We start from the raw sequence: 109,582 nt of genomic DNA, 5'->3' as shown, positions 1-109,582 counted from the left end.
CCTCGCCCGCCAGCGCATCAGCGTCCTGTTCGCGATGCTCCGCGACGGCACCTTCTACGAGTCCCGAACCCCCACCGTCACCCTCGCCGCATGAATGGGACCAACACCCCCAAAACCGACAGCGCGGGATTGACGAACGACATAGAGGCACCCCCCCCTGATCGCTGCCGCCCGAGCCTGGACCATGCATCGCAGCAGCCAGGACGTGCACAGCGATTAGTATCGAAACCCAGTGCGATCGTCCTGCCGGATTTCTATCTTGACCGTATGGATGACACATCGCCCGAGCCCCGCCTGTTCGCGAACCGATGGCCCGAAGGAATCGGGCCGGATGGTCAGCCCATCCACCGGGAACGCTGCACCTGCTCGATCAGTACAAGGTTCAACCACGTGCCCAGGTCGGCTTTCACGAAGAGCATCAGGACACGTCTTCGGCGGGTTGGCTGCATCTTCTCGCGCTCGTCGAAGAGGCGGCTGCGGACGGCAGGGAGGAGTTCAACCCGCTCGTAGAGCTCAGCCCACAAGAGCGGCGCGACGTCATCACCCTGCCCGCGAGTATCGCCCGGTTGACCGAGGTCACGCATCTGAGGCTCTACGGCAGCAATCTCGTCCGGATTCCTCCGGAGATCGGCGCCATGACCAATCTGGAGGAGTTCAGCCCGTACACCTCCCACCGGCTGCACTGGTTCCCATACGAGATCACTCGGTGCTCAAAGCTGGCGAGGAGCACGGTCAGCACCCGCTCCCTGTTCGGCAACTTCAAGCTTCGCCCGCCCTTCCCCCAGCTGCGGACGACGAGCGAGGCCCAATCCGGCGGCCACCTCGCCGCGCTCGACCCGAAGGAGTGGGGCACGACAGCAATCAGCACGTGCAGTGTCTGTGACGGGCCGGTGGAGGGACCAGAGCTTCACCAGCGGTGGATCTCGCTCGTGGTCGCCACCGACGTCCTGCCGCTGCTCGTCAACGCCTGCTCGACCGCCTGCGTCGCCGCGCTGCCGCCCGGCGCCGCCAAGCACGCTCCCCGGCCTCACATGGGCGGATGGGACGCGGCCCAGCCATCGGCTGACTGGGCCTGACGTCTTCCCATACGCAGCACAGCCCCGCTGGTCAGCGGGGCTGTGCTGTAGAGCTCACTCTGTCAGCTACGCATCGAGCTGTGCCGCTTCTTGGTCGGCAGAGCGGCGGTCGCCGTCGACGGGGAAGCCGAACAGCTCGGCGTGCGCGTCCATGACGGTGAGCACGGGCAGGCGTCCCTGATGCTCGCCGCCGGGGTCGACATGGCGATCGTGTCGAAGCGCCTCGGGCACTCCACGGTGACGATCACCACAGACCTGCACTCACACCTGCTGGGTGGAGTCGGGCGCGACGCGGCCGAGAAGGCGGCCTCCCTCGTGCCGCGCCGTCGGCGCGAGCAGGTCCCACTCGGGGACTCTCGTTCCCAGGTCGTTCCCAGCCAAAGGCTTGAGCTCGGCTCGCCTGATGGCACGACAGACCCCGAAAACGCCAAAGCTGCAGGTGAGATCGTTTCTTCGCCTGCGACTCGCAGTGGGGCGGGTGGGACTCGAACCCACGGCCGACGGATTATGAGTCCGCTGCTCTAACCGGCTGAGCTACCGCCCCTTTTCGGCGTGGCGCGTACAAGTGTGCGCGCCGTCTGCCGCAGCATAGCCGGTCATACGATCTCTCGCTCCGGATGGTCGGCTTCACCTGACCATGAAGACCGCATCGCCCCCTGCCCGGTTCCGGATGGCGCGAAGTACACGCGAAAGAGTCACGTGAACCCCACCCGCACCACGGAGACGGACAGCCGCGGGCACGCGAAAAAGGACCCCGCAGGGTCCTCTTCCGTTCCGCTCCCCCGACTGGACTCGAACCAGTAACCCTCCGGTTAACAGCCGAATGCTCTGCCAATTGAGCTACAGGGGATCGCGCTCCCCCGACTGGACTCGAACCAGTAACCTGCCGGTTAACAGCCGGCTGCTCTGCCAATTGAGCTACAGGGGATTGCTGCGTTTGCACCGAACCCTACCTGCCTGGCTCTGCCGGGCGGCGCGCGTTCGCTGCGACACATACATTAGCGCAAGCAGGGGGGTGCTTTGCCAATCGGTATCGCCCGGGGTGATCTCGGGTGCCCGCGGGTAGGCGGGCAGCACACGTCAGACTGAGCGTCGCACTGAGCAAGGAAGGGTGGTAGCCATGCGGTACCGGCTCACGTTCATCGCCGGACTGGCTCTCGGATACGTGATCGGCACGCGGGCCGGGCGCGAGCGCTACGAGGAGATGAAGAAGTCCGCACGTCAGTTCGCCCAGAATCCGGCCGTGCGCAACACCGCCGAGTCCGCGGCGCAGAGCGGCCGTGATCTGGCCGGCAAGGCGTACCGCTCGGTGAGCGAGAAGGTGCCCGCCTCGGTGACCGACCGGGTGCGCTCCCTGCGGGACCGCGGCCGGAACGGCGAGGACGACTGGGGCACCAGCAACACATAGGCCCTCTTCAGGATCCTGCCGGGCTCGCGGGGTCCGGCACCGCGCCCCGCCGTGTTGCCGGACCCGTCCGCCCACTGCCGCACCACCGGTACGGAAAAGCTCCGGCGGTGCGGCAGAATCTTGGGCATGGGCATAGTCGCCGGCTTGGACAGTTCTTCCGCCTTCACGCACATCGTGGTCTGCGATACGGACACCGGCGCCGTGCTGCGCCGGGGGTACGCCGCACACCCCGTCGAGGCGAAGGCCACCGAGGTCGACCCGCAGGCATGGCTGCTCTCGCTGGGTGAGGCCGCCACCGACGGACTGCTCGAAGGTGTGCAGGCCATCGGCGTCTCCGCACAGCAGCACGGTCTGGTGCCGCTCGACCACCAGGGCAATCTCGTGCGTCCGGCGCTGCTCGGCAACGACAAGCGGGCACAGGTCGCCGCCGCCGACCTGATCGACGCGCTCGGCGGACGGCAGTCCTGGGCCGAGGCGGTCGGCACGGTGCCGCAGGCCGCGCAGCCGGTGTCGAAGCTGCGCTGGCTGGCGCGGACCGAGCCGGAGGCGGCCCGGCGCGTGGCCTCGGTGCTGCAGCCGCACGACTGGCTGGTGTGGCAGTTGCTGGGGCGGCCGGCCCGGCGGACCACCGACCGGGGTGCCGCGTCCGGCACCGGTTACTGGTCGGCGGGCAGCGGCTCCTACCGGCCCGACCTGGTGGAGCTCGCGCTCGGCCACCAGGCCACGCTGCCCGAGGTGCTCGGCCCCTCCGACGCGGCGGGGACGACGCCCGAGGGACTGCTGATCTCCGCGGGGACCGGCGAGACGATGGCGGCGGCCTTCGGGCTGGGGGTCGGGGTCGGCGACGCGGTGGTGTCGCTGGGCGCTTCCGGTTCGGTCATGGCGGTGCACCACGAGGCGCTCTCCGATCCGAACGGAATGATCACCTCGTTCGCGGACGCGACCGGGATGCATCTGCCGGTGGTGTACACGTCGAACGCGGTACGCGCGCTGCGCGGGACCGCCGAGATGCTGGGCACGGAGGGGCTGGAGGAGCTGTCCGCGCTGGCGCTGAAGTCGACACCGGGCGCCTCCGGGCTCGTACTCCTGCCGTATCTGGAGGGTGAGCGCACCCCGCACCTGCCGCACGCGGCCGGGACGCTGTGCGGGCTGCGGCGCGAGTCGATGAAGCCGGAGCACCTGGCGCGGGCCGCCTTCGAGGGGATGCTGTGCTCGCTGGCCGACGCGCTCGATGTGCTGCGCGGCCGCGGCGTGGAGGTGCGGCGGGTGTTCCTGCTGGGGGCGGCGGCCGAACTGCCCGCCGTGCAGGGGCTCGCACCCGCGCTGTTCGGCACGCAGGTGATCGTGCCGCAGCCCGCCGAGTACGCGGCGCTGGGCGCGGCCCGGCAGGCGGCCTGGGCGCTGGGGGTCTCGCAGGGGACGGCCGATCCGCACACTCCCCCGGCCTGGCAGGGGGCCGCGGCGCAGGTGCTGGAGCCGGGCGAGGAGTTGGCGGTCGGGCAGGCGGTGCGCCAGCAGTACGTGGCGACGCGGGACCAGATCCATCCGGGAGCGTTCGACTCCGCGCCCTGATCCGCTCACCCTGGGTGACCTGACCGGGCACGTCTGGCGGAGGCCGTCCCTCAACACGTGTACTCGGTCTGTTTTTTTACTCGGTCTTGAATAAAAACGTTCGCGGGCGCAGCGCGCGGTGCCGGAAAATGGGGCGACTCCCGACCTCTGCCGACTCCGAGAGACACGCGTGCTCATAAAACTACTGCGGGCCTATCTCGGCCCGTACAAGAAACCCATCCTGCTGCTGGTCCTTCTCCAACTCCTGCAGACCTGCGCCACCCTGTATCTGCCCACCCTGAACGCCGACATCATCGACAACGGTGTCGTCAAGGGGGACACGGGCTACATCCTGGAGTTCGGCGGCATCATGATCGCCGTCAGCATCGGCCAGGTGGTCTGCAACATGGGGGCCGTCTTCTACGGCGCCCGCACCGCTTCCGCCCTCGGCCGTGACGTCCGGGCGTCGATCTTCGACCGGGTGCAGTCGTTCTCCGCACGTGAGGTCGGGCGGTTCGGCGCGCCCTCGCTGATCACGCGTACGACCAATGACGTCCAGCAGGTCCAGATGCTGGTGCTGATGACGTTCACCCTGATGGTTTCGGCGCCGATCATGTGCGTCGGCGGCATCATCATGGCGCTCGGCCAGGACGTCCCGCTGTCGGCGGTGCTGCTCGCGGTGGTGCCGGTGCTCGGCATCGCGGTGAGCCTGATCGTCAAGCGGATGCGGCCGCTGTTTCGCACCATGCAGGAGCGGGTCGACACCGTGAACCGGGTGCTGCGTGAGCAGATCACCGGCAACCGCGTCATCCGCGCCTTCGTCCGCGATCGTTACGAGGAGGAGCGCTTCCGCGGTGCCAACAACGAGCTGACCGATGTGGCGCTGTCCACGGGCCGGCTGATGGCGCTGATGTTCCCGACCGTGATGACGGTCGTGAACGTGTCCTCGATCGCCGTGGTCTGGTTCGGCGCCCACCGCATCGACAGCGGCGGTATGGAGATCGGCGCGCTGACCGCGTTCCTCGCCTATCTGATGCAGATCGTCATGTCGGTGATGATGGCCACCTTCATGTTCATGATGGTGCCGCGCGCCGAGGTCTGTGCCGAGCGCATCCAGGAGGTCCTGGAGACCGGGTCGAGCGTGGTTCCGCCCGTCGAGCCGGTCCGCGAACTGCGCGCCCACGGTCATCTGGAGGTCCGCGGCGCGGACTTCCGCTACCCGGGCGCCGAGGAGCCGGTGCTGCGGTCGGTGGATCTGGTGGCCCGCCCCGGCGAGACCACCGCGATCATCGGGTCGACGGGCAGCGGGAAGTCGACGCTGCTCGGACTCGTACCGCGGCTGTTCGATGTGACGGACGGTCAGGTACTGGTCGACGGCACGGACGTACGGACGCTGGACCCGACGCTGCTGGCGAAGACCGTGAGTCTCGTTCCGCAGAAGCCGTATCTGTTCTCCGGGACGGTGGCGACGAATCTGCGGTACGGAAACCCGGACGCCACCGACGAGGAGCTGTGGCAGGCGCTGGAGGTCGCGCAGGCCAAGGAGTTCGTCGAGGCGCTGGAGCACGGCCTGCACGCGCCGATCGCGCAGGGCGGCACCAATGTCTCCGGCGGACAGCGCCAGCGTCTGTCGATCGCCAGGACGCTGGTGCAGCGGCCGGAGATCTATCTCTTCGACGACTCGTTCTCCGCGCTCGACTACGCGACCGACGCCGCGCTGCGCGGGGCGCTCTCGCGGGAGACGGCCGAGGCGACCGTGGTGATCGTGGCCCAGCGGGTGTCCACCATCCGTGACGCCGACCGCATCCTGGTGCTGGACGAGGGCCGGGTCGTCGGCTCCGGCACCCATCACGAGCTGATGGACGGCAATGAAACGTACCGGGAGATCGTGCTCTCCCAGCTGACGGAAGCGGAGGCCGCGTAATGGCCGGGCCTGGCGGACGCATGATGGCGGGCGGGGCTCCGACCGACCGGTCCATGGACTTCAAGGGGTCCTCAAAGCGGCTGCTGAAGCGCTTCGCCACGGAGAAGGCGTCGCTGTACGCGATGCTGGCGGCCGGTGTGCTGAGCGTCGCCCTCTCGGTGGTCGGGCCGAAAATCCTCGGCAGGGCGACCGACCTGGTGTTCGCCGGGGTCATCGGCCGGCGGATGCCGGAGGGGACGACCAAGGAACAGGCCATCGAGGGCCTGCGCAGGACCAGCAGCGGCCTGGCCGACATGCTCTCCGGCGTGGACTTCGTCCCCGGCCACGGCATCGACTTCGGTGCGGTGGGCGACGTGCTGCTGGTGGCGCTGGCGGTCTACGTCGGTGCCGGGCTGCTGATGCTGGTGTCGACACGGATGTCGATCCGGATCATCAACCGGGTCGTGTTCCGGCTGCGCGAGGACATCCAGACCAAGCTGTCGCGGCTGCCGCTGTCCTACTTCGACCAGGCCAAGCGCGGCGAGGTGCTCAGCCGGGCGACGAACGACATCGACAACATCTCGCAGACGATGCAGCAGACGATGGGTCAGCTCATCAACTCCCTGCTCACCATCATCGGCGTGCTGATCATGATGTTCTGGATCTCACCGCTGCTGGCGGTGGTCGCCCTGGTGACGGTGCCGCTCTCGGTGGTCGTGGCGACGAAGGTCGGCAAGCGCTCGCAGCCCCAGTTCGTGCAGCAGTGGAAGGTGACGGGCAAGCTCAACGCCCATATCGAGGAGATGTACACCGGGCACACCCTGGTGAAGGTCTTCGGGCGGCAGGAGGAGTCCGCGAAGGACTTCGCCGAGCAGAACGAGGCGCTGTACGAGGCGGGCTTCAAGGCACAGTTCAACAGCGGGATCATGCAGCCGCTGATGATGTTCGTCTCCAACCTGAACTATGTGCTGATCGCCGTCGTCGGTGGTCTGCGGGTCGCTTCGGGATCACTGTCGATCGGTGATGTGCAGGCGTTCATCCAGTACTCGCGGCAGTTCTCGATGCCGCTGACCCAGGTCGCCTCGATGGCGAACCTGGTGCAGTCGGGTGTCGCGTCGGCCGAGCGGATCTTCGAACTGCTGGACGCCGAGGAGCAGGGCGCCGACCCCGCGCCGGGCACGGGCGAGCGCCCCGAGGAGCTGCGGGGCAGCGTCTCGCTGGAGAAGGTCTCGTTCCGTTACGACCCGGAGAAGCCGCTCATCGAGAACCTGTCGCTGAACGTCGAGCCGGGTCACACGGTCGCGATCGTCGGCCCGACCGGCGCCGGCAAGACCACGCTCGTCAATCTGCTGATGCGGTTCTACGAGGTGACGGGTGGCCGGATCACCCTCGACGGGGTCGACGTGTCGAACATGTCGCGCGACGACCTGCGCTCGGGGATCGGCATGGTCCTCCAGGACACCTGGCTGTTCGGCGGGTCCATCGCGGAGAACATCGCGTACGGCGCTTCGCGCGAGGTCAGCCGGGAGGAGATCGAGGAGGCGGCGCGGGCGGCCCACGCCGACCGCTTCATCCGTACCCTGCCGAACGGTTACGACACGGTGATCGACGACGAGGGCTCCGGTGTCAGCGCGGGCGAGAAGCAGCTCATCACCATCGCGCGGGCGTTCCTGTCCGACCCGGTGATACTCGTGCTCGACGAGGCGACGAGCTCCGTCGACACCCGTACCGAGGTGCTGATCCAGAAGGCGATGGCGCGCCTGGCGCACGGCCGTACGAGCTTTGTGATCGCGCACCGGCTCTCCACCATCCGGGATGCCGACGTCATCCTGGTGATGGAGAACGGCTCGATCGTCGAGCAGGGCACGCACGACGAGCTGCTGGATGCCGAGGGCGCGTACGCCCGGCTGTATTCGGCGCAGTTCGCGCAGGCGGTCGCCGAGGTCGACTGACGCAAGCGCGGCACGTGACGGGGCCCGTACCGCCGGTCTGCGGTACGGGCCCCTTTCGTCCGAGGCCGTCCGCTCCCGGGCGACGGCTCCACGGATCCGGCCCGGCCCGGCCGGGCCGTCCGACTGTCCGTCCGTCTGTCCATCTGTCCGGCCGTGTGGCCGGCCGGCCGTCTGTCCGGCCACGGCGCCCGGTCAGTCGAGGTAGCCGCGCAGCTGGTCGGCGAAGGCATGGTCCCGCAGCTTGTTGAGGGTCTTGGACTCGATCTGGCGGATGCGTTCGCGTGTCACGCCGAAGATCCTGCCGATCTCCTCAAGCGTGCGGGGCCGCCCGTCGGCCAGCCCGTAGCGCAGCTGGACCACCTTGCGCTCACGCTCGTTGAGGGTGGAGAGCACCGCTTCCAGATGTTCGCGCAGCAGCAGGAACGCGGCGGATTCGACCGGGGACGCGGCATCGCCGTCCTCGATCAGATCGCCGAGTGCGACATCGTCCTCCTCGCCGACCGGGGCGTGCAGCGAGACGGGTTCCAGGGCGAGCCGGAGCACTTCGCCGACGCGCTCCGGGGTGAGGTCGAGCTGGTCGGCGACCTCCTCGGGCGTCGGCTCGTAGCCGCGTTCCTGGAGCATCCGGCGCTGGACCCGTACGACGCGGTTGATCAGTTCGACGACATGGACCGGGACCCGTATGGTCCGCGCCTGGTCGGCGAGGGCGCGGGACATGGCCTGACGAATCCACCACGTCGCGTACGTCGAGAACTTGTACCCCCGGGCGTAGTCGAACTTCTCGACCGCCCTGATCAGTCCGAGGTTTCCCTCCTGGACCAGATCGAGCATGGTCAGCCCGCGGCCGACATAGCGTTTGGCGACGGAGACGACGAGGCGGAGGTTGGCCTCGATGAGCCGGCGCTTCGCCATCCGCCCCATGACCACCAACCGGTCCAGATCGACGGCCAGTCGGCTGTCCGGGTCCGGGGTGCTCGCGAGCCGCTCCTCGGCGAAGAGACCGGCCTCGACCCGGCGGGCGAGCTCCACCTCGTCGGCGGCGGTGAGCAGCGGGATCCGGCCGATCTCCCGCAGATACTGGCGGAAGAGATCGGAGGACGGACCGGCCGTCTCCGGTCGGCCGCGCGGCTCCGGGGGGTCGGGGGCCTCCGGTGGCTCCTCCATGAGTGCCTCGGGTGGGTCGGGTGGATCGGACGGTTTCTGCGGCTCCGCCACGGCCTCCGGATGACGCACGGCCCGGTTCTGCGCGGGGATGGCCGAGACATGCTCGGTTTCGGTCAGGGTCCGGGTCTGCACGGGGGCGACCTCCAGGTGATCGCTGCCGGATCGCGGGGATGGCGGACCACGGTCCGGTGGACCGGCCGCGCTCCGATGACTCAGGCACCGCCCCCCAGTGTGGGGGAAGACACATCGCTGCCACGAGGGGCGTGCGGGGACTTTCTGAGTCCGGTCCGTGACCGAGCGGTTACGCGGACGGGGAGGGGCGGGAGTTTCGAGCCCGCCCGGCGACGGACGACACAGCGACGGCCGAACGCGCCCGGTGCGCCGTCACCGCAGCACCGCCGACACCTCGCCCGGACCTCGGGTCAGAGCGCGTCGGCGCCGTTGTTGCGCAGCGACTCGGCGTACTGCTGGAGGACCCAGACCTCGTTCTGCGCGGCGGCCAGCTGGTCGGGCGCGACATTGCTGCCGAGGCGGGCGAGGCTGCCCTGGACGTCGTTGATCCGGCGGTCGACGGCGCGCAGCCGGACCTGGACGAGCTGCATGCCCGCATAGGTCTCGTCGATGGTCTTGCCGTGGAAGACCTCGACGGCCAGCTCGGTGACCAGATTGCGCACCCTGTCGTCGGGGGCCGCCTCCAGGACCTGGACCAGGTATTCGCGGGTCTCGGGGACGCCCATCTCGGCGCCGCCCGCCTCCGCGACGCACTGCCGGACCGCGGCGTACGGCGGGGCGGTGAACTCGTCGACCCCGTAGGCGTCGAAGGCCGGAGAGACGAGAGCGGGCTTCTGCAGGGCGAGCTTCAGCAGCTCGCGCTCGGTGCGGTGGGCAGGGCTGCGGAGGTTGAGGGCGGGGCCGGAGCGCGCGGTCGGCGCCTGGACCTGCTCGTGCCGGGGGCCGCCGCGGGGCGGGGCCTGCGCGGCGCCCCGCTGGTCACCCCGCTCGCGGGCCCAGCGGGCGAGCTGGCCGACACGCTTGACCACGAACTGGGTGTCCAGGATGCCGAGCATGCCGGCCAGTTGGACGGCCACCTCATGCTGCGAGGAGCTGTTCTTGATCCGGGCGACGACGGGCGCCGCCTCGTCGAGCGCGGCGCCGCGGCCCGCCGGGGTCTCCAGGTCATACCGGCCGACGATCTGGCGCAGCGCGAACTCGAAGAGCGGGGTACGGGGTTCGACCAGGTCGCGGACGGCCTCGTCGCCCTTGGCCAGGCGCAGATCGCACGGGTCCATGTTGTCCGGGGCGATCGCGATGTACGTCTCGGCGGCGAACTTCTGGTCGTCCTCGAAGGCGCGCAGGGCGGCCTTCTGCCCGGCCGCGTCACCGTCGAAGGTGAAGATCACCCGGGCGCTGCCGTTGTCCATCAGGAGGCGGCGCAGGATCTTGATGTGGTCGCCGCCGAAGGCCGTACCGCAGGTGGCGATGGCGGTGGTGATCCCGGCGAGATGGCAGGCCATGACGTCGGTGTAACCCTCGACGACCACCGCCCTGCTGGCCTTCGCGATGTCCTTCTTCGCCAGGTCGATGCCGTACAGCACCTGGGACTTCTTGTAGATCGCGGTCTCGGGGGTGTTGAGGTACTTCGGTCCGTTGTCGTCGTCGCGCAGCTTCCGGGCGCCGAAGCCGACGACGTCTCCGGAGGTGTCGCTGATCGGCCACATCAGCCGGCCGCGGAAGCGGTCGATCGGGCCGCGCCTGCCGTCCTGGGAGAGGCCGGAGGTGATCAGCTCCTTGTCGCTGAAGCCCTTGCCGCGCAGATAGCGGGTGAGGTGGTCCCAGCCCGCCGGGCTGTAGCCGACACCGAAATGGGCGGCTGCCGCCTGGTCGAAGCCGCGCTCGGCGAGGAACTTGCGGCCGATCTCCGCCTCGGGGCTGTCCAGCTGCTCGACATAGAACTGGGCGGCCACCTTGTGGGCCTCGACCAGCCGGATGCGCTCACCGCGCTGGTGGGAGGGGTTGTACCCGCCCTCCTCGTAGCGCAGGGTGATGCCCGCCTTGGCGGCGAGCCGCTCGACCGTCTCGGAGAACGAGAGATGGTCGATCTTCATCACGAAGGCGATCGTGTCACCGCCCTCCTGGCAGCCGAAGCAGTGGAAGAGGCCCTTGCTCGGGCTGACCTGGAAGGAGGGGGACTTCTCGTCGTGGAAGGGGCAGAGCCCCTTGAGGTTGCCACCGCCCGCGTTGCGCAGCTGGAGATACTCGGAAACGACGGCGTCGATCGGGACCGCGTCCCGCACCGCCTTCACGTCGTCGTCATTGATCCTGCCTGCCACGGGTGAAGTCTACGGGTGGGGTACGACAGCCGTGCCGCGTGCCGATGTGATCCGGGGAATCCGCCCGGCGCGGTCCGGCTCGGCGCGGCGCGGTCCGGTGCGGTTTTGGGGGTCAGCTCAGGGCGGCCAGCGGTACCGACGGGTCGGCCAGCGCGTCCGGGTCGATCTGCCGGCCGGACCTGACCAGCTGCTGCACGTCCTCGGTGACGTCCCACACGTTGACGTTCATCCCGGCCAGCACCCGGCGGTCCTTCAGCCAGAAGGCGATGAACTCGCGCTTTCCCGCGTCGCCGCGGATGACCACCTGGTCGTAGCTGCCCGGCGGCGCCCAACCCGAGTATTCGAGACCGAGGTCGTACTGGTCGGAGAAGAAGTACGGCACCCGGTCGTAGCCGACCTCCTTGCCGAGCATGGCGAGGGCCGCCGCCGGGCCGCTGTGCAGCGCGTTCGCCCAGTGCTCCACGCGCAGCCGGATGCCGAGCAGCGGATGGGCCACATTGGCGACGTCGCCGGCCGCGAAGATGTGCGGGTCGGAGGTGCGCATGGAGGCGTCGACGGCGATGCCTCCGCCGTCCTTGCGCGCGGCCATGGCGAGCCCGGCCGCTTCGGCCAGCGCGGTGCGGGGGGCGGCACCGATCGCCGCGAGCACGTCGTGGGCGGGGTGCTCCTCGCCGTCGTCGGTGCGGACCGCGAGGACCAGGCCGTCCTGGCCGATGATCTCGGTGAGGCGGACGCCGAAGTGGAAGCGGACCCCGTGGTCGGTGTGCAGATCGGTGAAGATCTGGCCGAGCTCGGGGCCGACGACCTGGTGCAACGGGGTCGGCTCCGGTTCGACGACGGTGACCTCGGCACCGTACCCGCGCGCCGCCGCCGCGACCTCCAGGCCGATCCAGCCCGCCCCGGCGATCACCAGGTGGCCGTTGTCGCGGCCGAGGGCGGTCAGTACGTTGCGCAGCCGGTCGGCGTGGGCCAGACGGCGCAGATGGTGGACACCGGCCAGGTCCGTGCCCGGGATGGGCAGGCGGCGCGGCTCGGCCCCGGTGGCGAGCAGCAGCTTGTCGTAGTGGACGACGGTGCCGTCGCCGAGCTGTACGGAGCGGGCACGCCGGTCGAGGGCGGTAACGGGCTGGCCCAGGTGGAGCTCGATGTCGGCGCCCGCGTACCAGGCGGTCTCGTGGACGAAGACGCTGTCCCGCTCCTCCTTGCCACACAGATAGCCCTTGGAGAGCGGCGGCCGTTCGTACGGATGATCGCGTTCATCGCCGAGGAGGATCACCCGGCCGCTGAAACCCTCGGCCCGGAGTGTCTCTGCCGCCTTCGCTCCTGCCAGTCCTCCGCCGACGATGACGAACGTCCGATGTGCGTCGACCACTTGATGCCTCCTCGGTGCTTGCTGCGCGGGGCCCGACTGCGAGCGTCCCGCACGCAGCGTGATGGCGAAAGAGGGTGTACACCGATCAGGTCACACCCAGTGGTCACAGGCAAGTCCGCGCGGCTCGCGGACAGGTGCGCGGACGAAGCCGCGCGGCGGTGGGAACGGGCCTCCCGCGCCGGGTGCCCCAAGCGCGGGAACACCCGACGGTGACGACACGGCCGGGTGACCGGCCGGGGCGAGGCTTCGGCCGGTCAGCGGCGGGGTCCGGTGAGCGAGGCGTGCAGCGAGCGTGCCGAGGCGTCGGTCAGGGCGGCGATCTGGTCGACGAGGACCCGCTTGCGGGCCCGGTCGTCGGGGGCGGCGTCGAACAGCGCCCGGAACTGCGGTTCCAGTCCCTCCGGGGCGCGTGCGGTCAGCGCGGCGGCCAGCTCCGCGATGACGATCCGCTGATCGGCGCGGATGGCCTCCTGCTCGGGGCGCTGCATGACGTAGCGGTCGGCGACCGCCTTGAGCACGGCGCATTCGTTGCGTGCCGCGCGGGGCACGACGAGCTCGGCCGCGTACCGGCCGAGCCGCCCCGTCCCGTAAGCCTGCCGAGTGCCGCTCTCGGCCGCCAGACAGAACCGGCCGATCAGCTGGCTCGTCGCGTCCTTCAGCCGGGCCTGGGCGACGGCCGAACCGTCATAGTTGTCCGGCCACCACTCCTGGCCGATGAGCCGGTCGAGGGCGTCGGCCAGTTCCTCGGGATCGGTGTCCGCCGGGACGTAGCGTCCGATGGCGACCGCCCAGATCGCGTTCCGCTCGGGCTCGGCGTAGAGGCAGTTCGGATCGATGTGCCCGGCGTGCAGCCCGTCCTCGAAGTCGTGCACCGAGTACGCGACGTCGTCGGACCAGTCCATGACCTGGGCCTCGAAGCACTTGCGGTCCTTCGGGGCGCCCCTGCGGGCCCACTCGAAGACGGGCAGGTCGTCCTCGTACACCCCGAATTTCGGGGAGTACGGGTCGAAGGGGTGGCCGCCGCGCGGCCACGGGTACTTGGTGGCGGCGTCCAGGGCGGCACGGGTCAGATTGAGTCCGACACTGACCAGCTCACCGGTCCGGGTGTCGGGGACGAACCGCTTCGGTTCGAGCCGGGTCAGCAGGCGCAGCGACTGCGCGTTGCCCTCGAAGCCCCCGCAGTCCGACGCGAAGTCGTTGAGCGCCTGCTCCCCGTTGTGTCCGAACGGGGGGTGGCCGAGGTCGTGGGCGAGGCAGGCCGTCTCGACCAGATCGGGGTCGCAGCCGAGCGCCGCCCCGAGCTCCCGGCCGACCTGGGCGCATTCCAGGGAGTGGGTGAGCCGGGTCCGCGGGCTGGCGTCCCAGGCGTGGCCGCGGGTACCGGGGGTGACGACCTGGGTCTTGCCCGCGAGCCGGCGCAGCGCGGCGGAGTGCAGCACACGGGCGCGGTCGCGCTGGAACGCGGTACGGCCGGGCCGCTTGTCCGGCTCGGTGTCCCAGCGCTCGGCGTCGGCCGCGCGGTAGGGGGCCGAGCCATGGTCCTGTGTGCCGTGCGCGCACTGCGTGGCGTGTGTGCACCGTGCGTCGTCTGCGCCTTGTGCTTCCTGCGTGCCGTCCATGCCGTCCATGGTTCCGACAGTAAACGTCCTGGCCGACAGCGCGGCTCAGGCGGATGCGCGCCGAGCGGCCCGGCGGCAGCTACTCGGTCGTCGCGACTTCGGCCACCCTCCGCCGGACCGGCCCCGGGGCGGGGACCTGCCCGTGCCGTCGGGTTCCGTTCAGGGAGACGAGCCCGAGCTGGGTGCCGAGCTGTGCGGTGATGCGGGTCAACAGTTGCGCCGTGCTGTCGAGGGGCAGGGACTCATCGGAATGTGCCGGTGCCGACTCCGTCATGGACCGATGGTGCGGGTCCGAGGTTGCCGCACCGTTGCGTGCGGGTGACGGGTCCTGTCCACGGGCGCGTCGAGCGGCCGGGACGGGGCCGGGGCCTGAGGGGAGCCGGGGCCGTGGAGGGCGGGAGGAGTTCTCGGCGAGGACCGGGCCGCGCCACCGAAGAGCCGATCGAGCTCCGACGTGTCCGCGGCCGGATCGGAAACGGTAACGAAATCAACGAAACCGGGAGATGGAGAACCCTTTCCCCTCATCGGTCGTCCGATCATGTGGAACAGCAGGGCGCACGGCACGAGCAGGGGGGCACCCATGGAGGAGAAGCAGCCGGGACGGGCGGCGCGGCTCGGGCGGTTCCGGCCGCGGTGGCCGCGGACGCGGCGCGGACAGCGGCGCCTCGTCCAGGGGGTGATGGTCGCCTGTGTGGCGGCGCTGACGCCCGCGACCTGGATGTACTCCGTCGCCGACGCCCGGGTCAGGACGACCGCGGACGCGCCCGCGCAGCAGGTCGCCGTGGTGTTCGGAGCCGGGCTCTGGCACGGCAGGCCGTCGCCGTATCTGGCGAACCGGCTGAACACCGCCGCCGAGCTGTACCGGGACGGAAAGGTGAAGGTCGTGCTCGTGACCGGCGACAACAGCCGGAAGGAGTACGACGAGCCCGACGCCATGCGTACGTATCTGAAGGCGCACGGCGTGCCGGACAAGCGCATCGTGAGCGACTTCGCCGGGTTCGACACCTGGGACTCGTGCGTCCGCGCGAAGAAGATCTTCGGGGTCGACCGCGCGGTGCTGGTGAGCCAGGGGTTCCACATCCGGCGCGCGATCGCGCTGTGCCGGAGCGCCGGGATCGACGCGTACGGCGTCGGCGTCGACGCCGTACACGATGCGACCTGGTACTACGGCGGAACACGGGAGATATTCGCGGCGGGGAAGGCGGTGCTGGAGTCCACGTTCAAGCGCGAACCGCACTTCCTCGGCCCGAAGGAACCCGGCATCGAAGAGGCCCTGGCGGCGGACGAGCGGTAGGGGACGCCCCGCCGCGGGGCCGCCCTTCGGACGACGACGGGAATGTGACGACAGGCGCTAGAGAGGGGCGTCCGGGGTGGTCTCGGAGGAGACCCAGTCGAGGTAGCGGGCGCTGCCTCGTACCACCGGGAGCGCGATGACCTCCGGCGTCCCGTAGTCGTGTGCCGCCAGGAGATGGGCCTCCAGTTCGTCGTACCGCTCCGCCGTCGTCTTGAGCAGCAGCTGCCACTCCTCGGTGGTCTCGATGGCGTTCTGCCAGCGGTAGACCGACGTGACGGGCGCGGAGATCTGTACGCAGGCGGCGAGCCGCGCCTCCACCGCGCCCTGCGCCAGCGCATGGGCCTTCTCCTCGCTGTCCGTCGTGGTCAGTACGGTCAGCCATGCCGGCGTCGTCACCTCGGGCTCCTCCCTGTCGGTTACGGGGTGTCCTCGCCCCCCTCGTCGATTGTCGGGGGCACAACGGCGCGGCGCAGCGTCCCGCGGTCAGGCGCCGTACGGGCGGACGGCCTTGGCGTCACGCAGCGCGTGCCCCCACCAGTCGAGCTGGTCGAGCAGTGTCTTGGCCGCCACGTCGCAGGCCGAGGGGTCCTTGGGCCTGCCCTCCTCGTCGAACAGGGCGCCCGCGTTGTGGAACGACACGGTTTCGCGGATGCCGACGCCGTGCAGCTCCGCGAAGACCTGCCTCAGGTGCTCGACCGCGCGCAGACCGCCGGAGACCCCGCCGTACGAGACGAAGGCGACGGGCTTGGCCTGCCACTCGGCGTGGTGCCAGTCGATGAGGTTCTTCAGCGGGGCCGGGTACGAGTGGTTGTACTCGGGGGTGATGACGACGAAGGCGTCGGCCGCCGCCAACCTGGACGACACGGCGGCCAGTTGCGCCCGCGCATCGGCGTCGGGCCGGTAGGAGAGGGCGATCGGGAGTTCGAGCTCCGCGATGTCGATCAGGTCGGTCTCGATGCCGGGCCGGCGGGCGGTGTGCGAGAGGAACCAGTCGGAGACGACGGGGGCGAACCGTCCTTCGCGATTGCTGGCGAGAATGACCGCGACCTTCAGGGGCGCGGTGGAGGCGGTAGCGGCCGCCGTGGCTGAGGGCGCTGTGGTGAGGTCCATGCGGAGAGGCTCGTATGTCAACCATGGTTGAGGTCAAGTCCCGTCCATCGGCGTCCGCACCTGGCGCCTCGCGGCATACCGTGGACGGCATGACGACTCCCCCTCCCGCGCCCTTCCCGTACGCGGAGTTCAACGGGCACCCGGCCACCGAGGCGGATCTGCGGATTCCCGCCTTCCTCAACTACGGCCATTTCACGGCCATGCAGGTCAGGGACGGAAAGGTACGCGGCCTCGCCCTGCATCTGGCCCGGCTGGACTCCGCCAACCGGGAGCTGTTCGAGCGCGCCCTGGACGGGGAGCGCGTGCGTGAGCTGATCCGGCACGCGCTGGACGGTGCGGGGGTTCGGGACGCCTCGACCCGGGTGTACGGCTTCCTGCCGCCGGGCGACGCGGAGACCACCGTCATGGTCACGGTGCGCGGACCGGCGCGGAAGTCCGCCGAACCGCACGACCTGATGTCCGTTCCCTACGCCCGGACCGTGCCGCACATCAAGCGCCCCGGCGAGTTCGGCCAGACGTACTACGCGACACTCGCCGCCCGAGCCGGTTTCGACGAGGCCCTGCTGACCACGCCGGACGGCGCGGTGACGGAGGGAGCGATCACCAACATCGGTTTCTGGGACGGCACTTCGATCGTCTGGCCGGACGCGCCCTGCCTGCGCGGCATCACCATGGCACTGCTGGAACAGGAGCTGCCCGGCGTGGGGCTGGAGTCCGTACGCCGTCGGGTGGCGCTGGACGGGATCGGCACGTTCGGGGCGGCATTCCTCACCAACTCGCAGGGGATCGCACCGGTCCGGCGGATCGACGACTTCGCGTTCAGGGTGGACGAGGAGCTGATGAGGCGGATCGGGCAGGCCTACGACGACGCGCCGTGGGACACGATCTGACACCTCCTGGCTCACGCCGGGCACCCGTGGCCCACCCGGCGCTCCCCCGCCGGTGCGGCATGGGGCATACGGATCCACATCGGGACCGCCCCGCTCCCGGACGCCAGGGGGCAGCCGCTCCACGCCCGGGTGTCTGCGCGCGTCGTCGGCCGGTCCGCGGCCACGCCGGCCCGAGAACACCGCGCCCCGGGACTCCCGACGCGGAACCGCCCTCACCGGACCCAGGGGGGTGGGTCCGGTGAGGGCGGCGGCCGGGAGCGGCCCGGTGCACCGTCCCGTGGGGGGTGTCAGACGTGTGCCCGACACCCACGAGGTCATGCATGTGATGTGCGCCACTTTCCCCCGGGAGGGCCTCACCCGTTCGGCACCGGTCGGTAAAGGACCGGTCATCCTCGCTTCGATCACCGCTGTGACCTGCACACATACCGCTTGGCAAGGATGCCGCGCCGGGCCGTTCGAGTGAAAGCTGACTTGGTGTCAACAGGCGTGGAGGACGGGCCGCCCGTTAGCTCGGAGTCAGGACACACCTACTCGCGCAGTTGCCGGAGGAACCCCATGCGTCCTGCTCGCCCAGTGACCGGTATCGCCGCTTCCGCGGTCACCATAGCCACGCTCGGTCTCTTCTCCGCAGGGCCGCCCGCGTACGCGAGTGATATCGGCACTCTGCGGATCGGCGCGGCGGGCGCACCACGGGCCAACGGCGACCAGGAGGGGCACGGCCGCGACGGGGACGGAGCGAACGACTCGTCCGGATCCGGGCTCAACACCCCCTTCGGTCTCAACGTCCCCTCACTCCTCGACTCCGTCGGCGGGCTCAACGCCTTCTCCGGGCTCAGCGCCCCCTCCAGGGAGGGCTCGAACGAACGCGGGAGCGGGGATCGCAACCAGTCCGGGGACAGGAGCTCGGGCAGCCACGACAGTTCGTCGGGACACAACAACTCGTCTTCGGGGCAGGACAGTTCGTCCGGGCGCAACGACTCGTCGTCCGGACGCGACAACTCCGGACGCGACAGCCCGGGGCGCGACGGCTCCGGAGGCGACAGCTCCGGGCGGGACAACGCGGGACGGGATTCGTCCGGCCGCGACAACTCGTCCGGAAAGGGTGATTCATCCGCGTCCAACACCCCCAGCGGGCACGTCAAAACAGGCGTCGGCGGCAGTGTCCGGCCCGACACCTCCCAGATCGCGGCGGGCGCCGGCGTACTCGCCGCGACCGTCGCCGGCGGAGCCTGGCTCCTGCGTCGCCGGGCGAGCGGCACGCAGGAAGCCGGCTGACGGAGACGGATTCACGTCTCCGTACCGCCTGGAATCCGTCCCGGTGGCCGCGCGGCCACCGGGACGGGACCGTCTCCGCACCCGTACTGTCTCCGCCACGTCACCCGGAGGACGACCGTGTCCCAGAAGGCCCAGGGCTGGCTGCTGGTCATCGCGGCGCTGGCCGGTATCTGGCTGATCCGCCACGGCGCCGGCGCCCAGCTGATCCCGCCCCAGCCGGCCTCCGCGCAGGCCTTCGCCGGCGGCCCCGGGCCGCAGCCGGGGTCCCCGGTCGCCGAACCGCTGGGGCCGTCGTCGCCCGTGCGGCTCCGCATCCCGAGCATCCGGGTGGATGCCCCGATGATGCGGCTGGGGCTCGGGGCCGACGGCAGTCTCGACGTTCCGCCGGCCGGAAACCGCAATGTCGTCGGCTGGTACCGGGACGGCACTCCCCCCGGCTCCAGGGGCAGCGCGATCATCGCCGGTCATGTCGACAACGCGCAGGGGCGGTCGGTCTTCTACGACCTGGGCGCCCTGCAGAAGGGCAGCAAGGTCGAGGTGGTCCGTCAGGACGGGCGTACCGCCGTCTTCTCACTCGACGCGATCGAGGTCTACAAGAGCCGGAACTTCCCCGACGAGCGGGTGTACGGGGCCTCGCCCTACGCCTCGCTGCGGCTGATCACGTGCGGCGGCGGCTTCTCGAAGACGACGGGTTACGAGGGCAATGTGGTGGCGTACGCGCACCTCACCGGGGTGCGGTGACCCCTGCCTCCCGGCGCCGGTCGCTCATGCCGTCCACTGGTCGAAGGCCAGCTTCGCGACCAGCGAGAACACCACGACCAGCAGCACCCCGCGGACGAACCCGCTGCCCTTCCTGAGCGCCATCCGCGCCCCGATCAGCCCGCCGGCCAGGTTGAACACCGCCATCAACGCGGCCAGTTGCCACAGCACACTGCCCTGGTAGGCGAACATCGCCAGCGCCCCGCCATTGGTGAACACGTTGACGATCTTGGCGGTGGCGGACGCCGTCACCAGATCGAGGTGGAGCACCGCGGTGAGCGCCAGCACCAGGAACGTTCCGGTACCGGGGCCGAACAGCCCGTCGTAGAGACCGATGCCGCCGCCGACCAGCACGATCGCGGTGATGGTACGGCCCCGGGTGATCTCGCGCCGGACCCCCTCGTCCGTCGCCGCGCCGAACGAGGGCCTCAGCATCACGAACGCCGCGACCACCAGCAGCACCACCATGATCACGGGGCGCAGCACCGCGCTGCTGATCCCGGCCGCGAAGAACGCGCCGGTCATCGATCCGGCCAGCGCCGCAAGCCCGATCCGCAGGGCCGTCCCGACCTTCACCGGGGCCTTGCGCACGTACGTCACGGCGGCGCCCGACGTGCCGACGATCGCGACCGCCTTGTTCGTGCCGAGGACGTGCGCGGCCGGGACGTGCGGCAGGCCCAGCAGCAGAGCGGGCAGCAGGAGCAGTCCGCCGCCGCCTACCACCGCGTCGATCCAGCCCGCCGCGGCTGCGGCGAGGCAGAGGACAACCAGTGTGGTGAGTGCTATGTCGGGCATGATCGCGACCCTAAGGACGAGGTAGGTGCCCCGTCCAACCGCCTTGGCCGGATCGCGGGAAAGTTGAGCCAACTCTGAGGTTGCCGGACCTCCGGATCCCCAACGGCCTCCGCGGGGCCCCCGTTCGGGATCCGACCGGCCCGTTCTCCCCGCGTGCCCCGGTCGTACGCTGGGGTCCATGAGCCAGGGCTGGAACGCGAGCGACATCCCCGACCAGAGCGGCCGTACCGCCGTGATCACCGGGGCCAACAGCGGGATCGGGCTGATCACGGCACGGGAGCTGGCCCGGCACGGCGCGCGGGTGCTGCTCGCCTGCCGTGACGAGACGCGCGGCAAGGAGGCCGAGTCCCGGATCCGGACGGCCGTGACCGGCGCGGACGTGGAGTTCGTACCGCTCGATCTGGCCGATCTGGATTCCGTACGCGAGTTCGCCGCGGTCCGCGCGCCCGGCCGGATCGATCTGCTGATCAACAACGCGGGTGTGATGGCGCTGCCGTACGGGAAGACGGCCGACGGCTTCGAGAGGCAGTTCGGCGTCAACCATCTCGGGCACTTCGCCCTCACCGGGCTGCTGCTCCCGAAGCTTCTCGACACCCCGGGGGCGCGCGTGGTGAGCGTCTCCAGCGGGATGCACGCCCTGTCCAACATCGACATCGGGGATCTCAACAGCGAGCGGAACTACCGCCGTTGGATCGCCTACGGCCGCTCGAAGACCGCCAATCTGCTCTTCGTCCACGAGCTGGCACGGCGGCTGTCGGCGGCCGGTTCCGGGGTGGTGGCCGCCGCGGCGCACCCCGGATACGCGGCGACCAATCTGCAGACGGCGGGCGTCCGGATGGAGAGCCGCAAGGCGGCGGAGCGGGTGTTCGAGCTCGGCAACCGGATCATCGCCCAGCCCGCGTCGTCCGGAGCGCTGCCCACTCTGTACGCGGCCACCGCGCCCGGCGTACGCCCCGACTCGTTCACCGGGCCGAGGCTGCTGGGCTGGCGCGGTGCGCCCGCCCCGTCGTGGCGGGCGGGCTGGACGCTCGACGACGTGGCGAGCGAGCGGCTCTGGGTGGCGTCCGAGCAGCTCACGGCGGTGACGTATCCGGGCCTCGGGTCCTGAGACCCGGCGGCCCGCCGACCGCCGTCGGCCTCAGGCCTGCTGCCCCTCGACGGCTGCGGGGTCCATCCACATGACCTCCCAGATGTGGTGGTCCGGGTCCTGGAAGGAACGGCCGTACATGTGACCGAAGTCGATCGTCTCGTTGGCGGGCGATCCTCCGGAGGCCAGGGCGGTGTCGACCAGTTCGTCCACCTTCTCGCGGCTCTCCGCGCTCAGCGCGAGGATCACCTCGGTGGCCTTCGAGGCGTCGGCGACCTCCTTCTTGGTGAACTCCTTGAAGCGGGGCTCGGTGAGGAGCATGGCGAAGATGGTGTCGCTGATGACGAGACACGCGGTGTTCTCGTCGCTGAACTGCGGGTTGTACGAGAAGCCGAGCTTGCCGAAGAAGGCCTTGGTCGTCTCAAGGTCCTTGACCGGCAGGTTCACGAAGATCATCTGAGGCATGGCCGTTCCGTTCTCTCTGGTGTTCGAACGATGTACGACAGGTGGACGACGGGGCGGCACGGAACTCACAGAACTCATCGGTACCGGCGAGGAAATCTTCCGCCCCCGGATTCAGGACATGGCGAGCGGCGCGCCGCCCCGGAGCAGCGATCCGCCCAGCGGGGTCAGCGTATGCAGGACCGAGCTGCCGTGCCGCAGCGTGTGGATCAGGCCGGCCTCGCGCAGCACACGGGCGTGCTGGCTCGCCGAGGCGAGGGAGACTCCGGCCCGGCGGGCGAGTTCGCTGGTCGTGCAGCCGTTGCCGATGGCGCTCAGGACCGTGGAGCGGGTGTGCCCGAGGAGTCGGCCGAGCCAGGGCCCCGGTTCCGCGAAGACCGGGGCGCGGGAGTGGGTGACCGGGTAGACCAGGACCGGCGGGAGCCGCGGGTCGCGGAGGACGACCGGGGTGACCCGGCAGAAGAAGGACGGCTGGAGCAGCAGTCCCCGGCCGTCGAGGTGGAGCTCGCGGTCGACGGGGTAGTCCGCCTCCAGCACGGGGGCCCGCCAGCGGATCATGGGCGGGAGGGAGGCCAGCAGCTCTTCCGCCCCGCCGTCCAGGAGTGCGCGGCCGCGGACGGCGCGATCGGCCTCGACACTGGCCTGGATGTGCGGCCAGTACGGTTCGATCGCGGCGCGGTGGTAGCTGCGCAGGGCGCCGATGAGCCGGTCGAGCGACTCGACGCGCCTGTGGGGGACGCGGCCCGCCTCGCGGCGTTCGGCACTCAGCAGGGCGAGTTCGGCGCGGATCCGCCGGGGCGGGGTGTCACGGAGCGCCTCCATTCCGGCGCTGATGCCGTATGGCTCACCACTTTCCTGAGAAGGCGTCAGAAAGTCCGGGAAATAGCCGCGCGGTGGAATCACGGCGGCCAGCGCGCGTACTTCACCATTCAACCGGGGCCGGGTTTCCTTACGCCATTCCCCGAACACCGTGGAACCGCGGCGGTCCCTCAGCCGGTGGAAACTCAGAATGGTTTCCCACAGCACATCCGGCCGGGTGGCCATCCGCACCTTGGAAAGGTCCACCCCGGACATGTGGATACGCAGCACCGAACCCCCACCTGTTGCACCTGCAATTACCCCCACCCCAGGGTATGCGACCCATAACAGCACGTCACCACGGGGTTTCGGCCAGAGGTGAAACGTCTCGCCCACAGGTGCCATCACCCGAAAAGCTGTACGACGTCGGGTACGAATCCGGAGCCACCGGAAGAGCGAGTGAAGGCCGTGGGGGGTTTTGCTCGTTCGGCGGCGGTCGGCGACGGTGCGGCTCCGTGCCCGGCGGGGGTAAGCCGGGTGCGGTCCATGGATGGGGATCCACGGACCGCACCCCGGTCCGATACCGGCCCATGTCTTTGCATATTGAACGAACTTTGCGTATTGAACTGCGTGCGGGGGCGAAGAAAGGACACAACGCCGAACAACGCTTTTCCACAGAACAAAACGAGGCGGCGGCACCCCCGCACGGGGTGCCGCCGCCTTCGGTGGTTCCGGGGCCGCCGTCGGGTCGGTGAGGGTACGAGTGAGCCGACGGTGGCCCCGGGGCCGGGTGCGCCGGGTCAGCGGCTGTCGCTGCCCGTCGAGTCCGCCGCCGCCCGGCCCGCCTCCAGCCGGGCGACGGGGATGCGGAACGGCGAGCAGGACACGTAGTCCAGGCCCACCTCGTGGAAGAAGTGCACCGACTCCGGGTCGCCGCCGTGCTCGCCGCAGACGCCGAGCTTCAGGTCCGGGCGGGTGGCCCGGCCGGCCGCGACGGCGCTGCGGACCAGTGAGCCGACGCCGTCCTTGTCGATCGTCTCGAACGGCGACACCCCGAAGATGCCCTTCTCCAGGTACGCGGTGAAGAACGAGGCCTCCACGTCGTCACGGGAGAAGCCCCACACCGTCTGCGTGAGGTCGTTCGTGCCGAAGGAGAAGAACTGCGCGGCCTCGGCGATCTGAGCGGCGGTCAGCGCGGCACGCGGCAGCTCGATCATGGTGCCGATGGTCAGCTTCAGCCGGGTGCCGGTGGCGGCCTCGACCTGGGCGATGACCTGGTCGGCCTCCTCGCGGACGATCTCCAGCTCCTGGACCGTGCCGACGAGCGGAATCATGATCTCGGCGCGCGGGTCGCCCTTGGCGTTCTTGCGCTCGGCGGCGGCCTCGGCGATCGCCCGGACCTGCATGGCGAACAGGCCGGGGATGACGAGACCGAGACGGACGCCGCGCAGACCGAGCATCGGGTTCTGCTCGTGCAGCTTGTGGACGGCCTGGAGCAGTCGCAGGTCGTTCTCGTTGGCGTCCTTGCGGGACTCGGCGAGCGCGACACGTACCGAGAGCTCGGTGATGTCGGGCAGGAACTCGTGCAGCGGCGGGTCGAGCAGCCGTACGGTGACGGGCAGTCCGTCCATCGCCTCGAACAGCTCGATGAAGTCGGCCTTCTGGAGCGGCAGCAGCTCGTCCAGCGCGGTCTCGCGCTCGGCGTCGGTGTCCGCGAGGATCAGCTTCTCGACCATCTCGCGGCGCTCACCCAGGAACATGTGCTCGGTACGGCACAGGCCGATGCCCTGGGCGCCGAAGCGGCGGGCCCGCAGCGCGTCCTCGGCGTTGTCGGCGTTGGCCCGCACCCGCAGCCGGCGCACCCGGTCCGCGTACGCCATGATCCGGTGCACGGCGGCGACCAGCTCGTCGGCGTCGTCGGCGCCCGCGTGCATCCGGCCCTCGAAGTACTCGACGACCGGGGACGGCACGACGGGGACCTCACCGAGGTACACCTTGCCGGTGGAACCGTCGATGGAGACGACGTCCCCCTCCTCGATGACCCGGCCGCCCACCGTCATCCGGCGGCGCTTGGTGTCGACTTCGAGGTCCTCGGCGCCGCAGACACAGGTCTTGCCCATGCCGCGGGCGACGACGGCGGCATGCGAGGTCTTGCCGCCGCGCGAGGTCAGGATGCCCTCGGCCGCGATCATGCCGTCGAGGTCGTCGGGGTTGGTCTCGCGGCGGATGAGAATGACCTTCTCGCCGGAGCGGGACCACTTCACCGCGGTGTACGAGTCGAAGACGGCCTTGCCGACCGCGGCGCCCGGCGAGGCGGCGATGCCCCGGCCCAGCAGCTCGGTGGCGGCTTCGTCGTCGAAGCGCGGGAACATCAGCTGCGCCAGCTGCGCCCCGTTGACCCGCTGGAGCGCCTCGGCCTCGTCGATCAGCCCCTGGTCGACGAGCTGGGTGGCGATCCGGAAGGCGGCACCGGCGGTGCGCTTGCCGACCCGGGTCTGGAGCATCCAGAGCCGGCCGCGCTCGATGGTGAACTCGATGTCGCACAGGTCCTTGTAGTGCGTTTCGAGGGTCTCCATGATCTGCATCAGCTGGTCGTACGACCTCTTGTCGATCGACTCCAGCTCGGCGAGCGGCACGGTGTTGCGGATGCCGGCGACGACGTCCTCGCCCTGCGCGTTCTGCAGGTAGTCGCCGTAGACGCCCTGGTGTCCGCTGGCCGGATCGCGGGTGAACGCGACGCCCGTACCGGAGTCCGGGCCGAGGTTGCCGAAGACCATCGAACAGATGTTGACGGCCGTGCCGAGGTCGCCGGGGATGCGCTCCTGGCGGCGGTAGAGCTTGGCCCGGTCGGTGTTCCACGAGTCGAAGACGGCCTTTATGGCCAGGTCCATCTGCTCGCGCGGGTCCTGCGGGAAGTCCCGTCCGGCGTCCCGCGAGACGATCTTCTTGAACTGCTTGACCAGCTTCTTCAGGTCGGCCGCGTCGAGGTCCACGTCGACCGTGACGCCCTTGGCCTCCTTCGCCGCCTCCAGCGCCTCCTCGAAGAGGTCGCCGTCGACACCGAGGACGGTCTTGCCGAACATCTGGATGAGACGGCGGTAGGAGTCCCAGGCGAACCGCTCGTCACCGGCCTGGGCGGTGAGACCGGCCACGGACTCGTCGGAGAGGCCGATGTTGAGGACCGTGTCCATCATGCCGGGCATCGAGAACTTCGCGCCGGAGCGGACCGAGACCAGCAGCGGATCGTCCGCCTGGCCGAGCTTCTTGCCCATCCGGGCCTCAAGGGCTTCGAGATGCGCGCTGACCTCGGCTCGCAGCTCCGTCGGCTCCTCACCACTGTCGAGGTAGACCTTGCACGCCTCGGTGGTGATCGTGAAGCCCGGAGGAACGGGGAGCCCGAGATTGGTCATCTCGGCGAGGTTGGCACCCTTCCCGCCGAGCAGGTCCTTCAGATCCTTGTTGCCCTCGGTGAAGTCGTAGACGAACTTCTGGCCCTGGGGCTCCCGGGATTCCGGGGTGGATACGTGGGGATCTTTGTTTTCCGACACGGGTCTCGACTCCTCGAGGACGCGGTGGCTGCCCTGACGGCGAGGAACATACCCAGATCGAAGGTGCCTGGGTACGTCCACTTGCGCGTCATAAGGCCTCAACCACCCGTCCGCCAGCAGATCGAAAGTAATGGGACCTGTCCCTCGATCGAGGGACTGCATTCACTTCTTGAACAAAAAAGCACTCGGTGCGACGAAAGATCCCACATTGATCACACAACGCAATGGAAGTATCGATCGATCAAAGTGAGGCCAGCTTGGCACCGAGTGCCATCATTTGAGAAGTGCAGCCCTCGAATTTGCGCTCATCTGAGCGACTCGACTCTCAGGGTGGTGAGAATCACTCTACGATCGACGCCCAGATGTCACCATCCGGACGCATGTACGGCGACCACCGGTCACCGAGTGATCATCAGGAGGTAGCTCAACGTGAGTGAGTCCGGCGCACAGTACCCAACACAGACCCATCCGGGCCGCCACCCGGGTCGATATCGCCGAATCTGATTGAATATTGCGCTCAGATGAGCGGAGTGGTAAAGCGGCACGCGGTGCCTCTGGCGCCAGTGTCTCCTGAAGGGCCCCGAGGGGCCCGAGAGCCCGGAAGGCCCCGAAGGGTCCGGAAAGGCCTGAGGGGCCCGACCGTGCCTCGATCGGGCCCCTCACAGGCCGCCTCGCAGTCCCCTCGGGCCCCTCAGGCTCCTGGCGCGCCTCTTCAGCCCCCCGAGGTGTCCAGCTCCGCGTCCGCGCTCACTCCCGCGCAGTCGTACGGGTCCTTCAGCCAGCCGTCCGGCAGCACGACCCGGTTGTTGCCCGAGGTGCGCCCGCGCGGCCCGTCCGCGCCGTCCGGCCACGGCTGGTCCAGGTCCAGCTCCCGCAGCTGCCCGCCCAGCTCGTCCAGCGACGAGGTGATCGCCAGCTTCTTGCGCATCTCGGAGCCGACTGAGAAGCCCTTGAGGTACCAGGCGACATGCTTGCGGAAGTCGATCACGCCGCGGGTCTCGTCACCGATCCACTCCCCCAGCAGCGTCGCGTGCCGCAGCATGACGTCGGCGACCTCGCGCAGAGCCGGCGCCCGCCGCGTCTGCGTACCCTCGAACGCGCTCACCAGGTCACCGAAGAGCCAGGGGCGGCCCAGGCAGCCGCGCCCCACGACCACTCCGTCGCAGCCTGTCTCGCGCATCATCCGACGGGCGTCGTCCGCGCTCCAGATGTCGCCGTTGCCGAGGACGGGGATCTCCGGGACGTGCTCCTTGAGCCGGGCGATGGCGTCCCAGTCAGCAGTGCCGCCGTAGTGCTGCGCGGCTGTCCTGCCGTGCAGGGCGACGGCCGTGACGCCTTCCTCCACGGCGATCCGGCCGGCGTCGAGGTAGGTGGTGTGGTCGTCGTCGATGCCCTTGCGCATCTTGATGGTGACCGGCAGCCCGCCCGCGTTGGAGACCGCCTCGTTGAGGATCGCGCGCAGCAGGGGCCGCTTGTACGGGAGCGCCGAGCCGCCGCCCTTGCGGGTCACCTTGGGGACCGGGCAGCCGAAGTTCAGGTCGATGTGGTCGGCGAGGTTCTCGTCGACGATCATGCGGACCGCCTTGCCGACCGTGACCGGGTCCACTCCGTACAGCTGGATCGAGCGCGGGGTCTCGCTCGCGTCGAAGTGGATGAGCTGCATGGTCTTCTCGTTGCGCTCGACCAGCGCGCGCGTGGTGATCATCTCGCTGACGAACAGCCCCTTGCCGCCGGAGAACTCCCGGCACAGGGTGCGGAACGGTGCGTTGGTGATGCCGGCCATGGGCGCGAGCACCACCGGCGGCTGCACCGTGTGCGGGCCGATCCGGAGCAGCGGGGGCGAGGGGGCGAGCGTGGTCATTGCTCCATTGTCGCGTACCGCGCGGAGCGGTCCGCCAGCAGAGTTCGTTAGTTAACCGTACTATCCATGTATGCCCGAGCTGAGCCCCCGCCGACGGCAGCTGGTACTGGCGATCTGCTGCATGAGCCTGCTGATCGTCAGCCTCGACAACACCGTCCTCAATGTCGCCCTGCCGTCCATGCAGAAGGAACTGCACGCCACTGTGGCGGGCATGCAGTGGACGATCGACGCCTACACCCTCGTCCTCGCGTCGCTGCTGATGCTCGCGGGCTCCACCGCCGACCGGATCGGGCGCCGGAAGATCTTCAAGATCGGCCTCGTCCTCTTCACCCTCGGCTCGGTCCTCTGCTCCCTGGCGCCGAACCTGGAGTCGCTGGTGGCGTTCCGGATGGTGCAGGCGGTGGGCGGCTCGATGCTGAATCCCGTCGCGATGTCGATCATCACCAACACCTTCACCGACCCGCGCGAGCGGGCCCGCGCCATCGGGGTGTGGGGCGGTGTCGTCGGCATCTCCATGGCGGCGGGCCCGGTGGTCGGCGGTCTGCTGGTGGATTCGGTCGGCTGGCGGTCGATCTTCTGGATCAATCTGCCGGTCGGTCTCGTCGCGCTGCTGCTCACCTGGCGGTACGTCCCTGAGTCGCGGGCCCCGAAACCGCGCCGTCCCGACCCCGTGGGACAGCTGCTGGTGATCGCGCTGCTCGGTTCACTGACGTACGCGATCATCGAGGCGCCCTCGGCGGGCTGGGCCTCGCCGCGCATCCTGACGTTCGCCGTGCTCGCCGCCTGCGCGGTCGTCGGGCTCCTGCTGTACGAGCCCAGGCGCGCCGAGCCCCTCATCGATCTGCGGTTCTTCCACAGCGCCCCGTTCAGCGGGGCCACCGCCATAGCGGTCTGCGCGTTCGCCGCGCTGAGCGGGTTCCTCTTCCTCAACACGCTGTATCTGCAGAACGTGCGCGGTCTGAGCGCGCTGCACGCCGGTCTGTACATGCTCCCGATGGCGGCCCTGACCTTTGTCTGCGCACCCCTGTCCGGACGGCTGGTCGGCAGTCGGGGGCCTCGGCTGCCGCTGCTCGTCGCGGGAGTGACCATGACGGCGTGCGGGCTGTTGTTCGCCGCGTTCGACGCGGAGACGGACAACGCCCTGCTGTTCACCGGCTATGTGCTGTTCGGCCTCGGCTTCGGCATGGTGAACGCCCCGATCACCAACACGGCCGTCTCCGGGATGCCCCGCTCGCAGGCCGGTGTGGCGGCGGCGGTCGCCTCGACCAGCCGGCAGGTCGGCGGAACGCTCGGGGTCGCCGTGATCGGTGCGGTGCTGGCGGCCGGTGTGGCCGGTACCGGGTCCCCGCGGGGCGCCGCGTACGCGACGGCGTTCGTGGACGCGAGCAAGCCCGCCTGGTGGGTCCTCACGGGGTGCGGGGTGTGCGTCCTGCTGGTGGGGGCGCTGACCAGCGGGCGCTGGGCACGGGAGACGGCACGTCGGACCGCGGAGCGGCTGGAGACGTCGGCCGATGTCCCGGTCGGGGATCAGGCTTCGGCGAACTCCAGGGCCTGAAGGCGCCGCAGCCGCTGCGCGGTCTCGTCGTCGGCGGGGGTGTACGTCACCATGCGGGGCCCGGACGAGGGGCCGAGCCACAGGTCGGTGTGATCGAGGCGGAGCAGTCCTACGTGGGCGTTGCGGAAGATTTTGGTCCGGCCGCCGGGGCCCACCACCTCGTGCCGCGCCCAGAGCTCGCGGAACTCCGGCGAGGCCGCCTCAAGCCGGCCGAGGAGCGCCTTCCACGCGGGCTCGGCCAGATGTCCGGCCATCGACCTGCGGAACTTGGCGGCCATGACCCGGTTCATCTCGGGGAGATCCACGACGGCGGCGCGCCACTCCGGGTTGGTGTAGGAGAGGATCATGCAGTTGCGGTCGTCGGGGTCGACGGCGTCCAGGTCGCAGAGCAGCCGCCCGTAGGTCCGGTTGTACGCGAGGATGTCGTACCGGCTGTTCTGGATGCAGGCCGGAATGGGGTCCAGCCAGCGCAGCATCTCGCGCAGCGCCGGGGTGATGCTCGGGCAGTCCGCGCCGGGCGACGGGTCGACGGCGCCGGCGAGCGAGAAGAGGTGGCCGCGCTCGGTGCGGTCGAGCAGCAGGGCACGGGCGAGTGCGTCGAGGACCTGGGGCGAGACCTGGATGTCGCGGGCCTGCTCCAGCCAGGTGTACCAGGTGACGCCGACGGTGGAGAGCTGGGCGACCTCCTCACGGCGCAGGCCGGGGGTCCGCCGCCGCGGACCGCGGGGCAGACCGACCTGCTCAGGGGTGATCCGCTCGCGGCGGCTGCGCAGGAAGTCCGCGAGTTCGTGCCGCCGGACATCGGGCTCGGAGGGCTCGAAGGGCTCGGGCCGCTGGGGAACCGGCGCTCCGGACACCACGCGTACGTAGGGCGACTCGCTCGCCATGGTCGTCATACCTCCAGCGTGCCGAACGGCCCGGCGCTCTGCCAGGTGCTGCTTGTACCAGGATAAAGACACTCTGGTACCAGGCTGGGATAGCGATGATTCTCGATGGCGTGAGTGAATCAACTGTACGGACGGAAGTATCCGCCGCCACCGCCCGAGTGGTGCGGCACGACCACCCCACTCCGGTGCTCGGCACACTCGGGCTGTTCACCGTGCTGCTGGGCGCGGCACTGCCGCTGATCGACTTCTTCATCGTGAATGTCGCCCTGCCGACGATCGACCACGATCTGGACGCGGGCCCCGCGCTGCTCGAACTGGTCGTCGCGGGCTACGGACTCGCCTATGCCGTGCTGCTCGTACTCGGCGGTCGGCTCGGCGACATGGCCGGACGGCGCCGGCTCTTCCTGCTGGGAATCGCCGCCTTCGGCATCACCTCGCTCGCCTGCGGGCTCGCCCCGGACGCCTGGACACTCGTCGGGGCGCGGGTGGCACAGGGCGCGGCGGCGGCGCTGATGCTGCCGCAGGTGCTCGCCACCATTCAGGCGGCCACGTCCGGACATCGGCGGGCGAAGGCGTTGAGCCTGTACGGGGCAACGGCCGGGCTCTCCATGGTCGCGGGCCAGATCCTCGGCGGTGTGCTCGTCGCCGCCGCCCCGCTGTCGTCGGTGTTCGGCGAGAGCGCGGGCTGGCGTTCGGTGTTCCTGGTGAACGTTCCGGTGGCGGCGGTGGGGCTGGTGCTGGCCGCCCGCGCCGTGCCGGAGACCCGCTCCGACAGGCCCGCGCCGATCGACGTACCGGGCACACTGCTGCTGACCGTGTCGCTGCTGACGCTGCTGGCTCCGCTGACGGAGGGGCGCGCCGCGGGCTGGCCGGTGTGGACCTGGGTCTCGCTGACCCTGTTCCCGTTCGCCGCGTACGCCTTCTACCGGGTCGAGCAGCGGGCCGACCGGCTCGGGCAGACCCCTCTGGTGCCGCCGAGCCTGCTGCGGCTGGAGTCGCTGCGGCGCGGACTGGCGCTGGTGGTGCCGTTCTCGATCGGTTTCGGCGGCTTCATGTTCGTGATCGCGGTGGCGCTGCAGCAGGGGCTGAAGCTCGGCCCGGCGGCCGCGGGTCTGTCGATGGCCCCGATGGCGGTGGCCTTCTTCGCGGCGTCTCTGGCGGGTCCACGACTGATCCTGCGGTACGGCAGCCGGGTCGTGACGGCGGGCGGGATGATCCAGGCGGTGGGCGTACTGGTGCTCGCGTTCACCGTGTGGCAGCGGTGGTCGGGCCTCGGCGTGCTGGGGCTGATGCCGGGGGTCGCGATCGCGGGGTTCGGACAGGGGCTGCAGCTGCCCGTCCTGTTCCGCATCGTGCTCTCCGACGTACCGGCCGCGCGAGCCGGTGTGGGCGGCGGGGTGATGACGACCACTCAGCAGGCCGCGCTGGCCCTGGGCGTGGCCACGCTCGGCACACTGTTCCTCTCCCTGGTCCCGGGCTCCGGGATACGGGACGCGCTGGCCGTGACGCTGCTGGTGCAGCTGGCCGCGGTGGTGCTGACGACGCTGCTGAGCCTGCGGCTGCCGCGCACAGTGGCGTGAGCACGCGGGGGTGCGGACACGGGCGGGGGCCCGGATCACTTCTGGTGATCCGGGCCCCCGGTCGTACGGATGATGAGGAGGTGTCAGCTCTGTGCCGGGGTGTCCTGCCCGGACGCGCTCGGCTGCGCGGAGCCGTCCGACGACGGCCCGGTCTGCGCGGCGGACTCGGCCGGCGCCAAGGCCGGTCCCGACTGCGCGCGCTCACGCATCTTGCGCAGCAGCTCCTGCTTCTGGTCGGCAGCGGTCTTGCGGTCGGCATTGCGCGCAGGGCCTGCGCCCTGCTGCTCGGCGCGGGACAGCTTCTTGCGCTGTCCGCCCACACCGAGGAGGTTGTTGCGGCTCTTGGCCACGGCGTTCTCCCATTCGTGGTGAGAAGTGAGGTGTCTGAAGCGACCTGGAATCGATCCGATGGGCGGCGGGTAGCTCAACCCGCCGCGCGCTCACTCGTAGATCTGGAAGAACGAATACATGCCGGAACCGTACCCCGGCCGGACCGGGCCGGGCACCCGATTTCCCGCGCGCCCCGGCAGGGCCCCGCCGTCACGGCCGGGTTCACCGGCGTGCCGGACCCGCTGCCGCGCGGCCCGTACGTGCGACGGGGCCCCGCGGTGACGCTTCCGCGCACAACGGCCCCGCACACCACGGCAGTGGGCGCGGGCGGTCCGCTCAGAGGCCGCCCGACAGGCTCTCAGGCGGCCGGGTCGACCGTCGCCTGATGGGCCTCGGCGAGATGTTCCCCGGCCTTGAGCCAGGGCAGGAACTGCACCCCCTTGCGCCAGCCGCAGGTGTCGCAGCTCAACTGCCGCTGCATCCCCGACTTCGTCACGTGGACGACGTGTTCACGGCCGTGCTGATCCCATCTGCTGACCTTGCTCGTGGTCATGGACGGCATCGGAGCCTCCTGTGGACGCGTGGGCGCGCGGACGCGACGCTCGGCGTGGACAGTGTGCAACGAAGCCCCCGGTTCCGTACGGGGAACCGGGGGCTTCGTCGTCGAACCGTGGTGCGTCAGCAGCCCAGCAGCCGGGCACCGAGGTAGGCCTGGATCTGGTCCAGGGAGACGCGCTCCTGCTTCATGGTGTCGCGCTCGCGCACGGTGACCGCGTTGTCGTCGAGCGTGTCGAAGTCGACGGTGACGCAGAACGGCGTACCGATCTCGTCCTGACGGCGGTAGCGGCGGCCGATGGCACCCGCGTCATCGAACTCGATGTTCCAGTTTTTCCGCAGGTCGGTGGCGAGCCCCTTGGCCTTCGGCGACAGCTGCGGGTTGCGGGACAGCGGCAGGACGGCGACCTTGACCGGCGCGAGGCGCGGGTCGAGACGCATCACGGTGCGCTTCTCCATGACGCCCTTGGCGTTGGGCGCCTCGTCCTCGATGTACGCGTCGAGGAGGAAGGCGAGCATCGCGCGGCCGACACCGGCCGCCGGCTCGATGACGTAGGGGGTCCAGCGCTCGCCGGCCTCCTGGTCGAAGAAGGAGAGGTCCGTGCCCGAGGCCTTGGAGTGCGCCTTGAGGTCGTAGTCCGTGCGGTTGGCGACACCCTCCAGCTCGCCCCACTCGCTGCCGCCGAAGCGGAAGCGGTACTCGATGTCCGCGGTGCGCTTGGAGTAGTGGGAGAGCTTCTCCTTCGGGTGCTCGTACCAGCGCATGTTCTCCTCGCGCATGCCCAGGTCCGTGTACCAGTTCCAGCGCTGGTCCATCCAGTACTGCTGCCACTCCTCGTCCTCGCCCGGCTTGACGAAGAACTCCATCTCCATCTGCTCGAACTCGCGGGTGCGGAAGATGAAGTTGCCCGGAGTGATCTCGTTCCGGAAGGACTTGCCCATCTGGGCGATACCGAACGGCGGCTTCTTGCGCGAGGTCTGCTGCACCTGGCCGAAGTTGGTGAAGATGCCCTGCGCGGTCTCGGGACGCAGATAGGCGACCGAGCCGGAGTCCTGGGTCGGGCCGAGGTGGGTGGAGAGCAGACCCGAGAACTGCTTGGGCTCGGTGAAGGTGCCCTTGTTGCCGCAGTTGGGGCAGTTGAGCTCGGCCAGGCCGTTCACGGGCGCGTGGCCGTGCTTCTCCTCGTACGCCTCCTCCAGGTGGTCGGCGCGGAAGCGCTTGTGGCAGGAGGTGCACTCGGTCAGCGGGTCGGTGAACGTGGCGACGTGGCCGGAGGCCACCCACACCTCGGGGGCCAGGATGACCGACGAGTCGAGACCGACCACGTCCTCGCGCGAGGTGACCATGTAGCGCCACCACTGGCGCTTGAGGTTCTCCTTCATCTCCACGCCCAGCGGCCCGTAGTCCCAGGCGGCGCGCTGGCCACCGTAGATCTCACTGCAGGGATAGACGAAGCCACGGCGCTTGCTCAGGCTGACGATGGAGTCGATCTTGTCGGCGGCCACGGTGCTCTCTTCATTACGACGACGAAACTGGACAGGGGTGGCGCGAAGCGCCTCGTGGGGGGGGTGGGGTCGGGAGACGGGCGGGCGAATGCTTCAGATTACCGGCGGGCACGCCCCTTCGATCAAATCGGTATCGGCACGGACGGCCGAGCGGTCATCCCATCAGGCTTGTTGACAATCGTTTCCAGTTTTGTTGAAAATGACTGTCATGAACGTAAGCCGCCTCATACCCACCGCCGCCGTTGCCGGAGCAGCCGTCCTCGGCCTCACGGCACTCACCGCCTGCTCCGGCTCGAACGCCGCCGATCACAAGAACGGCGACAAACTGAACGTGGTGGCCTCGTTCTATCCGATGCAGTTCCTGGCCGAGCAGATCGGCGGGAAGCACGTCTCCGTCACCACGCTGACCAAGCCGGGCGTCGAGCCGCACGATCTGGAGCTCACCCCGCGGCAGATCGGCGGACTCGGTGACGCCGACTACGTCCTGTACCTCAAGGGCATCCAGCCCGCCGTCGACGACGCCATCAAGCAGTCCGGCGCGAAGGACGTCGTCGACGCCTCGAAGCTCACCGTGCTGGAGGACCACGGCACCGAGACCGGAGCCGACGAACACGGTCATGAGCACCACGGTGACGAGGCCGGAGCCGACCCCCACATCTGGCTGGACCCCGTGAAGTACGCCGAGGTCGCCAAGGGCGTCGGGAAGTCGCTGGAGAAGACCGACCCGGACCACGCCGCGGACTACCGCAAGAACACGGACACGCTGGTCACCAAGCTCGACGGCCTGAACACCGCGTACGCGAACGGGCTGAAGAACACCGCGACCAAGACCTTCATCACCACCCACTCCGCCTTCGGCTACCTCGCCGAGCGCTACGGTCTGACCCAGGAGGGCATCGCCGGCATCGACCCCGAGGCCGAGCCCAGCCCCGCCCGGATCAGCGAGATCCACGCCATCGCGAAGAAGAACAAGGTCAGCACCGTATTCTTCGAGACGCTCGCCAGCGACAAGACCGCGAAGACCCTCGCCAAGGACACCGGGCTGAGGACCGACGTCCTGGACCCGCTGGAGGGAATCACCGACAAGTCCAAGGGCGCTGACTACTTCGAGGTCATGCAGTCCAACCTCGCCGCCCTGCAGAAGGCGCTCGGCGCGAAGTGATCCACGCAACACCAGCCACAGCAGCATCGGAGGCACTCATGCCCGAGTCCGGGAGCACCGCGACGGAGCCCGTCATAGCCCTGCGGGGCGCCACGGCCGCACTCGGCGCGCGTGTGGTGCTGCGCGGCATCGACCTGACCGTCCACCGCGGCGAGGTCGTCGCCCTGCTCGGCGCCAACGGCTCGGGCAAGTCGACCGCCGTGCGCTCCGTCATCGGCCAGGTCCCGCTCACCGGTGGGTCCGTCGAGCTGTTCGGCACCCCGCTGCGCCGCTTTCGTACCTGGGCGCGTGTCGGTTACGTCCCCCAGCGCACCACGGCGGCCGGCGGCGTCCCCGCCACGATCCGTGAGGTCGTCTCCTCCGGGCGGCTCTCCCGTACGAAGCTGGGGCTGCTGCGCAAGGCCGACCGGGCCGCCGTCGACCGGGCCATCGAACTCGTCGGCCTCGCCGACCGGGCCAAGGACTCGGTGGACGCGCTCTCCGGCGGACAGCACCAGAGGGTGCTGATTGCCCGGGCGCTGGCCGCCGAACCGGAGCTGCTGATCATGGACGAGCCGATGGCCGGCGTCGACCTGGCCAGCCAGGAGATCCTCGCGGCGACGCTCCGTGAACAGGTCGCGGCCGGCACCACGGTGCTGCTCGTCCTGCACGAGCTCGGCCCGCTGGAACCGCTCATCGACCGCGCGATCGTGCTGCGCGACGGCTGTGTGATGCACGACGGGCCGCCCCCGAAGGCGCTGGGCCAGCACGCCCTGCCCGGACACGACCATGTACACCCCCACGCGGCCTCCGAGCCCGTCCGGACGGGACTGCTGAGCTGATCATGGAATTCCTCGACCCTCCGTTCATGCAGCGGGCCCTGCTCGCCGCCGTACTCGTCGGCGTCATCGCCCCCGCCGTCGGCATCTACCTCGTCCAGCGCCGCCAGGCCCTGATGGGCGACGGCATCGGTCATATCGCGATGACCGGTGTCGGCCTCGGCTTCCTGCTCTCCACCAGCCCGGTGTGGATGGCCACGGCGGTCGCCGTCGTCGGCGCCGTCGCGATGGAGCTGATCCGCTGGTACGGGCGCACCCGCGGCGACATCGCGCTCGCCATGCTGTTCTACGGCGGCATGGCGGGCGGTGTCCTGCTGATCAACCTCTCCGACACCGGCTCCAACGCCAACCTCACCTCGTACCTCTTCGGCTCCCTGTCCACGGTCTCGACCGAGGACATCACCGCGATCTGTCTGCTGGCCGCCTTCGTGCTGCTGGTGACGCTGGGGCTGCGCAGGCAGCTCTTCGCCGTCAGCCAGGACGAGGAGTTCGCCCGGGTCACCGGCCTGCCGGTGCGGGCGCTGAACCTGCTGGTCGCCGTGACGGCGGCGGTGACCGTCACCGTGGCGATGCGGGTCGTCGGGCTGCTGCTGGTCAGCGCGCTGATGGTGGTGCCGGTGGCGGCGGCGCAGCAGATCTCCAGGTCCTTCAAGCTGACGTTCGTGCTGTCGGTCGTCATCGGTACGGCGGTGACCCTGGCGGGCACCGTGACCTCGTACTACCAGGACGTCCCGCCCGGCGCGACGATCGTGCTGCTGGCCATCGTGGTCTTCGTCGGCCTGACGCTGCTCGCGACCCCGCTGGCCAGAAGGCGCGCCCGGCAGAACGAAGCGGCGTCCGGGGAGTGCACTCTTGAGGTACCGGCCTCCCGTTCGGCCACGGACGAACTCCGGGTTTGACCGTGACGCCCGGGCGGGCTGGCACAATGGCCCGACACAAGTACGGGCGACACGAGGAGGCTGCTGTGGCGATGGCGCCGATCAGTGGAACGAACGCGGCCCCGGTACGCGGCCGGTCGACCCGGCAGCGGGCGGCGGTGGCGGCGGCGCTCGACGAGGTGGACGAGTTCCGCAGCGCCCAGGAGCTGCACGATGTGCTCAAGCACCGCGGTGACTCGGTCGGGCTGACCACCGTCTACCGCACCCTTCAGTCCCTCGCCGACGCGGGCGAGGTCGATGTCCTGCGCACCACGGACGGCGAGTCCGTGTACCGGCGCTGCTCGACCGGGGACCACCACCACCACCTGGTGTGCCGGATGTGCGGCAAGGCCGTGGAGGTCGAGGGACCCGCGGTGGAGCAGTGGGCGGAGACGATCGCCGCGCAGCACGGCTATGTGAACGTGGCGCACACGGTGGAGATCTTCGGAACGTGCGCGGAGTGCGCGAGCGCGAAGGCCTGACGACGGCCCGGGGGCGGCGCCCCCGGGCCCGCGTTCCGCGCCCGCCGGAGAATCCCGGGCGCCGAGCAGGCCCGCTCAGAGCCTGCGCAGGTGGCGGTCGAGTACCGCGCGCAGCCGGTCGAGCTCGCCCGGCTCGCGCAGCCCCCGCTTGGGCAGCAGGGTGAGGCCGGTCGCCTGCTTGTCGTCGCTGAGCAGCACGAAGAGTTCCGGAGTCTCCCGGTAGCAGGGCATGACCGACCAGCGGACGGTCATGGTGCTCTGCTCCGTGACGATCCGTATGCCCGTCTCGTACACCTGCGCCCGGCACGCCCCCTGCCGCGCGGCGAACCTGTGCAGCTGCCGACTCGTGAGCCGGAGCGCCAGCGGATACGCCACGACGACGACCATGGCCAACGCTCCGAGCGCCGGCCACAGGACGTCCCCGTCGAGGACGGTCATGACTCCCGTCAACACGGCCAGAACCGCCAGGGTGACCGTCAGCGCACGTTGTCTGCGACCGGCCGCGCTGACCTCCGCGCGGGCTTTCAGCGCGCCCGTGAAGTCGGCCCTGACCGGCTCGTACGCAAGCTCGACCACGATCTCTTCCCCGGCCACGGCTTCCGCCCCGCCCCACCCCTCGTCCTTCATGGGACGGAAGCCTAGCGGCAGGGTCAGACAGCCGGCTCGGCGGTGCCCGCTTCCACCGCGCCGCCGAACCGCCGGTCCCGCTGGGCGTACTCCAGGCAGGCCCGCCACAGGTCGCGGCGGTCGAAGTCCGGCCACAGCACGTCCTGGAAGACCATTTCGGCGTAGGCGCTCTGCCAGATCAGGTAGTTGGACGTGCGCTGCTCACCACTGGGGCGGACGAAGAGGTCGACGTCCGGCATGTCCGGGTAGTAGATGTACTTCGCGAACGTCTTCTCGTTGACCTTCGACGGGTCCAGCTTCCCGGCCGCGACGTCCTGCGCGATGCGCTGCGCGGCGTCGGCGATCTCGGCCCGGCCGCCGTAGTTGACGCAGAAGTACAGCGTCATCTTGTCGTTGTCCTTCGTCTGCTCCTGGGCGACCTGGAGCTCCTGGACGACAGACTTCCACAGCTTGGGCATGCGTCCCACCCAGCGGATGCGGATGCCCAGTTCATCCATCTCGTCACGGCGGCGGCGGATGACGTCCCGGTTGAAGTTCATCAGGAACTTCACTTCCTCCGGGGACCGCTTCCAGTTCTCGGTGGAGAACGCGTACAGCGAGAGGTTCTTGACGCCCATCTCGATGCAGCCCTTGAGGACGTCCATGACGACGCCCTCGCCGACCTTGTGGCCCTCGGTGCGCGGGAGGCCGCGTTCCTTGGCCCAGCGGCCGTTGCCGTCCATCACGACGGCGATGTGCTTGGGCACCAGCTCGCCGGGGATCTTGGGGGGCGTGGCTCCGGAGGGGTGCGGCTCCGGCGTCTTGTAGTCGTGCCGGTTACGGCCGCCGAGCATCCCGCGAACTGCCATGAACTGTCTCGCTCCCTCTGCCTGATCTGCCTGTGTCACTTCTCTACGTACCGCAGTGAGCGCAGTCCGCGCTCCAGATGCCAGTGCAGATACGCGGACACCAGTCCGCTCCCCTCCCTGGCATGACGCGCCTCGCACGCGTCCACTGTCTCCCAGTCGCCGGTGAGCAGCGCGCTCAACAGGGTGACGGCCTCAGCCGAGGGTACGACGCTGCCGGGTACCCGGCAGTCGCCGCATATGACGCCGCCCGCCGCGACGGAGAAGAAACGGTTCGGTCCGGGCATTCCGCACTTCGCGCAGTCCTCGAAGCTGGGTGCGTAGCCGTTGACGGCGAGCGAACGCAGCAGGAACGCGTCGAGGATGAGATGCGGCTCGTGCTCGCCGCGGGCGAGGGTGCGCAGCCCCCCGACGAGCAGCAGGTACTGCTGGACCGCGGGCTCGCCCTCGTGGTCGGTGAACCGCTCGGCGGTCTCCAGCATCGCGGTGCCCGCGGTGTAGCGGGCGTAATCGGTGACGATGCCGCCGCCGTACGGGGCGATCGTCTCGCTCTGGGTGCAGAGCGGCAGTCCCCGGCCGATCAGTTCGCTGCCCCGGGCGAAGAACTGCACGTCGACGTGGGAGAAGGGTTCCAGCCGTGCCCCGAACTTGGACTTCGTACGCCGCACCCCGCGCGCGACGGCCCGCACCCGGCCGTGGCCGCGGGTCAGGATCGTGATGATCCGGTCGGCCTCGCCCAGCTTCTGCGTGCGCAGCACCACGCCGTCGTCCCGGAACAAGCTCATGCGTCCATTGTCCGGCACGGAGACGGCTCGTCGGGCCCGCTCCCCGGGCCGGGGCCGGCTGGTGCTGCGGCCGGACCGCCGAGCAGGTAGCAACTTACCCGCGTGATGTGCAGCGCAGGACACTACGGGGCAGCCCTTAGATTCCGTCCGCCCCGCCCGCGGCCGGTACGACCAGCCCCGATTCGTACGCGACGATCACCAGCTGGGCCCGGTCGCGGGCGCCGAGCTTGCCCATGATCCGGCTGACATGGGTCTTCGCGGTGAGCGGGCTGAGGCCGAGGGTCTCGGCGATCTCCGCGTTGTTCAGCCCGCGCCCGACCAGGCAGAGCACCTGGCGCTCCCGTTCGGACAGGCGGTCCGGACCGCCCGGCGCTCCCGCGGGCGGGGTCCGGGGGCTGCGCAGCACCCGGGCGATGAGCCGGGCGGTCGGCCCCGGCGAGAGCAGGGACTCGCCCGCCGCCACGGTCCTGATCGCGGTCAGGAGTTCGGCGGGCCTGGTGTCCTTGACCAGGAAGCCGGAGGCGCCCGCGCGCAGTGCGTCGACGACGTGTTCATCGGTGTCGTACGTGGTCAGGACGAGCACTTTCACGCCGGCGAGCCGCTCGTCGGCGGCGATGCGGCGGGTCGCCTCGATGCCGTCGAGATCGGGCATCCGGATGTCCATGACGACGAGGTCGGGGCGGTGCTCGCGGGCCAGTTCGACGGCTTCGAGGCCGTTGCCCGCCTGGCCGACGACCTCCATGTCCCGGTCGGACCCGACGAGCATCGCGAACGCCGCCCGTACCAGGGCCTGGTCGTCGGCGAGCAGCACACGGATCATGGTGTGATCTCCCCCTCCTGGAACGGCAGCAGCGCCGAGACCTGGAAGCCGCCGCCCGGTCGGGGTCCCGCGTCCAGCGTGCCGCCGGTGCTGCGGGCCCGTTCCCGCATGCCCACGATGCCGAACCCGGGTGCGGAGCCGTCCTTCGGGGGAGCCGCGCCGTCGTCGGTGACGGTGACCCGCAGCGCGCTGCCGCCGTCCGGTGCCACGGCGACCCTGACCCGGACGCCGGTGCCTCCGTGCCGTACCGCGTTGGTCAGCGACTCCTGCACGATGCGGTACGCGGCCGCGCCGGTCGCCGGGGCGAGCCGGCCGGCCGGCTCGCGAACCGCGAGGTCGACCCGGGCTCCGGCCACCTCGGCGGCCCGTACGAGAGCGGGCAGCGACGCCAGATCGGGCAGCGGGCCCTCGGCGTCGTTCCGGTCGTGCGGGTCGGGCCGGACGTCGCGCAGCACCTCCAGCGTGGTGCGCAGTTCGGCCCTGGCCTCCCGGCAGGTGTCGGCGATGTCCTCCAGCGACGCGGCGATCGCACTCCGGTCGAGCCGGTCCGGGTCGACGGTCAGGATGTGCGAGGCGACCGAGGTCTGCACGCCGATGAGGGTGATGCTGTGGGCCAGCAGATCGTGCAGATCACGGGCGATCCGCAGCCGTTCCTCGGCGACCCGGCGCCGGGCCTCCTCCTCCCGGGTGCGTTCGGCGCGTTCGGCGCGATCCAGCACGGAGGCGACGTACTGGCGGTAGACGCGCATGTCGACGCCGCAGAACAGCACGGCGACGACCCAGCCGGAGATGCGCAGCAGCTCCAGGCCCCGATGGGCATTGATGGTGAGCACCACGGTCAGCACGACGGACAGGACGCCGATCCCGGTCAGTACCGTGCGCAGCGGCCGACCGGTCACCGCCACGGTGTAGAGCATGATCCACGTCTGCGGTACCGGCGCCGTGTGCGCGTTGTCGAGCGCGTGGTACGGGACGAGGAGCGAGATCATGGCGAGCAGTGCGAGCAGCGGGTTGCGCCGCCGCCAGACGATCGGCACCGCGCTCGCGAGCAGCAGCGTCCAGCCGAGCGCGTCGGGCGACCGGGCCGGGTCGGTGAGAAGCGCGAGTACGGCGCTGAGCGTCCCGGCGCCCCCTGCTACGAGGGCGTCGGTGCGCGTCTTGTGCGGCGCTTCCATGGGGTCGCGGTTGACGACGGCCATGATGCGTTCGTGTCGGCGCGTGGTTCGGGACACGCTGCCATCCTCCCGCACGGGTGGGTGAATCGTCAGACGGTTGTGAGGAGTTCGGGTTCGCGGGGGCCGTCCGGTGCGGCGGGGGTCCGGCTGAGCGCGCCCGGCCACCAGATCTTCCGCTGGAGTGCCACGCTCGCCGAGGTCACCAGATAGGTGCGGACGAGGAAGGTGTCGAGGAGTACGCCGACGGCGACGACGAAGCCCATCTGGACCAGGCTCACGATCGGCATGTTCAGCAGGACCGCGAAGGTGGCCGCGAGCACCAGGCCCGCCGAGGCGATCACTCCACCCGTGGTGCGCAGTGCGGTGAGCGCGGCGGCCGTCGGCGCGACGCCGGCGAGGGTCTCCTCGCGCACCCGGTGCATCAGGAAGATGCCGTAGTCGACGCCGAGTGCCACCAGGAAGACGAAGGACAGCAGCGGCAGTCCGGCGTCGGTGCCCTGCATGCCGAGGAGCGGTTCGAAGACCAGTCCGCCGATGCCGAGCGAGGCACCCCACACAGCGACGACGGCGGTGACGAGCAGCAGGGGGGCGACGAGGCTGCGCAGCAGGGTGATCAGGATCAGGAGGACGGAGACCAGGACGAGCGGGACGACGGTCCTGAGGTCCCTGGCATCGGCCGTCCCCGCGTCCATCTGCTGAGCGCTGGGCCCGCCGACGTGGCTGCCGTCCAGGGAGTCACGCAGGGCCTCGATGGTGGCCCGCTCCCCCGCGGACTCGGGACGGTCGGTGGCGGCGACGGACAGTTCGGTCCAGCCGCCGCCGCTGCGCCCGCGTTCGGCGGCGGCGACGCCCTCGGTCGCACGGACCTTCGCCAGGGTCGCCCCGGCCCGTTCGGTGGGGGTGATCACGGCGATCGGCTGGGTGGAGCGGCTTGGGTAGGCGGCGGCGAGGATCCCCATCGCCGCGATCGAGTCCGGCTTGCTGGTGAAGGAGTCCTCCTGTTTGAGATCGCCGGGCAGGTTGAACGCGCCGAGTGCCAGCGCGCCCAGCAGCACTGCCCCGCAGGCGAGCACCGCCGACGGCCTGCGCCCGGCCGAACCGCCCATCGCGGCGAAGAGCGAACGGCGCTGCCGGGGCACGCCGCCGTACGTGGGAACGAGCGGCCAGAACAGCCGACGGCCGAGCAGCACCAGCAGCGCCGGCAGCAGCGTCGTCATGGCCAGCAGTGCGCAGAGCACCCCGACGGCGGCGATGGGACCCATGCCCCGGCTGCTGGTGAGGTCGGCGGCGAGCAGGCAGAGCAGTCCGGCGGCGACGGTTCCGGAGGAGGCGACGATCGCGGGCCCGCAGCCGCGCAGGGCGGCGGCCATGGCGTCGTACGGCTGCGCGAAGCGGCTCAGTTCCTCCCGGTAGCGGGAGACGAGCAGCAGCGCGTAGTCGGTGCCCGCGCCGAAGACGAGGATGGTCATCACGGCGGAGCTCTGGCTGGTGACGGTGATGTCGAAGCCCTGGTGGAGTCCGTACACGACGGCCATGGACAGCACGTCGGCGACCCCCGCGACGACAAGCGGCACCAACCACAGCATCGGGCTGCGGTAGATGAGGATCAGCAGGATCGCGACGACGGCGACGGTCGTGTAGAGCAGCGGGCCGCCGACGGAGCCGTAGACCTTCTTCGCGTCGACGTCGAGCGCCCCCGGGCCGCCGACGTCCACGCTCAGCCCGCCGCCGCCCTCGGCGACCGCGCGCACCTCGTCGACGAAGGCGATTCTGGCGTCGTCGTCCTGTCCCGGCCCGGCGGTGGAGACCGGGTACATCAGGGTCGTGCCGTCCTCGGACGGCACGGGGCGCGGTGTCCCGGTGAGTGCGTGACCGCGGGCGATCTCGGCGGTCTGCGCGGCGGCCAGGGCCCGGTCCGCAGCGGTCAGTCCGCCGTCGCGGTGGTAGACGAGGACGAGCTCGGTGGCCTCGCCGCCGGGCAGCTCGTCCCGGACCTTCGCCACCTGCGTGGAGTCGGCGCTCGCCGGGAGGTAGTCGACGGCGCGGTTGGTCTGGACGCCGCCGAGCTTGCCCACGAGCGGGCCGGCGAGCGCGATCGCGGCGACCCAGAGGGCGAGGATCGCCCAGGGCAGCACGCGCCGCCGTCCGCGCGGCCGTGAACGCGTACCGCTCGATTCCACTGCGGCCCTCATGACGAGCCCCCTTCCGCCGGGTGTCTGGTTCCTGTCCAGACTCCCGGCGGAAAGCGGCCGATACGTCGCGCCCGGGGCCGAGTTCGCGGCTACTGCCGCAGTGGGCCCGCAGGCCCGATTACTCCCGCGGGAGTACGCGCCCGGTGCGGACGGGGCCGTTCAGGAGGGGGTGCGCGCAGCCGCCGCGAGCAGTCGGGCGGTGTCCTCGGCGCAGAGCTGCAGCGCCCCGCCGACCATGGTCAGCACCTCGCGCTCCGCCGCCCCGTACGGGCCGTCGGCGAGCGCGATCCTGGCCCCCTGCAGCAGGATCGATTGGCGCCCGGCGGGGGCCAGATGCGGGGCGAGGGGTTCCAGTGCCTCGTGCAGTTCGATGGCGAGGGCCGCGCCGCAGGCCTCGGCCGCCGGGTCGAAGGCGGCGCCGTGGCCGATGTCGGCGGAGAGGACCTCGACGACGGTGGAGAGCTGTTCCTCCGTGCAGTCGTCGAATCCGGCGTCGCGCACGAGGGCGGCCGCGGCCTCCAGGGCCGTGCGGGAGGCGGTGCCGCCCGCCGCGAGGACGCCGAGCGCGACCGTGTGGACGGCGTCCCGGAGCATCGCGGAGAACCGGGTGGTGGTGGGGTGGTCCAGCACATCGGTGTCGAACCGGTCCCGGCAGGCGGCGCATTCGACGACGGGGCCCGTGGTGCCGCGCCGCAGCATCGGCACGCCGAGCACCGCGAAACGACGACGGCCGGTGAGCCGCCGGTAGTTGCGGTCGCCGCCGCAACCGGGGCAGAAGAACTCCCCGTCGCCGACGGTGTCCCAGATGGTGCGGATGCCGCAGATACGCAGCTTCATTGCGCGTTGTCCCAGGGCTGACCGCACGTCGCACACCTCCGTAACTCCCCCGTAGCCCTAAGGGCACGGGAGGTGCCCCCTCCGGCAACATTGCCGTGTCGACGTGATGTTAACCACAGTCACGATGTGGCGTCAGCACCTCGATCGTCACAACCGCCGGAGATGGCCGAACCCCGCCCCCCGGATGCGGGTGGACGGGGTCCTCGGCCGTGCGGCTCCATGCCCTTTCGGGCGCCGGGTCAGCGGGTGGCGCGGTTGACGGCGGAGACGACCGCCTTCAGCGAGGCACGCGTGGTGTTGGCGTCGATGCCGATGCCCCACAGGACCCTGCCGTCGATCGCGCACTCGATGTACGAGGCGGCCTGGGAGCTGGCACCCTCGCTCATGGTGTGCTCGTTGTAGTCCAGCAGACGTGCATCGATGCCGATGGCCTGCAGCGCTTCGAAGAACGCGGAGATCGGGCCGTTCCCGGTACCGGTCAGCACGGTGTCCGTGCCGTCCACGGTCGCCTCGACGGTGATCGTGTCCTGGCCGTCGGAGCCGGTCGTGGTCTGACCGGAGCGGATCTGTACGCGACCCCACTGAGCCGCAGCGTCGTCCGGGTTGGGCAGGTACTCGTCCTGGAACGTGGACCAGATCTGCGTCGGCGTGACCTCGCCGCCCTCGGCGTCGGTCTTGGCCTGAATGATCCGGGAGAACTCGATCTGCATCCGGCGCGGCAGGTCCAGCTTGTGGTCGTTCTTCAGGACGTAGGCGATTCCGCCCTTGCCGGACTGCGAGTTGACCCGGATGACGGCCTCGTAACTGCGGCCGACGTCCTTCGGGTCGATCGGCAGGTACGGCACCGCCCACTCGATCTCGTCGACCGTCCTGCCCTGGGCGGCCGCGTCGGCCTCCATGGCGTCGAAGCCCTTCTTGATGGCGTCCTGGTGGGAGCCGGAGAAGGCGGTGTAGACCAGGTCGCCCGCGTAGGGGTGGCGCGGGTGGACCTCCATCTGGTTGCAGTACTCGCTGGTGCGGCGGATCTCGTCGATCTGTGAGAAGTCGATCTGCGGGTCGACACCCTGCGAGAACAGGTTCATGCCCAGGGTGACCAGGTCGACGTTGCCGGTGCGCTCGCCCTGACCGAACAGGCAGCCCTCGATCCGGTCCGCACCGGCCATGATGGCCAGTTCGGCGGCGGCGACGGCGGTGCCGCGGTCGTTGTGCGGGTGGACCGACAGGCAGACGAACTCGCGGCGCGACAGGTTGCGCGACATCCACTCGAACCGGTCCGCGTGCGTGGAGGGGGTCGAACGCTCCACGGTGGCGGGCAGGTTGAGGATGATCTCGCGGCCTTCCTCCGGCTGCCAGACGTCACAGACCGCCTCGCAGACCTCCAGGGCGAAGTCCAGCTCGGTGTCGGTGAAGATCTCGGGGCTGTACTGGTAGCCGAAGATCGTCTCCGGGCCCAGCAGCTTCTCCGCGTACTCCACGACCAGCCGGGTGCCGTCCACGGCGATCTGCTTGATGTCGTCCTTCGAACCGCGGAAGACGACCCGGCGGAAGGTGGGCGCCGTCGCGTTGTACAGGTGCACGGTCGCGCGGTGGGCGCCGACGAGGGACTCGACGGTCCGCTCGATCAGGTCCTCGCGGGCCTGTGTCAGGACGGAGATCGTCACGTCCTCGGGGATCGCACCCTCTTCGATGATGGAGCGGACGAACGCGAAGTCGGTCTCGCCGGAGGACGGGAACCCGACCTCGATCTCCTTGTAGCCCATGCGTACGAGCAGGTCGAACATCTCGCGCTTGCGGGCCGGCGACATCGGGTCGATCAGCGCCTGGTTGCCGTCGCGCAGATCGGTGGACAGCCAGCGGGGCGCGACGGTGATCCGGTTGTCCGGCCAGGTGCGGTCGGGGATCTCGACGGCCTCGTACCGGCCGTACTTGTGGATCGGCATCCCGGACGGCTTCTGCAGCTGAGTGGCGTTGGTGATCGGCGTCGGACGGCCGACAGCAGTCTCAGCGGAGGTCCGGGCGGGATTTGCGGCGGTCATGGCGTACGGCTCCTCGGTGGTCCAACCAATGGGACGGCCGACTGTGTCGCTGCAGCACCAGACTCCGCGGGGAGGGGGTCGGCCTACGACTACAGGCCCTCGCCGCGGCAGCTAAGAAGAAGCAGCCCGAAACGCATGATGCGACGAGACTAGCCGAGAGGCGCCTGATGCGTCCGTCCCGTATCAGTATGCGGGACCGGGCACCGGAAACGCCCAAGAGTGATCGATCACTCCATTTCGTCAATCCTGGTCGCAACCAGTGACATGACGGTTACCCGGTGCCACAGTCGGCTGTATGCAGCCTCAGTCTCAGCACGGGTTCCGCCCCGTCTTCTGCACGATCGTGCCGCCCCATGTCCTCGACAAGCTGTCGCAGTCCGACAACCCCGACCTCGCGGGCCCCGCCCGTCGCACCCTGGAGAGCGACGCCGCCCGCCGCACCCGCCGCCAGATGGCCACGGTCGTCACCGTGCCCGTCGTCCCCGCGGCCGGCGGAAAGGCGTCCGACAAGCCCGACCGGACGCTGTACGACTGCCGTCACCACACCCGGCTGCCCGGCACCAAGGTCCGCGCCGAGGGCCAGGAGCCGACGAAGGACGCGAGCGTCAACCGCGCGTACGCGGGACTCGGCGCCACCTTCGAACTGCTGCTCAAGGCGTACGGCCGCCGTTCGATCGACGGCAACGGGCTCCCGCTGATCGGTTCCGTGCACTACGACGAGAAGTACAACAACGCCTTCTTCGACGGCGAGCAGATGGTCTTCGGCGACGGGGACGGGGAGATCTTCCTGGACTTCACCGTCGCCATCGACGTGATCGCCCACGAGCTGACGCACGGCCTGACCCAGTACACCGCCAATCTGAGCTACTACGGCCAGTCCGGCGCGCTCAACGAATCGATGTCCGACGTCTTCGGCTCCCTGGTCAAGCAGTACTCGCTGGGCCAGAGCGCCGACCGGGCCGACTGGCTGATCGGCGCCGGACTACTGGCCCCCGGCGTCCAGGGCAAGGCGTTGCGCTCGATGAAGGCACCGGGAACGGCGTACGACGACGACGTGCTCGGCAAGGACCCGCAGCCCGCGTCGATGGAGGACTACATCCACACCGGCGAGGACAACGGAGGAGTGCATCTCAATTCCGGCATCCCGAACCGGGCGTTCTATCTGCTGGCGACGGCTCTCGGCGGGAACGCGTGGGAACGCGCCGGGCAGCTCTGGTTCGATGTGCTCACAGGTGGTCGACTGGCCGTGGACGCGGACTTCGCGTCCTTCGCCCGGCTGACCGTGGCCGCGGCCCGCAGCCGCTTCGGAGAGGGCGATGAGGCCGAGGCCGTCCTGAAGGCATGGTCGGAGGTGGGCGTACCGACCGCGTAGGGCATTTCCCGGCCCGTCCGGCGATGGAGGACACCGCATGCGGATTCAGGTCAGCAGGACCGGCGGCTTCGCCGGCATCGCACGCCATCGCGAGGTCGACACCGCCGGTCGGGCCGACGCCGCGGAGTGGGAGGCGTTGGCCCGCTCGGCGCTCGTCTCGGGACACGACACGCCGCCCCGCGGCGTCCCGGACGGTTTCCGGTACCGGATCACGGTCGATGAGCGGACCGTCCACTGCGCGGACCCCCGGCTGACCGACGCCCAGCGCGCACTGATCTCACGCGTCCTGAAGGAGGGCGCGTGAGACGGGCCCGCGGCGGACACCCCGCGTGTGCCTGAGCCGCGGCCGGAGACCCGGCGGGTGCCTGAGCCGCGGCCGGAACTCCCGCGTATGTCCGAGCCGCGGCCGGAAACCCGGCGGGCCCCCGACCCGGGTCAGAACCCGAGCTTGCGCAGCTGCTTCGGATCGCGCTGCCAGTCCTTGGCCACCTTCACGTGCAGGTCCAGGAAGACCGGCGTGCCGAGCAGTGCCTCGATGTGCTTGCGCGACTTCGTGCCGACGTCCTTCAGCCGCTTGCCCTTCGGGCCGATGATGATGCCCTTCTGGCTGGGGCGCTCGATGTAGACGTTGGCATGGATGTCGAGCAGCGGCTTGTCCGCCGGGCGGTCCTCGCGCGGCAGCATCTCCTCGACGACGACCGCGATGGAGTGCGGCAGCTCGTCCCGTACGCCTTCGAGCGCGGCCTCGCGGATCAGCTCCGCGACCATGACCATCTCGGGCTCGTCGGTGAGGTCGCCCTCCGGGTAGAGCGGCGGGCTCTCGGGCAGCAGCGGGGCGATCAGATCGGCCAGCAGGTCCACCTGGCCGGCCCCTCTCCCACCACCACCCTTGTTCGAGGGACTGCGTCCCGCCTCCTGCTCCGCCTTCACCGCGGAGACCGGGATGATCTCGGCCCACTCGAAACCGAGCTCCTCGCCCAGGCGGGAGACGGCGAGCAGCTGTTCGGCGAGCTGCTTGGAGTCGACCAGGTCGGTCTTGGTGATGACGGCGATCTTCGGGGTCTTCTTGATGCCCGCGAGTTCCTTGACGATGTACTTGTCGCCGGGGCCCAGCTTCTGGTCGGCCGGCAGGCAGAAGCCGATCACGTCGACCTCGGCCCATGTGGTGCGTACGACGTCGTTGAGACGCTCGCCGAGCAGGGTGCGCGGCTTGTGGAGGCCCGGGGTGTCGACCAGGATCAGCTGCGCGTCCTCGCGGTGCACGATGCCGCGCACGGTGTGCCGGGTGGTCTGGGGCCGGTTGGAGGTGATCGCCACCTTCTGGCCGACCAGAGCGTTCGTGAGGGTGGACTTGCCCGCGTTGGGGCGGCCCACGAAGCAGGCGAAGCCGGCCCGGTGCGGGGCGTTGTTCGCAGCCTGCTGTGCAGCGGCTTCTGTGTCAGGTCGAACGCTCATGGCGCCCATTGTCCCCGATCCCGGCGGCCCCGCCGTACCAAGGGGCGCGACGGGGCCTGTCGCGCGTCGTCTCAGGCCGTGCCGGCACGGCTCCGACGGGCCCGGATCCACAGTGCCGCGCCTGCGCCGACGATCACCAACAGGACGCCGGCCACCAGCCAGGGCAGGGCGAAGTACCCGACGGCGGCGGACTCGCGGGAGTCGCGGGCGCTCGCGGTCACCTCGATCTCGCCCCATTCCAGCTGGGGCGCGTCCGCCCACTGTTCGGTCAGCCGGACCTGCTGGCGGGGCAGCAGCTCGGAGGGGATCTTCTTCAGGTCGCGGGCGAGCAGGGTGCGGCCGAAGAGGCCCTCGGCCTTGAGTGCGACCTTGGGGTTGAGGGTGACGTTGCCCCGGTTGTGGAGCGTGTACGAGATCACGGCCCGGCTCTTCCCGGTGCCCGGAACCAGTGGCTGGGTGTGCTCGACCTTCACGTCGTCGACGGAGAGCGCGGGCATGGTCGGTCCGTTCACCCGCAGATAGATCCGGGCGCCGACCGCCTTGCGGATGCCGACGGCGACGGCTGACGCGTCGGCGGGGTCGATGCGTTCGTCGAGGGCGACGAGGGCGCCGGGGTGGTCGCCCGGCTCGGCGTCCTCGGGAACGGTGATGCTGACCGGCACGGTGACCGAGCCGTGCGGTCGAACCGTGATCCGGTCGCGGTCGGTCTTCGCCCAGGCGCCGACCGAGCGCTGTTTCTCGTTCTGGGCCCGGACTGCGAAGCCCCCGTCGCGCGGGGTGTTGTAGGCGTCGGCGGCGTACAGCCGGAAGGTCTGCGGCCGGTCCGTCTTGTTGGTGACGGTGACCCGGTCGTCGAGCGTGGCGCCGGGGTCGGCGGAGAGGTAGAAGTACGGGCGCTGACCGGCCTGTGCGGTGGCCGGGTAGACCGACCAGCTGCCGTTGTCCGCGGCGTGGGCCGCGGGGGCGCCACTCAGCAGCAGGGTGCCGGCCAGGAGGAGTACGGACAGCTTGCGCACGGTGCGGGACCCCCGGGTGGTCGTGTCGGGGTGGTCCGGGCGGGTGCGCGCCCGGTCCACCGGATCGGTCGGAGCTGCTCACTCAGGTGAGGGTGAGGGTGAGCACGCCGGAGTACGCGCCGGGGGCGGTGTACGCCGGTACGTTCAGCGCGAGCCGGGCGTCGACGGTGAACTCGCCGCCGGTGAAGGTCCCGTTCGGCGTGGACGCCAGCGTGGCGCCCGCGCTGCCGACCGGCCCCTGGGAACCGGCCGCACAGGTGCTGGGACTTCCGGCCTTCGTCGCGCAGACCGGGGTCCAGCCGAGTTCGGACGCCCCGATCGTGGCACCGCCGGGGCCCTTGAAGTCGGTGACCTTTCCGGTCAGGGACCAGCCGGCGGGTCCGCCGCGGTAGTCCTCGACCGTCACCGTCTGCAGGGAGCCGCGGGAGGCGCCGCCCCGGCCGAAGTCGACCGCCGACATCTCGACCGTGTCCCCGGCCTGAACCATGGACAGCGTGCCCGCCTTCACGGACGAGTCGAGCCGCTGGCTGCCGTCGGGGATCTCGCCGCCGCCCCCGGTGACGGTGTAGGCCTGCGGGCCCGCTCCCTTGGCCGCGTCCCAGGCACCGCCCTCGTAGGCGACGATGCCGGTGGTCGCCGGATCGTTGACGGTGAGCCGGCCGCTGAAGCCGCCGGAGCCGTCCGCCTTGACGGTGGCCGTGTCGGCGGTCTGGTTGTCCCCGGCCCGGCCCGCCAGCGTGACGTCCGCGCCCGCGGTGAACTTCGACCCGGTCACGGTGACCGCGTCGCCCGCCTTGCCGGACGCCGCCCCGAGCCCGATGGAGCGCTCGTTGACCTGGCCGCCGCCGTCCGTCGCGAGGATCGTCTCGGAGACGGGAGCGGGCGGATCCGTCACCGTGCAAGGGGTGTCCAGCTCCATGATGTAGCTGGTGTGGATGTTGTAGTCGCCGGGCGAGAGCGTGATCTGTCCGGGCGCGGTGACCGTGAAGGTGCCGGTCATCGAGAACGACGGGAAGTCGCCCTTGCCGGGTACCGGGGCGTTCTTCTTCGGGCCCGTGACGGTGACGCTCGCGGACTGCGCACCGCCGACGGTGACCTTCCCGGTCGGCGTCATGATGTCGGCGGGCAGGGCCAGATCGACCGGGTTGCCCGCGGCGGGCTTGACGACGGTGTAGGTGACCGTGACGGTGTCGCCCACCCTGGGTACGGCGTTGTCGACGGTGATCTCGGCCTTCGTCGGCCCGTCGATCGGGGGGATGCCCGCGATGGCGGGCGGGATGCAGTGGGTGGGGAAGTCCACCGGCACGGAGGCCGTCACCATGGCCTGCGCGGGGGTCGCGAGTCCCCCGCCCCCGGCCATGACGAGCGCGCCCACGCCCAGCGCGGCGCCCCAGCGACGGCCGCGCCCGGAACGTCTTCGCGCGTCGGATCTTCGCATGCTGATGCTTCGAACGGTCGGACGCATGGAGCCCCCTCCTGCCGGATGCGGCGCAGCGGCTCTTCTGCGCCGACAGGGGGCCCATTGACGACTCCGGCCGAAAAGAAGTCAATGGAAGCGAAACGCGCCGACTGATGGACCATCAGATGGTGTCAAGATCCGCATTCCTCCCACCTGGTGTGCGAACGCCCCGCGCCGGTGGGGTGCGGGGCGCTCGTGCACCGTGTGTGGATTCTGTCGCCGTCAGCCCGCCGTCACGCTGACCCGCAGTGTGCCGTCCGGCCCGGCGAGCAGGACCGGGGTGTCCGGGCCGCCCAGGTCCCGTACCGCGGCGCGGTCCGCGTCCGACGGGGTCTGCGCCTCGGAGACGACCGCGGCCGCCTCCAGCGAGGTGGCGCCGCTGGCCACGGCCATCGCCACGGCGGTCTGCAGGGCGCTGAGCTTCAGCGACTCCAGTCGGACGGTGCCCGCGACATACGTGCGTCCGGTCTCGTCCCGTACGGCCGCGCCCTCCGGCACGCCGTTGCGGGCGCGGGCGCTGCGCGCCAGCGTGACGATCTTGCGGTCCTCGGGGCCGAGGTCGGTGCTCTCAGTCATGTGCCGAGCATACGAACCGGAGGGCCCGTTCCCCGCCCCGCCCCTTCCCCTGCCCAACCGCGCGCCGAAGGCCCCGCCCCGCAGCGTCCTACGCCCGGTCCAGTCGCAGCCGTTCCGCCTTCGGCAGGCCCGCCACCACCAGGTCGTAGGAGTCCTCGATGAGCTCGCGGAGCACCCGGTTCGGCACCCCGGACACCGTCACCGTGTTCCAGTGCCGCTTGTTCATGTGCCAGCCCGGCACCACCGCGTCGTACTCCTCGCGGAGCCGCACCGCCTCGTCCGGATCGCACTTGAGGTTCACCGTCAGCGGACGCGCGTCCAGCACGCTGAGCGCGAACATCTTGCCGAGCACCTTGAAGACGGACGCCTCCGGCCCGAACGGGAACTCCTCGACGCTCGCGTTGAACTCCAGGCAGAACGCCCTCAGCTGCTGCGGAGTCACCGCTCCCCCACCCCCTCCGGCTCCACGGGCTCCACCAGCACCGTGACGATCTTGTTCCGGCGGCCCGCCGGGGATTCCGCGGTCAGCCGGATCCGGCGGCCGTCGGGCAGGTCGACCGGCGAGGACGCACCGGCGATCGGAACCCGTCCCAGCGCCTTCGCGAGGAGTCCGCCGACCGTCTCCACGTCCTCGTCGTCGAACTCGTCGAGGCCGAACAGCTCCCCCAGGTCGCCGATGTCCAGCCGCGCGGTCACCCGGAAGCAGCCGTTCTCCAGCTCCTGGACCGGCGGGAGTTCACGGTCGTACTCGTCGGTGATCTCGCCGACGATCTCTTCGAGGATGTCCTCGATGGTGACGATGCCCGCGGTGCCGCCGTACTCGTCGATCACGACGGCGACATGGCTGCGCTCCTGCTGCATCTCGCGCAGGAGATCGCCCGCGTTCTTCGTGTCGGGCACGAACGCCGCCGGCCGCATCGCCGTGGAGACCAGATCGGCCTCCGACTCCCGGTTGATGTGCGTCTTGCGGACCAGGTCCTTGAGGTACACGACGCCAACGATGTCGTCCTCGTTCTCCCCGGTGACCGGGATCCGCGAGAAACCGGAGCGCAGCGCCAGGGTCAGCGCCTGCCGGATGGTCTTGTAGCGCTCGATGCAGACCAGATCGGTCCGCGGCACCATGACCTCGCGCACCAGCGTGTCACCGAGCTCGAAGACGGAGTGCACCATGCGGCGCTCCTCGTCCTCGATCAGCGACTCCGCCTCGGCGAGGTCGACCATCGCCCGCAGTTCGGCCTCGCTGGCGAACGGCCCCTTGCGGAACCCCTTGCCCGGCGTCACCGCGTTGCCGATGAGGATCAGCAGCTGCGGGATCGGGCCCATGACCCTGGCCAGCGGCAGCAGCACGTAGGCGGCGGCGGTGGCCGTGTTCAGCGGGTGCTGGCGGCCGATGGTGCGCGGTGACACGCCGATGGCGACGTAGGAGACGAGGACCATCACGGCCATGGCGACGGCCAGCGCCTCCCAGGTCTTCGGAAACTCCTCCAGACAGGCGTACGTGACGAGCACACCGGCCGACATCTCGCAGGCGACCCGTACCAGCAGGGCGACGTTGAGATACCGGGTCGGATCGGCCGCGACCTGTTCGAGCTTCTGACTGCCGCGCCGCCCCGAGCGGACGGCCTCGGCGGCCCGGAAACTGGACACACGGGCGATGCCCGCCTCCGCGCAGGCCGCCAGCCAGCCGACGACGACCAGCAGAACGGCACCGAGGACGAGAGGAACGCTCACGAGATGGTGGGGGCGGGCGAGGGACCGGTCAAGCCGCGCTCGGCGCGCCAGCCGTCGACGATCGCGGCCTGGAGGCCGAACATCTCGGCCTTCTCGTCCGGCTCCTCGTGGTCGTACCCGAGCAGATGCAGCACTCCGTGGACGGTGAGGAGCTGGAGCTCCTCGTCCATGGAGTGCCGGGTCTCCGCGTCCTCACCCTGCTTCTTGGCGACCTCCGGGCAGAGCACGATGTCACCGAGGAGCCCCTGCGGGGGCTCCTCGTCGTCCTTGGACGGCGGACGGAGTTCGTCCATCGGGAAGGACATGACATCCGTCGGCCCCGGCAGGTCCATCCACTGGATGTGGAGCTGCTCCATGGCGTCGGTGTCCACCACGATCACCGAGAGTTCGGAGAGCGGGTGGATCCGCATCCGTGCGAGCGCGTAGCGGGCGATGTCGAGGATCGCCTGCTCGTCGACCTCGGTTCCGGACTCGTTGTTGACGTCGATCGACATGGTGCGCTGCGACTACTTCCCGTTGTGGCTGTATCGGCTGTCGTACTTCTCGTACGCGTCGACGATACGGCCGACCAGCTTGTGCCGGACGACATCCTGGGAGGTGAGCCTGGAGAAGTGGACGTCCTCGACGCCGTCGAGGATGTCCTGGACCTGACGCAGACCGCTCTTGGTCCCGTTCGGCAGGTCGACCTGGGTGACGTCACCGGTGACGACGATCTTCGAGTCGAAGCCGAGCCGGGTCAGGAACATCTTCATCTGCTCGGCGCTGGTGTTCTGCGCCTCGTCGAGGATGATGAACGCGTCATTGAGCGTGCGGCCACGCATGTAGGCCAGTGGCGCGACCTCGATCGTGCCCGCCGCCATCAGCCGCGGGATCGAGTCGGGGTCGAGCATGTCGTGCAGGGCGTCGTAGAGCGGACGCAGATACGGGTCGATCTTCTCGTAGAGCGTGCCCGGCAGGAAGCCGAGCCGCTCGCCCGCCTCGACGGCGGGCCGGGTCAGGATGATCCGGTTGACCTGCTTGGACTGCAGGGCCTGGACCGCCTTCGCCATGGCGAGATACGTCTTGCCGGTACCCGCGGGGCCGATGCCGAAGACGACCGTGTGCTTGTCGATCGCGTCGACGTACCGCTTCTGGTTGAGCGTCTTGGGACGGATGGTGCGGCCGCGGCTGGAGAGGATGTTCTGGGTGAGCACCTCGGCCGGCGTCTCCTGACCGTCCCCCTCGCCGCTCTCACTCGCCCTGAGCATGGCGATCGAGCGTTCCACTGCGTCCTCCGTCATCGGCTGACCGGTGCGGAGCACCAGCATCATCTCGTCGAACAGGCGCTGGATCAGGGCGACTTCCGTCGCATCTCCGGCGGCGCTCACCTCGTTTCCCCGGACATGGATATCGGCCCCCGGGAAGGCCGTTTCGATCACGCGCAGCAGGGCGTCACCGGAGCCCAGGACGGTCACCATCGGATGCTTGGCCGGAACGGTGAACTGGGCTCGCGCCTGCCCCGGCGCCGGAGTCTGGGCTGTGGGTGTCTGAGTCATGGGCCGGCTCTGTGGCCTGCACATACCTCCTGTTGCAGGGTTATCGCCGATCGACAACCTCTGGATTACCAAGCCTACGACTCCGCACCGACAACACCGAGAGCTTTTTCGCACAGGGCTGCGAACACGCCTGCCCCCGTTCAGGCCGGACGGCGGAAACCGATCGTCGGGACGGCGCGGCGCAGCGGCCACGGCCGGGCGGCCGCGGGCAGCAGTTCCTCCAGGAAGGCGTACCGCTGGAGCGCCGCGGGATCCTGGTCCGCGAAGGTGCGCACCTGCTGCCACCAGGCGGCGATCTCCTCCCAGTCCGGTGCCGACAGCGAACCACCGAACTCCTGCACCGAGAGCGCCGCGGTCAGTCCGGCGAAGGCCAGCCGGTCGGCCAGCGGCCAGTCCGCCAGCGTGCCGGTGACGAAGCCCGCGACGAAGACGTCGCCCGCACCGGTCGGGTCCAGTGCCTCGACCTCGATGGCGGGCACTTCGGCGCTCGCCCCGGTCGCCGCGTCCACCGCGTACGCGCCCTCCGAGCCCAGGGTGACCACGGCGAGCGGCACCCGTTCGGCCAGGGCGTGGGCGGCGGCGCGCGGGCAGTCGGTGCGGGTGTAGCGCATCGCCTCCTCGGCGTTGGGCAGGAACGCCTCGCAGTGTTCCAGATCGGCCAGGGCGCCCAGGTCCCAGCGGCCGGTCTCGTCCCAGCCGACGTCGGCGAAGATCCGGGCGCCGTTCCCGGCGGCCTTGGCGACCCAGGGCTCGCTGCGCCCGGGGACGAGCGAGGCGATCGCGGCCCGCGCGCGGGGCGGACAGCGCGGGAAGGCGGACTCCTCGGCGGGGAGCACGGCGCCGGGGGTTCCTTCCGGGCCGGGGGCCTCGTGGCCGTGCGAGACCATCGTCCGTTCGCCCTCGTACGCCATGGAGACGGTCACCGGCGAGTGCCAGCCAGGGACGGTGTGCGACATGGACAGGTCGATGCCCTCGCCCTGCTCCAGGGCGTCCCAGCAGTACTCCCCGTAGTGGTCGTCGCCGAACGCCGCGGCCAGTGAAGTGTGCAGGCCCAGCCGGGCCAGCGCGGTGGCCATGTTGGCGACCCCGCCGGGGCTGGAGCCCATGCCGCGTGCCCAGGACTCGGTGCCGCGCACCGGGGCGCTGTCCAGGCCGGTGAAGATGATGTCGAGGAAGACCGTGCCGGTGAGGAAGACGTCGCAGTGCGGGTCCTGCGGGGCGCGCAGCCCGTCCAGTGGGTCGATGGCTGGAATGTCCGTGCTCACCTTGCGCTCCCCGGTCGTGGCAGGTGCGGCCAGTGTGCCCGATCCGCTCCCGTAACCGGAGGGTCCGCGCCGCCTCTTCCCCGGAGCTCGCGCCGGCTCCGCACCCAAGAGCGCTGACCTGCGCAAACGGGGGCGACTACCCGGACATTCGAAGCGCAAACCCTTATGTGATTCAGATCACACTGGGGTGGCTTTCGGTCGGCTGGGCGCAGTTGATACAAATTGGCCCGCGAGCCCCGTTGGCGGCACTTGCCGACGCGTGCACCGTCTCCCCCGTATGTCCCGCATTGCCCTCCCCTGCCTTCTCTGCCTCCTTCGGCATGTCTTCAGGAACGCCCATGTCCTCGCGCCCTCGCGCCGCGTGGCCCCTGGTGGCCGTGTTCACCGCCGGTTACCTCGCCGCCTATCTGCTCCCCACCATCGTCGGGCGGCTCTCCGTCCATCTGGGCCTCAGTACCTCCCAGGCCGGTCTGGTGGGCAGCGCCCTGCTGCTGAGCTCCGCGACGGCCGGATTCACGCTGGCGGGCCGGGTCGAGACGTACGGGTCGCGGCGCCCGGCGCGGATCGGGCTGGTGCTGGCCACGGCGGGGTACGGCTGCGCCGCGCTGGCGGGCTCCGTGCCGCTGGTGGTCATGGGCGCGATGATCGGCGGCTTCGGCTCCGGTACGGCCACCGCCGTGGCCGCGGCGGGCATCGCGGCCCAGCGCGATCCGCACCGGACCTCGTCGCTCGGTCTGCTGAGCGTCTCCGCGACGGCGGGCGCCCTCTATCTGACGATCCCGCACCTCGGCGGCGGCCACCGGCTGCCGTTCGCCTCGATCGCCCTGGTCGCCCTGCTCGTCTGGCCCGCCACCGCACGGCTCGGCGGCCCCGTGCCCAGCGGGCCCGCGGCCCCCGTCGTCGGCCGGCTGCCGCACCGGCGCTCCGGTCTGGTGCTGGCGGGCGGCATGCTCGTCTGGTCCATGGCGCAGAACGCGCTGTGGGGCGTCAGCAGCCGGATCGGGGCGGTCCAGGCCGGTCTCTCCGAGGTCACCATCGGCGCGGTGTTCGCCGCCGCGCTCGGTGCGGCTCTGCTCGGTGTGACGGGCGCCGGGGTGCTGGGCGCCCGGCTCGGCCGGGCGGTGCCGATCGGCCTGGGCACCGTGATCATCGCGGCGAGCATCGTGCTCAGCTCGTCGGCCGGGAGCCTCGGCTCGTTCGCGACCGGCGAGATCCTCTGGAACACGGTCTACCCGGTGGTCCTGTCGTATCTGATCGGGCTGGCCGCCTCCCTGGACGTGCGCGGCCGCTGGGCGGTCCTCGCGGGTTCGGCCTCATCCGTCGGGGTGGCCTGCGGACCGGTCCTGGGCAGTGTGGTGTCCGAGCAGGCCGGCTACCCGGTCATGGGTCTGATCCTCGGCGCCGTCACGCTCCTGGTCGCGGCCCCGGTCACGGCCGTCGCCCTGCACACCGGTGGCCGGCCGCTGGTGCCGGGATCGGTGCGGCGCAGGGGCGGTGCCCCGGCCGCGCTGCTCGCCGTCACCTCCGGAGCGGTGCCCGGCGCCGTGCCCGAGCTGGGTGCGCCCGAGCAGGCCGTCACGGAGATCAGCCTGCCCGCGCTGCGCCGCAGGCGCCCGGTCAGGAACGCGTTCCGGACGGCCGGTCCGTCGGGCGGGGCCGGTCAGTCGAACGCGTACGCCTCGACCTCGGCGAGATAGCGCGCCCTGCGCTCCTCGTCGTGGTCGAGGAAGGCCGCCTCGAAGGAGTTGCGGGCCAGCGCGCGCAGCTGCTCGTGGTCCAGGCCGAGCGCCTCGTGGACGGCGTGGAAGGTGTCCCCGACGTAGCCGCCGAAGTAGGCGGGGTCGTCGGAGTTCACCGTGCACAGCAGTCCGGCGGCCATCATGGCTCGCAGCGGATGCTCCTCCAGCGTGTCGATGGCGCGCAGCCGTACGTTGGACAGCGGGCACAGGGTGAGCGGCACCCGGTCGGCGACGAGCCGCCCCACCAGGTCCGCGTCCTCCATGCAGCGCAGCCCATGGTCGATGCGCTCGACCCCGAGGACGTCCAGGGCCTCGCGGATGTACTCGGGCGGGCCCTCCTCACCGGCATGGGCGACCTTGCGCAGCCCGAGCGCCCCGGCCGCCTCGTACACCTCGCGGAACTTGACGGGCGGATGCCCGACCTCCGCCGAGTCCAGGCCGACCGCGCTGATCCGGTGCAGATACGGCTTCGCGGCCTCCAGGGTCTGAAGCGCCGACTCGGCGGACTGGTCGCGCAGGAAACACATGATCAGCTGGGTGGAGATGCCGTGCTTCTCCTCGCTGCGGTCCAGCGCCCGGCCGAGCCCCTCGACGACGGTGCCGATCGCGACGCCGCGGGCGGTGTGCGCCTGCGGGTCGAAGAAGATCTCCGCGTGCCGGACGCCCTGGGCCGCAGCGCGGGTGAGATACGCGTCGGCGAGCTGCTCGAAGTCCTCCTCGGTCCGGAGCACCGCCATCAGGGCGTAGTACAGATCGAGGAAAGTCTGCAGATCGTCGAAGAGGTAGGCGGTACGCAGCTCTTCGGTGTCCGCGTACGGCAGCGTCACGCCGTTGCGTTCGGCGAGCGCGAAGGCCAGCTCGGGTTCGAGGGTGCCTTCGATGTGGAGGTGGAGTTCGGCTTTGGGGAGGTGCACGGGTCTTTCACGCTCACAAGGGGTGGTGCTGGTGTGTTCAAAGGTGCCGGGTGGGCACCCGTGTTCGGAGGTGGCGGTGTGGCCGCCCTGTTCAGAGGTGCCGGGTGGGCACGGGAACCCGGCCGAGGTCGCGCGCGACGGTCAGTTCGCCCTCGAACCCCGCGGCACGGGCCTGTGCCTCGAAGACGGCCGGGTCGTCGTAGCGCTGCGAGAAGTGGGTCAGCACGAGGTGCCGTACGCCCGCGTCCCGGGCCACCCGGCCCGCCTGACCGGCGGTGAGATGGCCGTGGTCGGTGGCGAGTCGTCCGTCCTCGTCGAGGAAGGTCGACTCGATGACCAGCAGATCGCATCCCTCGGCGAGCACGTGCACGCCGTCGCAGAGCCTCGTGTCCATGATGAACGCGAACCTCTGGCCGCGCCTGCGCTCGGAGACGTCGTCGAGCGTGACGCCGCCGAGGGAGCCCTCGCGCTGGATCCGGCCGACATCGGGCCCCTTGATGCCGTGCTCGGCGAGCTTGGCGGGCAGCATGCGGCGCCCGTCGGGTTCGACCAGCCGGTAGCCGTACGACTCGACGGGGTGCGAGAGCCGGTGGCCGCTGAGCGTGTACGCGTCCGTGACCGCGAGTACCCCGTCGGCCGCGACCGGGGCCTCGGTCAGCTCGACGGACTCGCGGTAGGCGGTCGCGTACCGCAGCCGCTCGAAGAAGTGCTGTCCGCTCGCCGGGTAGTGCGCGGTGACCGGGTGCGGGACCTGGTCGAGGTTGATCCGCTGGATCACCCCGGCCAGGCCGAGCGAGTGGTCGCCGTGGAAGTGCGTGACGCAGATCCGGTCGATGTCATGCGCGGCGACGCCGGCCCGCAGCATCTGGCGCTGGGTCCCCTCACCCGGGTCGAAGAGGATGCCCTCGCCGTCCCAGCGCAGCAGGTAGCCGTTGTGGTTGCGGTGCCTGGTCGGGACCTGGCTGGCGGTGCCGAGGACCACGAGTTCACGTACGGACACGGTGTGCGATCGGCCGTTCTAGCCGGGGGGCCACTGCAGTCCGCGGCCGCCCAGGACGTGGGCGTGCGCGTGGAAGACGGTCTGGCCGGCCCCGGAGCCGGTGTTGAAGACGACCCGGTAGCCGGTGTCCACGATCTTCTCGTCCGCGGCCACGTGTCCGGCCTCGCGCAGTACGTCGGCAGCGATTCCCGGCTCGGCCGCGGCAAGGGCGGCGGCGTCCGGGTGGTGGACGCGGGGGATGACGAGCACGTGGGTGGGGGCCTGCGGGTTTATGTCCCGGAAGGCGACGGTGGTGTCGGTCTCCCGGACGATGGTCGCCGGGATGTCACCCGAGACGATCTTGCAGAACAGGCAGTCGGGCTGCGGTTCTCCCGCCATGGGGTCGGCTCCTCGGTCGGTGGTGATCGTTGTACGGCATGGTATCGGGGCGTCGGCGGCGGGCTCGTTCCCCCGTCCCGGGAAGGGGCGGGCGGGAACCGGCCCTCCGCCGGTGCACCCGCCCCCCTCCCGCGTCCGTCCCCTACATCCCCGGCAGCTCCGGCGCCCGCTTCGCCGGCGTCTGTGCCAGCGACGCCAGCGCGATCCGGATCGCCTCGTCCAACTGCGGGTCGCGGCCCGCCGCATGGTCCTGCGGCGTCACCACGACCTCGACATCCGGATCGACCCCGTGGTTCTCCACGCCCCAGCCGTAGCCCTCGAACCAGAACGCGTACTTGGGCTGAGTGACCGACGTCCCGTCGACGAGCTTGTAGCGGCTGTCGATGCCGACCACCCCGCCCCAGGTGCGCGTACCGACCACCGGCCCGATGCGCAGCGCCTTGATCGCGGCGTTCACGATGTCGCCGTCCGAGCCGGAGAACTCGTCGGCGACGGCCACCACGGGGCCGCGCGGCGCGTCCTCCGGGTAGCTGAACGGCCGCATCCCGCGCGGCAGGTCCCAGCCGACGATCCGCCGGGCGAGCTTCTCCACGATCAGCTGCGAGGTGTGGCCGCCGCGGTTCTCGCGGACGTCCACGACCAGTCCCTCGCGGGCCACTTCGAGGCGCAGATCGCGGTGGAGCTGGGCCCAGCCCGAGCCGACCATGTCGGGCACGTGGAGGTAGCCGAGGCGGCCGCCGGAGCGCTCGTGGACGTAGGCCCGCCGGTCGGCGACCCACGCGTGGTAGCGCAGCGCCTCCTCGTCGGCGACCGGTACGACGACGACATGGCGCGGGTAACCGCCGTCCACCGGCGAAACGGTCAGCTCGACCGGCTTGCCGGCCGAGCCGGTGAGCAGCGGTCCGGGGCCGGTCACCGGATCGACCGGCTGCCCGTCGACGGCGAGGATCGCGTCCCCGACGCGCATCGCCACCCCGGGCGCGGCCAGCGGCGACCGGGCCGCCGGGTCGGAGGTCTCGGAGGGCAGGATGCGGTCGATACGCCAACTGCCCTCGTCCGTACGGGAGATGTCCGCGCCGAGCTGTCCCTGCCGGGTCGATTTGTCGCGCCATCCGCCGGGCGGCGTCACATAGGCGTGCGAGGTGCCGAGCTCTCCCTGCACCTCCCACAACAGGTCCATCAGGTCGTCGTGGGTGGCGACGCGCTCCAGCACCGGGCGGTAGCGGTCCAGGACTCCGTCCCAGTCGATCCCGCCCATGTCGGGACGCCAGAAGTTGTCCCGCATGATGCGCCCGGCCTCGTCGTACATCTGGCGCCACTCGGCGGCCGGGTCGAGGATCCGGCGGATCCGGGAGAGGTCGACGGTGACACTGCTGTCGCCGTCGTGGTCGTCGTCACCGGCCGGTACGCGACTGTCGGACGGCACGACCCGCAGCTTGCCCCGGGTCCGCAGGACGATCCGCTTGCCGTCGCCGCTGACCGCGAAACCGCTGACGTCCGAGGCGAGTTCCTCGCAGCGCAGCTTCTCCAGGTCGTACCGTTCGAGGACGGTCTCGGGCCGACGGGAGTCGGGCGTGGCGCCGCTCGTACCGAGCACCCCGGTCACCGGGTGGCTCAGCCACAGCAGCCCGTCCCTGGCGGCCCGCAGCGTGGAGTAGCTGGCGGCCTCGACGGGCAGCGGCACGATCCGGTCGGCGAGTCCTTCGAGGTCGATCCGGGTGACGGGCAGCGCGGTCGGGTTGTCCTCGCCGTCGCCGCTCTTCTCCTTCTCGGTCGGGCGGCCGTGGCGCTGCGGCCCGAACGGGGAGGGCGTGGTGGCGGCGAGCGTCAACAGATGCGGACGGCAGGCGCCGATGAACGCCAGGTCGAAGACATGGGCGTCGTAGACCGGGTCGAAGGACCGCTCGGAGAGGAACGCGAGATGCTTGCCGTCGGTGGTGAACGCAGGGGCGAAGTCCCGGAAACGCAGCGGGGTGGCCTCGGCGACGGACAGATCCGCGAGGTGCGCGAGCTTGAGCTGACTGAGCGGTTCGGGTCCGGGGTGCGACCAGGCGAGCCAGGAGGAGTCGGGCGAGAAGACGAGACCGGAGACGTCGCCGTGCTCGCTGCGGTCCACCTCGTGGACCTCGCCGCTCTCCCGCTCGACGATCAGTACCCGTCCGTCGTGCGCGGCGACGGCGAACCGGCTGCCGTCCGGGGCCGCGGCGAGGTCGAGGACCCTGCCGATACGGCCCGCGGCGAGGCGACGCGGTACGGCGCCCGGTGCGGTGCCGGTGGCGGGTGCGCACTCCAGGGCGTCGTCGCCCTCGGCGTCGGTGACCCAGACGGCGTGCTGGTCGCCGTCCGCCTGGAAGGCGCGGGGCATCCTGGCCCGTACCCCCGGTTCGACGGCGAGTGCGCGAGCCGGGCCCTCGCGGTGGGTGACCCAGTGGACGGCACCGCGCGTCCCGACGGCGCTGCCGCGTCCCGTACGGTCCGGGGACGCGGAGTCGAGGTGGCTGCCCGCGTGCACGAGGTGCGGCTGGAGGTCGGCGCGCTGGCCGCCGAGCCGGATGTCGAGGCGGCGGGGTTCGGCTCCGTCGAGGTCGTCCAGCAGCCAGAGTTCACCGGCCGAGGCGTAGCAGACGCGGCTGCCGTCGGTGGTCGCGTGACGGGCGTAGAAGCCTTCGATGCCGGTGTGGCGGCGCAGGTCCGAACCGTCGGGGAGCGAGGAGTAGACCGCGCCGACCCCTTCGTGGTCGGAGAGGAACGCGACCCGCTCCGGCGTGCGCGACTCCGGGCGGGCGGAGGAGGCCCCGCCGCCCACCCACATCGGGGATTCGATGTTCCCGTCGAGGTCTTCGTGCAGCCGTACGAACTCCGCCGGGCCGTCGCCCGCGCCCTCTCCCGCGATCCACAACTTGCCCGCGGTGCCGCCCCGGTAGCGCTTCCAGGTGGCGGCCTCGCGCCCCATCGTGGCCGAGAGCAGCAGGATCCGTCCGCCGGGCCCGTACGCGAGGGAGCCGACCGGTCCGTACGGCAGGGTCCGCGCGGGACCGCCGTCGACCGGGACGGCCCTGGCCCAGCTGCGCCGCATCGACGCCTGTCCCTGGGCGCTGATGACCAGTACGTCGCCCTCGGGCGTCCAGCCGCGGACGGAGGTCCGGGCGTCGCCCCAGTACGTGAGCCGCTCGGAGGGGCCGCCGTCGACCGGCGCGATATGCACCTCCGGGGCCCCGTCCCGGGTGGACGTCCAGGCGACCCGGGTTCCGTCGGGAGATATCCGCGGGTTGGTGACCGGTCGGTTGTCGGCGCCGACACGCCAGGCCCGGCCGCCGTCCAGCGGCGCCAGCCAGACATCGTCCTCGGCGGTGAAGGCGATCAAATCGCCCTGGACATGGGGGTATCGGAGGTAGGCAGGCTGCGTCACACCGATCACCCTAGGCCGCGGGCGCGCTCCGCGGAACCGAGTTGGCCGGAGTCCGCCGGGTGGTGGGACGGCGGACGCGATCACTTGCCCCAGGGCGTTTCGGTCACCGTGACCGTCACGGTGACCGTCGGCCGGGCGCCGCCGTTGCCGCCGCCGAGGGGCGGATTCACCGCGCCGGTCGACGGGGCGGCGGTGCAGTTGCCGAGCACATCTGCCCGGAAGACCACCTTCCCATCCGCCTTCCCGGTCAGGTCCCCGCGCACACACCGTCCGTCGAGCGCCTGGGTCACCTGTCCGGCGATCGTGATGGCCCTGCCCTTTCCGGTCCTCCCGGTGCAGTCGACGTCCGCGATCCGGCGCGCGGAGGCGGAGGGCGACGCGCCCCCGATCCGGTCCCCCACGACGTCGGCCGTGCAGCTCAGCCACTGGACATCGACCCCGTTGCGCTCCAGGGCGCTGGTGCCGGTCCGGTCGGTGGTCACGGCGATGGATGCGGAGTTCAGGCCGCTCGCGGGTTCACAGGCCACGACACCTGCGACCGCCGCGCCCGCGAGTGCGGACGCGGCCAGAAAGCGACGGATACTGCCCTGACCCCATGCCCTTGATGTCCCCATACGGGCAGCTTCCCACCGTCCCCCCGCGGGGCGGTAGACGGCTTGCGGCCACACCGGGGGTGGCTCCGGCGCACGGAAGGGGGCTCGGACGGGGCGGTCTCACGACCAGCGGCCGGTGCGCCCCAGCAACAGCGCCGTCGCCGCCGTGCCGGCCGTCGAGGTGCGCAGGACGCTCGTTCCGAGCCGGCAGATCCGGGCGCCCGCCGCGGCGAAGGCCTCCAGTTCGTCCGGCGACACCCCGCCCTCGGGGCCGACGACCAGCATGATCTCGCCCTGGGTGGGGAGTTGGGTGGTGGCCAGCGGCTCGCTGTCGTACCCCCGCTCCTCGTGCAGGACGGCGGCGAAGTCCGCCGCGGCCAAGAGCGCGGCGACCTGTTTGGTCGTCAGCGCGTCCGCGACCTCGGGGAAGCGGACCCGGCGCGACTGCTTGCCCGCCTCTCGGGCGGTGTTGCGCCATTTCGCCAGGGACTTGAGGCCTCGGTCGCCCTTCCACTGCGTGATGCAGCGCGATGCCTGCCAGGGCACGATCGCGTCGACGCCGGTCTCCGTCATCGTCTCGACGGCGACCTCGCCGCGGTCGCCCTTGGGCAGGGCCTGGACGACGGTGATACGGGGTGTGGGCCGGGGCTCCTCGTGGACGGCCACCAGGTCGGCGACCACGAGCCGGTCCTTGCCCTCGGCGGCTCTGACGACGCCCTCCGTCCAACGGCCGTGGCCGTCCGTCAGCACGACGTCCTCACCCGCGCGCAGTCGCCTCACCGAGACGGCGTGGCGCCCCTCGGCTCCTTCCAGGACGATCTCGGGCCCGTCGGGAACCTTTTCGACGACGAAGACCGGTGCGGTCACTGCGTACTCCCTGTGCTCACTGCCGTCCGTGCGGCGTCCAGTTCTTCGGCGAGCAGGCCGACCAGCCGGCCGGCGGGCAGCTCGCGTGCCATCCGGTGCCCCTGCCCCGCCCACAGCGCCATGCCCTGGGCGTCCCCGGCCCTGGCCGCCGCCTGGCGCAGCCCGGCGGTCAGATAGTGGACCTGCGGGTAGGCGGCCGGGGCGTACGGGCCGTGCTCACGCACGAAGCGGTTGACCAGCCCCCGGGCCGGGCGGCCGGAGAACGCCCGGGTCAGGGCGGTCCGTACGAACAGCGGGTTGGTCAGTGCCTGCTTGTGCAGCAGATGCGCCCCGGACTCGGGGCAGACGAGGAAGGCCGTGCCGAGCTGCGCCGCCTCCGCGCCCGCGGCGAGCACCGCGGCGATCTGGGATCCGCGCATCAGCCCGCCCGTGGCGATGATCGGTACTTCTACCGTCTCGCGGACCTGGGCCACCAGGGAGAGCAGTCCTGTCCCGGTGCCGTCGGTCTGCGGATCGTCCCGGTGGGTGGACTGGTGGCCGCCCGCCTCCGTGCCCTGGACGCAGACCGCGTCGGCGCCCGCCCACTGCGCGACTTGGGCCTCCTCGGGCGTGGTGACCGTCACCACCGTGTACGTGCCGACTCCGGCGAACGCGTCGAGGGTGTCGCGGGTCGGGCAGCCGAAGGTGAACGAGACGGCCGGCACCGGGTCCTCCAGGAGGATGGCGAGTTTCGCCTCGTAGCCGTCGTCGCCGCCGCCGGAGTCCGGTTCGCCGAGCGGGGTCTCGTACCAGGCGGCCTCACCGGCGAGCTGGTGCCGGTACACCTCGACGGCGCTCGGGTCGGCGAGCCCCGGCTGCGGCATGAAGAGATTGACGCCGAAGGGCTGACCGGTCAGCCCGCGCAGCTGTTTGATCTCGTTGTACATGCCGTCCGCGGTCTTGTACCCGGCGGCGAGGAAACCCAGCCCGCCCGCCTCGGCGACGGCGGCGACAAGCTGGGGACAGGACGCGCCACCCGCCATCGGGGCCTGCACGATCGGATACCGGCAGAGATCGGTCAACACGGATGACATGACCGCATCGTGTCACGTCCCGCACGCCTCGGCGTGCGCGGCCTGCGGTCCATTTTGCCCTTAAACGCCGGACGGGCTCGGCGAGCGAGCCCGTCCGGCGTTCAGGAAGGGTGTGCGGAGACCGTCAGCGGCCGTTGAAGGCGTCCTTGAGCCGGGAGAAGAGCCCCTGCTGTCCGGGCTGGAACTGGCCGGTGGGCCGCTCCTCGCCGCGCAGCTTCGCCAGGTCCCGCAGCAGTCGCTCCTGCTCCGGGTCCAGCTTGGTCGGGGTCATCACCTCGACGTGCACGATCAGATCGCCGCGCCCGCCGCCCCGCAGATGCGTGATGCCGCGTCCGTGCAACGGGACGGACTGGCCGGACTGGGTGCCGGGCCTGATGTCGACCTCCTCCAGGCCGTCGAGCGTCTCCAGCGGCACCTTGGTGCCGAGCGCGCCCGCCGTCATGGGGATGGTGACCGTGCAGTGCAGATCGTCGCCGCGGCGCTGGAACACCGAGTGCGGCAGCTCGTGGATCTCCACGTACAGATCGCCGGCCGGGCCGCCGCCGGGGCCGACCTCGCCCTCGCCCGCGAGCTGGATGCGGGTGCCGTTGTCGACACCGGCGGGGATCTTCACGGTGAGCGTGCGCCGCGAGCGGATGCGGCCGTCTCCGGCGCACTCCGGGCAGGGGGTCGGCACGACCGTGCCGAAGCCCTGGCACTGCGGACAGGGCCGCGAGGTCATGACCTGGCCCAGGAAGGACCGGGTGACCTGGGAGACCTCACCGCGGCCGCGGCACATGTCACAGGTCTGGGCGGAGGTGCCGGGCGCGGCGCCCTCGCCGTTGCAGGTCGCGCAGACGACGGCCGTGTCGACCTGGATGTCCTTGGTGGTGCCGAACGCGGCCTCCGCGAGATCGATCTCCAGCCGGATCATCGCGTCCTGGCCGCGCCGGGTGCGCGAACGGGGTCCGCGCTGCGACGACGTACCGAAGAACGCGTCCATGATGTCGGAGAAGTTGCCGAAGCCGCCCTGTCCGAATCCGCCCGCGCCACCGCCGCCGGAGGCGGACAGCGGATCGCCGCCGAGGTCGTAGACCTGCTTCTTCTGCGGGTCCGACAGCACCTCGTAGGCGGCGTTGATCTCCTTGAACCGCTCCTGGGTCTTCGGATCGGGGTTCACATCCGGATGCAGCTCACGGGCGAGCCTCCGGAATGCCTTCTTGATCTCGTCCTGAGATGCGTCGCGGCGCACGCCGAGTACGGCGTAGTAGTCCGTGGCCACTTACGACTCCGCCAGGATCTGTCCGACGTAACGTGCCACTGCGCGTACCGCTCCCATCGTTCCGGGGTAGTCCATGCGGGTCGGTCCGACCACGCCGAGTTTGGCGACTGCCTCGTCGCCCGAACCGTAGCCGACCGCGACGACGGACGTGGAGTTGAGCCCCTCGTGGGCGTTCTCGTGCCCGATCCGTACGGTCATGCCCGAGTCCTTGGCCTCGCCGAGCAGCTTCAGCAGCACGACCTGCTCCTCCAATGCCTCCAGCACCGGCCGGATCATCACGGGGAAGTCGTGCCCGAACCGGGTGAGGTTGGAGGTGCCGCCGATCATCAGCCGCTCCTCCGTCTCCTCGACGAGGGTTTCGAGCAGGGTGGAGAGCACGGTGGACACGGTTCCCCGGTCCTCGCTCTCGAAGGATTCCGGCAGGTCCTGCACCAACTGCGGGACATCCGTGAAACGGCGTCCGACGACCCGGCTGTTGAGCCGGGCCCGCAGATCGGCGAGAGAGATCTCACCGAACGGAGCGGGGCAGTCGATCATGCGCTGTTCGACCCGGCCGGTGTCCGTGATCAGCACGAGCATCAGCCGGGCGGACGCCAGCGAGAGCAGTTCCACATGCCGCACCGTGGACCGGGTCAGCGAGGGGTACTGCACGATGGCGACCTGCCGGGTCAGCTGCGCGAGCAGCCGAACGGTGCGGCCCACGACGTCGTCGAGGTCGACCGCGCCGTCGAGGAAGTTGTGAATGGCGCGACGTTCCGGCGACGAGAGGGGCTTGACGCCCGCGAGCTTGTCGACGAAGAGCCGGTAGCCCTTGTCCGTCGGGATGCGTCCCGCGCTGGTGTGGGGCTGGGCGATGAAGCCCTCGTCCTCCAGCACGGCCATGTCGTTGCGGACGGTGGCCGGGGAGACCCCCAGCTTGTGCCGTTCGGTGAGCGCCTTGGAGCCGACGGGCTCCTCGGTGCCGACATAGTCCTGGACGATGGCGCGCAGCACTTCGAGTCTGCGTTCGCTGAGCATCGCGCACACCTCCAGCTGTCCTCGGTGGTTCTCGGGCCGTTCCTGTTTTTCTTTCCCGGGAATTCTCCTGGCACTCTGTCGACGTGAGTGCCAGCAATCCCCCGGCCAGTGTACGGCGGTCGAGTGGGGGCCTAGCAAGGGCGACCGGCCACGCTGCCGCGAGACCGTGCAGGTCTTTTGCGGATAGCGTCGCGGTATGAACGCCTCTTGGGAAGAGTTCGGCTGGGAGCGACTCGGTCACGGAGTGGGCCGACGGCGGCTTCCCGGGTGGGATGCGACGGTCGCACTGGTGGCCGGAACGGACGGCGCGCTGCTCTACGACACCGGATCGACGCTCCGCGAGGGGGCGGAAGTGCGGGCCCAGGCACAGGCCCTGCTCGGCCGGAGGGTGACGCATATCGCACTCAGCCACCCTCACTTCGACCACGTGCTGGGCACCGCGGCGTTCTCCGGCGCCCAGGTGTACGGAGCGGTCGGCATGGCCGGGCTGCTGAAGCGCGGGGCGGACGAGCTGTGCGCCGACGCGGTGCGCCACGGGGTGTCCGAGCGCGACGCCGTGGAGGCCACCGGTGTGCTGGTGGCTCCGCACCACGAGGTGTGCGGCGAGTGGACCCTCGATCTGGGTGGCGGCCGTCAGGTGCTGCTGGCGAATGTGGGCCCCGCCCACAGCGGCCACGATCTGGTGGCGCTCGTCCCCGGCGCCCCGACGGTGGTGCTCTGCGGCGACCTGGTCGAGGAATCCGGCGAACCGCAGGCGGGCCGGGACGCGGTGCCGTCCCGCTGGCCGGCCGCGCTGGACCGGCTGCTGGCGCTCGGCGGCGAGGACGCGGTGTACGTCCCGGGGCACGGGGCGGTGGTGGACGCGGTGTTCGTCAGGGCCCAGCGCGACCGGCTGGCCGCCCTCTTCGGCGTGTCGTGAGGTGGTGTCGTCCTATCGTCATCCGATGCGCAGCTACCAGCCGGACCTGACCCCGCCGTGGAAGAGGTCCGCCCCCGTTCTCGAGGTCCCCGCCGAGCCCGATCTGGTCGTCGAGGAGGTCTCCACCGGATTCTGCGGTGCGGTGATCCGCTGTGAGAAGACCGCCCAGGGGCCGACCGTGACCCTGGAGGACCGTTTCGGCAAGCACCGGGTGTTCCCGATGGAGCCGCGCGGCTTCCTGCTGGAGGGCCGGGTGGTCACGCTGGTACGGCCGTCGGCCGCCGGTCCCGTGCGCCCCACGCGTACGGCCTCGGGTTCGGTCGCGGTCCCCGGGGCGCGCGCCCGGGTGGCGCGGGCGGGCCGCATCTATGTGGAGGGCCGCCACGACGCGGAGCTGGTCGAGCGGGTCTGGGGTGACGACCTGCGGATCGAGGGCGTGGTCGTCGAGTATCTGGAGGGCATCGACGACCTCCCGGCGATCGTGCGGGAGTTCTCCCCCGGTCCGGACGCCAGGCTCGGCGTCCTGGTCGACCACCTGGTCCCCGGCTCCAAGGAGTCCCGGATCGCGGACCAGGTCTCGGACGCGAACGTGCTGGTGGTCGGCCATCCCTACATCGACGTGTGGGAGGCGGTGAAGCCGTCGTCCGTGGGCATTCCGGCCTGGCCGGTGGTGCCGCGCGGCCAGGACTGGAAGACGGGCGTGTGCCGCTCGCTGGGCTGGCCGGAGAACACGGGGGCGGCCTGGCAGCGGATCCTTTCCACGGTGCGCTCGTACCGGGACCTGGAGCCGGCGCTGCTGGGCTCGGTGGAGCATTTGATCGATTTCGTGACGGCGCGGCCCGAGTAGCTTCTCCGGGGTCCGGGGAGGGCTGGGAGCAGGGCCGGGCCCCGCCCCACGCCCGCCCCTCAGTCCACCAGGTCCCGCACCACCGCATCCGCCAGCAACCGCCCGCGCAAGGTCAGCACCGCCCGCCCCTCCCCGTACGGCCCGCGTTCCAGCAACCCGTCCTCCACCGCCCGCCCCGCCGCGGCCAGCCCCGCCGGTGCCAGCAGCGACAGCGGGCAGCCGTCCACGAGCCGCAGCTCCAGCAGGATCCGCTCGACCCGCCGGTCCTCCGCGGAGAGGATCTCGCGCCCGGCGCCGGGCGACCGTCCCTCGGCCAGAGCCTGCGCGTACGCCCCCGGATGCTTGACGTTCCACCAGCGCACCCCGCCGACGTGGCTGTGCGCCCCGGGACCGGCGCCCCACCAGTCGGCGCCGCGCCAGTACAGCTCGTTGTGCAGGCAGCGGCCCTCGGGCGTACGGGCCCAGTTCGACACCTCGTACCAGGAGAAGCCCGCCGCGGCCATCGCCTGGTCCGCGATCAGGTACCGGTCCGCGTGGGCGTCGTCATCGGTCATCGGGATCTCGCCGCGCCGGATCCGGCGGGCCAGCTGCGTACCCTCCTCGACGATCAGCGCGTACGCCGACACATGGTCCGGCCCCGCTCCGATCGCCGTCTCCAGCGAGGCCCGCCAGTCGTCGTCGGACTCCCCGGGCGTGCCGTAGATCAGGTCGAGGTTGATGTGCTCGAAGCCCGCCTCCCGCGCCTCGGCGACGCACGCCTCGGGCCGCCCCGGCGTGTGCGTACGGTCCAGGATCTTCAGCACATGCTGCCGCGCGCTCTGCATCCCGAAGGAGATCCGGTTGAAGCCGCCCTCCCGCAGCTCGGCCAGATACGCCGGACCGACAGACTCCGGATTGGCCTCGGTGGTGATCTCGGCGTCGTCCGCCAGCCCGAACTCCTCGCGGATCGCCCCCAGCATCCGCACCAGGTCCGCGGCAGCCAGCAGGGTCGGCGTACCGCCGCCGACGAAGACCGTACGGACCGGACGCGGATCGTCGCCCAGGACCTTGCGGGCCTGGCGGACCTCGCCGATCAGATGGGCCGCGTAGTTGTCCCGGGAGGCCAGGGCGCCGCCGGAGCCGCGGAGCTCGGTGGCGGTGTAGGTGTTGAAGTCGCAGTAACCGCAGCGGGTCGCGCAGTAGGGCACGTGCAGGTAGAAGCCGAGCGGCCGGTCGGCGGCGCCTTCCAGGGCATGGCGGGGCAGCGCCCCGTCGTCGGGTACGGGTTCACCATCGGGCAGTACGGAAGGCATACCGCCCATTGTCGCTCGCCGCCCGGAATCCCCGAGCCACTCCCGTGATCACGGAACGACGGCGCCCACGGACCGCACGGCTCCCTCAGCGACCGCACCGTCCCGTCCCGCTCACTTCTCGCCCCTCTCGCCCCCTGTCTTCCCCTGGTCCTCCCCCTCGTCCCCTCGTTCTCGTCCTCACCCCGCCTGGAGCACCAGCAGTGCCAGATCGTCATCGGGCGGCCGCTCGGCGAATTCGTGCACGGCCCGCTTGATCCGGTCCGCGATCCCGTCCGCCGACAGCCCGGCACAGTCGGCGAGCGCAAGGGCCAGACCGTCCCCGTCGTCGAACATCAGCGGGCCGGAGCGCCGCTCCGTCACACCGTCCGTGACGCACAGCAGGCTGTCGCCGGGCGCCAGCTCGAAGCTCTGGCTCTCGTACGCGACGTCGTCGAAGATCCCGAGCAGCATCTGCGGCTCGGCGGCCGGGCGCACCTCGCCGTCGGGACGCAGCAGCAACGGCAGCGGGTGGCCCGCGCTGGCAAGGGTGCAGCGCACGCCGCCGTCGGGCAGCGGCACGAGTTCCCCGTACAGCAGGGAGAGAAATCGGGACTGCCCGGTGTCCGCCGTCTGCTGGCCGCCCGCCGCGGCCACCATCAGCGCGGCCGCCTCGGCGGCCTCCATCGCATCGTCGAGGAGCAGCCGGTTGAGCCGGTCGAGCACCTCACCGACACCGAACCCCTCACGGGCCAGCAGCCGGAGCCAGGGGCGGGCGAGGCCGGTGACGACGGCGGCTTCCGGGCCGCTGCCCTGGACGTCGCCGAGGACGAAGCACCAGCGGTCGCCGGGGCACGGGAAGATGTCGTAGAAGTCGCCGCCGACGACTCCGTCGTCGCTGGGTTCGTAGACCAGGGAGCTGGTGACGCCCGGTATGTCGGCGACCTTGCCGGGCAGCAGCGCGCGTTGCAGGATGCGGCTGATGGTGGCCTGTCGGGTGTAGGCGCGGGCGGCGCCGACGGCGAGGCCGACGCGGCGTACGAAGTCCTCTATCAGGGCGGTCACTTCGTCGGGGACGCGTGCCAGCCCCTCCCGGCCCAGGAGCACGGCGCCGAGTGTCCGGCCACCCGATGTGATCCGGTAGGCGAGGGCGGACCCGGCACGTCCCTCGGGCTCCCCGCCGTCCTCCTCGCCGCCGGGCCAGGGCATGGAGACGGGTCCGGTGCCCACCCGTTCGGGCAGCCGGATCGGGTCCTGTTCCAGCGCCGTACGCAGCGGCCCGGTCTCGGCCTCGTCCCGGTGCCAGACACTGGCGAGCCGGGGGACGGCCGCGGGACCGCCGTTCTCGGGCTCCAGCCAGACCGCGCACCAGTCGGCGAGTCTGGGCACGAGTAACTGCCCGGCCAGCGCCGCCACGATGTCCTCGTCGAGCTGGCCGGCGAGCAGGTCCGAGGCCTCGGCCAGGAACGACAGCGCGCCGCGGCCGGCCCAGTCCGCGTTGTCGCGCAGGGCCCGCCGGGCGGTGGGGGCGAGCAGTTCGGCGGCCCGCAGCCCCTGCTGGAAGCCCGGGTCGGTGGACGATTCGGGGAACGGGTTCCAGTCGTCGACGGGCAGGCGCGCCCAGACGGTCTTGAGGCCGGTGCGGTAGGTGATGCCCCAGCGCTCGGCGAGGGTGCCGACGAGCTGGAGCCCGCGGCCGTACTCGGCGGGCCCGTCAAAGAAGGTGAGGGCCCCGTCCTGCGTCACCTCCGTCGTGCCGCCGTCGTCCTCCTTGCGTTCGCTGCGCACCGCGCGGGCCGGGTGGTGGTCGGAGACCTCCAGCACCAGGGCCGCCGCCTCGTCCTCGGTGGTCTCCTCCAGCCGGCAGAGCAGCTCGACGTTGGTCCCGGCGTGCACGACCGCGTTGGTGACGAGTTCGCTGACGACGACCTCCGCGTCATCGGCCAGGCGCTCGCTGAAGCCCACGGCCGCCGGCAGTCCGAGCCCGGTCCACTCGGTGAGAGCGGCCCGCACGAAGCGGCGGCCGGCGGAGGGTGCGAGGAGGTTTCCGGGCAGGGACGTACGGGCGACCGGACGTGCGTCCGCATGGTCGGCGGTGGTACCGGGACGCTGAACTATGTCCCGCTGCAAGGGAATGGGCCCCACGGTGCGGCTCCTGACCTGTTCTCGCTCTGTCTGTTCTCGTTCAGTCTGTTCTCGCTGGGCGCCGCTGACGACACCGACAGAGTGACAGATGGACCATGCCCATAAGCGACGAGTTGCCGAAGTGAGCAGAGAAAGTGAGCGAAGAGGAACCGAGGCAGCCGCACCGGGCGACCGGTCCGCGAGGACCCGTACTGGGGCCGCTCGTCCGGATCAGGCCGGGGCACGCGAGCCCGGCCTGATCCAGACGAAAGACCCTAAGCCTCGCGGGCCCTCACGTACATGTCGTCGATGAGATCCTTGTACTCACGCTCCACGACCGGCCGCTTCAGCTTCAGACTGGGCGTCAGTTCGCCGTGCTCGATGTCGAGATCGCGCGGCAGCAGCCGGAACTTCTTGATGGTCTGCCAGCGCTGCAGCCCCTCGTTGAGCCGCTTCACGTAGCCCTCGATCAGCTCGACGACCTGTGCGGAGGCCACCACCTCGGCGTACGGCTTCCCGCCCAGGCCGTTCTCGGCGGCCCAGCCGAGGATGGTCGGCTCGTCGAGCGCGATCAGGGCGGTGCAGAAGTTGCGGTCCGCGCCGTGCACCAGGATGTTGGAGACGAACGGGCAGACCGCCTTGAACTGCCCCTCGACCTCCGCCGGGGCGATGTACTTGCCGCCGGACGTCTTGATCAGGTCCTTCTTGCGGTCGGTGATCCGGAGATAGCCGTCCGCGGACAGCTCTCCGATGTCGCCGGTGTGGAACCAGCCGTCCGCCTCCAGCACCTCGGCGGTCTTCTCCGGCAGCCCCTGGTAGCCCTCCATCAGGCCGGGGCCGCGCAGCAGGATCTCGCCGTCGTGGGCGATGCGCACCTCGGTGCCGGGGAGGGGCTTGCCGACGGTGCCGGTGCGGTAGGCCTCGCCCGGGTTGACGAAGGAGGCGGCGCTGGTCTCGGTGAGGCCGTAACCCTCCAGGATGTGGATCCCGGCGCCCGCGAAGAAGTAGCCGATGTCGGGAGCGAGCGCCGCGGAGCCGGAGACACAGGCACGCAGCCGGCCGCCGAAGGCCTCACGGATCTTGGCGAAGACGAGGGTGTCGGCGACCTTGTGCTTGGCACCGAGTGCGAACGGGACGGAGGCCGTGCCGGTGCGCCGGAAGTTGTCCTGCGAGACCATCGCATACTCGCGGGCGACCCCGGCCGCCCACTGGAAGATCTTGTACTTGGCCGCGCCACCGGCCCGCGCCTTGGCGGCGACACCGTTGTAGACCTTTTCGAAGATGCGGGGGACGGCGGCCATGTACGTCGGCTGGACCACCGGCAGATTCTCGATGATCTTGTCGACCCGGCCGTCGACGGCGGTGACGTGACCGACCTCGATCTGGCCGGAGGTGAGGACCTTGCCGAAGACGTGCGCGAGCGGCAGCCAGAGGTACTGGACGTCCTCCTTGGTGATCAGTCCGGTCGCCACGGTGGCCTTGGCCATGTACGACCAGTTGTCGTGCGGCAGGCGCACGCCCTTGGGACGGCCGGTGGTGCCCGAGGTGTAGATCAGCGTGGCGAGCTGGTCGGCCGTGATGGCGGCGACCCGCTCCTTGACCGCGTCGGGGTGCTTCGCCAAGTGCTCGGCGCCGCGCGCCTCCAGATCGGCGAGGGTCAGGACCCAGCCCTCCGGGTCGCCCTCGGCGGGTCCGGCGCCCTCGGGGTCGATGACGACGACATGGGCGAGGTTCGGCAGCTCGGCGCGCCGCTCACGGGCCTTGGCCAGCTGGCCGGCGTTCTCGGCGATCAGCACCCGGCTCTCGGAGTCGGAGAGGATGAACGCCGACTCCTCGGCGTTGGTCGACGGGTAGATCGTGGTGGTGGCGGCGCCCGCGCACATCACACCGAGGTCGACGAGGATCCATTCCACCCGCGTACCCGCGGCGAGCGCGACGCGCTCCTCCGGCCGCACGCCCAGACCGATCAGCCCGGCCGCGACGGCGTACACCCGCTCGGCGGCCTGCCCCCAGCTCAGCGACTTCCACTCGTCGGGCCCCTCGCCGGTGGCCGCGGGGACGGGGTAGCGATAGGCCTCCTCGTCCGGGGTGGCCGCCACGCGGTCGACGAAGAGGTTCGCCACGGAGGGCGGTCGGTTCTCGATCAAGGTCTGTGTGTCGCTCACGACATCCTCCGGGCCTGCGGCAGTGCTTCACGACCGGCTGCTGGTTGCTGCTTGTTCCTACGAGTGTTCCTGCGCGTGTTCCTGTGTACGTCCGTGTATTCGGCGGTACGCCTGTGTTCGGTCCTGCGGTGCTCGATCCCGCTTGTTTAACTGGCGAGTAACTACGAGGCCGTGATCAGGGTAGAGCGCCCGCGTCCGGCGCGTAAGGGGCAATGGGCCGCCGCTTCATAACGAACGGGCCCCTGTGTCGCGGCGCGTTGCGACACAGGGGCCCGTTGGGCTACCACCGGGTAGGGCGGGGGACGGAGCCGGGGCGGGACTCCTCGACCCCGCCGCGGGCGCTACTTCTTGCCCTTGCCGTCCCCCCCCGACTCGTCCGTCGACAGCACGGCGATGAAGGCCTCCTGAGGCACCTCCACATTGCCGACCATCTTCATCCGCTTCTTGCCTTCCTTCTGCTTCTCCAGCAGCTTCCGCTTACGGGAGATGTCACCGCCGTAGCACTTGGCGAGGACGTCCTTGCGGATGGCGCGGACCGTCTCACGAGCGATGACCCGGGAGCCGATGGCGGCCTGGATCGGCACCTCGAAGTTCTGCCGCGGGATCAGCTCGCGCAGCTTGGCGACGAGCCGCACACCGTACGCGTACGCCTTGTCCTTGTGCGTGACCGCGGAGAACGCGTCGACCTTGTCGCCGTGCAGCAGGATGTCGACCTTGACGAGCTGGGCGGACTGCTCGCCGGTGGGCTCGTAGTCGAGGGAGGCGTAACCCCGCGTCTTGGACTTCAGCTGGTCGAAGAAGTCGAAGACGATCTCGGCGAGCGGCAGGGTGTAGCGGATCTCGACCCGGTCCTCGGAGAGGTAGTCCATGCCGAGCAGGGTGCCGCGCCGGTTCTGGCAGAGCTCCATGATCGCGCCGATGAACTCGCTGGGGGCCAGGACCGTGGCGCGCACGACGGGCTCATGCACCTTGTCGATCTTGCCTTCGGGGAATTCGCTCGGGTTGGTGACGGTGTGCTCGGTGCCGTCCTCCATCTCGACGCGGTAGACCACGTTGGGGGCGGTGGCGATGAGTTCGAGACCGAACTCGCGCTCCAGCCGCTCGCGGATCACGTCGAGGTGGAGCAGGCCGAGGAAGCCGACGCGGAAGCCGAAGCCGAGCGCGGCGGAGGTCTCCGGCTCGTACACCAGGGCGGCGTCGTTGAGCTGGAGCTTGTCGAGCGCCTCGCGCAGGTCCGGGTAGTCCGAGCCGTCCAGCGGGTACAGGCCCGAGAACACCATCGGCTTGGGGTCCTTGTAACCACCCAGCGCCTCGGTCGCGCCCTTGCTCAGGGAGGTGATGGTGTCACCGACCTTGGACTGCCGGACGTCCTTCACCCCGGTGATGATGTAGCCCACCTCGCCCACGCCGAGGCCGTCGGCCGGGGTCATCTCCGGGGAGGAGACTCCGATCTCCAGCAGTTCGTGGGTGGCGCCGGTCGACATCATCCTGATGCGCTCGCGCTTGTTGAGCTGGCCGTCGACGACACGGACGTACGTGACGACGCCGCGGTACGAGTCGTAGACCGAGTCGAAGATCATCGCGCGGGCGGGGGCGTCGGCCTTGCCGATCGGGGCCGGGACGTCCTTGACCACGCGGTCGAGCAGCGCTTCCACACCGAGGCCGGTCTTCGCCGAGACCTTGAGCACGTCCTCCGGCCGGCAGCCGATGAGGTTGGCCAGTTCCTCGGAGAACTTCTCCGGCTGCGCGGCCGGCAGGTCGATCTTGTTGAGCACCGGGACGATGGTGAGGTCGTTCTCCATCGCCAGGTAGAGGTTGGCCAGCGTCTGGGCCTCGATGCCCTGCGCGGCGTCGACCAGCAGGACCGTGCCCTCGCACGCGGCGAGCGAACGGGAGACCTCGTAGGTGAAGTCCACGTGGCCCGGGGTGTCGATCATGTTGAGGACATGGGTGCGACCCTGGTCCTCACCCGTTTCGGGCGCCCAGGGCAGACGCACCGCCTGGGACTTGATGGTGATGCCGCGCTCGCGCTCGATGTCCATCCGGTCGAGGTACTGGGCGCGCATCTGCCGCTGGTCGACCACGCCCGTCAGCTGAAGCATCCGGTCGGCAAGGGTCGACTTGCCGTGGTCGATGTGCGCGATGATGCAGAAGTTGCGGATCAGCGCCGGGTCGGTACGGCTCGGCTCGGGCACGTTGGTAGGAGTCGCGGGCACGCAGGGTCCTGATTCTTGAGACGCCGAACGCCGTGTCTCGGGTCGATGTCGGTTCGGTCGGATCGATACGTAGCCTCCATCGTCCCATGGTTGCGGGGCGAAGACCGGTTTGGGCCGGTCGGAGCGGTGCTGGTACCGTTGACAGCTGTGCCTCGCGACCCTCACGGGCCGTGGGGCGCACATCGAAGATCCAACGAACCTGAAAAGGCTCTTTCGTGGCGAACATCAAGTCCCAGATCAAGCGGAACAAGACGAACGAGAAGGCGCGCCTGCGCAACAAGGCCGTCAAGTCCTCGCTCAAGACCGCTATCCGCAAGGCCCGTGAGGCTGCCGCCGCCGGTGACGTCGAGAAGGCCACCACGGCCGCTCGCGACGCCTCCCGCGCGCTCGACAAGGCCGTCTCGAAGGGTGTCATCCACAAGAACGCCGCCGCCAACAAGAAGTCGGCGCTGGCCTCCAAGGTTGCCTCCCTCCAGGGCTGAGCTTTCTGATGTAACCGCCGGAACGGACCAGCGGGCCCTCTCTCCCGCCCCTGCCCGGCCCCCGCGCCGCACACCGAACCTGCGTTCGCCACGCGGGTGCGGCGCAGCAAAGCGTGAACCGAAGGCCCCGATCTCCGCTCTCCCCCAGAGCGAGGCCGGGGCCTTCGGCGTGCGGGGTTCCTGTCCGACCCGCCCACCACGGATCAGTGGGCGGAGGGAATCACCGAGTCCGTCCGTACGGCACCGAGCGGCGGGCAGCCTGCACCGGTCGGCGCGGACGACCCCATCATCCGGTCCGCCCCTGACCAACGGGGACGACCCCATCAGCCCGTCCGCCCCAGGACGGTCCTCCGCCTCGCGACCGCACGCGCCGGACACCGCACGGCCCGGCCTCCGGCCGGACGACGGCGGTTCGACGACCCGACCTACCGCCCCGACCGAGCCGCCCGCGCCACGGCGACCACGGCCTTCTCCAACGCGTACTCGGGATCATCGCCGCCCCCCTTGACGCCCGCGTCCGCGTCCGCGACCGCCCGTAGCGCCACTGCCACACCGTCCGGCGTCCAGCCGCGCATCTGCTGGCGCACCCGGTCGATCTTCCACGGAGGCATGCCCAGCTCACGCGCGAGGTCCGCGGGCCGTCCCCCGCGCGCCGACGACAGCTTGCCGATCGCGCGTACGCCCTGCGCCAGCGCACTGGTGATCAGCACGGGCGCCACCCCGGTCGACAGCGACCAACGCAAGGCCTCCAGCGCCTCCGCTGCCCGCCCCTCCACCGCGCGGTCGGCGACCGTGAAGCTCGAAGCCTCCGCGCGGCCCGTGTAGTAACGAGCCACGACCGCCTCGTCGATCGTGCCCTCGACATCCGCGACGAGCTGCGAGGCAGCGCTCGCCAGCTCCCGCAGATCGCTACCGATGGAGTCGACCAGCGCCTGGCACGCCTCGGGGGTCGCCGAGCGCCCCAGTGCCCGGAACTCCGACCGTACGAACGACAGCCGCTCGGCCGGCTTCGTCGTCTTCGGACACGCGACCTCCCGTGCCCCGGCCTTGCGCGCCGCGTCCAGCAGCCCCTTGCCCTTGGCGCCGCCGGCGTGCAGCAGAACGAGGGTGATCTCCTCGACCGGATCGCCCAGGTACGCCTTGACGTCCTTGACCGTGTCGGCGGAGAGATCCTGCGCGTTGCGCACGATCACCACTTTGCGCTCGGCGAAGAGCGACGGGCTCGTCAGCTCGGCGAGGGTGCCGGGCTGGAGCTGGTCGGAGGTGAGGTCGCGGACGTCCGTGTCGGGATCGGAGGCACGGGCCGCCGCCACCACCTGTTGCACGGCACGGTCGAGGAGCAGGTCCTCCTGTCCCACGGCGAGCGTGAGGGGGGCGAGCGGGTCGTCGGTGGAATTCCTTCTGGTGGCCATCGCCGTCCAGCATCCCATGGGCCGCTGACAGCCACCGGGCTCCCTTACCCGACCCGTTTCGCTCGGCCGCCGCCTTCCGCGTGCGCCTGGGGACTTCGGGCTCTCGGAGGCCGGTCCGCGCACCATCCGGCGGGCTCACGACGTCTGTCGCGTCGCAGTTCTGCAGACGGAATACTCCCTCTGGGAACGCCATCTGGAACAGGAGATTCTTCCGCTGATCCGGGACCTGGGAATCGGCCTTGTCCCCTATTCACCGCTGGGCCGTGGCTTCCTGACCGGCACGGCGGTCCGCGCGGAAGAATATCCGGAAAGCGACTACCGCAGACACGATCCGCGGTTCCAGGGCGACAACTTCAGGATCAATTCCGCGGCTGCCGACGTGGTCCGGGAAGTCGCCCGTGGGCGCGATGCGACTGCGGCGCAGGTATCGCTCGCCTGGCTGCTGCACAAGGGAGACGACATCACGCCCGTCCCCGGCACGAAGCGCAGGACGACGCTGGAGGAGAACCTCACCGCCACGGAACTCGCGCTGGACCCGGACGAGCTGCGACGTCTGGACACCGCACTGCCGCCTTCGGCGGTCGCTGGCACCCGGTACCCCGAGAGCGTCATGCACATGAACGGCCGTTAGGCGCCCGGCGCCACCCTCCCGGCGAGGCCGTGCCGAGCGGACCGCACGATGTACGCCATACAGGAGAATGGGCAGGTGAGCGATGTGAGACATGTGCTGGTACTGCCCGACCGCGAGGCCGCGGAGGAGGTGGTCGGAGAGCTCTCCGACCGTTTCGGGGTCGCCGAGGAGCCCCAACTCGTACGCGACGCGCTGGCCGGCGAGGACGATGCCGAGGACGCCCAGTGGCTGGTGGTCGTGGAGGACCCGTCGGGGCGGCTGGACGCCTCGGCGCTGGACGCGTTCGCCGCGGAGTACGAGGGCTGGCTCGAAGCGCCTTAGGAAGCGCCTTAGACGGGCACCGGGGACCTCGGCTCAGCTCTTGGGGACGATCTGGATGTCCATGTCGATGGAGATGCTGGAGCCGACGGCCGCGATACCGCGTGCCAGCATGGTCTGCCAGGTGAGGGTGAAGTCCTCGCGATGCAGTTCCGTGGTGGCCCGGCAGGCGGCGCGGGTCTCGCCCTCCAGGCCGTTGCCCAGACCGAGGTACTGGGTGTCCAGCGTGACCGTGCGGCTGACGCCGTGCAGCGTGAGCGCGCCGGTCACGCCCCAGCGGGTACCGCCGCGGTGGACGAAGCGGTCGCTGTAGAACTCGAGCGTCGGGTAGCGGCCCACATCGAGGAAGTCGCTGGAGCGCAGGTGGTCGTCGCGCATCTGGACGTTCGTGTCGATCGACGCGGCGTCGATGACCACGTGCATCGCCGAGTCCTCCATGCGGTCGGCGATCCGGACGGCACCGGCGAAGGTGTTGAACCGGCCGTGGATGCGCGCCATGCCGATATGCCGGGCCGTGAAGCCGATCTGCGAGTGCATCGGCTCGACCTCCCACTCGCCCGGGTCGGGCAGTTGCGGGGGCGTGCGCAGTTGCAGGGTCACATCGCCGAGGCTCGCGTGGCCGCCCGCGACGACCGTGGCCGCGCCGTGGAACGGAGTGAAGCCCTCAGCCGTGACGGCCAGTCGGTACTCACCGGCCGGGACCGTGGCGAGGACGCTGCCGTACGGGTCCGTCTCACCGCCGACGACCTTGCGGCCCGCGCTGTCCGTGATGACGAACTCGGCCTGCGGCACCATCTCGTTGACCGGGTCGAGCACTCGGCAACTGAGCACTCCGGCGGTGCGCGGCACCTCAAGTCCGGAGAGGGCGTTGCCGCGCGCGGCACTTGCCGCTCCCTTGTTTCCCAGCCAACGGCCGAACATCTTCCACCAACCCCCGGGGGCGATTCACCTTGGGGCCTGGCAGCTGGACGTCCTCGTCGGAGCAGCGGCCCACCGACGAGCATGCATTCGATCACTCTTGTGGTGTTCGAGGCAAACAGAGCGGCTCGCAGGGGCTTGAGTAGAGGTGTTACCGAAGGTCCGAATTGACCGTTCCGCTCGTACGCATCACCGGTCCGTCGCGTCCCGCCCGCGCTGTGGCCGGAAAGGTCTGCCGGGAAGCTCGCGGCGACCCCACGCCTGCACGGCAGTGCAGGCGGCCCTACGCGCGGCCGTGCAGGCGGCCTTGCAGGCGGCCCTGCGCGCGGCCGTGCAGGCGCCGTCCGAATGGGGCTCACGACCGGTTCACCGCCCTCAACCCGGCCCCGGCGCCCGTCACGGCGATCGCGCCGTCCGTGTCCGTGCGCAGCACCACCGCACCGCCTGCTCTGAGCGCGTCGACGGTGCGCGGGGCCGGGTGGCCGTACGGGTTGTCCCTGCCTACGCTCACCAGGGCCAGTCTCGGGTGCGCGCTGCGCAGCAGAGCGGGGTCCTGATGGGCGGAGCCGTGGTGGGCGACCTTGAGGACGTCCACCCGTGGCAGCGTGGGAAAGCTGCGCAACAGCCCCTGCTGGGCGGGAGGTTCGAGGTCGCCCAGGAGCAGCAGGGTCAGCCCGCCGGTCCGGACGTACAGGGCGACGCTGGCGTCGTTCGGCTCCCGCGGTACGGGCCCGACCCCCGGGATCGCCGCTGGATCGCCCGCCACGACGGCGCCCGCCCCCGTCCTGCCCGTCGGCCAGAGGACCTGCCAGTCGAGCGGCCCGATCCGGCGGCGCTCACCGGGAACGGCCCGCATCAGAGGGACGTGCGACACGGCAGCGGTTCTCCGTACGAACGCGACCTGGTCCGGCGGTTCGTCCAGGCTCGTCGTCTGGATCGCCCCCACCGCTCGGCCCCGCAGCACACCGGGCAGGCCCCGCACGTGGTCCGCGTGGAAGTGCGTGAGCACCAGGAGCGGCACCTCGGTGATGCCCAGGTCGCGCAGGCACCGGTCGGCGAGCCGGGGATCGGGACCGGTGTCGACGACCACGCCCGCGCCGTCCCCCGCGGCCAGCACCAGCGAGTCGCCCTGCCCCACGTCACACATCGCGAACGCCCAGTCCGGCGGCGGCCATCCGGACAGCACCCGGGTGAGGGGGACCGGGCGCAACACCGCGAGGAGCAGCAGAAGCACGGCGGCCGAACAGACCCAGGGACGGCGCACGACACGACGGGCGCTCAGCACCACGAGAGCCGTCAGCGCGGCAAGCAGCAGCGCGCCCCTCCCGCCGTCGGGCCAGTCGATCTCCGCACCGGGCAGGGCCGCCCCGGTGCGGGCCACCGAGGCGATCCACCCGGCCGGCCACCCCGCGATCCGGGCGAGCAGCTCTGCCACCGGCATGGCCACCGGTGCCAGGGCGAGTGCGGCGAACCCGAGAACCGTGGCGGGCGCCACCGCGAACTCGGCCAGCAGATTGCACGGGACCGCCACCAGGCTGACCCGGGAGGCGAGCAGCACGACCACCGGCGCGCACATCGCCTGCGCGGCTGCGGCCGCGGCCAGCGCCTCGGCAAGCCGGGGCGGAACTCGACGCCGCTGCAGTGCGTCGCTCCATTTCGGGGCGATGGTGAGCAGGGCTCCGGTGGCCAGGACGGAGAGGACGAAGCCGTAACTGCGCGCCATCCACGGGTCGTACAGGACCAGCAGGAGGACCGCGGCGGCCAGCGCGGGGATCAGTGACCTGCGCCGCCCCGTGCCGATGGCGAGCAGCGTGATCAGTCCGCAGGCCGCTGCCCGCAGCACGCTCGGCTCGGGTCTGCAGACGATGACGAAGGCGAGCGTGAGCCCGCCACCGAGCAACGCGGTCATCCGCAGTGAGATGCCCAACCTGGGGGCCAGACCTCGGCGTTCGACGCGCGTCGCCGTGCCCGGCGGTCCGATCAGCAAGACGAGCAGGATCGCCAGGTTGGCACCGGAGACCGCCATCAAGTGGGTGAGGTCGGCCGCCTGGAAGGCATCCTGCAGTTCCGGGGTGACCCGTGAGGTGTCGCCGACCACCAGGCCCGGCAGCAGCGCCCGCGCATCGGGGTCGAGCCGCTCGGTCGCCTGCCGCAGACCCTCACGCAGGGCACCCGCCGCGCGCTGGACCGAGGAAGGTGGCCCGGTGACGCGGGGCGGGCCTTTGCCCTCCGGCCGCAGCACGGCGGTATTGCGCTCCCCGTCGTGCAGCGGAGGCGCCAGCCGACCTTCGACGCGCAGTCGTGTGGAAGGGAGCAACTGCTGCCACTGGGCCGTCGATCGGCCGGGCGGGACGATGAGCAGCACCGGCGTGCTCAACCGGGTGACCGCTCCGTCGGGCCGGGTCAGCGCTGTGATCTCGGCGTCCATGAGGAGCGAAGCGGGCGTGCTGTGATCGCCGCGCACCCGGGGCAGGGTCCACCGGGCGTCGGACGTCACCGTCACCTCCGCCTCGACCCTCGCGAACCGCTGGGCCAGCCCCAGGACCGGCCCCTGCCGTGCGTCGGCGCGGTGCAGCCCGGCCGACGCGGCCCCGGCCGCCGCGCAGAGGAGCGCCGCAGCCGCGGCCGTCACGGTTGTGGTCGCGTTGCTGCGCGGCCGTCGGTTGCGTACCGCGCCTTCACCCCGCGCAGCCTCTCCCCCGAGACCGGCCGGCCACCTGCGCATCGCACGGGTCGCCGGCGCTCCCGGCATCGCCAGGAGCACCATGGCCGCACCGACACAGAGCATCACGCCCACCGCCGTCCACCGCCCCGGCGTGCTCAGTGCGAGCGACGCTCCGGCCCAGGCCGCCATGGCCGGAGGGACCAGCCGAAGGTCGAGCGGGCCCTCCTGCCGCGGGTCGGAGACACCCGACCGCCGGCCCGACGCCGCATGGACGTCCGGGGGGCTCACGGCCCCACCAGCGGCCGGAGGTCGGCGAACCGGCGATCGCCGATCCCGTTGACCTCGCGGAGTTCATCGATGGACCGGAAGCCGCCGTGCTGTGTGCGGTAATCGATGATGTGCTGGGCGAGAACCGGGCCGACACCGGGCAGGGTGTCGAGTTGTTCGACGGTCGCCTGATTGAGACTGACCGGTCCGGCCACGGGGCCGTCGCCGGCCCCCGGAGCAACTCCTCCCGTACCGCCCGTGCCAGGCGGGCCGGGTGGGACACCCACCACGATCTGCTCACCGTCCATGAGCACGCGAGCCCGGTTGAGACCCGCGAGATCGGCACCGGGCCTGGCTCCGCCCGCGGCTCGCAGCGCATCGGCGACCCTTGAGCCGGGCGGCAGTCGAAGGACTCCCGGCCTGCGGACCTTTCCGCTCACATCGACGACGACGCGCCCGTCCGGCCCTGTCGCAAGCGGCGCCCCGGGTGACGGTTCGGGCATCGCGTCGCCCGCCGTCGCCGGTTGGGAAGTCCGGCTGCGCGCACCCTCGTTGACCGGATCAGGAACGCGTACGGAGTGCGGGCGCGCGGACCAGAAGTGCACCGCTGCGAAGACCGCGGCCGCGACCAGGACAACGGCCAGTGCCGCGAGGGTCCGCGGCTCCACGCCGCATCTGAGCTGCAGCCACACCGGAACCCGCTCCCTCAACGCGGGAGCCATGCGCTCCCATCGCCCCCACGCCGCCCCCGGCGCTCCGGAGCCGGGCACCGGGGGCGGCGTCGCAGTGACCGTCGAGGCCGACACCGAGGCAGCCGCTGCGGGCGGTGCGGAAGGCCTGGCTGTCACCGCGGCCATGGCCACGGCCCTGCCGGCAGCGGAACTTGACCTCGGAGTCAGGCCCGGGGTCCGCACCGGGGCGGAAGCGGATGCGGGAGCCGCAGCAGGGACAGAAGAGGAAGAGAGCCCAGGTGCCGCAGCGGAGGCGGAGACGGAAGCGGGGGCCGCAGCGGAAACGGGCGCCGAAGCGGAATCGCGGGCCGAATCCGGAGCCACTGCCATCCCCGGCGCGGGGCGCGCCACTCGTCCGCCGTGCGCCCCTGCCATGAGGGCGTCCGCCCGGCGTCGCGAAGCCGCCGCCACGTCCTCCGCGCGCCCACGTGAGGACCGTCGTCGTCCGGGGCCCAGACCGGGGCCGCTACCGGCGCGGCCGGGACCGCTGCCGCTTCCGCTGGTTGCACGATGTGATCGGGGAGCCATGCCTCACGACGGTAGGCACATCCGCCCGAACTCGCCGAGCGGGCCCAATTCCGGTGGACAACCCACCAGTTGTGGACAACTCGACCACCCCGATGAGTGAAAGCCGATGAGCGGGGTCGTCGGACCGGCTTCAGCGCGGCGAGACCACCGCTCCGAGCAGACCGGGCCCGGTGTGCGCTCCGATCACCGCGCCCACCTCGCTGACATGCAGTTCGACGAGGCCGGACACCTGCTCGCGCAACCGCTCGGCAAGCCGCTCGGCCCGCTCGGGTGCCGCCAGGTGATGCACGGCGATGTCCACCCGGTCACCGCCCGCCCGCTCCGTGACGATCTCCTCCAGGCGCGCGATCGCCTTCGAGGCCGTCCGTACCTTCTCCAGCAGTTCGATGCGGCCTCCGTCCAACTGGAGCAGCGGCTTCACGGCGAGCGCCGAACCCAGCAGTGCCTGCGCGGCCCCGATACGGCCACCGCGGCGCAGATAGTCCAGCGTGTCGACGTAGAAGTACGCGGAGGTGCCCGCGGCACGCTTCTCCGCCGCCGCGACGGCCTCGTCCAGGCTTCCGCCCGTCTCGGCCGTCTCCGCAGCCGCCAGGGCGCAGAATCCGAGGGCCATGGCGACCATCCTGGTGTCGACGACCCGTACCGGGACCGGCGCGTCCTTCGCCGCGAGCAGAGCGGCGTCGTACGTGCCCGAGATCTCGGCCGAGAGGTGCAGCGAGACGATGCCGTCGGCTCCCGCCTCGACGGCTGCCCGGTACGCGGCGGCGAAGACTTCCGGGCTGGGCCGGGAGGTCGTCACGGGCCGACGCTTCTGGAGTGCCAGTGCGAGGGAGCGGGCCGAGATCTCGGTGCCGTCCTCCAGAGCCTGATCACCGAGGACGACGGTCAGCGGCACCGCGGTGATGCCGTGCCGCTCCATCGCCTCGGGCGGCAGGTAGGCCGTGGAATCGGTGACGATCGCGACATGGCGGGACATGAGCGGGAGGTTACCTGGCGAGTCCGCGGCTCGGCAGTCCGACCCCGACCGAATGATCGCTCCCGATCCCTTCGGACCGCATCCTGTCGCCGCCGGTCAACGGACGTCTCGGTTCGTTCGTCGTTTCGAGCCGGGCTCAGCTCTTCGTTTCGAGCCGGGCTCAGCTCGTCGTTTCCGGCCGGGCCGCCTTCTGCCACGGGTACGCGGTCTGCCGTCGCGGGTCCGGAGCCGTGATCGCCTGTGCCGCATCGTCGGCCGGCCCGGCCCCCTGCCCCCGTCGGCTCCCCTGCGCCTGTTCCTGCTCCTGCTCCTGTCCCTGCCCTTGCCGACTCCCCGGCTCATGCCCCTCAGCCTGCGGCTGCCCCTGTCCGCGGACCGGCTCGTCCGGCTCCACCGTCCAGTGCCGCAGCGCCCCCGCCTCCACGTCGATCTGCGCGTTCAGCGCGTTCAGATCGTCCTCGATGAACCGCCGCGCCCGGTCGCGCGCGGCCCAGCGCAGCGAATCCGCCGAGTGCGTGATCCGCTCCGTACGCTGTTTCAGGCCCGGCAGCAGCGAGGCGACCGTCGCGCGGTCGGGTTCGCGCTCCAGTCGCTTCAGGTCGTCGTCCAGCTCCCGACCGTGCACACTCAGCCGCTGGAAGAGGCCCAGCGACTCCGAGAGCGAGGCATCCTCCACGACGCCCGTCTGCAGCGCCTCCTGTGTGGCCCGCATGGACGTGCGCAGCGCGAGCCGCAGCTGTGCCAGCTCACCGGCCACGCCCGGCTGGCCGTAGCTCTTCGCCCGCAGCGTGGTGTCCTCGACGGTGCGGCGTGCCTGGGTGATCGTGCGATCCACGCCCCGCTTCGCCGCGCCGACGGCCTTGACGCCCGCGTACACGCCCAGGGCCACGAACGCGAAAAAGAGCAACCCCAGAATCAGGATCACGGCTTCCATGAGCGCCCCTCGGATGTCGTTTCGGCTGCCGGGTGCCGGCCCCTCCACGGTAAACGGAAAGGGCAGGCTGCGGGTTCCTTCGGAACCCCCAACCTGCCCGTAGGGGAACGCCCCCACATCGCCGTACGGCATCGAGCGGTTACCCGACGAACGTCACGCGAGAACGGTGGACACCCTCACGCGGCGACCCTCGGCGCCGTCACGCCGGGACGATGTTGACCAGCTTCGGAGCGCGCACGATCACCTTGCGGATGCCCGCACCGTCCAGCGCCGCGACCACGGCCGGGTCGGCCAGTGCCAGTGCTTCCAGCTCCTCGTCGGTGATCGACGGGGAGATCTCCAGGCGCGCCTTGACCTTGCCCTTGACCTGCACGACACAGGTCACGGTCTCGTCCACGACGTATGCCGGGTCGGCGACCGGGAAGTCCTGGTGCACGACCGACTCGGTGTGGCCCAGTCGCCGCCACAGTTCCTCCGCGATGTGCGGCGCCAGCGGCGCCACCAGCAGCACCAGCGACTCTGCGACGCTCCGGGACAGCGGGCCGCCCGCCTTGGTCAGGTGGTTGTTCAGCTCGGTGACCTTGGCGATGGCCGTGTTGAAGCGCATCCCGGCCATGTCCTGGCCGACCCCGTCGATCGCCTTGTGCAGCGCCCGCAGCGTCTCCTCGCCCGGCTCCGTGTCGACGACGGTGACCTCGCCGGTCTCCTCGTCGACGACATTGCGCCACAGCCGCTGCAGCAGTCGGTACTGGCCGACGACGGCGCGCGTGTCCCAGGGCCGCGACACGTCCAGGGGGCCCATCGCCATCTCGTACAGGCGCAGCGTGTCCGCCCCGTACTCGGCGCAGATCTCGTCCGGCGTGACCGCGTTCTTCAGGGACTTGCCCATCTTGCCCAGGACGCGGCTGACCTTCTCGTCCTGGTAGTAGAACTTTCCGTCGCGCTCCTCCACGTCCGCCGCCGGGACCGCGATGCCGCGGCTGTCCCGGTAGACGAACGCCTGGATCATGCCCTGGTTGTACAGCTTGTGGAACGGCTCCACGGACGAGATGTGTCCCAGGTCGTGCAGCACCTTGGACCAGAAACGGGCGTACAGCAGGTGCAGCACGGCGTGCTCGGCGCCGCCGACATACAGGTCGACGCCACCGGTCGGCTGCCCCTCTCGCGGGCCCATCCAGTACTGCTCGATCTCCGGGTCGACCAGCTTCCGGTCGTTGTTCGGGTCCAGGTAACGCAGCTCGTACCAGCAGGAGCCGGCCCAGTTGGGCATGGTGTTGGTCTCACGGCGGTACTTCCTGGGACCGTTGCCGTCACCCAGGTCCAGGGTGACGTTGACCCAGTCGGCGTTCCGGGACAGCGGGGTCTCGGGCTGGGTGTCGGCGTCCTCGGGATCGAAGGTGCGCGGCGAGTAGTCGTCGACCTCCGGCAGTTCCAGGGGCAGCATCGACTCGGGCAGCGGGTGGGCGATGCCGTCCTCGTCGTAGACGATCGGGAAGGGCTCGCCCCAGTAGCGCTGGCGGCTGAACAGCCAGTCCCGCAGCCGGAAGTTGACGGTTCCCTCGCCGACACCGTGCGCCTTCAGCCACTCGGTGATCTTCGCCTTGGCGTCGACGACGCCCAGACCGTCCAGCGAGATCTCGTCATTGGCGGAGTTGACCAGCTTCGCTTCGTACGAAGCGAAGGCGTCGTCCCAGGTCGAGGGGTCCGTGCCACGGTCGTCCGACGGCTCGACGACACAGCGCATCGGCAGCTCGAAGGCGCGCGCGAAGGCGAAGTCGCGCGCGTCGTGCGCCGGTACGGCCATGATCGCGCCGGTGCCGTAGCCCATCAGGACGTAGTCCGCGATGAATACGGGCACCTTCTCGCCACTGACCGGGTTGGTCGCGTACGCACCGGTGAAGACACCGGTCTTGTCCTTGGCCTCGGCCTGCCGCTCCACGTCGGACTTGGCGGCGGCCAGCTTGCGGTACGCGGTGACGGCCTCGGCCGGGGACGCGTGTCCGCCGGTCCACACCGGGTGGGTGCCCTCGGGCCAGGCGGCCGGAATGATCCGCTCGACCAGCTCGTGCTCGGGCGCCAGCACCATGTAGGTGGCACCGAACAGGGTGTCCTGGCGGGTGGTGAAGACGGTGATGTCGCCCGCTCCGTCGACCGGGAAGTCGACGCGCGCCCCCTCGGAACGCCCGATCCAGTTGCGCTGCTGCAGCTTGATGGCCTCGGGCCAGTCCAGCCCGTCCAGGTCGTTCAGCAGCCGGTCGGCGTAAGCGGTGATGCGCATGTTCCACTGGCGCAGCTTGGCCTTGAAGACGGGGAAGTTGCCGCGCTCGGAGCGTCCGTCGGCCGTCACCTCCTCATTGGCCAGGACGGTGCCCAGACCCGGCGACCAGTTGACGGGCGCGTCGGAGGCGTACGCCAGGCGGTATCCGCCCAGGACCTCCGCGCGCTCGGCGGCGCTCAGCGCGCTCCAGTCACGGCCGTCCGGGGTGGCACGCGTACCGCTCTCGAACTGTGCGACCAGCTCGTCGATCGGACGGGCCCGGTCGGCCTCGGTGTCGTACCAGGAGTTGAAGATCTGCAGGAAGATCCACTGGGTCCACTTGTAGTACTCCGACTCGATCGTGGCGAACGAGCGGCGCTTGTCGTGCCCCAGACCCAGCCGGCGCAGCTGAGCGGTCATGTTCTCGATGTTGGCCTCGGTGGAGACCCGCGGGTGCGTGCCGGTCTGCACGGCGTACTGCTCCGCGGGCAGGCCGAAGGCGTCGAAGCCCAGGGTGTGCAGCACGTTGTGCCCGGTCATCCGCTGGTGACGGGCGAAGACATCGGTGGCGATGTAGCCCAGGGGGTGACCGACGTGCAGGCCCGCACCCGAGGGGTACGGGAACATGTCCATGATGAACTTCTTCGGCTTGGCGGCCAGTTCCGGATCGTCCGCCAGGTCACCGGTCGGATTCGGCGCCTCGTAGGTGCCCTCGGCGTCCCAGAAGTCCTGCCAGCGTGCCTCGATGTCGGCGGCCATCGCCGCCGTGTAGCGGTGCGGCGCAGCCGTCTCGGCTGCGGAATTCGTCTCGCTCATGATCCTCAAAGCTCCATCGATCGTCATCTGCCGGCGCCCACGTCTACGGACACGCGTCTACGGAAACGAAAAATCCCCTCGCACAGGAGGGGACGCCGCGCCGATTCCGACCAGGCATTCTCACCGGTCGGGACTGATCAGCGCGGCTCGCTAAGCAGAAGGCGTACGGCACGCATGGCGCCAGGGTACCGCACGGACCCGGAGCCGGTCCGGGCACGGCCGCTCCGTGACCAGATCGGCACGCGCATGCCTGCGGCTCGCTGAGCGCGCGCCGGGGCGGCGGAACTGATCGGATTCGACCCGCCGGGCAGGCCTGCCGATGGTGGTCACCGCCGCGACCGGTGCGCCGCGCAGGGCCTTGCGCACAAGGGCGGCGCGACCGCGACCCCGGAGGCACAGTCCACGCCAAGTCAAAGGCTCGCGGCAACGGCCGCAATTGACATGGGTACACAAGAAGCGGGTCATCCTCGGAGGATGACCCGCTTCTTATTTCTTCACTGTGGAGCTAAGGAGAATTGAACTCCTGACCTCCTGCATGCCATGCAGGCGCTCTACCAACTGAGCTATAGCCCCGTGCTGTGTGCCGCCCGGTTCCCCCTGGCGACATCGAGAACATTACCGGTGACCCCGCCGCTCCACCAAATCCATTCCCGCTCGGCCTGATTTAACCGATTTGCGGCACCTCGGCCACGTGCTGAGGCAGGATCTCAGGCAGTGGCGAAGGAGTAGAAGCGTTTGAGGGTGCAGTGCTCCTCCAGCAGTCGCCCGTAGATCGGCTCCCCCTCCAGCTCGCGGTAGGTCTCGATCGGGTCGCCCTTTATGATCAGCGCCCGCGCACACTCCTCGCACCAGTACTGGTACTCCGGGTTGATCGGATCCATGTCCCTGACGATGGGCGTACCGCTGCCGCACCAGTCGCATTTCCGCCTGTGTGCACCCATAAGTCAGCTCCGGCTTTGGCCGCGGGCGGTACACACGCAGAGGGCTCCGCCGTTCCCGCCGAGCACGTGGGCCGCGCGGGACGGGCCGACGGCAGGACGGCCGGTACGGGCGCGGCGTTGGGGAACAAGGAGCAGGTCCGGGACCTCGTGGCGGCTCGCAGGCATCGCGCGCTCCCTCCCGTTCGGTCCGTCGCCCCCTCCGGCGGTCCGATTCTGCCATGACCCCGCAAGGGGGTCAGCCCGCCGGATGTCCGGCTGGTCACCGACGCCGCACGAGAGCCGCCGACGCGCCGGTCGTCACCGCCCCCGGAAGCGCGGGAGAGCATCCCGCCAGGCAGGCCCCGACCTCTGTCTCCCGGACCTATCAAGGCGGTTGAGCCGGCGCGAGCCGAATGTCGCGGCACCGGCCGGCCGGCCCATCTGAGGGACGGTCACCAGGACACCGCTCACGTCGGCAGCACCTTCGGGACGCGCATTCGCCAACACGCCCATGAGGGTGGGGCCGAAGCCCGGCGCCATCCCGCCGCCCATCGTCGCGAAGGCCGCGTACGGCCCCGGGGGCCCACCGTCGTCGCCGTCACGGATCAGCGGAGCGACGGCCGCGGCGGCGAAGGCCATCAGGGCGAACCCGCCCGGAATCAGGGCTCCTTGGGAGTGGCGAGTCCGATCAGGTGGGCCCCGCCGTGTCCATGCGGCCGCCGAGCCCGCCGCCCGTGCCGAGCAGCAGGTGTGCGTGAGGGTGCGGCCGACCACGACGAGTTGCCGAGCGGCGGCCGCCGGGAGGGGATGACCTCGGCGCCACCGACCGTCAACGGGCTGTCCGATGACTTCAGTGCCACCGACCGTCAACGAGCTGCCGGAGTACCGGATCGTGGTCCACACCTCGGCCGACGAGGAGAGCCGACAGGAGGCGGTGGCGCCGCGGTGGCACCGGGAGGTGTGACCAGGACGTGCTCGGGGGGAACTAAGATCCCGCCCCCTGATGGGGACGGGATCTTGATTGTGGAGCTAAGGAGAATTGAACTCCTGACCTCCTGCATGCCATGCAGGCGCTCTACCAACTGAGCTATAGCCCCGCTGTTCGCTGTGTTTCTCTGCGTTTCCGCGCCGCGAACAAGAAGAACTTTAGCCTGTGACCAGCCAGAAAGTGAAATCCGGCCGACGCCGCCCGGAGGCGGCCTCCGAGCGCCGCCCCCGATCACCGGATGACAGGCCCCGGCGCTCCTCCGCCACGGCCCTCCCGGCACTCCGTGGCGGCCCCACTGGCCACAGCACCAGGGTCTTTCGTTTGGATCGGACCGGATCAGGGAGCGGCGTCGGGTGCCGTGGATCGCGAGGCGGAGGACGGAGTCATGGCAGAGCCATGGCGACCGACGACAACGCGGCAAGGCGCGGTGCCGGGGCACCGGAGCCCGGCCTGATCCCAGAGGCCCTAGGTGTCGTCGCCGAGCACCGGCTCGGGCAGGGTGCCGGCGTTGTGCTCCAGCAGGCGCCAGCCGCGCGCCCCCTCGCCCAGCACCGACCAACAGCAGTTGGAGAGCCCGCCGAGTCCTTCCCAGTGCTGCGACTCCAGACCCAGCAGCCGACCGATGGTGGTGCGGATGGTGCCGCCGTGGCTGACCACGACGAGCGTGCCGCTGTCGGGCAGCTTGTCGGCGTGTCCGAGCACGACCGGGGCGGCCCGGTCGGCGACCTCGGTCTCCAGCTCACCGCCGCCGCGCCGCACGGGCTCGCCGCGCTTCCACGCGGCGTACTGCTCGCCGTACTGCCCGACGATCTCCTCATGTGTGAGGCCCTGCCAGGCGCCCGCGTAGGTTTCGCGCAGTCCCGCGTCGTGCGCGACTTCGAGGCCGGCGATCGCTGCAAGCTCGGCGGCCGTGGCCGCCGCCCGCTGCAGATCGGAAGCGACGATCGCGTCCGGCTTCAGCGAGGCGAGCAGCCGGGCGGCCCGCTGAGCCTGTCCGACACCGGTCTCGGTGAGCGCGATGTCCGTGGAGCCCTGGAACCGGCGCTCCAGATTCCATGCCGTCTGGCCGTGCCGCCAGAGGACGATCCTGCGGCCCCTGCCGCTTCCGGTGCCGTTCAGCTCTGCTCACCCTCCGTACCGCCGGTGAGCCTGGCGTGCTCCTCGGCCTTGCCGCGGGTCTTGACGGCGTCCTCGGGGAGCGCGATCTCGGGGCAGTCCTTCCAGAGGCGCTCCAGCGCGTAGAAGACCCGCTCCTCGCTGTGCTGGACGTGGATGACGATGTCGACGTAGTCGAGGAGGATCCAGCGCGCGTCGCGGTCGCCCTCACGGCGTACCGGCTTGGCGCCGAGCTCCTTCTGGAGCCGTTCCTCGATCTCGTCAACGATCGACTTGACCTGGCGGTCACTGGGGGCCGAGGCCAGCAGGAAGGCGTCCGTGATCGACAGCACGTCGCTGACGTCGTACGCGATGATGTCGTGCGCGAGCCGGTCGGCGGCCGCCTGGGCGGCGGCGTTGATGAGCTCGATGGAGCGGTCCGTGGCGGTCACAAGCAGGCTTTCGTCGGCGGTCAGATCAACCTCTAGGGTCTCACGGACCGCACGCAGCGAACGTTCGACGATCGAATCGACGTCATCCAGGTGGTGCGGACCCGGTCATTTGATCGCGTAGTCCTGGCCGATCACAACGGACACATCGGCGTTCGCGGCGGGCTTGCCCTGCTTCACCGCGCTCGTCGGCAGGCCCAGGGTCTTCGCGGTCTGCGTCGCCTTGTCCTTGTCCGCCGCGGTCTTGTAGACGACCTCGGACAGTGCCACGGTCTCGGCCGTTCCGCCGCCGACGAAGGCATAGCCGCCGTTGACCAACTTGATCCGGGCGGACTCCGTGCCGTCCTTGTCACCGGTGGCGTTCTTGACTGCGACCCGCACCGCCGCGCCGGCGTCCGGGGCCTTCACCGTGCCGCCGAGGATGTCCTTGACGACACTCTCGGTGGCCGCTTCGGTGAGCGTGCCGTCGGCCTGTACCGGCAGGAGTGCCGTCTTGTAGTCGCCGATCTTGGCGCGCTGCGCGAGCTTCGCCAGCGAGGCGCCGAGATCCTTCTCCGGGAGGGACGGGTCGAGGATCTGCGCCAGCGTCTGCACGGTGACCGTGGCGGTCTTCGGATCGTCGGAGATCTTCCGCAGAACGCCCCGCAGAACCTCTCCGAACCGCATGAGCTGCTTCGTCTCGGCCTCACCGGGTGCCCGGTAGGTGGCGTACGCGACGGCCATCTGACCGCTCAGCGTCTGTGCCTCACCCTTCTTCACCAGCGGGGAAGCACCCTTCTTCGTGTCAGGCACCTCGGTGTCGGTGTCGATCTCGATGTTGCCGACCAGATCGACGAGGGTCTCCAGATAGGGGGTGTCGAGCCGCCACGTACCGCTGATCCTGGTGCCGAGCAGTGTGTCGATGGAGTCGCGGGTGCCGGTGGTGCCGTCGTCCTCGACGGACTTGCCGAGGGTCGTGGCACCTTCGTCGTCGGAGACCACGAGCGAGTTGGGGAGCAGGACGGTGGTCCCCTGTTTGGTCGTCACATTGTCGACGAGCAGCGCCGTGGAGGTGCCGCCCTTCTTGGTGTTGTGCAGATGGACCACGATGACGTCCCGCTGCTGCGGGCCCGTCGAGGCCGTGTTGTCCTTCTCCGAGCCGGAGAGGCCCGGGAGCTTTCCGGCGGACCAGAGGTAGCCGACACCGCCGACCACCACCAGGGCCACCACGACTATCAGTGCGACCATGCGGTTGCGGCCGCGACGCCGTGCCTCCTCGCGCCGCTCACTGCGGCTCTCGGTGAACTTCAGCCAGTCGATGACGTCTTCGGAGTCCTCGTCTGGCTCTTCGATGAAGGAGAACTGTTCGGTGCGGTATTCGGCGCGGCGCTGTCCTGGAACGGCCGGTTCCGGCTCGGTCCCGGCGTCGGCTTCCGGCCGGGGCTCCGGCGTGACCGGCGCCGGTGCGGGCGCGGTCTGCTGCGCGGCGGCCTGCTGCGGGATGTTCCACTGCTGGGTGGTGTCGACCGCGGCGGGCTGCCTGCCGGTGTCATAGCCGTAGCCGTCGTAACCGCCGTACGCCTGCTGCTGGGGCTGCTGGGGCTGCTGGGGCTGCTGGGGCTGCTGGGAACCGTACGGGTCGTACTGCTGCTGCGGCTGCACGGGCTGCGGCTGCTGGGGCTGCGCGTACGGGTCGTATCCGTACCCTTGATCGGCCTGGTGTGACTGCTGCTGCGGCTGCTGCGGCGCATACGGGTCGTACGCCTGCTGTCCCGGCTGCTGGTACACCGGCTGCCCGTACTCGTCGTAGCCGACGATCTGCGGCTGCTGGTAGTACGGGTCGTACGGGTTCTGTCGGTCGTTCACCGGTGCCCCTCTGCGTGGCTCATTCGCCGCGGTACAGCTGGCGCTTGTCGATGTAGCGGACCACGCCGTCCGGCACCAAGTACCAGACCGGATCGCCCTGCGCGACCCTCTCACGGCAGTCCGTGGACGAGATCGCGAGCGCGGGAACCTCCACGAGGGAGACCCCGCCCTCCGGCAGCCCTGGGTCCGCGAGCACATGCCCCGGTCGGGTCACACCGATGAAGTGGGAGAGCGAGAACAGCTCGTCGGCGTCCCGCCACGTGAGGATCTGGGAGAGCGCGTCGGCGCCGGTGATGAAGAAGAGGTCCGCGTCGCCGTGGATCGCGCGCAGATCCCGCAGCGTATCGATGGTGTACGTCGGCCCGCTCCGGTCGATGTCGCTCCGGCTGACCGAGAACTGCGGGTTGGACGCCGTCGCGATGACCGTCATCAGATAGCGGTCCTCGGCCGGGGAGACGTTCTTGTGGCTCTTCTGCCACGGCTGTCCGGTCGGAACGAAGATCACCTCGTCGAGGTGGAACTGGGCGGCCACTTCACTGGCCGCCACCAGGTGTCCATGATGAATCGGGTCGAACGTCCCGCCCATCACGCCGATTCGGCGCTTTCCCCGGCCGGTAGGCATTTCCTGCTCTCCCATGCGTGCAGAGCCTACTGGCACAGCTGTACGTCTCTGCCTCAGCGGTCGCGGTTGAAGCGAGTGGTGATCCACAGCAGGAGCAGCAGCACGACGAACGCACCGCCCCCGGTGAGGAACGGGCTGAGGGTTTCGTGGTTGCCACCGTGCTCGCCGCCCTCGGCGGCGAGAGTGGCCAGCTGGTGCGCGGTGCTCGTGAGGCTCATCTTCGGCAGGACCTATCGATCGGGAATCGGAAGGGAGACGTCGCGCACATCGTATGCGGGCGCCCCGGGCACGCTCACGCCGACTCAGTCGTTGTTGTCGTCGTTGCGGTATCCGCGGAGCAGGAACCAGGCGAGCAGGCCGACTCCTACGAGCGAGGCGAGCAGCACGATACGGAGCGTGTTGCCGGGCCCCTGGTCCCCGGATGCGGCGGCGAGCAGAGCAACGGTGTGTGGCATGTCGGGCGTCTCCTCAGTTATCCACAGCCCCCCGCACACCGTAGCCCCAGCACCTACGCTGGGATTTGTCAGGGGGCGAGCGACGTCTCGTACGAACAGGGGGCCCAATTCATGACCGAACGCAGCCACGAGAGTCACGAGAGCGTGCCGAGCAGGCAGCGCAGGCGATTCGCCGGAATCTCGTCCCGGGCCTACGAACACCCGGCGGACCGCTCGGCCCTGGTGGCTCTGCGCAAGCTGAGCGGTTTCGACACCGTGTTCAAGACATTGAGCGGTCTGCTGCCGGAGCGCAGCCTGCGACTGCTCTTCCTCTCCGACTCCGTCCGGGTGAGCGACGCGCAGTTCGTCCATCTCAACGACATGTTGCGAGACGCCTGTTACATCCTGGACCTGGAGAAGGTCCCGCCGATGTATGTCAATCAGGACCCTCAGCCCAACGCCATGTGCATCGGTCTCGACGAACCGATCATCGTGGTGACGACGGGGCTGGTGGAGCTGCTCGACGAGGAGGAGATGCGGGCCGTCATCGGCCACGAGGTGGGGCATGCCCTCTCCGGCCACGCCGTGTACCGCACGATCCTGCTGTTCCTCACCAATATCGCGCTGAAGGTCGCCTGGATCCCGCTCGGCAATGTGGCGATCATGGCGATCGTGACGGCGCTGCGTGAGTGGTTCCGCAAGTCGGAGCTGTCGGCCGACCGGGCGGGACTGCTCGTCGGCCAGGATCTGCAGGCGTCGATGCGCGGTCTGATGAAGATCGCGGGCGGCAATCATCTGCACGAGATGAATGTGGATGCCTTCCTCGCTCAGGCCGACGAGTACGAGAAGGGCGGCGATCTGCGCGACTCCGTGCTCAAGATCCTCAATCTGCTGCCCCGCTCGCACCCCTTCACCACGGTGCGCGCCGCCGAGCTGAAGAAGTGGGCCGAATCCCGCGACTACCAGCGGATCATGGACGGTCACTACCCGCGGCGCGACGAGGACAAGGACACCTCGGTGACGGACTCCTTCCGCCAGTCCGCGGCCCACTACGCGGATTCGGTGCGGACCAGCAAGGATCCGCTGATGAAGTTGGTCGGCGACATAGCGGGAGGCGCCGGAGACCTCGGCGGCAAGCTCCGCGACAAATTCACCGGCCAGGGCGGCGGTGCCACCGGCAAGGGCGGCACTACGGGCGGCTCCGCGGACTCTGCGCGGCCGGAGGAGCCCCGGAACCCTGATCAGCCTGAGCCGGGGTCTGCGGAGAGCTGACCGCCAGCGTCCCGCAGGCCGCCGCCGTGGGCCGGCCCGTGGCGTACGGGTCGGTGCCCGCGGGACCCTGGGAGAGGGCCCGCTGCCCGGCCAGCAGCGGCCGCAGCGCACCGGTGGTGTCCGTCGGGCACGCCTGCGGTCCGGCCTGGACGTAGCTGGTGCGCAGCTCCAGCCGGTGCAGCCGCAGGTCTTCCCGGTCGAAGCTGAAGTGCAGCTCGCGCCGTACGGTGAAGAGCGAGGCACCGCCCGCACGCTGGGGCCCCGGGGTGGCCGGGCGGAGCGTGTAGGTGAAGGTGTGGTCGGACACCACCTCAAGGGTGTCGGACCCCGTCTCGCTGTAGCTCAGGGTGCCCCGGACCCGTATGTCCGGACCGGCCAGCGCCACCTTCGCCGGGTCGAACCGGACCAGCCAGCCGGTCGCGGCGTGCTGTCCGTCGTCGTCCGGCCGGCTCATGCTGTGGTTGAACTGAGCCGTCTGGTCCGGGTCGAGCAGCATTTCCACCGGCCGCACGGCATGTCCGGTGAGGACATCGGGGTCGAGCGAGGACGCCACCAGGTAGTCCTTGACCGTGGTCAGGGCCGCCGCCACCTCGCTGTCCGAGAAGTGGTCCGTCCCCCGGATCGCCGGCAGATTGATGCCTGCGGCACCGTTTGCGAACTGCGCGGCGGGGCTCCGCGCGAGGAGGCCGGCGGCGGTTCCGCCGGGTACGACGTCCCGGGGTGCCAGGGGTACGACGGTCGACCTCAGAGGCTCGGCCCTTCGGCCGACGGGCGCGGTGTAGGGGTGGCGGAAGCCCATGTACAGGGCCGTTCCGAAGGCCAGGGCGATGAGGAGAACCAGGGCGATGACGGCCCTGGAGCCCGCTCGCAGGCCCCGGGGCGGAAGGCTGCGTACGGCGCGGGCATGGTCCTCCATGCGCTCCTCGGCGGAGAACTCCTTCAGCCGGGCAGCACGCACGAACGACTCGTCGAAGACGAGTGACCTGTACTCGTCTTCACCGCCGCCCGGCACGTTGTCGGCCGGACCTTCTGGTGGTTCTCCGCGGTCTGCCATGACTTCTCCCGACTCCACGTCACCGACCGGGGTCGAAACGCTTCGCTCTGCTTCGGCCGAATGGCTTCGGACAGGGCCCGCCCGTCATGAACTCGCATGACGTCGTACGACTACGCATACGGGCGAGTGAGAAGCCCCCTCCAAGAGGGGTCACACCTTCAGGGTAGGTCGATTGGGACCTGGGTAAACGCCGAGCAGCAAGAGAACCACCCGAGAGTTGCCCCCGCCCCCCGGGGAACCGCCCTCCGGACGCTCTCCGGACGGTCGTCGGAGCCGGAGACCGGCGCGGGACCCGAAAGACGTCGCGGGGGCCGGAAAACGTCGCAGGATCCGGAAAACTTCGCGGGGCCCGGGGAACGTGGGCGCGACGGGCGCACGTGGGACGCGTTGGGCGCGGTGCCTCCACGGGGGACGCGCCGTCGGGCGGAATCTCCGTCGACGGGACCGCGTCCTCAGCCGGTGGGGGGAACCGCCGAGACCGTGGGACGGAGATGTCCGACCGAGGTCGACGGGATGGCGCTGGGGACGGGGCCCGGGGCGCTGTCCACGCCCGTGCTGGCGGGCGGCGGGGCGGGGTCCTGACGGCTGCCGCCCGAGGTGTTGCGGTAGACGGCGCTGAAAGCCAGCGCGACCATTCCGATACCCATCAGCACGGCGAGCAGCCAGGCCACCGGCCGGTGCCAGCGCGCCGCGCCCCGGTAGGGGCGCAGAACACCGCCGTGACGCCCGTAGGGGCCGCTGCCGTACGCGTCGCTGTCCGGGTCCAGCGGGTCGTCATAGACGCTCCCGCGGCCGTACAGGCCGCCCGGCCCGTATGCCTCGTCGTGGAGTTCGTCGTCCAGCGGGCCGCCACCCGCCCGCGCGCGGGACGCCTCGGCCTCGGCGCGCGCCTGCGCGGCCGCCAGCAACCGCTCCACCGCGGTGGGTTCATGGAACTCGGCGGCCCGTACGAAGTCCTCGTCGAACACCACGGAGGCGAAGTCCTCGTCCGCGCCCCCGCGGTCGTCGTCGGGCTCCCAGCCGTCCGGGAACGGCCTGCCCCCCACGTCGTCCGGCACGGCTCCAGACTAGCCCCGCCGGGTCGTTCTGGGCAGGGAGCCCGCAACATTCACCGCACCCGGACCGTCACCGCACGTGGCCGTCGCCCGTGACGATGTACTTCGTCGAGGTCAGCTCCGGCAGCCCCATCGGGCCCCTGGCGTGCAGCTTCTGCGTGGAGATGCCGATCTCGGCCCCGAAGCCGAACTGACCGCCGTCGGTGAAGCGGGTGGAAGCGTTCACGGCCACCGTCGTGGAGTCCACCAACTGGGTGAAGCGGCGGGCCGCGGCCTGGGAGGTGGTCACGATCGCCTCGGTGTGCCCGGAGGACCAGAGCCGGATGTGCGCGACGGCCGCGTCCAGCGACTCGACGACGGCCGCGGCGATGTCGTACGAGAGGTACTCGGTCTCCCAGTCCTCCGGCGTGGCCGCCACGACGGTGGCCTTGGACCCCTCGGCGTGTTCGAGGACCCGCTCGTCGCCGTGCACAGTCACCCCGGCCTCGGCCAGCGCGTTCAGGGCGCGGGGCAGGAACTGCGCGGCGACGTCCTTGTGGACCAGGAGCGTCTCGGCCGCGTTGCAGACGCTCGGGCGCTGTGCCTTGGAGTTGATCAGGATGTCGACGGCCATGTCGAGATCGGTCTGCGCGTCCACGTACACATGGCAGTTGCCGGTGCCCGTCTCGATGACCGGAACGGTTGATTCCTCGACCACCGTACGGATCAGCGAGGCACCGCCGCGCGGAATGAGAACGTCGACGAGCCCGCGGGCCCGCATCAGTTCCCGTACCGAATCGCGGTTCTCGCCCGGCACCAGCTGCACCGCGTCGGCCGGGAGACCGGATCCGCCGACCGCGTCGCGCAACACCCGGACCAGCGCGACGTTGGAGGCGTACGCCGAGGACGAACCTCGCAGCAGGACGGCGTTGCCCGACTTCAGGCAGAGGGCCGCGGCGTCGACCGTCACATTGGGCCGGGCCTCGTAGATGATCCCCACGACGCCGAGCGGCACCCGGACCTGTCGCAGGTCGATGCCGTTGGGCAGGGTCGAGCCGCGGACGACCTCGCCGACCGGGTCGGGCAGCGCCGCCACGTCCCGCACGTCGGCGGCGATGGCGCGGATCCGCTCCGGGGTGAGGGTGAGCCGGTCGATGATCGACTCGCTGGTCCCGGCCTCGCGGGCGCGGGCGACGTCCTCGGCGTTGGCCTCGACGATCTCGGCCGTCCGCACCTCCAGCGCGTCCGCGATCGCCAGCAGCGCGTCGTCCTTGGCCGCGCGCGGCAGCGGCGCGATGTCGGCGGCGGCGGAGCGTGCCCGGTAGGCGGCCTGGGCGACCGGGGACATGTTGTCGTACGGCGAGAGCGTGGTCATGCCCGCAGAGTAGTGCGCACACTGCGGGCATCCGTCACGTATCCCGTGATGCGAGACAACTGTCCAGGGCCGTCTCCCCGGGGCCGTCTCCGCGCTCAGTACGGGTGGACGCCGACCGGGGCCGCCGGGGGCGGCCCGTATCCCTCGGCGACGCGCTGGTGGTACGTCTCACGGTCGATGACCTCCAGGCCGACGATCTCCCAGGGCGGAAGCCCGGCGGTGGAGCGGTGTTCTCCCCACAGCCGCAGCGCGACAGCCGCCGCGTCGTGCAGATCGCGCGCCTCCTCCCAGTAGCGGATCTCCGCGCGGTCGTCGGCGTACCGGCTGGTCAGCAGGAAGGGGTGGTCGTGCGCGAGTTGTTCGAGACCGCGTCTGACCTCCTTCAGCGGAATCGCGGCGCCCGAGACACTGAGCGTGATGTGCCAGAGTCTCGACGGGGTGCGTTCCTCCCCCGCCGCCGTCGGCTCGGGTCCGGTGGTCCGGTCGTCCGTGCGGTCCATGGACCGGCTCCCGTCGAAGCCGGCACCTGCTCCGACGCTGGTCAGGGCCCGGCCACCCGTTCCTCGGGATGGCGCCCCCGGGCGCGCTCGTCTCACCGGCGGCCTCCTGTGAATGCGTTCGCTGTGCTGTACCCCGCTGTGTCCCCATGACAAAGTTGACCAGTCCGCGGCCGAGAATGGGGCGGTTTTGGTGAAGGTCTCCGTCCTGAGGCTGGACTTTCAGCCGTTTCAGGGGGTCTGTCAGGGGTGCAGGACGACGAGATCGTCCCTGTGTACGACCTCGCGTTCATATGCCGGACCGAGTTCCCGCGCCAGGTCGCGAGTGGAGCGGCCGAGCAGCTGCGGGATCTCCTTGGCGTCGAAGTTGACCAGTCCGCGGGCCACGGGGCGGCCTACGAGATCGCGCAGTTCCACCGGGTCGCCCGCGCTGAACTCGCCCTCGACCGATGCGATTCCGGCGGGCAGCAGCGAGCTGTGCCGCTCGACGACCGCCTGGACGGCCCCGTCGTCCAGGGTCAGCGAGCCCTGCGGGGTGGAGGCGTGGGCGAGCCAGAGCAGCCGGTCCGCCGAACGGCGTCCGGTGCGGTGGAAGTACGTGCCGGTGTCGCGGCCGGCCAGGGCGTCGGCGGCCCGGCTCGCAGAGGTGAGGACGACCGGGACTCCGGCGGCCGTGGCGATCCGGGCGGCCTCGACCTTGGTCACCATGCCGCCGGTGCCGACGCCCGCCTTCCCGGCGCTGCCGATGGTGACGCCCGCGAGGTCCTCGGGGCCGGCCACCTCGGCGACCCGCGACGTGCCGGGCCTGCTGGGGTCGCCGTCGTACAGGCCGTCCACGTCCGAGAGGAGGACCAGCAGATCGGCGCGGACGAGATGGGCGACGAGCGCGGCGAGCCGGTCGTTGTCGCCGAACCGGATCTCGTCGGTGGCAACGGTGTCGTTCTCGTTGACGACCGGCAGCGCGCCCATGTCCAGCAGCTGGTCGAGGGTGCGGTAGGCGTTACGGTAGTGGGCGCGACGGCTGGTGTCGTTGCTGGTGAGCAGCACCTGGCCGACACGTACGCCATAACGCGCGAAGGAGGCGGTGTAGCGGGCGACGAGCAGTCCTTGGCCGACGCTGGCCGCCGCCTGCTGTCTGGCCAGGTCCTTGGGCCGGCGGTGCAGACCGAGCGGGGCGAGTCCGGCCGCGATGGCGCCGCTGGAGACGAGCACGATCTCGCGTTCCCCGCCGCTTCGCACCTTGGCCAGTACGTCCACGAGCGCGTCGACGCGGTCCGCGTCGAGGCCGCCCGCCGCGGTGGTGAGGGATGACGAACCGACCTTGACCACGATCCTGCGGGCCTCTGTGACGCCCTGCCTTGCCCCTGACACGTACATCCCCAATGATTCGACCTCGCCCAGCCCTCGCAATCTACGCGAGCGGAGGAAGGGGTGCCCGCGCGTTTCGCTCCGTGAACGCAGGGACGGTTCCGTATCCCGCCTCCGCCCGGCTGCTCTGCCGGCGAGATCGACAGCCGCGTCGGCAGTCACATTCATTACTCATATCAATTGATCAACTTCTCGACGCCATGCACCGACACCCGGCAAGGAGATGGGGAATATCGATGCGCGCCGACCGGTGCAACCATCAGAACGTCTCGCTCATCTAACAGCCGATAGGGTGCGTGGCGGCGACTCTCCCCCACATCCGGCAGTGGCAGTGTCGGCCCCGTATCTGCCACCATCTCCAGGGACCTACCAGACATGGGACAGTACCGATGCCAGTCAAAGTAAGTGTCGTCATTCCGGTATACAACCCGGGCAAATACATCGACCCCTGCATCGACTCCCTTCTGAGACAGTCCCTCCCCGCGGAGGATTTCGAAGTTCTCTTCGTGAACGACGGGTCCACCGACGACACCCCCGAACGGCTCGAAAAGCTGGCGGTGGACCACCCGCATTTCCGGGTGATCACCATCCCCAACTCCGGATGGCCCGGAAAGCCCCGCAACGTCGGTGTGGCTGAGGCGAAGGGCGAGTACGTCCAGTTCGTCGACCAGGACGACCACCTCGCCTCCGACGCCCTGCGCCAGCTGTACGAGATGGGGCACCGCAACGGCTCGGACATCGTCATCGGCAAGGTGGCGAGCAACTTCCGCGGTGTGCCGCACGGCGTGTTCAAGAAGAACCGCGAGAAGTGCACCCTGCGCGACGCGCCCCTCTACGACAGCCTCACACCGCACAAGATGTTCCGTACGGAGTTTCTCCGCGAGAACAAGATCGCCTACCCCGAGGGCAAGCGCCGGCTCGAAGACCAGCTCTACATGATGCAGGCGTACTTCCCCGCCGAGGTCGTCTCGATCCTCGGCAACTACACCTGCTACTTCTATTCCCGGCGCGACGACGGCAAGAACGCCGGGTCGACCAGGATCGTCCCGGCCAACTACTACGGGAACCTCCGCGAAGTCCTGGACGTCGTCGTGGCCAATACCGAGCCGGGCCCGTTCCGGGATCTGCTGCTCCGCCGCTTCTACCGGGTCGAGATGTTGGGTCGGCTCAGCGAACCCGCGGTGGTCACGTACGAGCCCGAGTTCTTCGACGAGATGTGCGACGCGATCAGGCCGCTGGCCATCGACTTCATGGGCGACGGTGTCCACGACGGCCTCGGTCCGCTGCTGCGGACCCGGTCCACGCTCCTGCGCAGGGACGACCGGGAGGGGCTGCTGCGGATCGCGCGGTTCGCCAGGTCGGTCAAGGCGTCGGCCCGTCTGGAGGAGTTCACCTGGCAGCCGGACGGCCGCGTCGCCCTGACCGTGACCGCTCGGCTGGTCCACGGCGACGACGAGGCGCCGGTGAAGCTGCTGCGCAAGGACGGCCGCTATTTCCTGCACCCGGACATCGGCGGCGGGCTGCTGGCGGAGGACGAACTCCTTGACGTCACCGACGACTTCGGCGGATTCTCCGCCGAGCTGGCCCTGCGCAACCGCGAGACGGCCGCCGAGTGGCCCTGCCCTGCGACGTTCACCACGCGCGTCGAGGAACTCGGCGACGGGGCTTGCGAGATCGTCCTGCACGGCCACGGGCAGGCCACTTCGGAGGCGGTCAAGGGCCGCGGGCGAGTCTCCCGCGGCTTCTGGGACATCTGGGTGCCGCTGCGCGGCCTGGGCCTCGTCCGCAAGGCCAGGCTGGGCGCCGACCGCGATCCGGACGTGGACCCCGCCTGCCTGCCGGCGTCGCTCGGCTCGCCCGCCCGTGCCGTCATCCCGTACTTCACCGACCCGCACGGCAACCTCACGCTCGATGTGGGCCGCCGCAGCAAGAAACTCGCCGCCTATCTGGACGGCCGTACAGTCCTGCAGACCCCGGGCCGTCGGCCCGAACTCCGGCTGGAGCTGTTCACCGCCACCAGCACCGTCGCCTCGGACGCCCAATTGGTTCTGAGCCCGGCCGACGGCGCCGGCTCGGCCGTGCACACGCTGCCCACCGTGCTGCACCCGGCAACGGGCCGGGCCCACCTCATCGTGCCCCGCCGCGCTCCCCGCGTCGCAGCGGGCGCCTGGAAGCTCTCCGTCCGGCTGGACGGAGAGGAGGACCCCGCACTCAGCCTCTGCGACGTCACCATCAGCAAGGGCGGCAGGATCCGACTTGATCCAAAGCTGCCCGCGGCCGCGGACACGGTCATGGCCGGCGTGGTCGCGCAACGCCGGAAGGCGACTCTGCGTCGCGCCCTGCGCACCGTCGGTGGACCCGTCGTGCGCAGGCTCCCCCCGCAGGGCCGGAAGCGCGCACGCCGCCTCGCCGCCCGCTTCACCGGCTGATCCACACCCGCGCATCCGTCGTGCCCGCCGACGCGGCGGTCCCGCCGACACCAGCACCACACACATCAGGACAAGGACGTGATCGCATGCGGCAGCTCTCCATTGCCGGGGCCTGGGTGCATGAGCCCAAGGTCTTCCCGGACAGCCGCGGCAGCTTCCACGAGTGGTTCAAGGCGTCGGAGCTCAGTGAGGCAGCCGGACACACGCTGCGGCTCGCCCAGGCCAACTGCTCCGTCTCCAGCCGGGGCACCCTGCGCGGTGTCCACTTCGCCGATGTGCCGCCGAGCCAGGCGAAATACGTCAAGTGCGTACGCGGCGCGGTGCTCGACGTCATCGTGGACATCCGGGTCGGCTCCCCCACGTACAAGCAGTGGGAGGCCGTCCGCCTCGACGACGCGGACCATCACGCCGTCTATCTCTCCGAGGGGCTCGGCCACGCCTTCATGGCCCTGACGGACGACGCGACGGTCGTCTATCTCTGCTCCGAGGGCTACGCGCCCGGCCGCGAGCACGGCGTCAACCCGCTCGACCCCGAGCTCGGCATCGAGTGGCCGGAGGGGATCACCCCGCTGCTGTCCGAGAAGGACGCCGCCGCCGCCTCGCTGGCGGAGGCCGAGGCGCAGGGCCTGCTGCCGTCCTACGAGGACTGCCGGGCCTACTACGCCGAGCTGCGCGCCCGCGGCTGAGCACGCAAAGCCCCCGTGATCCGTACGGATCACGGGGGCTTCGTCCTGTCCGGGCCCGGTCTTGGAGGAGCTCACAAACTGGGCGCCCGGCTCGCGACGCCTGGCATGCACGCTCGCTGACCGGACTCCCCTTTTGTGAGCTCCTCTCAGAGCCTGTCGGGCGGCCTTCGATCGGACAGCGGACGCGGTCTGGTGCGTGCGATTCCAAGGCGCCGGGATGTCCTCGGATGGGGTCTCCCCTGCTTGAACGAAGCTCAGAGCTCGGGGATGGAGCTACTAGGACATTTCGGCAACGCGGGAGGGGGTCCCCCCTGGCCCTTAAGGCCTTGGGGGAGTGCGTGCCAGGGCGTGGCCGCCCGATCAGAGGCCGCCCGACAGGCTCTCAGCCCGTCACGGCCTCGATGCGCTTGCGCAGCGGCGCGAACGCCGAGCGCGGGCGGCGCAGGTTGCGGGCGCGTGCCAGGGCCGGCCAGAAGTCGGCGCCGAGCAGCGTCTCGGGCTGGACGGCGTTCTTGCGCACCAGCACCTCGTCGGGAACGTCCTGCGGGTCGGGAACGACGTACTCCTCGATGATCTTGTCGTATGCGTTCTTCAGGACGTCGCTCTCCGGGTTGGCGCCGAACACGGCGACGACTCCGGTCGGTGCCGTGTCCACCTCGACGACGACCAGATCGGGGCGGAAGCGACGCAGCACCTGCACCACCTTGTACACGTCGCCGGTCCAGTACTTGGTGTGCCGGTCGCGGGCCGCCTCGTCGACGTCGCGCGGCAGCATGTCGTCCAGCACGATCACGCTCGACCAGCGGGAGTGCTTCTCGACGTTCATGAAGTCACGCAGGGCGTACTCGAAGAGGTGCATGCCGTCGATGAAGGCGAGCTCCAGCTTCGGGTCGCCGCCGAGCACATTGAGCGGGTCGCGGCGGGCCAGGGCGCGGAACGGGTTGCGACCGTTGCGCAGGTGCAGCAGCGGGTCCTTGCGTGCGAAGAAGTCGTCGCTCGTCGCTTTGACCAGATGGA

The 109,582-nt window shown here is 70.5% G+C and carries 93 protein-coding genes, 5 tRNA genes and 2 pseudogenes (1 of these 100 cut by a window edge); 27 read left to right on the top strand and 73 right to left on the bottom strand.

The features are described 5' to 3' along the window. Nucleotides 1-335: 335 nt before the first annotated feature. On the bottom strand, nucleotides 336-584 hold the full coding sequence (locus ABZ826_RS01450; RefSeq protein WP_361440410.1) for a hypothetical protein: 249 nt from the start codon (nucleotides 582-584) through the stop codon (nucleotides 336-338). Between ABZ826_RS01450 and ABZ826_RS01445 the strand changes: the two genes are divergently transcribed. Further along, nucleotides 567-1,076 carry a leucine-rich repeat domain-containing protein gene (locus ABZ826_RS01445; protein WP_361440407.1) on the top strand — a complete coding sequence of 170 codons (510 nt, stop codon included), beginning with the start codon at nucleotides 567-569 and terminating at the stop codon, nucleotides 1,074-1,076. The two genes, ABZ826_RS01450 and ABZ826_RS01445, sit on opposite strands and share 18 nt — an antisense overlap. Before the next feature lie 66 nt (nucleotides 1,077-1,142). On the opposite strand, the gene ABZ826_RS01440 is transcribed toward ABZ826_RS01445, so the two are convergent. From ABZ826_RS01440 to ABZ826_RS01425, 4 genes are all read right to left on the bottom strand, one after another. Beyond that, nucleotides 1,143-1,307, bottom strand: a complete 165-nt coding sequence (locus ABZ826_RS01440) for a hypothetical protein (protein WP_361440404.1) — start codon at nucleotides 1,305-1,307, stop codon at nucleotides 1,143-1,145. 239 nt (nucleotides 1,308-1,546) lie between these two features. Further along, a tRNA-Ile gene (locus tag ABZ826_RS01435) sits at nucleotides 1,547-1,620 on the bottom strand. 233 nt (nucleotides 1,621-1,853) lie between these two features. Then, nucleotides 1,854-1,926, bottom strand: a tRNA-Asn gene (locus ABZ826_RS01430). Between the two features lie 5 nt (nucleotides 1,927-1,931). After that, a tRNA-Asn gene (locus ABZ826_RS01425) sits at nucleotides 1,932-2,004 on the bottom strand. Nucleotides 2,005-2,196: 192 nt separating this feature from the next. Between ABZ826_RS01425 and ABZ826_RS01420 the strand changes: the two genes are divergently transcribed. The 4 genes from ABZ826_RS01420 to ABZ826_RS01405 all read left to right on the top strand — a co-directional run bounded on the left by ABZ826_RS01420 (nucleotide 2,197) and on the right by ABZ826_RS01405 (nucleotide 7,890). Next, nucleotides 2,197-2,484, top strand: coding sequence for a YtxH domain-containing protein (locus ABZ826_RS01420; protein WP_361440401.1), 288 nt, complete (start codon nucleotides 2,197-2,199; stop codon nucleotides 2,482-2,484). 126 nt (nucleotides 2,485-2,610) lie between these two features. Continuing rightward, nucleotides 2,611-4,056 (top strand): FGGY family carbohydrate kinase, encoded by a 1,446-nt coding sequence (locus ABZ826_RS01415; protein WP_361440398.1) that lies wholly within the window; start codon nucleotides 2,611-2,613, stop codon nucleotides 4,054-4,056. 169 nt (nucleotides 4,057-4,225) lie between these two features. Beyond that, a complete protein-coding gene (locus tag ABZ826_RS01410; protein WP_361440395.1) occupies nucleotides 4,226-5,959 on the top strand; it encodes an ABC transporter ATP-binding protein in 1,734 nt (577 codons plus the stop codon). Next, on the top strand, nucleotides 5,959-7,890 hold the full coding sequence (locus ABZ826_RS01405; protein WP_361440392.1) for an ABC transporter ATP-binding protein: 1,932 nt from the start codon (nucleotides 5,959-5,961) through the stop codon (nucleotides 7,888-7,890). The genes ABZ826_RS01410 and ABZ826_RS01405 overlap by 1 nt, the downstream gene beginning before the upstream one ends. Nucleotides 7,891-8,082: 192 nt before the next feature. Here the strand turns inward: ABZ826_RS01405 and ABZ826_RS01400 are convergent, their stop codons facing one another. The 5 genes and pseudogenes from ABZ826_RS01400 to ABZ826_RS01380 all read right to left on the bottom strand — a co-directional run. After that, nucleotides 8,083-9,186 (bottom strand): RNA polymerase sigma factor, encoded by a 1,104-nt coding sequence (locus tag ABZ826_RS01400; protein WP_361440389.1) that lies wholly within the window; start codon nucleotides 9,184-9,186, stop codon nucleotides 8,083-8,085. Nucleotides 9,187-9,476: 290 nt separating this feature from the next. Continuing rightward, entirely contained in the window at nucleotides 9,477-11,384 is a 1,908-nt protein-coding gene (gene dnaG, locus ABZ826_RS01395; RefSeq protein WP_361440386.1) for a DNA primase, read from the bottom strand. Between the two features lie 112 nt (nucleotides 11,385-11,496). Further along, nucleotides 11,497-12,756, bottom strand: a complete 1,260-nt coding sequence (locus tag ABZ826_RS01390; RefSeq protein ID WP_361440383.1) for an FAD-dependent oxidoreductase — start codon at nucleotides 12,754-12,756, stop codon at nucleotides 11,497-11,499. Nucleotides 12,757-13,010: 254 nt separating this feature from the next. Beyond that, a complete protein-coding gene (locus ABZ826_RS01385; protein WP_361440440.1) occupies nucleotides 13,011-14,375 on the bottom strand; it encodes a deoxyguanosinetriphosphate triphosphohydrolase in 1,365 nt (454 codons plus the stop codon). A gap of 145 nt (nucleotides 14,376-14,520) precedes the next feature. Beyond that, nucleotides 14,521-14,649, bottom strand: a pseudogene (locus ABZ826_RS01380) (sirohydrochlorin chelatase); the annotation flags it as partial. A 306-nt stretch (nucleotides 14,650-14,955) separates the two neighbouring features. Between ABZ826_RS01380 and ABZ826_RS01375 the strand changes: the two are divergent. Next, nucleotides 14,956-15,669 (top strand): ElyC/SanA/YdcF family protein, encoded by a 714-nt coding sequence (locus ABZ826_RS01375; protein ID WP_361440380.1) that lies wholly within the window; start codon nucleotides 14,956-14,958, stop codon nucleotides 15,667-15,669. A gap of 57 nt (nucleotides 15,670-15,726) precedes the next feature. On the opposite strand, the gene cutA is transcribed toward ABZ826_RS01375, so the two are convergent. Beyond that, entirely contained in the window at nucleotides 15,727-16,065 is a 339-nt protein-coding gene (cutA, locus tag ABZ826_RS01370) for a divalent-cation tolerance protein CutA (protein WP_361440377.1), read from the bottom strand. Nucleotides 16,066-16,152: 87 nt separating this feature from the next. Then, nucleotides 16,153-16,779, bottom strand: coding sequence for an NAD(P)H-dependent oxidoreductase (locus tag ABZ826_RS01365; protein ID WP_361440374.1), 627 nt, complete (start codon nucleotides 16,777-16,779; stop codon nucleotides 16,153-16,155). Between the two features lie 89 nt (nucleotides 16,780-16,868). On the opposite strand from ABZ826_RS01365, the gene ABZ826_RS01360 reads away from it, so the two are divergent. The 3 genes from ABZ826_RS01360 to ABZ826_RS01350 all read left to right on the top strand — a co-directional run bounded on the left by ABZ826_RS01360 (nucleotide 16,869) and on the right by ABZ826_RS01350 (nucleotide 19,685). Beyond that, complete coding sequence (locus tag ABZ826_RS01360) at nucleotides 16,869-17,669, top strand: aminotransferase class IV family protein (protein WP_361440371.1); 801 nt, start codon at nucleotides 16,869-16,871, stop codon at nucleotides 17,667-17,669. 555 nt (nucleotides 17,670-18,224) lie between these two features. Then, on the top strand, nucleotides 18,225-18,944 hold the full coding sequence (locus ABZ826_RS01355; protein ID WP_361440443.1) for a hypothetical protein: 720 nt from the start codon (nucleotides 18,225-18,227) through the stop codon (nucleotides 18,942-18,944). 117 nt (nucleotides 18,945-19,061) lie between these two features. Beyond that, nucleotides 19,062-19,685: a class F sortase gene (locus ABZ826_RS01350; protein WP_361440368.1), complete on the top strand. Its 624-nt coding sequence runs from the start codon at nucleotides 19,062-19,064 to the stop codon at nucleotides 19,683-19,685. A 24-nt stretch (nucleotides 19,686-19,709) separates the two neighbouring features. Here the strand turns inward: ABZ826_RS01350 and ABZ826_RS01345 are convergent, their stop codons facing one another. Continuing rightward, nucleotides 19,710-20,498, bottom strand: coding sequence for a TSUP family transporter (locus ABZ826_RS01345; protein WP_361440365.1), 789 nt, complete (start codon nucleotides 20,496-20,498; stop codon nucleotides 19,710-19,712). A gap of 178 nt (nucleotides 20,499-20,676) precedes the next feature. On the opposite strand from ABZ826_RS01345, the gene ABZ826_RS01340 reads away from it, so the two are divergent. Beyond that, nucleotides 20,677-21,606 carry an oxidoreductase gene (locus ABZ826_RS01340; protein ID WP_361440362.1) on the top strand — a complete coding sequence of 310 codons (930 nt, stop codon included), beginning with the start codon at nucleotides 20,677-20,679 and terminating at the stop codon, nucleotides 21,604-21,606. Nucleotides 21,607-21,636: 30 nt separating this feature from the next. On the opposite strand, the gene ABZ826_RS01335 is transcribed toward ABZ826_RS01340, so the two are convergent. The 4 genes from ABZ826_RS01335 to dusB form a co-directional block, all read right to left on the bottom strand. Further along, a complete protein-coding gene (locus tag ABZ826_RS01335) occupies nucleotides 21,637-22,050 on the bottom strand; it encodes a VOC family protein (protein WP_361440359.1) in 414 nt (137 codons plus the stop codon). Nucleotides 22,051-22,161: 111 nt separating this feature from the next. After that, a complete protein-coding gene (locus ABZ826_RS01330; protein ID WP_361440356.1) occupies nucleotides 22,162-23,136 on the bottom strand; it encodes a winged helix-turn-helix domain-containing protein in 975 nt (324 codons plus the stop codon). Nucleotides 23,137-23,645: 509 nt separating this feature from the next. Next, complete coding sequence (gene ppdK / locus ABZ826_RS01325) at nucleotides 23,646-26,393, bottom strand: pyruvate, phosphate dikinase (RefSeq protein ID WP_361440353.1); 2,748 nt, start codon at nucleotides 26,391-26,393, stop codon at nucleotides 23,646-23,648. 712 nt (nucleotides 26,394-27,105) lie between these two features. Beyond that, nucleotides 27,106-28,254: a tRNA dihydrouridine synthase DusB gene (gene dusB / locus ABZ826_RS01320; RefSeq protein WP_361440350.1), complete on the bottom strand. Its 1,149-nt coding sequence runs from the start codon at nucleotides 28,252-28,254 to the stop codon at nucleotides 27,106-27,108. A gap of 70 nt (nucleotides 28,255-28,324) precedes the next feature. Between dusB and ABZ826_RS01315 the strand changes: the two genes are divergently transcribed. Beyond that, entirely contained in the window at nucleotides 28,325-29,809 is a 1,485-nt protein-coding gene (locus ABZ826_RS01315; RefSeq protein WP_361440347.1) for an MFS transporter, read from the top strand. On the opposite strand, the gene ABZ826_RS01310 is transcribed toward ABZ826_RS01315, so the two are convergent. After that, nucleotides 29,782-30,705: a helix-turn-helix transcriptional regulator gene (locus ABZ826_RS01310; RefSeq protein ID WP_361440344.1), complete on the bottom strand. Its 924-nt coding sequence runs from the start codon at nucleotides 30,703-30,705 to the stop codon at nucleotides 29,782-29,784. The genes ABZ826_RS01315 and ABZ826_RS01310 overlap by 28 nt on opposite strands. Before the next feature lie 101 nt (nucleotides 30,706-30,806). On the opposite strand from ABZ826_RS01310, the gene ABZ826_RS01305 reads away from it, so the two are divergent. Beyond that, nucleotides 30,807-32,276 carry an MFS transporter gene (locus ABZ826_RS01305; RefSeq protein ID WP_361440341.1) on the top strand — a complete coding sequence of 490 codons (1,470 nt, stop codon included), beginning with the start codon at nucleotides 30,807-30,809 and terminating at the stop codon, nucleotides 32,274-32,276. A gap of 83 nt (nucleotides 32,277-32,359) precedes the next feature. Here ABZ826_RS01305 and ABZ826_RS01300 read toward each other — a convergent pair whose 3' ends face one another. From ABZ826_RS01300 to ABZ826_RS01290, 3 genes are all read right to left on the bottom strand, one after another. Further along, nucleotides 32,360-32,626: a DUF6243 family protein gene (locus ABZ826_RS01300; RefSeq protein WP_361440338.1), complete on the bottom strand. Its 267-nt coding sequence runs from the start codon at nucleotides 32,624-32,626 to the stop codon at nucleotides 32,360-32,362. 338 nt (nucleotides 32,627-32,964) lie between these two features. Continuing rightward, nucleotides 32,965-33,168, bottom strand: coding sequence for a hypothetical protein (locus tag ABZ826_RS01295; RefSeq protein WP_361440335.1), 204 nt, complete (start codon nucleotides 33,166-33,168; stop codon nucleotides 32,965-32,967). Nucleotides 33,169-33,284: 116 nt separating this feature from the next. Further along, nucleotides 33,285-34,667, bottom strand: coding sequence for a glycine--tRNA ligase (locus ABZ826_RS01290; protein ID WP_361440332.1), 1,383 nt, complete (start codon nucleotides 34,665-34,667; stop codon nucleotides 33,285-33,287). A 208-nt stretch (nucleotides 34,668-34,875) separates the two neighbouring features. Here ABZ826_RS01290 and ABZ826_RS01285 point away from each other — a divergent pair, with 208 nt between their 5' ends. From ABZ826_RS01285 to ABZ826_RS01270, 4 genes are all read left to right on the top strand, one after another. After that, nucleotides 34,876-35,829 (top strand): metal ABC transporter substrate-binding protein, encoded by a 954-nt coding sequence (locus ABZ826_RS01285; RefSeq protein ID WP_361440329.1) that lies wholly within the window; start codon nucleotides 34,876-34,878, stop codon nucleotides 35,827-35,829. 38 nt (nucleotides 35,830-35,867) lie between these two features. Further along, entirely contained in the window at nucleotides 35,868-36,650 is a 783-nt protein-coding gene (locus ABZ826_RS01280; RefSeq protein WP_361440326.1) for a metal ABC transporter ATP-binding protein, read from the top strand. A 2-nt stretch (nucleotides 36,651-36,652) separates the two neighbouring features. Continuing rightward, a complete protein-coding gene (locus tag ABZ826_RS01275) occupies nucleotides 36,653-37,546 on the top strand; it encodes a metal ABC transporter permease (protein WP_361440323.1) in 894 nt (297 codons plus the stop codon). Between the two features lie 65 nt (nucleotides 37,547-37,611). Next, nucleotides 37,612-38,046: a Fur family transcriptional regulator gene (locus tag ABZ826_RS01270; protein WP_361440320.1), complete on the top strand. Its 435-nt coding sequence runs from the start codon at nucleotides 37,612-37,614 to the stop codon at nucleotides 38,044-38,046. 75 nt (nucleotides 38,047-38,121) lie between these two features. On the opposite strand, the gene ABZ826_RS01265 is transcribed toward ABZ826_RS01270, so the two are convergent. From ABZ826_RS01265 to leuA, 8 genes are all read right to left on the bottom strand, one after another. Next, nucleotides 38,122-38,673 (bottom strand): YcxB family protein, encoded by a 552-nt coding sequence (locus ABZ826_RS01265; RefSeq protein ID WP_361440317.1) that lies wholly within the window; start codon nucleotides 38,671-38,673, stop codon nucleotides 38,122-38,124. Nucleotides 38,674-38,696: 23 nt separating this feature from the next. Continuing rightward, nucleotides 38,697-39,521 (bottom strand): isoprenyl transferase, encoded by an 825-nt coding sequence (locus ABZ826_RS01260; protein WP_361440314.1) that lies wholly within the window; start codon nucleotides 39,519-39,521, stop codon nucleotides 38,697-38,699. Nucleotides 39,522-39,556: 35 nt separating this feature from the next. After that, complete coding sequence (gene recO / locus ABZ826_RS01255; RefSeq protein WP_361440311.1) at nucleotides 39,557-40,303, bottom strand: DNA repair protein RecO; 747 nt, start codon at nucleotides 40,301-40,303, stop codon at nucleotides 39,557-39,559. Between the two features lie 136 nt (nucleotides 40,304-40,439). Then, on the bottom strand, nucleotides 40,440-41,123 hold the full coding sequence (locus ABZ826_RS01250; RefSeq protein WP_361440308.1) for a response regulator transcription factor: 684 nt from the start codon (nucleotides 41,121-41,123) through the stop codon (nucleotides 40,440-40,442). Further along, on the bottom strand, nucleotides 41,120-42,322 hold the full coding sequence (locus ABZ826_RS01245; RefSeq protein ID WP_361440437.1) for a histidine kinase: 1,203 nt from the start codon (nucleotides 42,320-42,322) through the stop codon (nucleotides 41,120-41,122). The genes ABZ826_RS01250 and ABZ826_RS01245 overlap by 4 nt, the downstream gene beginning before the upstream one ends. A 65-nt stretch (nucleotides 42,323-42,387) precedes the next feature. Then, on the bottom strand, nucleotides 42,388-44,490 hold the full coding sequence (locus tag ABZ826_RS01240; RefSeq protein WP_361440305.1) for an MMPL family transporter: 2,103 nt from the start codon (nucleotides 44,488-44,490) through the stop codon (nucleotides 42,388-42,390). A gap of 159 nt (nucleotides 44,491-44,649) precedes the next feature. Then, the gene (locus tag ABZ826_RS01235; RefSeq protein WP_361440302.1) at nucleotides 44,650-45,327 is read right to left on the bottom strand and encodes a TerB family tellurite resistance protein; all 678 of its coding nucleotides are present in this window, start codon (nucleotides 45,325-45,327) and stop codon (nucleotides 44,650-44,652) included. A 239-nt stretch (nucleotides 45,328-45,566) separates the two neighbouring features. Continuing rightward, nucleotides 45,567-47,363 (bottom strand): 2-isopropylmalate synthase, encoded by a 1,797-nt coding sequence (leuA, locus tag ABZ826_RS01230; protein ID WP_361440299.1) that lies wholly within the window; start codon nucleotides 47,361-47,363, stop codon nucleotides 45,567-45,569. 295 nt (nucleotides 47,364-47,658) lie between these two features. On the opposite strand from leuA, the gene ABZ826_RS01225 reads away from it, so the two are divergent. Both ABZ826_RS01225 and ABZ826_RS01220 read left to right on the top strand, forming a co-directional pair. Then, nucleotides 47,659-48,735, top strand: a complete 1,077-nt coding sequence (locus ABZ826_RS01225) for a M4 family metallopeptidase (RefSeq protein WP_361440296.1) — start codon at nucleotides 47,659-47,661, stop codon at nucleotides 48,733-48,735. Nucleotides 48,736-48,772: 37 nt separating this feature from the next. After that, the gene (locus tag ABZ826_RS01220) at nucleotides 48,773-49,039 is read left to right on the top strand and encodes a protealysin inhibitor emfourin (RefSeq protein WP_361440293.1); all 267 of its coding nucleotides are present in this window, start codon (nucleotides 48,773-48,775) and stop codon (nucleotides 49,037-49,039) included. Between the two features lie 131 nt (nucleotides 49,040-49,170). Here the strand turns inward: ABZ826_RS01220 and ABZ826_RS01215 are convergent, their stop codons facing one another. The 9 genes from ABZ826_RS01215 to ABZ826_RS01175 form a co-directional block, all read right to left on the bottom strand. After that, nucleotides 49,171-50,199, bottom strand: coding sequence for a GTPase Era (locus ABZ826_RS01215; RefSeq protein WP_361440290.1), 1,029 nt, complete (start codon nucleotides 50,197-50,199; stop codon nucleotides 49,171-49,173). A 62-nt stretch (nucleotides 50,200-50,261) separates the two neighbouring features. Then, nucleotides 50,262-51,206: a DUF916 domain-containing protein gene (locus ABZ826_RS01210; protein ID WP_361440434.1), complete on the bottom strand. Its 945-nt coding sequence runs from the start codon at nucleotides 51,204-51,206 to the stop codon at nucleotides 50,262-50,264. 82 nt (nucleotides 51,207-51,288) lie between these two features. Beyond that, the gene (locus tag ABZ826_RS01205; RefSeq protein ID WP_361440288.1) at nucleotides 51,289-52,644 is read right to left on the bottom strand and encodes a beta-xylosidase; all 1,356 of its coding nucleotides are present in this window, start codon (nucleotides 52,642-52,644) and stop codon (nucleotides 51,289-51,291) included. 243 nt (nucleotides 52,645-52,887) lie between these two features. After that, nucleotides 52,888-53,241: a cytidine deaminase gene (locus ABZ826_RS01200; RefSeq protein WP_351198198.1), complete on the bottom strand. Its 354-nt coding sequence runs from the start codon at nucleotides 53,239-53,241 to the stop codon at nucleotides 52,888-52,890. Between the two features lie 88 nt (nucleotides 53,242-53,329). Beyond that, complete coding sequence (locus ABZ826_RS01195) at nucleotides 53,330-53,683, bottom strand: MmcQ/YjbR family DNA-binding protein (protein WP_361440286.1); 354 nt, start codon at nucleotides 53,681-53,683, stop codon at nucleotides 53,330-53,332. Further along, nucleotides 53,680-54,972 (bottom strand): hemolysin family protein, encoded by a 1,293-nt coding sequence (locus ABZ826_RS01190; protein WP_361440283.1) that lies wholly within the window; start codon nucleotides 54,970-54,972, stop codon nucleotides 53,680-53,682. The genes ABZ826_RS01195 and ABZ826_RS01190 overlap by 4 nt, the downstream gene beginning before the upstream one ends. Beyond that, on the bottom strand, nucleotides 54,969-55,466 hold the full coding sequence (gene ybeY / locus ABZ826_RS01185; RefSeq protein WP_361440280.1) for an rRNA maturation RNase YbeY: 498 nt from the start codon (nucleotides 55,464-55,466) through the stop codon (nucleotides 54,969-54,971). The genes ABZ826_RS01190 and ybeY overlap by 4 nt, the downstream gene beginning before the upstream one ends. A 12-nt stretch (nucleotides 55,467-55,478) precedes the next feature. Continuing rightward, nucleotides 55,479-56,507, bottom strand: a complete 1,029-nt coding sequence (locus ABZ826_RS01180) for a PhoH family protein (RefSeq protein WP_361440279.1) — start codon at nucleotides 56,505-56,507, stop codon at nucleotides 55,479-55,481. A 140-nt stretch (nucleotides 56,508-56,647) separates the two neighbouring features. Continuing rightward, on the bottom strand, nucleotides 56,648-57,772 hold the full coding sequence (locus ABZ826_RS01175; protein ID WP_361440278.1) for a PfkB family carbohydrate kinase: 1,125 nt from the start codon (nucleotides 57,770-57,772) through the stop codon (nucleotides 56,648-56,650). Nucleotides 57,773-58,110: 338 nt separating this feature from the next. Between ABZ826_RS01175 and ABZ826_RS01170 the strand changes: the two genes are divergently transcribed. Beyond that, nucleotides 58,111-59,469 carry an MFS transporter gene (locus ABZ826_RS01170; protein WP_361440276.1) on the top strand — a complete coding sequence of 453 codons (1,359 nt, stop codon included), beginning with the start codon at nucleotides 58,111-58,113 and terminating at the stop codon, nucleotides 59,467-59,469. Here ABZ826_RS01170 and ABZ826_RS01165 read toward each other — a convergent pair. The 9 genes from ABZ826_RS01165 to hrcA all read right to left on the bottom strand — a co-directional run bounded on the left by ABZ826_RS01165 (nucleotide 59,433) and on the right by hrcA (nucleotide 70,023). Further along, nucleotides 59,433-60,425, bottom strand: a complete 993-nt coding sequence (locus ABZ826_RS01165; protein ID WP_361440273.1) for an adenosine deaminase — start codon at nucleotides 60,423-60,425, stop codon at nucleotides 59,433-59,435. The genes ABZ826_RS01170 and ABZ826_RS01165 overlap by 37 nt on opposite strands. Nucleotides 60,426-60,516: 91 nt before the next feature. Further along, nucleotides 60,517-61,425: a ribonuclease Z gene (locus ABZ826_RS01160; protein WP_361440270.1), complete on the bottom strand. Its 909-nt coding sequence runs from the start codon at nucleotides 61,423-61,425 to the stop codon at nucleotides 60,517-60,519. Nucleotides 61,426-61,443: 18 nt separating this feature from the next. After that, on the bottom strand, nucleotides 61,444-61,803 hold the full coding sequence (locus ABZ826_RS01155) for a histidine triad nucleotide-binding protein (protein WP_351079093.1): 360 nt from the start codon (nucleotides 61,801-61,803) through the stop codon (nucleotides 61,444-61,446). Nucleotides 61,804-61,945: 142 nt separating this feature from the next. Then, complete coding sequence (locus ABZ826_RS01150; RefSeq protein WP_361440267.1) at nucleotides 61,946-65,212, bottom strand: S41 family peptidase; 3,267 nt, start codon at nucleotides 65,210-65,212, stop codon at nucleotides 61,946-61,948. Nucleotides 65,213-65,292: 80 nt separating this feature from the next. Continuing rightward, nucleotides 65,293-65,826 (bottom strand): hypothetical protein, encoded by a 534-nt coding sequence (locus ABZ826_RS01145; protein ID WP_361440264.1) that lies wholly within the window; start codon nucleotides 65,824-65,826, stop codon nucleotides 65,293-65,295. Between the two features lie 99 nt (nucleotides 65,827-65,925). Then, nucleotides 65,926-66,672 (bottom strand): 16S rRNA (uracil(1498)-N(3))-methyltransferase, encoded by a 747-nt coding sequence (locus tag ABZ826_RS01140; protein ID WP_361440261.1) that lies wholly within the window; start codon nucleotides 66,670-66,672, stop codon nucleotides 65,926-65,928. Further along, nucleotides 66,669-67,745: a nitronate monooxygenase gene (locus ABZ826_RS01135; protein WP_361440258.1), complete on the bottom strand. Its 1,077-nt coding sequence runs from the start codon at nucleotides 67,743-67,745 to the stop codon at nucleotides 66,669-66,671. The genes ABZ826_RS01140 and ABZ826_RS01135 overlap by 4 nt, the downstream gene beginning before the upstream one ends. Nucleotides 67,746-67,869: 124 nt before the next feature. Then, on the bottom strand, nucleotides 67,870-69,006 hold the full coding sequence (gene dnaJ, locus ABZ826_RS01130; RefSeq protein ID WP_361440255.1) for a molecular chaperone DnaJ: 1,137 nt from the start codon (nucleotides 69,004-69,006) through the stop codon (nucleotides 67,870-67,872). Next, nucleotides 69,007-70,023, bottom strand: coding sequence for a heat-inducible transcriptional repressor HrcA (gene hrcA / locus ABZ826_RS01125; protein ID WP_361440252.1), 1,017 nt, complete (start codon nucleotides 70,021-70,023; stop codon nucleotides 69,007-69,009). 196 nt (nucleotides 70,024-70,219) lie between these two features. Between hrcA and ABZ826_RS01120 the strand changes: the two genes are divergently transcribed. Together ABZ826_RS01120 and ABZ826_RS01115 are read left to right on the top strand one after the other, a co-directional pair. Further along, nucleotides 70,220-70,942, top strand: a complete 723-nt coding sequence (locus ABZ826_RS01120) for an MBL fold metallo-hydrolase (RefSeq protein ID WP_361440249.1) — start codon at nucleotides 70,220-70,222, stop codon at nucleotides 70,940-70,942. 25 nt (nucleotides 70,943-70,967) lie between these two features. Then, a complete protein-coding gene (locus tag ABZ826_RS01115; protein WP_361440246.1) occupies nucleotides 70,968-71,789 on the top strand; it encodes a DUF3097 domain-containing protein in 822 nt (273 codons plus the stop codon). 59 nt (nucleotides 71,790-71,848) lie between these two features. Here ABZ826_RS01115 and hemW read toward each other — a convergent pair whose 3' ends face one another. From hemW to lepA, 4 genes are all read right to left on the bottom strand, one after another. After that, on the bottom strand, nucleotides 71,849-73,090 hold the full coding sequence (gene hemW / locus ABZ826_RS01110) for a radical SAM family heme chaperone HemW (RefSeq protein ID WP_361440243.1): 1,242 nt from the start codon (nucleotides 73,088-73,090) through the stop codon (nucleotides 71,849-71,851). A 168-nt stretch (nucleotides 73,091-73,258) separates the two neighbouring features. After that, entirely contained in the window at nucleotides 73,259-75,187 is a 1,929-nt protein-coding gene (locus ABZ826_RS01105) for an ATP-binding SpoIIE family protein phosphatase (protein ID WP_361440431.1), read from the bottom strand. Between the two features lie 269 nt (nucleotides 75,188-75,456). Beyond that, nucleotides 75,457-77,346 carry an AMP-binding protein gene (locus ABZ826_RS01100; RefSeq protein WP_361440240.1) on the bottom strand — a complete coding sequence of 630 codons (1,890 nt, stop codon included), beginning with the start codon at nucleotides 77,344-77,346 and terminating at the stop codon, nucleotides 75,457-75,459. A 341-nt stretch (nucleotides 77,347-77,687) separates the two neighbouring features. Next, nucleotides 77,688-79,562 carry a translation elongation factor 4 gene (lepA, locus tag ABZ826_RS01095; RefSeq protein WP_361440237.1) on the bottom strand — a complete coding sequence of 625 codons (1,875 nt, stop codon included), beginning with the start codon at nucleotides 79,560-79,562 and terminating at the stop codon, nucleotides 77,688-77,690. Nucleotides 79,563-79,777: 215 nt separating this feature from the next. On the opposite strand from lepA, the gene rpsT reads away from it, so the two are divergent. Then, nucleotides 79,778-80,044: a 30S ribosomal protein S20 gene (gene rpsT, locus ABZ826_RS01090; RefSeq protein WP_124717766.1), complete on the top strand. Its 267-nt coding sequence runs from the start codon at nucleotides 79,778-79,780 to the stop codon at nucleotides 80,042-80,044. 425 nt (nucleotides 80,045-80,469) lie between these two features. Here rpsT and holA read toward each other — a convergent pair whose 3' ends face one another. Next, nucleotides 80,470-81,456: a DNA polymerase III subunit delta gene (holA, locus tag ABZ826_RS01085; protein WP_361440232.1), complete on the bottom strand. Its 987-nt coding sequence runs from the start codon at nucleotides 81,454-81,456 to the stop codon at nucleotides 80,470-80,472. A 106-nt stretch (nucleotides 81,457-81,562) separates the two neighbouring features. Here holA and ABZ826_RS01080 point away from each other — a divergent pair. Then, a pseudogene (locus ABZ826_RS01080) lies at nucleotides 81,563-82,087 on the top strand (aldo/keto reductase); the annotation flags it as partial. 75 nt (nucleotides 82,088-82,162) lie between these two features. Beyond that, complete coding sequence (locus ABZ826_RS01075) at nucleotides 82,163-82,408, top strand: hypothetical protein (RefSeq protein ID WP_361440229.1); 246 nt, start codon at nucleotides 82,163-82,165, stop codon at nucleotides 82,406-82,408. Nucleotides 82,409-82,441: 33 nt separating this feature from the next. Here ABZ826_RS01075 and ABZ826_RS01070 read toward each other — a convergent pair whose 3' ends face one another. From ABZ826_RS01070 to ABZ826_RS01000, 15 genes are all read right to left on the bottom strand, one after another. Then, nucleotides 82,442-83,326 carry a YceI family protein gene (locus ABZ826_RS01070; RefSeq protein WP_361440226.1) on the bottom strand — a complete coding sequence of 295 codons (885 nt, stop codon included), beginning with the start codon at nucleotides 83,324-83,326 and terminating at the stop codon, nucleotides 82,442-82,444. 352 nt (nucleotides 83,327-83,678) lie between these two features. Further along, the gene (locus tag ABZ826_RS01065) at nucleotides 83,679-86,276 is read right to left on the bottom strand and encodes a ComEC/Rec2 family competence protein (RefSeq protein ID WP_361440223.1); all 2,598 of its coding nucleotides are present in this window, start codon (nucleotides 86,274-86,276) and stop codon (nucleotides 83,679-83,681) included. Further along, the gene (locus ABZ826_RS01060) at nucleotides 86,273-87,112 is read right to left on the bottom strand and encodes a ComEA family DNA-binding protein (RefSeq protein WP_361440220.1); all 840 of its coding nucleotides are present in this window, start codon (nucleotides 87,110-87,112) and stop codon (nucleotides 86,273-86,275) included. Before ABZ826_RS01060 ends, ABZ826_RS01065 begins: the two co-directional genes overlap by 4 nt. Nucleotides 87,113-87,644: 532 nt before the next feature. Beyond that, nucleotides 87,645-88,490, bottom strand: coding sequence for a DegV family protein (locus ABZ826_RS01055; RefSeq protein ID WP_361440217.1), 846 nt, complete (start codon nucleotides 88,488-88,490; stop codon nucleotides 87,645-87,647). 160 nt (nucleotides 88,491-88,650) lie between these two features. Beyond that, a complete protein-coding gene (locus ABZ826_RS01050) occupies nucleotides 88,651-89,424 on the bottom strand; it encodes a hypothetical protein (protein WP_361440214.1) in 774 nt (257 codons plus the stop codon). A 199-nt stretch (nucleotides 89,425-89,623) separates the two neighbouring features. Beyond that, a complete protein-coding gene (leuS, locus tag ABZ826_RS01045) occupies nucleotides 89,624-92,497 on the bottom strand; it encodes a leucine--tRNA ligase (protein ID WP_361440211.1) in 2,874 nt (957 codons plus the stop codon). A 500-nt stretch (nucleotides 92,498-92,997) separates the two neighbouring features. Further along, nucleotides 92,998-93,070 (bottom strand) — tRNA-Ala (locus ABZ826_RS01040). A gap of 134 nt (nucleotides 93,071-93,204) precedes the next feature. Next, nucleotides 93,205-93,438: a hypothetical protein gene (locus ABZ826_RS01035; RefSeq protein ID WP_015608461.1), complete on the bottom strand. Its 234-nt coding sequence runs from the start codon at nucleotides 93,436-93,438 to the stop codon at nucleotides 93,205-93,207. A gap of 1,003 nt (nucleotides 93,439-94,441) precedes the next feature. Further along, nucleotides 94,442-94,514, bottom strand: a tRNA-Ala gene (locus tag ABZ826_RS01030). Between the two features lie 356 nt (nucleotides 94,515-94,870). Beyond that, nucleotides 94,871-95,524, bottom strand: coding sequence for a histidine phosphatase family protein (locus tag ABZ826_RS01025; protein ID WP_361440428.1), 654 nt, complete (start codon nucleotides 95,522-95,524; stop codon nucleotides 94,871-94,873). Next, entirely contained in the window at nucleotides 95,521-95,952 is a 432-nt protein-coding gene (rsfS, locus tag ABZ826_RS01020) for a ribosome silencing factor (RefSeq protein ID WP_361440207.1), read from the bottom strand. Before rsfS ends, ABZ826_RS01025 begins: the two co-directional genes overlap by 4 nt. A gap of 105 nt (nucleotides 95,953-96,057) precedes the next feature. Continuing rightward, nucleotides 96,058-97,794 carry an LCP family protein gene (locus tag ABZ826_RS01015; protein ID WP_361440205.1) on the bottom strand — a complete coding sequence of 579 codons (1,737 nt, stop codon included), beginning with the start codon at nucleotides 97,792-97,794 and terminating at the stop codon, nucleotides 96,058-96,060. Between the two features lie 19 nt (nucleotides 97,795-97,813). Then, complete coding sequence (gene nadD / locus ABZ826_RS01010) at nucleotides 97,814-98,431, bottom strand: nicotinate-nucleotide adenylyltransferase (RefSeq protein ID WP_361440203.1); 618 nt, start codon at nucleotides 98,429-98,431, stop codon at nucleotides 97,814-97,816. Nucleotides 98,432-98,469: 38 nt separating this feature from the next. Next, nucleotides 98,470-98,634: a hypothetical protein gene (locus ABZ826_RS01005; RefSeq protein ID WP_361440200.1), complete on the bottom strand. Its 165-nt coding sequence runs from the start codon at nucleotides 98,632-98,634 to the stop codon at nucleotides 98,470-98,472. Nucleotides 98,635-98,718: 84 nt separating this feature from the next. Beyond that, nucleotides 98,719-98,871, bottom strand: a complete 153-nt coding sequence (locus tag ABZ826_RS01000) for a hypothetical protein (protein WP_361440197.1) — start codon at nucleotides 98,869-98,871, stop codon at nucleotides 98,719-98,721. Nucleotides 98,872-98,982: 111 nt separating this feature from the next. Here ABZ826_RS01000 and ABZ826_RS00995 point away from each other — a divergent pair, with 111 nt between their 5' ends. Then, on the top strand, nucleotides 98,983-100,122 hold the full coding sequence (locus ABZ826_RS00995) for a M48 family metallopeptidase (RefSeq protein ID WP_361440194.1): 1,140 nt from the start codon (nucleotides 98,983-98,985) through the stop codon (nucleotides 100,120-100,122). On the opposite strand, the gene ABZ826_RS00990 is transcribed toward ABZ826_RS00995, so the two are convergent. The 5 genes from ABZ826_RS00990 to proB all read right to left on the bottom strand — a co-directional run bounded on the left by ABZ826_RS00990 (nucleotide 100,040) and on the right by proB (nucleotide 105,459). Then, nucleotides 100,040-101,176 carry a hypothetical protein gene (locus ABZ826_RS00990; protein WP_361440191.1) on the bottom strand — a complete coding sequence of 379 codons (1,137 nt, stop codon included), beginning with the start codon at nucleotides 101,174-101,176 and terminating at the stop codon, nucleotides 100,040-100,042. The two genes, ABZ826_RS00995 and ABZ826_RS00990, sit on opposite strands and share 83 nt — an antisense overlap. Before the next feature lie 452 nt (nucleotides 101,177-101,628). Then, complete coding sequence (locus ABZ826_RS00985) at nucleotides 101,629-102,234, bottom strand: hypothetical protein (protein ID WP_361440188.1); 606 nt, start codon at nucleotides 102,232-102,234, stop codon at nucleotides 101,629-101,631. A gap of 67 nt (nucleotides 102,235-102,301) precedes the next feature. Continuing rightward, nucleotides 102,302-103,585 (bottom strand): glutamate-5-semialdehyde dehydrogenase, encoded by a 1,284-nt coding sequence (locus ABZ826_RS00980; RefSeq protein WP_361440185.1) that lies wholly within the window; start codon nucleotides 103,583-103,585, stop codon nucleotides 102,302-102,304. Between the two features lie 95 nt (nucleotides 103,586-103,680). Next, the gene (locus tag ABZ826_RS00975; protein ID WP_361440182.1) at nucleotides 103,681-104,181 is read right to left on the bottom strand and encodes a hypothetical protein; all 501 of its coding nucleotides are present in this window, start codon (nucleotides 104,179-104,181) and stop codon (nucleotides 103,681-103,683) included. Nucleotides 104,182-104,325: 144 nt separating this feature from the next. After that, nucleotides 104,326-105,459 (bottom strand): glutamate 5-kinase, encoded by a 1,134-nt coding sequence (gene proB, locus ABZ826_RS00970; RefSeq protein WP_361440179.1) that lies wholly within the window; start codon nucleotides 105,457-105,459, stop codon nucleotides 104,326-104,328. Between the two features lie 380 nt (nucleotides 105,460-105,839). On the opposite strand from proB, the gene ABZ826_RS00965 reads away from it, so the two are divergent. After that, nucleotides 105,840-107,879, top strand: a complete 2,040-nt coding sequence (locus ABZ826_RS00965; protein WP_361440176.1) for a glycosyltransferase family A protein — start codon at nucleotides 105,840-105,842, stop codon at nucleotides 107,877-107,879. A gap of 86 nt (nucleotides 107,880-107,965) precedes the next feature. Next, entirely contained in the window at nucleotides 107,966-108,565 is a 600-nt protein-coding gene (rfbC, locus tag ABZ826_RS00960) for a dTDP-4-dehydrorhamnose 3,5-epimerase (RefSeq protein WP_361440173.1), read from the top strand. 382 nt (nucleotides 108,566-108,947) lie between these two features. On the opposite strand, the gene ABZ826_RS00955 is transcribed toward rfbC, so the two are convergent. Further along, nucleotides 108,948-109,582: the 3' portion of a class I SAM-dependent methyltransferase gene (locus ABZ826_RS00955; RefSeq protein ID WP_361440170.1), read on the bottom strand. The gene runs 160 nt beyond the window's last position; the window shows 635 of its 795 coding nt (coding positions 161-795); its start codon lies beyond the right edge, outside the window; it ends in the stop codon at nucleotides 108,948-108,950.

The sequence above is a fragment of the Streptomyces sp. NPDC047515 genome (assembly GCF_040643055.1).
Taxonomy (GTDB): Bacteria; Actinomycetota; Actinomycetes; order Streptomycetales; family Streptomycetaceae; genus Streptomyces.
This window is presented reverse-complemented; position numbering and strand designations above follow the sequence as displayed.

Coding starts and splice junctions, on each gene's coding strand:
- ABZ826_RS01420 (WP_361440401.1), top strand. CDS start 2,197: ATGCGGTACCGGCTCACGTTCATCGCCGGACTGGCTCTCGGATACGTG.
- ABZ826_RS01170 (WP_361440276.1), top strand. CDS start 58,111: ATGTCCTCGCGCCCTCGCGCCGCGTGGCCCCTGGTGGCCGTGTTCACC.
- ABZ826_RS01335 (WP_361440359.1), bottom strand. CDS start 22,050: ATGCCTCAGATGATCTTCGTGAACCTGCCGGTCAAGGACCTTGAGACG.
- ABZ826_RS01250 (WP_361440308.1), bottom strand. CDS start 41,123: ATGATCCGTGTGCTGCTCGCCGACGACCAGGCCCTGGTACGGGCGGCG.
- ABZ826_RS01070 (WP_361440226.1), bottom strand. CDS start 83,326: ATGTTCGGCCGTTGGCTGGGAAACAAGGGAGCGGCAAGTGCCGCGCGC.
- ABZ826_RS01415 (WP_361440398.1), top strand. CDS start 2,611: ATGGGCATAGTCGCCGGCTTGGACAGTTCTTCCGCCTTCACGCACATC.
- ABZ826_RS01360 (WP_361440371.1), top strand. CDS start 16,869: ATGACGACTCCCCCTCCCGCGCCCTTCCCGTACGCGGAGTTCAACGGG.
- ABZ826_RS01180 (WP_361440279.1), bottom strand. CDS start 56,507: ATGACTCAGACACCCACAGCCCAGACTCCGGCGCCGGGGCAGGCGCGA.
- ABZ826_RS01135 (WP_361440258.1), bottom strand. CDS start 67,745: ATGTCATCCGTGTTGACCGATCTCTGCCGGTATCCGATCGTGCAGGCC.
- ABZ826_RS01385 (WP_361440440.1), bottom strand. CDS start 14,375: ATGGACGGCACGCAGGAAGCACAAGGCGCAGACGACGCACGGTGCACA.
- ABZ826_RS01340 (WP_361440362.1), top strand. CDS start 20,677: ATGAGCCAGGGCTGGAACGCGAGCGACATCCCCGACCAGAGCGGCCGT.
- ABZ826_RS01200 (WP_351198198.1), bottom strand. CDS start 53,241: ATGACTGAGAGCACCGACCTCGGCCCCGAGGACCGCAAGATCGTCACG.
- ABZ826_RS01245 (WP_361440437.1), bottom strand. CDS start 42,322: ATGGCCGTCGTCAACCGCGACCCCATGGAAGCGCCGCACAAGACGCGC.
- ABZ826_RS01450 (WP_361440410.1), bottom strand. CDS start 584: ATGCGTGACCTCGGTCAACCGGGCGATACTCGCGGGCAGGGTGATGAC.
- ABZ826_RS00980 (WP_361440185.1), bottom strand. CDS start 103,585: ATGACCACGCTCTCGCCGTACGACAACATGTCCCCGGTCGCCCAGGCC.
- proB (WP_361440179.1), bottom strand. CDS start 105,459: ATGTACGTGTCAGGGGCAAGGCAGGGCGTCACAGAGGCCCGCAGGATC.
- nadD (WP_361440203.1), bottom strand. CDS start 98,431: ATGGGAGAGCAGGAAATGCCTACCGGCCGGGGAAAGCGCCGAATCGGC.
- ABZ826_RS01375 (WP_361440380.1), top strand. CDS start 14,956: ATGGAGGAGAAGCAGCCGGGACGGGCGGCGCGGCTCGGGCGGTTCCGG.
- dusB (WP_361440350.1), bottom strand. CDS start 28,254: ATGACCACGCTCGCCCCCTCGCCCCCGCTGCTCCGGATCGGCCCGCAC.
- ABZ826_RS01285 (WP_361440329.1), top strand. CDS start 34,876: ATGAACGTAAGCCGCCTCATACCCACCGCCGCCGTTGCCGGAGCAGCC.
- holA (WP_361440232.1), bottom strand. CDS start 81,456: ATGGCCACCAGAAGGAATTCCACCGACGACCCGCTCGCCCCCCTCACG.
- ABZ826_RS01115 (WP_361440246.1), top strand. CDS start 70,968: ATGCGCAGCTACCAGCCGGACCTGACCCCGCCGTGGAAGAGGTCCGCC.
- ABZ826_RS01405 (WP_361440392.1), top strand. CDS start 5,959: ATGGCCGGGCCTGGCGGACGCATGATGGCGGGCGGGGCTCCGACCGAC.
- hrcA (WP_361440252.1), bottom strand. CDS start 70,023: ATGCTCAGCGAACGCAGACTCGAAGTGCTGCGCGCCATCGTCCAGGAC.
- ABZ826_RS01145 (WP_361440264.1), bottom strand. CDS start 65,826: ATGGGGACATCAAGGGCATGGGGTCAGGGCAGTATCCGTCGCTTTCTG.
- ybeY (WP_361440280.1), bottom strand. CDS start 55,466: ATGTCGATCGACGTCAACAACGAGTCCGGAACCGAGGTCGACGAGCAG.
- rfbC (WP_361440173.1), top strand. CDS start 107,966: ATGCGGCAGCTCTCCATTGCCGGGGCCTGGGTGCATGAGCCCAAGGTC.
- recO (WP_361440311.1), bottom strand. CDS start 40,303: ATGAGCTTGTTCCGGGACGACGGCGTGGTGCTGCGCACGCAGAAGCTG.
- ABZ826_RS01315 (WP_361440347.1), top strand. CDS start 28,325: ATGCCCGAGCTGAGCCCCCGCCGACGGCAGCTGGTACTGGCGATCTGC.
- ABZ826_RS01265 (WP_361440317.1), bottom strand. CDS start 38,673: ATGAAGGACGAGGGGTGGGGCGGGGCGGAAGCCGTGGCCGGGGAAGAG.
- ABZ826_RS01295 (WP_361440335.1), bottom strand. CDS start 33,168: ATGCCGTCCATGACCACGAGCAAGGTCAGCAGATGGGATCAGCACGGC.
- ABZ826_RS01120 (WP_361440249.1), top strand. CDS start 70,220: ATGAACGCCTCTTGGGAAGAGTTCGGCTGGGAGCGACTCGGTCACGGA.
- ABZ826_RS01225 (WP_361440296.1), top strand. CDS start 47,659: ATGCAGCCTCAGTCTCAGCACGGGTTCCGCCCCGTCTTCTGCACGATC.
- ABZ826_RS01280 (WP_361440326.1), top strand. CDS start 35,868: ATGCCCGAGTCCGGGAGCACCGCGACGGAGCCCGTCATAGCCCTGCGG.
- leuA (WP_361440299.1), bottom strand. CDS start 47,363: ATGACCGCCGCAAATCCCGCCCGGACCTCCGCTGAGACTGCTGTCGGC.
- ABZ826_RS01215 (WP_361440290.1), bottom strand. CDS start 50,199: ATGGGCGCCATGAGCGTTCGACCTGACACAGAAGCCGCTGCACAGCAG.
- ABZ826_RS01310 (WP_361440344.1), bottom strand. CDS start 30,705: ATGACGACCATGGCGAGCGAGTCGCCCTACGTACGCGTGGTGTCCGGA.
- ABZ826_RS01345 (WP_361440365.1), bottom strand. CDS start 20,498: ATGCCCGACATAGCACTCACCACACTGGTTGTCCTCTGCCTCGCCGCA.
- ABZ826_RS01235 (WP_361440302.1), bottom strand. CDS start 45,327: ATGAAGCTGCGTATCTGCGGCATCCGCACCATCTGGGACACCGTCGGC.
- hemW (WP_361440243.1), bottom strand. CDS start 73,090: ATGGGCGGTATGCCTTCCGTACTGCCCGATGGTGAACCCGTACCCGAC.
- ABZ826_RS01000 (WP_361440197.1), bottom strand. CDS start 98,871: ATGCCACACACCGTTGCTCTGCTCGCCGCCGCATCCGGGGACCAGGGG.
- leuS (WP_361440211.1), bottom strand. CDS start 92,497: ATGAGCGAGACGAATTCCGCAGCCGAGACGGCTGCGCCGCACCGCTAC.
- ABZ826_RS01155 (WP_351079093.1), bottom strand. CDS start 61,803: ATGGCGGGAGAACCGCAGCCCGACTGCCTGTTCTGCAAGATCGTCTCG.
- ABZ826_RS01240 (WP_361440305.1), bottom strand. CDS start 44,490: ATGAGGGCCGCAGTGGAATCGAGCGGTACGCGTTCACGGCCGCGCGGA.
- ABZ826_RS01050 (WP_361440214.1), bottom strand. CDS start 89,424: ATGGAAGCCGTGATCCTGATTCTGGGGTTGCTCTTTTTCGCGTTCGTG.
- ABZ826_RS00990 (WP_361440191.1), bottom strand. CDS start 101,176: ATGGCAGACCGCGGAGAACCACCAGAAGGTCCGGCCGACAACGTGCCG.
- ABZ826_RS00995 (WP_361440194.1), top strand. CDS start 98,983: ATGACCGAACGCAGCCACGAGAGTCACGAGAGCGTGCCGAGCAGGCAG.
- ABZ826_RS01035 (WP_015608461.1), bottom strand. CDS start 93,438: ATGGGTGCACACAGGCGGAAATGCGACTGGTGCGGCAGCGGTACGCCC.
- ABZ826_RS01060 (WP_361440220.1), bottom strand. CDS start 87,112: ATGGCCGCGGTGACAGCCAGGCCTTCCGCACCGCCCGCAGCGGCTGCC.
- ABZ826_RS01260 (WP_361440314.1), bottom strand. CDS start 39,521: ATGGCAGTTCGCGGGATGCTCGGCGGCCGTAACCGGCACGACTACAAG.
- ABZ826_RS01005 (WP_361440200.1), bottom strand. CDS start 98,634: ATGAGCCTCACGAGCACCGCGCACCAGCTGGCCACTCTCGCCGCCGAG.
- ABZ826_RS01220 (WP_361440293.1), top strand. CDS start 48,773: ATGCGGATTCAGGTCAGCAGGACCGGCGGCTTCGCCGGCATCGCACGC.
- ABZ826_RS01205 (WP_361440288.1), bottom strand. CDS start 52,644: ATGCGAAGATCCGACGCGCGAAGACGTTCCGGGCGCGGCCGTCGCTGG.
- ABZ826_RS01055 (WP_361440217.1), bottom strand. CDS start 88,490: ATGTCCCGCCATGTCGCGATCGTCACCGATTCCACGGCCTACCTGCCG.
- ABZ826_RS00965 (WP_361440176.1), top strand. CDS start 105,840: ATGCCAGTCAAAGTAAGTGTCGTCATTCCGGTATACAACCCGGGCAAA.
- ABZ826_RS01275 (WP_361440323.1), top strand. CDS start 36,653: ATGGAATTCCTCGACCCTCCGTTCATGCAGCGGGCCCTGCTCGCCGCC.
- ABZ826_RS01355 (WP_361440443.1), top strand. CDS start 18,225: ATGCGTCCTGCTCGCCCAGTGACCGGTATCGCCGCTTCCGCGGTCACC.
- ABZ826_RS01365 (WP_361440374.1), bottom strand. CDS start 16,779: ATGGACCTCACCACAGCGCCCTCAGCCACGGCGGCCGCTACCGCCTCC.